We start from the raw sequence: 115,343 nt of genomic DNA, 5'->3' as shown, positions 1-115,343 counted from the left end.
GTCACGCGGACCGCGCCGGCCTCGGTGGCCGACCGCGCCAGGGCACTGCTGGGGGCTGCGCAGGAGCTGCACGCCGAGATGGGCGCACTGCGGCACAGCGCGCGGGCCGTACCGGAGCCGGCCTTCGACGCGGCCCGCCGGTACGCCCTCGTGTACGCGGGAGCGGCGAGCCTGCACCTGTGGCTGGAGAACACCGGCACGCCGAGGGCGCGGGGCCCGCTGTGGACGGACGCGGCCTGGCTGGACGCGGTCCTGGCCCGCCTGCTGCACCGCCTCACCGGCGCCCCCGACCTGGACGACACGGACGGCCCGGCCCTGGACGCCCTGCTGCCGGCCCTGCACACCCAGACCGAACAGGGCCTGCTGTTCTCGCTGTTCCCGTGCCGCCTGGCGGAGACCCCGAAGGAGGAAGCGGCATGACGGACCTGCTGACGTCGGAGCCGACGGAGGAGTGGGAGCGGGTGGCCGGCGGTGCGGAGGGCGCCTCGGGCGGGGAGACGGCTCCCTCCACCGACCCGGCTCTGGACCGCATCACCGCCCTCGAAGCCCTTCTCGGTGACCCCGACGACCCCGCCAACCCGCTGGGCCTGCGCGCCGTGCTCGACGCCGACGAGCGGGGTGAGCTGCTCGCGGCCGGGGAGGAGGCGCTCACCGGGTTCGGGCTGGGGGCCGAGTTCGTGCCGGTGGAGTTCGGCGGGCGGTTCGCACGGGCCGACCGGTTCGCCCTGCTCATGCGGAGCCTGTTCCGGCGGGACGCCTCCCTCGCGATCGGACACGGGGTGACCAGCTTCATCGCCGGACTGCCCGTGTGGGCGGACGGCTCCGACGAGCAGCGGAGCCGGGTGGCCGGCCTGCTCCGCGGCGGCGGCCGGGTCGTCGCCGCCTACACCGAACTCGACCACGGCAGCGACTTCGCCCGTATCGCGCTCACCGCCCGGCCCGCACCCGGTGGCGGCTACCTCCTCGACGGCGGGAAGCAGCTGGTCAACAACATCGGCCGGGCCGAGGCCGCGGTCCTGTTCGCCCGGACCGACGAACGCCCCGGCAGCCGAGGCCACTCCCATCTCCTCGTCGGCCTCGACTCGCCGGCCGTCGACCGCTCGGCCCGCTATTCCACCTCCGGCGTGCGCGGCTGCCTGCTGGGCGGCGCCGACTTCACCGACACCCCCGTCCCCGCCGACGCCCTGCTCGGCGAGGAGGGCGGCGCCATGGAGACCGTACTGAAGGTCTTCCAGGTCACCCGCTGTGTGCTGCCCGGGATGGTCGTCGGCCTCGGCGACCGGCAACTGCGCACCGTGCTCTCCTTCGCCGGGGAGCGGCAGCTGTACGGCGGTCCCGTCAGCGCCCTGCCCCTCGCCCGCGCCACCCTCACGGGCGCCTTCGTCGACCTGCTGATCTGCGACGCGCTCGCCATGGTCGCCGCGCGCACCCTGCATCTCGCGCCCCAGGAGGCGAGTGTGCGGTCGGCGGCGGTGAAGTACCTGGTGCCGAAGCTGCTCCAGGACAGCTCCTACCGGCTCGGGGTGCTGCTGGGCGCCCGCAGTTATGTGCGCGAGGGGCCGTACGCCGGGTTCCAGAAGACGGCACGGGACCTGCCCGTCGTCGCGCTCGCCCACGCGAGCGGAGCGGTGTGCCTGTCGAACATCGTGCCGCAGCTGCCCCGGCTCGCCGACCGCGCCTGGCGCCCGGCAGCGAGCGGTACGCGGCAGCCGTACGACGACTCGCTCTTCCGGCTCCACGACCCGCTGCCCGCCCTCGATCTCGGCCGGCTGGAGCTGACCGCGCGCGGTGCGGACGGACTGGCCGCGCTGCTGCCCGAGTTCGCCGACGACCTCGCCCGCCGCGGTCCCGGACACGCCGAACTCGCCTCGCTCGCCGCCGAGTTCACCGGCCATCTCGCCGACCTCGCGGACCGCGCCGGCGCCCTGCCCCCGCAGGACCGCACCCCGCTCGCCGGCCGCCGTGCCTTCCTGCTCGCCGAGCGGTACGTCCTCCTCCTCGCGGCCGCCGCCTGCCTGGGCGTGTGGCGCGCGGCCGCCGAGGACCCGGCCGGCGACCCGTTCCTCGCCGATCCGCGCTGGGCCGGCGCCGCGCTGCACCGGCTCGCCGAGCGGCTCGGTCCGCGCCGCGACCCGCTGCCCGAGTCCGCCGTGGACGCGCTCTTCGCGGAGCTCTCCGCGCGGCACGAGGCGGCGTGCACCTTCGACCTTTTCCGTACCCGGCTCGCCACGAACGGCGGGCCCGCCAAGGGAGTTGACTCATGACCGAAACCACCTCCGCCCCCGCCCCCGCGGCCGCCGCCGACGGCACCGCGCCGCAGGCCATCCGCGCCTGGCTCGTCGACCGGGTCGCCTACTACCTGGAGCGCAACCCCGCCGACGTCGACGAGGGCACCCAGCTCGCCGAGATGGGACTCGACTCGGTGTACGCGCTCACCCTGTGCGGCGATGTGGAGGACCGCTTCGGACTGGTGGTGGAACCGACCTTGGCCTGGGACCACCCCACGATCGACGCGATCACCGCGCACCTGGCCGCGGCGCTGGGCGGGGCGCAGGAGGGGGTGCCGCAGTAGGTCGTCGGGCGGCTGCGGCTTCGTCGTGGCTGGTCGCGCAGTTCCTCGCGCCCCTTCGGGCGCTTACGCCCTGGAGGGGCCCCGTGCCTGAGAAAACCTTTCCCGGAATTCTGTCCACCGTAGGCAACACCCCGCTCGTCGAACTGGCGCGACTGCTCCCGGACTTCGGCTCCCGTGTGTTCGGGAAGGTCGAGCGGTTCAATCCCGGCGGCAGCATCAAGGACCGCTCCGCGCTCGGCATGCTGCTGGGGGCCATCCGTGGCGGCGAGGTGGAACCCGGTCGGTCCGTGATCGTCGAGTCCAGCTCCGGCAACCTGGCCGTCGGGCTCGCGCAGATCTGCCGCTACTTCGGACTGCGCTTCATCTGCGTGGTGGACGGCAAGACCACCGAGCAGAACCTCGCCATCCTGCGGGCCTTCCGCGCCGAGGTCGAGGTGGTCACCGAACGCGACGAGCTGACCGGTGAGTACCTGCCGGTCCGGCTGCGCCGGGTGCGGGAGCTGGTGGACCGGATCCCGGGCGCGTACTGGCCCAACCAGTACTCCAGCCCGCTCAACCCGAAGGCCCACGAGACCACCATGCGGGAGATCGCGGAGAGCCTCGACGGCAAGGTCGACTACCTGTTCTGCCCGGTCAGCACCTTCGGGACGCTGCGCGGCTGCCGTGACCACATCCGCGAGCGCGGGCTCGGCACCAGGGTGGTCGCGGTGGACGCGCTGGGCAGCGCGATCTTCGGCCTGGAGTCCACCCAGCGGCTCATCCCCGGGCATGGTGCCTCCGTGGTGCCGCCGCTCGCCGATCCGGCCTATGCCGACGAGGTGGTGCACATCTCCGACCTGGAGTGCGTGGTGGCCTGCCGTCGGCTCATCGCCCGGGAGGCGGTGCTGGCGGGCGGCTCCTCCGGGGCGGCCGTGGCCGCGCTGTGGAAGATCCGGCACCGGGTCCCGGAGGGCTCGAACTGCGTCCTCATGTTCCCCGACGGGGGCGACCGCTACCTCGACACCATCTACTCCGACGCGTGGGTGCGCGAGAACTTCGGCGACGTCTCCCACCTGTGGAAGGACTGACCGGCCATGACCGTCACCCCGGGGGCCGCCGCCGACGCGCGTCCCCTCTCCGCCGGGCAGGAAGCCCTCTGGCTCGCCCACCAGCTCGACCCGGACAGCTCCGCCTACAACGTCGTCCTCGCCGTACGGCTGCGCGGTGCCCTGCGCGTCGACGTCCTCCAGGAGGCGCTGACCGCGCTCGCAGCCCGCCACGAGCTGCTGCGCTCCCGCTTCCCCGGCACCGACGACGGGCCGGTGCGCCGCGTCGACGCGCCGGGAACCGTCCGCCTGGACGTCCGCGAGACGCCCGGCGCCGATGACGCCGAGCTCTTCCGACTCGCCACGCTGGCCGGCGAGGAGCCCTTCTGCCTCACCGCGGGTGCCTTCCGCGCGGTCCTGCTCCGCCGGTCCACCACCGACACACTCCTCGTCACGGTCACCCACCACATCGTCAGCGACGCCACGTCCCAGTGGCTGCTGATGCGCGACCTGTTCACCGAGTACGGGGCCCGCACCGGGGAGCCGGCCACGGCACCCGAGCCGGGCCGGGCGGCGACACCGACACCGGCGGGCTGGAACGAACAGGTGCGTGCGGAGCGGGACTTCGTTTCCTCGGTGCGGGGTGCACGTGCGGCCGGGTACTGGCGGGAGGTGTGTGCGGGGCTTCGGGCCGCTGTGCTGCCCACCGATCGGCCGCGTCCGCCGCACCGTGCGCTCCGTGGTGCCACCCATGAGGTCGGCTGGCATCCGGACACCGCACGGCGGCTGCGGGAGGCCGCCGCAGGGCGTGGGCTGACGCCGTTCGTCTGGTTGCTCGGCACCTTTCAGGCCGCCCTGCACCGCTCCGGCTGCGGTGACGGCTTTCTCATCGGGTGCCCGGCCACGACCCGGTTCACCCCGGACACCCGGCAGGCCGTCGGGTACTACGTCAACGCCCTGCCGACCGCAGCCCGGTTCACCCCCGCGACGACCCTGCTGGACACGATCGGATCCGCGCAGGACCAGCTGCGCCGCGGCCTGGCCCACGCCCGGTACCCGGTCGAACTGCTGGGCGGCGGACCGCTGTTCCGCATCTCCTGCACCCTGGTCGCCGCCGACCGGCTGCCCGTCGAGGGCCTGTACGAGGGCCCGGTGCGCCTCGGCGGCCTGCGGGCCGAACTGGTCGACGTACCGCAGCAGGAGGGCCAGCTCGACCTGACCGTGGAGATCCTCCAGGACTCCCGGGGCTTCAAGGCTGTCCTGCGCTATCGGACCGACCTCTTCGACGCCGCCACCGTCGAACGCTTCGGCGAGACCTGGCGGTGCCTCTTGGACGTCTCCCTGGACGCCCCGGACACCGCCGTGTCCGACGTCGGCCTCGTCGCCCACGACGACCTGGCGTTCCTGCTGGCGCTCGGATCGGGGGCGGCATGAGCACGAGCCCGCGTCAGCAACTCCCCGACGGACCCGCCGTGTGGTGCACCAACGGCCCCGCCGCCGTGGCGATGTGGCGCGAGATGCTGCCGCCCGGCGCCTACCACCGGGCGGCCGGACGTCTGCGGCCCGGTGACACCGTGGTCGACATCGGCGCGAACATCGGCCTGATGTCGGTGTACTGCGCCCGCACCCGGCCCGGCGTCCGCGTCCTGGCCGCCGAACCCGCGCCCGCGCTGCACGCCTGTCTGGAGCGCAACCTCGCCGAGCACGCGGCCCCCGGCTGGCACGCCGAGTGCGTGGCCGTCGCCGACCGCCCGGGACTGCTGAAGTTCACCTACTACCCCGAAGCACCCGGCAACTCCGGTCTGCACGCCGACCCGGACGCCGACGACGAGATCACCCTGACCTTCCTGCGCAACAGCGGCGTCGACCCCGAGGACGCGGCCGAACTGGTCGAGGGGCTGCACGAGGGCGTCGAACTGACCGTGCCCGCCGTCACCGTCTCCGAGCTGCTGCGCCGGCACGCCGTCGAACGGGTCGACCTGCTCAAGGTGGACGTGGAGCGCGCCGAGCTGGAGGTGCTGCGCGGCGTCGAGGAGGAGCACTGGCCCCTCGTCGGCGCGGTGGTCGCCGAGGTGCACGACGAGGACGGCCGGCTGGCCGCCGTACGGGACCTGCTGACGGCGCGCGGGTTCGCCGTGGACGTGCGGCAGGACCCGCTGCTCGCGGACACCGTGCTGTACGACGTCGAGGCCCTCCGGGCCGTATAGGGCGCATATAGCGGCCGAACCCACCATCGCTGCATCACCGAAAGGCTCCGCAGAGAGGGAACCCCATGCTGATCCTCCGACGCACCGACGTGACGGACGTCCTGTCCGGCCGGGAGACGGAGATCATCGAGCTCGTCGCCGACACCTACCGGCTGCACGACGAGGGCCGCACGTCCCTGCCGCACTCGACGTTCCTGCGCTTCCCCGAGGAGCACCACGCCCGCGACCGGATCATCGGGCTGCCCGCCTACCGGGGCGGTCGGCGGCCGGCCGCGGGGATGAAGTGGATCGCCTCCTTCCCGGGCAACGTGGCCGCCGGCACCGAGCGGGCCAGTGCCGCCATCGTCCTCAACTCCCTCGACCACGGGCGCCCGGTGGCCCTCGTCGAGGGCGCGGTGGTCTCCGCCAAGCGGACGGCGGCGAGCGCCGCCCTGGCCGCCGCGGAGCTCACCGCCGACCGCCCGCCGGCCTCCGTGCTGCTGGTCGGCTGCGGGGTCATCAACCTGGAGATCCTGCGCTTCCTCGCGGCCGCCCTGCCCGGGCTCACCGAGGCCGCCCTGTACGACACCGACCCGGTGCGCGCCGAGGAGTTCGCCGCCCGCTGCCAGGAGGCCGCGCCCGCGGTGAAGGCCCACGCGGTCACCGACCTCGCCGCCGCGCTCGGCGAGCACCGGCTCGTCTCGCTGGCCACCACGGCCGCGACCCCGCACCTGGACCTCGCCGCCTGCGGCCCCGACACCACCGTCCTGCACGTCTCCCTGCGCGACCTGACCGCCGAGGCGATCCTCGGCGCGGTCAACGTCGTCGACGACACCGACCACGTGTGCCGAGAGCGCACCTCCCTCGACCTCGCCCAGCGGATCGCGGGCGACCGGGACTTCGTCGCCGCCGAGATCGGCGCGCTGCTGCGCGGCCGCGTGACGCTGCAGCGCACGCCCGAACGCCCCGTCGTGTACTCGCCGTTCGGCCTCGGAGTGCTGGACATCGCACTCGCCGAGTACGTGCGCGAGGAGGCCGAACGGCGCGGGCTCGGAGTCCGCGTCGACGACTTCCTGCCGGCCTGAGAGCCGTCGTCCCCTCTTCTCCCCGCACCGATACCGACCATCCGTATGCCTGAAGGAGCAGTCATGACCGCAGAGCAGCAGACCGAAGGCCCCCGTCAGCGCGTGGTGTTCAACGACGAGGAGCAGTACTCGCTGTGGCCCGTCGCGCGGGAGCTGCCCGCGGGCTGGCACGCCGAGGGCACCGAGGGCTCCCGCGAGGAGTGCCTGGCCCGGATCGCCGAGGTGTGGACCGACATGCGTCCGCTGAGCCTGCGCCGCCGCATGCACGAGTCCTCCGCGGCCTGAGTCGCGCCGCCCTCCACCCAGGTCTGTGACAGGAGTTGCCGTGAACGCCGAACTGCTTCCGGAACGCTTCGCCGAGCAGGCGTTCCGTACGCCCCACGCCGTCGCCGTCGCCGACGGCGAGCGGGCGGTGACGTACGAGGAGCTGGACCGCGCGTCCGCTCGCATGGCCCGCCTCCTCGGGAACCTGGGCGCGGGGCCCGAGACGCTCGTCGGGGTGAGCCTGCCCCGCGGCGTCGGACTGGTGGTCGCGCTGCTGGGGGTGTGGCGGGCGGGCGCCGGCTATGTGCCGCTCGACCCGGACCAGCCCACGGCCCGGCTGACCTCGCTGATCCGTGAGTCCGGGGCCGGCCTGGTGCTCGCGGCCCCTGAGCTGGAGCACCCGGTGGCCGAGGCGGGTGCCCGCCGCGTCGACCCCGCCGCCGCGGACGCCGAACTCCCCGACCCCGCACGTCCGTTGCCCGCCGCCGACCCGGACGGTGTCGCGTACGCCATCTTCACCTCGGGCTCGACCGGCACACCCAAGGCCGTCGCCGTGACCCACGCGGGCATCGCCAACCGGGTCGGCTGGACGGTCGGGCGGCATGCGCTGGGCGCCGGTGACCGGGTGCTCCAGAAGACCACCATCGGCTTCGACGCGGCCGGCTGGGAGATCTTCGCGCCGCTGGTCAGCGGCGGCACGGTGGTGCTCGCCCCGGCCGGTGCCGAGCGCGACCCGGCCGGGCTGCTGCGGGCCGTCGCCGAGCAGGGGATCACGGTCCTCCAGGTCGTGCCCTCGGTGCTGCGGCTGCTGGTGGAGGAGGGCGACTGGAGCGGCTGCGGCTCGCTGCGTCTGCTGTTCTCGGCCGGGGAAGCCCTGCACGCCGAACTCGTCGCACGGGTACGGGAACTGGCGGGCGCGGAGCTGGAGGTGTGGAACACCTACGGCCCCACCGAATGCTCCATCGACGTCACCGCCTTCGCCACCGACCCCGCCGTGACCAGCGGCCCGGTCCCGATCGGGCGCCCCCTGCCCGGCCTGAAGGCGCTCGTCCTCGACCCGTCGGGCACGCCCGTGCCGGTCGGCGTCCCCGGTGAGCTGTACGTCGGCGGCGTCGGCGTGGCCCGCGGGTACGCGGGCCGGCCCGAACTGACCGCCGAGCGCTTCGTGCCCGACCCGTACGAGCCCGGGGCCCGGCTCTACCGCACCGGGGACCAGGTGCGCTGGCGGGCCGACCGCACGCTGGAGTACCTCGGCCGCCTGGACCACCAGGTCAAGGTGAACGGCGTCCGCATCGAGCCCGGTGAGATCGAGGCCGCCCTCGCCGCGCACCCCTCGGTGACCGGTGCCGTCGTGGTGCCGTACGAGAGCGAGGACGGCGGCAAGCGGCTCGCGGCGCACCTGACGACCGACGGTCCCGCTCCCGGCTCCGCCGAGCTGCGGGTCTTCCTCGCCGAACGGCTGCCCGAGAGCCATGTGCCGTCCTTCTTCCACGTCCTGGACGCCTTCCCGCTGCTGGCGAGCGGCAAGGCGGACCGGGCCGCGCTGCCCACGCCGGCCGAGCTCGCCGCCGCATCGCGGGCCGGGTTCGTCGCTCCGCGCGACGCGGCGGAGGAGCTCGTCGCCGGGGTCTGGGCGGAGCTGCTGGGCCGCGAACAGGTGGGCGCGCTCGACGACTTCTTCGCGCTCGGCGGCACCTCGCTGCAACTGACCCGGCTGGCCGCCCGGTTGCGCGCGGCCTCCGGAGAGAAGATCTCCCTGCGGGGGCTGTTCGGCGCGACGACGGTGGAGGCGCAGGCCCGACTGCTCGCAACGGTCCCGGCGGCCGCCGTCGAATCCGTGCTCCGACCCACCCCCCGTACCGGCCCTCTCCCCCTCTCCTCCGGCCAGCGCCGCCTGTGGTTCCTGGACCGGATGCATCCCGGCAGCCCCGAATGGGTCGCGCCCCTGTTCCTGCGGCTGCCCGCCGGGCTCGACCCGGCCGACGTGGCCGCCGCCCTCAACGCGCTGGCCGACCGGCACGAGCCGCTGCGCACCCGGTATCCCGCCGAGGGCGGTGAGGTGCGGCAGGTGATCGACGCGCCGGGAACCGCGGAGGTCGGGCTGCGGGTCGTGGACGCCGGCCGGGACGAGGTGCCCGCGCTGTTCGCCGAGCAGTTCGCCCAGGGGTTCGACCTCGCCGAAGGGCCGCTGTGGCGGGCGCTGCTGGCGCGGCTGCCCGGCGAGGACCACCTGCTGCTGCTGACCCTGCACCACATCACCTGCGACGGCTGGTCGACGGTCGTCCTGGAGCGGGAGCTGCGCGAGCTGTGCGCGGCCCGCACCGAAGGCCGCGCACCCGAGCTGCCCGCCCTGGAGCTCCAGTACGCCGACTACGGGGCCTGGCAGCACGCCCGGCTCACCGAGGAGTTCGTCCAGTCGGAGCTCGCGCACTGGCGGGCCGCCCTTGACGGCGTCGAGCCGGTGGAGCTGCCCGCCGACCGGCCCCGTCCGGCGGTCCGCGACCCGCGCGGAGGCGTCGTACCGCTGCGGGTACCGGAGCGGACCGCCGCCGCCCTGACCGAGCTGGGCCGCCGGCACGGGGCCACGCCGTTCATGACGCTGCTGACCGCCTACGCCACCCTGGCCGCCCGCTACAGCGGCCGCTGGGACGTGCCGGTCGGCACCCCGGTGGCGGGTCGCACCCGGCCCGAGACCGAGCACATGGTCGGCTTCTTCCTCAACTCCCTGGTCGTGCGCTGCGGTCTGACCCCCGACCTGGGCTTCGCCGAGGCCCTGGTCAGGGTCAGGGACGCGGCCCGCGCCGCCTTCGTCCACCAGGAACTGCCCTTCGAGCGGCTGGTCGACGAGCTCCAGCCGGAGCGCGACCTGTCCCGCACCCCGCTCTACCAGGTCGCCTTCGACCTGCACAGCGAGGGCGTGACCACTGTCGTCACCGAGGACGCGGACCTGGCCGCGTTCACCGAGGCCTGGCAGGTCGCCAAGACGGACCTGTCGCTGTTCATGCGGCAGACCCCGGGCGGCGCCCTGGACGGTGTCCTGGAGTACGCCACCTCGCTGTTCGACCGGAGCACCGCCGAACGCATGGCCGGCCACTTCCTCACCCTGCTCGACCAGGTCGCCGCCCACCCGCAGACCCCGCTCGGCGCCCTCGACCTGCTCGGCGAGCAGGAGCGCCGGCAGCTCCTCGACGGCTGGAACGACACCGCCTGGGAGCCCGGCGAGCGCACCGTCCTCGAACGCTTCGAGGAGCAGGCCCGCACCCACCCCGAGCGCACCGCCCTCGCCTTCGGCGAACGGACCGTCTCCTACGGCGGGCTGGACGCCGCCGCCAACCGTCTCGCCCAGCAGCTGCGCACCCTGTGCGTGGGCGCCGAGCGCCGGGTCGCCGTCCTGCTCGACCGCGGCCCCGAACTGGTCACCACCCTGCTCGCGGTGTGGAAGGCGGGCGGCGCCTATGTGCCGGTCGACCCGTCCTACCCGGCGGAGCGCGTCGCCGCGATGTGCCGGGCGGCCGGGGTGCGCACGGCGGTCACCTCGTCGGCGTACGAGCAGCGGTTCACCGGGGCGGAGGTCCCGCGGGTGCTGCGGCTCGACACCGACGCCGCCGAGATCGCCGTACGGCCCGCGGCCGCGCCCGCGCGGGACCGGGACCCGGACCGGCTCGCGTACGTGATCTTCACCTCCGGCTCGACCGGTGTGCCCAAGGGGGTCGAGGTCACCCAGCGGGGCCTCGCCAACCATGTGGCGTGGGCCGCGCGGGACCTGGCCGGGCGGGACTACGGCGGTGCCGCGCTGTTCTCCTCGGTCGCCTTCGACCTGGTCGTCCCCAACCTGTGGGCGCCCCTGGTCACCGGCCAGCGGCTGTTCCTGCTGCCGCAGGACACGGACATGTCGGAGCTCGGCAAGCGGCTGTCGGAGGCGGCCCCGTTCAGCTTCCTCAAGCTGACCCCGGGCCATCTCGACATCCTGGCCCACCAGTTGTCCCCGGCCCAGGCGGGCTCGCTGACCCCGCTCACGGTGGTGGCGGGCGAGCCGTTCACCCGGGCGGCGCTGGAGCGCTGGCGGGAGCTCGCCCCCGACATGCTGCTCCTCAACGAGTACGGCCCGACCGAGGCCTCCGTCGGCACGTCGGTCTTCCCGGTGCCGCAGGACGAGGCCGAACCGGTCCCCGACGTCCTGCCCATCGGCCGCCCGCTGCCCGGCATGACCATGTACGTCCTCGACCCGTCCCTCGACCCGGTCCCGGTCGGTGTCGCGGGCGAGCTGTACGTCGGCGGGACGGGCGTGGCCCGCGGGTACGCCGGCCGGCCCGAGCTGACGGCCGAGCGGTTCGTGCCCGATCCGTACGGCGGTGCCCCGGGCGCCCGTCTCTACCGCACCGGGGACCTGGTGCGCCGGCTGCCGGACGGGAGCGTGGCCTTCCTCGGCCGGCTCGACGACCAGGTCAAGATCCGCGGCTACCGCGTCGAACCCGGCGAGATCCGGGCCGTGGTGGAGGAGCACCCCGAGATCCGGGAGGCCGTGGTGGTCGTCCACCGCCCCGAGGGCGGCGAACCGGCCCTGGCCTGCTACGCCGTCCCGGCCGCGCCCGGCGCCGAACTGCCCGACCTCGCCGCGCATCTCGCGGCCCGGCTGCCGGAGTACATGATCCCGGCGACCTTCACCGCCCTGGACGCGGTCCCGGTCAACGCCAACGGCAAGGTCGACCGGCGGGCCCTGCCCGAACCGGGCCGCCGCGAGGACGGCCCGGCGCACGTGGCGCCGAGCGGGCCCGTGGAGGAGCGGATCGCCGAGGTCTGGACCGAACTGCTCGGCGTACAGGCCTCCGCGCACGACAACTTCTTCCACATCGGTGGCAACTCGATCCTCGCGATCCGGCTCATCTCCCGCATCCAGCAGGAGTTCGGCATCGACTTCGCCGTCCGCACGGTCTTCGAGGGCCCGACGATCGCCCAGCTGGCGACGACGGTCACGGACCGCGTGACAGCCGAGGTGGCGGCGCTCTCCGACACGGAGCTGCTGCACGAGACCGGGGCGACCTCCGCGACCGGCCCCGACACCGCGCCGCACTCCCTCGCCACCGTCCGCCCCCACACCGCATCGCACACCGAGGAGCAGCAGGTATGAGCACCGGGGAAATGGAGAGGCCCGTCGTGGCGGGCGGCGACGGCGGCTCGGGGACCGAGGCCGACGCGCTGCGCGCCGAGCTGCTGCGGCGCCGTCTCGCGGGCCGCGGTGCCGCAGCCCCGCGCCGCACGGAGATACCCCGCGCCGACCGCACGGCCGCGCTGCCGCTGTCGTACGGGCAGCAGCAGATGTGGTTCCTCAGCAGGCTGGAGCCGGACAGCCCGGAGTACCTGGTGCCGCTGGTGCTGCGGCTGCGCGGCGCCCTGGACACCGAGGCGCTGGAGCGGGCCTGGCAGGGCGTCGTCGACCGGCACGAGATCCTGCGCACCCGCTACGAGCTGTCCGGCGACGAGCCCGTGCAGATCGTCGACCCGCCGCGCCCGCTGCCCCTGGCACACACCACGGCCGCCGACGACGCCGAGGTGCGGGCCCTCGTCGAGGCCGACCTCGCCCGGACCTTCGACCTCGGCCGTGACTGGCCCGTGCGCGGCCGGCTCGTCCGCGTGAGCAACGACGAGCACGTCCTCGCGGTCGTCTTCCACCACATCGCCTGCGACGCCTGGTCCACGCAGGTCTTCGGCCAGGAGCTCAGCGAGCTGTACGCGGGCGCCGCCCCGGCCCCGCTCGCCGTGCAGTACGCCGACTACGCGTCCTGGCAGCGCACGACGATGACCGAGGAGGTGGTCACCCGTCACCTCGACCACTGGAAGGCCGCGCTGGCCGGCCTGCCGCCGCTGGAGCTGCCCGCCGACCGGCCCCGCCCGCCGGTGCGCGACGGCGCCGGCGACGCGGTCCCCTTCGAGGTGCCCGACCACCTCGCCGCCCGCCTGCGGCAGCTCGCCGCCGACCGGGACAGCACGCTGTTCATGCTGTTCCTGGCCGCCTACCAGACCCTGCTGGCCCGCCACACCGGCCGCACCGACATCGCGGTGGGCACCGTGGTCTCCGGCCGTGGCCGCCCCGAGCTCCAGCAGCTCATCGGCTACGGCATCAACAGCCTCGTCATGCGCGGCGACCTCAGCGGCGACCCGTCCTTCACCGGTCTGCTGGCCCGCACCCGCGCCACGGTCCTGGACGCCTACGACCACCAGGACGTGGCCTTCGCCCAGGTCGTCGAGGCCCTCGCCCCCGAACGCGACCTCTCCCGCACCGCCCTGTTCCAGGTCGCCTTCACCCTGCACGGCGACCGGGGTGCCGCCTTCGACCTGCCCGGCGTCCGGGCGGAGCCCTTCGCCGGCTCGGGCCGGGTCGCCAAGTTCGACCTCGACCTCCAGGTCCGCGAGGGCGCCGACGGCACGCTCGGCGGCCGACTGGAGTACGCGACAGCCCTGTTCGACCGTACGACGATCGAGCGCCTCGCCGGTCACCTGGTACGGCTGCTGCACGCGATCGCCGACGCCCCCGAGGCCCCGCTGTCCGCCCTGGAGATCCTGGGCGAGCAGGAGCGGGCCGTGCTGCTCGGCCCGCCCCGGGAACAGGCCCCGGCGACCCGGCGCGTGCACGAGCTGTTCGAGGAGCAGGCCGCCCGCACCCCGCACCGCACGGCCCTGACCTTCGAGGGCACCCACCTCACCTACGCCGAGCTCGACGCCCGCGCCAACCGCGTCGCGCACGCCCTGATCGCCAAGGGCGTCGGCCCGGAGACCCTCGTCGGCCTGAGTCTGGAACGCGGCATCGAGCTGGTCCCCGCCCTCCTCGGCATCCTCAAGTCCGGAGCCGGCTACCTCCCGCTGGACCCGGCCAACCCGGCCGACCGCCTCGCGTACATCGTCGAGGACGCCCAGGTCCCGGTGGTCGTCACCACCTCGGACCACGCCCACCTCTTCGACGTGGACCTCCTGGTCCTGGACCGGGACCCGCTGGACGGCCTGCCCGACACGAACCCCGGCGTCCCGGGCAGCCCCGAGAACCTGATCTACACGATCTACACCTCCGGCTCCACCGGCCGCCCCAAGGGTGTCGCCCTCACCCACGCCAACGTCGCCCGCCTCCTGGAGCGCGGCCACGAGCACTACGCCTTCGCCGAGACCGACGTGTGGCCGCTCTTCCACAGCTACGCCTTCGACGTCTCGGTGTGGGAGATGTGGGGCGCGCTGCTGTTCGGCGGCCGGCTGGTCGTCGTACCGCAGGCCGTGACGCGGTCGCCGGAGGACTTCCTGGACCTGCTGGTCCGGGAGAAGGTCACCGTCCTCAACCAGACGCCGACCGCGTTCCGTTCCCTCGTGGACACCGACGCCGAGCTGTCCCTGCGCGCGGTCGTCTTCGCGGGCGAGAAGCTGGAGGTCTCCGAACTGCGGCCGTTCGCCGACCGGTTCGGCCTTGACCGGGTGGCCCTGGTCAACATGTACGGGATCACCGAGACCACCGTCCACACCACCTACCACCGCATCACCGAGGCGGACCTCGACCCGCGGGCCGGCAACCCCGTCGGTCACCCGCTGGCCGACCTCCGCGTCTACCTGCTGGACGCCGACGCCCGCCCGGTCCCGGTCGGGGTGCCCGGCGAGATGTACGTGGCAGGGCCCGGTGTCGCCCGCGGCTACCTCAACCGGCCGCGCCTGACCGCCGAGCGGTTCGTCCCGGACCCGTACGGCCCGCCCGGCTCCCGGCTCTACCGGAGCGGCGACCTGGCCCGCCGGCTGCCCGACGGCAGCCTGGAGTTCCTGGGCCGCATCGACGACCAGGTCAAGATCCGCGGCTTCCGCATCGAACTCGGTGAGATCGAGACCGCACTGGCCGCCCACCCGCACATCCGGGACGCGGTCGTCCTGGTCCGCGAGGACACCCCCGGCGACAAGCGGCTGGTCGCGTGGGTGACCCCGGCCGGGGACACCGCGCCCGAGCCCGGCGGACTCCGCTCCCACCTGGCCGCCCGGCTGCCCGAGTACATGGTTCCGGCCGCCTTCGTCATCCTGGACGCGCTGCCGCTGACCACCAACGGCAAGCTCGACAAGCGTGCCCTGCCCGCGCCCGGCCAGGACGCCCTCGGCGGCGCCGCCTTCGTCGCCCCGCGCACGGTCGCAGAGGAGCGCGTCGCCGAGGTCTGGGCGCAGGTGCTGGGCCTCGACCGGGTCGGTGTGGACGACGGGTTCTTCGAACTGGGCGGTCACTCCATCCGCGCGGTCACCCTGGTCGGACGGCTGCGCGCGATCGGCTACGACCTCGCCGTACGGGACGTCTTCGAGCACCGCACGGTCGCCCGGATCGCCGAACTGGTCACCGGGCGCCCGGCCCCGGCCGACGCCGACCGCACAGTCGAGCCGTACGCACTGATCGGCGCCGAGGACCGGGCGAAGCTCCCGGCCGACGGCCTGGCCGACGCCTATCCGCTGTCCCAGGTGCAGCTCGGCATGGTCGTCGAGATGCTCACCGACGATGGCAAGCACCCGTACCACAACGTCACCTCCTTCCGGATCCGCGACGAGCGCCCCTTCTCCCTGGACGCGCTGCGTGCGGCCGCCGCGCGGGTCGTCGCCCGGCACGAGGTCCTGCGCACCTCCTTCGACCTCACCACCTACTCGGTCCCGCTCCAACTGGTCCACGACAGCGCCGAGATGCCGGTCGGCGCCCGTGACCTCTCCCACCTCGGCCAGGACGAACTCCCCGCCTCCCTCAGGGAGTTCACCGAGCAGGAGCGCGCCCGGCTGTTCGACCTGGCCGCCCCGCCGCTGCTGCGGCTGTACGCGCACACCGCCGGCGACGGCAGCTGGTGGATCACCAACACCGAGTGCCACGCGATCCTCGACGGCTGGAGCCACCACTCGCTGCTCATGGAGGTGCTCCAGGAGTACGACCGTCTGGTCGACGGCGCCGACGCCATGGAGCCGGAGCGCCCGGCCGTGCGCTTCGCCGACTTCGTCGCCGCCGAACTGGAGGTCCTCGACTCCGGGGACTCCCGGGCCTACTGGCAGTCCGTCGTCGACGGATACGCCCGTCTGTCCGTGCCCGCCTCCTGGCGCGGTGCCCCGGACGACACCGGCGCCCCGTACCGCGTCCCGGTCCCCTTCCACGACCTGGAGGACCGCCTGCGCGCCCTGGCCGCCAGGGCCGGCGCCTCCCTCAAGAGCGTGCTGCACGCGGCCCACCTCAAGACGCTCGGCATGCTCACCGAGGAGGACCGCTTCTTCTCCGGCCTGGTCTGCAACGCCCGGCCCGAGGTCCTGGGCGCCGACCGCGTCTACGGCATGCACCTCAACACGCTGCCCTTCGCCCACGACCGTACGGCGGCCGGCACCTGGCGCGAACTGGTGGCCTCCGTGTTCGCCCGCGAGGTCGAGCTGTGGCCGCACCGCACCTATCCGATGCCGGTCATCCAGCGTGAACTCGCCGACGGCGAACGGCTGATCGACATGCGGTTCAGCTACCACGACTTCGACCAGGTCGACCGCGCCCAGGTCGACTACCTGGCCAGCATCGACGACAGCCCCACCGAGTTCCCGCTCGGCGTCTCCGCCCGTGTCGGCCACCTCGTCCTGACCGCCTCCCCACGCGCCCTGAGCCGCACCGGCACGGACCGCCTCGCACAGATGCTGCGCCAGGTCCTTCAGGCCATGGCCGCCGATCCGGAGGGCGACGCCCGCGCCACCTTCCTCCCGGAGGGCGAGCGTGAGCGCCAGCTCGTCGAGTGGAACGACACCGCCCACGAGGCCGAGACCGCCTCCGTCCTCCGGCTCTTCGAGGCACAGGCGGCGCGCACTCCGCGGGCGACGGCTGTCCGGCACGCCGGTGGCTCGCTGTCGTACGACGAACTCGACCGGCGCGCGAACCAGTTGGCGCACGTCCTGCGTGAGCGGGGCGTCACGGCCGAGTCCCGTGTCCTCGTCCAGCTGGACCGCGGCCCCGACCTGCTGACCGCGCTGCTCGCGGTGTGGAAGGCGGGCGGCGCCTATGTGCCGGTGGACCCGTCCTACCCGGCCGCCCGGATGGCCGCGATGCGCGAGGCGTCCGCCGCGGTGGCCACGCTCACCGGACTGCCGGACCTCACGGGGCTGCCGGTGCTGGCTCCCGCCCGCCGGGACGACCTGGACACACTCGCCTACGTCATCTTCACCTCCGGCTCGACCGGTGTCCCCAAGGGCGTCGAGGTGCCGCACCGGGGCCTGGTCAACCATGTCGCCTGGGCGGCCCGTGAACTGGCCTCCCAAGGCACCGGCGGCGCCCCGCTGTTCTCCTCGGTCGCCTTCGACCTGGTCGTCCCCAACCTGTGGGCGCCGCTGGTCACCGGCCAGGCGGTCCACACGCTTGGCCAGGACGTCGACATGGCCGACCTGGGCGAACACCTCGTCGCCGCGGGCCCGTTCAGCTTCGTCAAGCTGACGCCGGGGCACCTGGACGTGCTGGCCCAGCAGCTCACCGCCGAGCAGGCGGCCGCACTGGCCCCGGTCCTGGTGGTGGCGGGCGAGGCCTTCACCCGGGCCACCCTGGAACGCTGGCGGGCCCTCGCCCCCGGGACACGACTGATCAACGAGTACGGGCCCACCGAGGCGTCCGTCGGATCGACGGTCTTCCCGGTCCCGGACGCCTCCGACCTCGACGTCCTGCCGATCGGGCGCCCGCTGCCGAACATGCGGGTGTACGTGCTGGACTCGTCGATGCGGCCGGTGCCGGTCGGGGTGGCCGGGGAGCTGTACGTCGGCGGGACGGGTGTGGCCCGTGGGTACGCGGGCCGGCCGGACCTGACGGCGGAGCGGTTCCTGCCGGACCCCTTCGGCGACGGCCGCCTGTACCGGACCGGCGACCTGGTGCGCCGACTGCCCGACGGGAACGTCGAGTTCCTCGGGCGGATCGACGACCAGGTCAAGATCCGCGGCTACCGGATCGAACTCGGCGAGATCCAGGCCGTCCTCACCGAGCACCCCGCCGTCCGCGAGGCGTTCGTGACGACGTACGACGGTGAGCTCGCCGCGTACTACGCGCCGGCCGAGGCCGCCCCCGACGCGGTACGGGCGCAGCTGGCCGACCGGCTGCCCGCGTACATGCTCCCGGCCGCCCTGATCCCCGTGGAGGCGCTGCCCCTCAACGCCAACGGCAAGGTCGACCGGCGTGCCCTGCCCGCCCCCGACGCCGCCGAGGCCGCCGACGACGGGTATGTCGCCCCGCGCACGGTGACCGAGGAGCGCATCGCCGAGGTCTGGGCGCAGGTGCTCGGCCTCGAACGGGTCGGTGTCGAGGACGGGTTCTTCGAGATCGGCGGGCACTCCATCCGGGCCGTCGCCCTGGTCGGAGCGCTGCGCTCGGCCGGGTTCGACATCGGAGTGCGGGACGTCTTCGAGCACCGCACGGTCGCCGAGCTCGCCGAGTTCCTCACCGGGCGCCCCGCGCGCACCGAGGTCGACGTGCCCGTCGAGCGGTTCGCGCTGATCGGCGACGGGGACCGGGCCGCGCTGCCGGCCGACGCGGTGGACGCCTATCCGCTCACCCAGGTGCAGCTCGGCATGGTCCTGGAGATGCTGGCGGACGACCGGCACGCGTACCACAACGTGTCGTCGTTCAGGATCACCGAGTCCGCGGCGTTCTCCGCCGACGCCCTGCGCGCCGCCGCCGTCACGGTCGCCGCCCGGCACGAGATGCTGCGCACCTCCTTCCACCTCGACGGGTACTCCCAGCCGCTCCAGGTGGTGCACGCGGACGCGGAGATCCCGGTCGCCGTCCACGACCTGCGGGGCCTGGACGCCTCCGCGGCCGGTGCCACGGTCGCGGCCTTCGTCGCCGCCGAGCGCGCCGACCTCTTCGACCTGGAGCGGGCCCCGCTGCTGCGCATGACCGCGCACGTCGAGGACGACGGCTGGCGGCTCGGACTGACCGTCTGCCACGCCATCACCGAGGGCTGGAGCCACCGCGCGCTGCTGATGGAGCTGCTCGACGAGTACCGGCGCGTCCGCGACGGCGCCGGGCGGGCGACCGCGGTGGCGGCGCCGCAGGTGCGGTACGCGGACTTCGTCGCCGCCGAACTGCGGTCGCTGGACTCGGAGACCGACCGCGACCACTGGCAGGGCGTCACCGGCGGGTACGCCCGCCTCTCCCTGCCGTCGGGCTGGGCCGGCGACCGCTCCGCCGAGCGCGAGCGCTACCGGGTCGCGGTCGCGCTGAAGCCCTTCGACGCCGGGCTGCGCGCCCTTGCCGCCCGGGCCCGCGTCTCGATCAAGAGCGTGCTGCTCGCCGCCCACCTCAAGGTCCTGAGCCTGCTCACCGAGGAGGACCGCTTCCACTCCGGGCTGGTCTTCAGCGCCCGCCCCGAGGCGCCGGGCGCCGACCGGGTCTACGGCATGTACCTCAACACCCTGCCGTTCGCCTTCGACGCCGACCGCGACCGCACCTGGGAGGAGCTCGTCCGCGAGGTCTTCGCCCATGAGGCCGGCATGTGGGAGCACCGCCGCTACCCGATGCCGGCGATCCAGCACGACGCCGGCGTGGAGCGCCTGCTCGACGTCCGCTTCAGCTACCAGGACTTCGACCACGTCGACACCGACCGCGTCGACCTGGAGGCCAGCTCCGGCGAGGGCGCCACCGAGTTCGACCTGGCGGTGTCGGCGGTCTCCGGGTACCTCCTGATGACCACCCACACCCACGCCCTGTCCCGCGCCCACGCGGACCGGCTGACCGCGCTGTACACGGCCGTCCTGGACGCGATGACCAAGGACCCGTCCGGCGACGCCCGCGCGGTCCCGCTGCCCGAGGACGAACTCCACCGCCAGCTCGTCGAGTGGAACGACACGTCCCACGAGGCCGAGACCGCCTCCGTCCTCCAGCTCTTCGAGGTCCAAGCGGCCCGTGTCCCGGACGCGCCCGCCGTCACCCTGGGCGCCGAGACCCTTTCGTACGCCGAACTCGACGCCCGGGCGAACCAGTTGGCGCACGCCCTGCGGGCCCGGGGGATCGACGCCGAGGCCCGGGTGGCGATCCAGCTGGACCGGGGCCCCGACCTGATCGCCGCCCTGCTCGCGGTGTGGAAGGCGGGCGGCGCGTACGTGCCGGTCGACCCGTCCTACCCCGCCGAGCGGGTCGCCGCCATCGTGCGGACGTCGGGGGCGCGGGTGGCGGTGACCTCGGAGGCGTACGCGGACCGGTTCGACGGTACGGACGTGCTGTTCGCCTCGACGGCCGGCGCGGGCCGGCCGGTGGTGGCCCCGGACCGCCGCGACGACCTCGACGCGCTGGCCTACGTCATCTTCACCTCCGGCTCGACCGGTGTCCCCAAGGGCGTCGAGGTGGCGCACCGGGGCCTGGTCAACCATGTCGCCTGGGCGGCCCGTGAACTGGCCTCCCGAGGCACCGGCGGCGCGCCGATGTTCTCCTCGGTCGCCTTCGACCTGATCGTCCCCAACCTGTGGGGTCCCCTGGTCACCGGCCAGCGGGTCTTCACGGTCGCGCAGGACACCGCTCCGGCGGAACTGGGCCGTGCGCTGCTGGCAGGAGCTCCCTACAGCTTCGTCAAGCTGACCCCGGGCCATCTCGATCTGCTCGCCGAACAGCTCACCACCGAGCAGGCGGACGAGCTCGCCGCGGTGACGGTCGTCGCGGGCGAGGCCCTGCCGGGGACCACCGCGGACCGTTCGCTGGACATCCTCGGACCCGGCCGCCTGATCAACGAGTACGGCCCCACGGAGGCTTCCGTCGGCTCCACGGTCTTCCCGGTCACCGGACCGGTCGGCCGCGAGGTCGTCCCGATCGGGCGCCCGCTGCCGAACATGCGGGTGTACGTGCTGGACTCGTCGATGCGGCCGGTGCCGGTCGGGGTGGCCGGGGAGCTGTACGTCGGCGGGACGGGTGTGGCCCGTGGGTACGCGGGCCGGCCGGACCTGACGGCGGAGCGGTTCCTGCCGGACCCGTACGGTCTCGAGCCGGGGGCGCGGCTGTACCGGACCGGCGACCTGGTGCGCCGACTGCCCGACGGGAACGTCGAGTTCCTCGGGCGGATCGACGACCAGGTCAAGATCCGCGGCTACCGGATCGAACTCGGCGAGATCCAGACGGTGCTGACCGGACATCCGGAGGTGCGGGAGGCATTCGTCTCCGTGCACGAGCCGGTGCCGGGGGACCGGCGGCTGGTGGCGTACTGGACCGGCACCGGGTCGTCCCCGGAGGACCTCGCCGCGCACTGCGCGCTGCGGCTGCCCGACTACATGGTCCCCGCGGCCTTCATCGCCCTGGACGCCATGCCGCTGAACGCCAACGGCAAGGTCGACCGGCGCGCCCTGCCCGCCCCCGACCGGGGCGACCTGCGCACGGGCACCGACCACGTGCCGCCGCGCACCCCGACCGAGAAGGCTCTCGCGGCCATCTGGAGCGAGGTCCTCGGCGTCGAGCAGATCGGCGTCCACGACCGCTTCTTCGACCTCGGCGGCCACTCCCTGCTGATGATCAAGGTGCTGGCCGCGGCCCGCGCGGCAGGGCTCGCCATCTCGATCTACCGGATGTACCAGCACGACACGTTGATCGAGCTGGCGGCGGCGGTGGACGAGGACATGCAGGGCACGGCTTCGGCCGCTGTGGAGGCTCCGGCGGCCGAGGACGTTCCGGTGGTCGAGGAGGCTCCGGGGGCCGAGGCTCCCGCCACGGTCGAGGTGCCTGCCGAGTTGCTGTCCCGCCTGCTCGCCCGGGCCGGCGGTGAGGCGGCCGCCGAGGTCGCCGCGCTGCTCGCACCGCGGGCTCCCGTCGTCGAAGGCATCGACGCCGTCATGGCCGACCACCATGTCCCCGGTGTCGCCCTCGCCGTCATCCGCGATGGCAAGGTCGTGGCGGTCGAGGGGCACGGGGTGCTCGCCGCGGACGGTGACGTGCCCGTCTCCGCCCGGACCCTCTTCCAGGTCGGCTCGATCAGCAAGCACGTGACCGCGCTGGGCGTCCTGCGGCTGGTGGACGAGGGTGTCCTCGACCTCGACGCGGACATCTCGACGTACCTCACCGGCTGGCGGCTCGCCGACGACCCGCAGGCCCAGGGGCCGGTCACCGTACGGCAGTTGCTCGGGCACCGCGCCGGGCTCGCCCGGCACCGCAGCGTCGGCTTCCGGCCCGGCGAGGAGCTGCCCACACTTCTGGACCTGCTGGAGGGCAGGCCGCCGGTGACCACGCCGAGGGTGCGGCGCGAACTCCCGCCCGGTGAGGTGTTCCGTAAGAGCAGCACCCACTACTGGGTGCTCCAGCAGGTCCTGGAGGACGTCACCCAAGAGGCCTTCGAGCCGCTGATGCGGCGTCTGGTCCTGGATCCGCTCGCTCTCGCCGACACCAGCTTCGACCAGGACCACCCGCACACCGCGGGCCTGCCCGTGGCCCTCGGCCACGACGCCCACGGCACGCCCCTCAAGGGCGGCTGGCGCCGCCGTGCCCACCTCGCGGCGGCGGGTCTGTGGACGACGGCGGCCGACGCCGCCCGGTTCACCCTCGCCGTGCGCGACGCACTGCTCGGCGCACCGGGCGCACCCCTCCCGCAGGCCCTGGCCAGGGAGCTGCTGGCGGGCGAGACCGGCACCTTCTACGGGCTGGGCACGATCGTCGACGACAGCGGCGACGACCTGGAGTTCGGCCACGGGGGCGAGCCCACGGGCTACTGGAACATGGCGATCAGCCGCCTGCACGCCGGGACCGGCTTCGTCGCGCTGACCAACGCCGACTCCGGCAAGGCCGTCGTCAAGCACCTCACCGCCGAACTGGGCCGCCAGGACGGGACGTTCGGGCAAGGGCGACTGGCCGCCGACTGGCGTTCCGCGGGCGACTTTGACGAACTTCCGGCAGTCCTCGCCCCGGTCGTCACCGACGAGGAGCGGGCATGACCCGCGGCCCGTCTCCCACCACTGCCACCAGGAGGCCCTCCGTGACATCCGTACGGCATCTGATCTCCATCGACGACGTCACCGACGCCGACCTGTACGCCCTCGTCGAACGCGGCGCCGCCTTCTCGGCAGGCACCGCGGGCCGCCCGGCCCCGCTCGCGGGGGACGTGGTGGGCGTCTACTTCAGCAAGACCTCCACCCGCACCCGCACCGCCTTCTCCAGCGGCGCGCTACGGCTCGGCGCGCAGCTCGTCACGTACGGCCCGGGCGACCTCCAGCTCAACACCGGGGAGACCAGCGAGGACACCGGACGGGTGATGTCCCGGATGCTCGACGTGCTGGTCGCGCGCACCGCGGGCGATCCCGCCGAGATGCGTGCCTGGGCCGGCCAGGAGCGGATGGCCGTCGTCAACGCGATGTCCGCCGACGAGCACCCCACCCAGGCGCTCACCGATCTGACCACCCTGCGCGGGCGGTTCGGCCGGATCGAGGGACTGCGGGTGCTCTACGTCGGCGAGGGCAACAACACCGCGTCGGCGCTGGCGCTCGCGCTGACCCGGTTCCCCGGCGCCGAGCTGGAGCTGCGCACCCCGCCGGGATACGGCCTGGCCGCCTCCTTCCGCGAGCGCGCCGCCGAGCAGGCCGTCCGGTACGGCTCGGTGTTCCGTGAGCGGCACGACATGGCGGACCTGCCGGCCGACGTCGACGTCGTGTACACCACCCGCTGGCAGACCACCGGCACCAGCAAGCCCGACCCGGACTGGCGTGCGGTGTTCGCGCCGTTCCAGGTGACCTCGGCGCTGTGGGAGGGCAGCCCCAAGGCGGTGTTCATGCACGACCTGCCGGCACACCGCGGCGACGAGGTCACCGCGGAGGTCCTGGACGGCCCCGCGAGCATCGCCTTCGACCAGGCCGAGAACAAGATGCACAGCGCGATGGCGGTCCTGGAGTGGTGCAGGACATGACGCTGACCGAGGCCGCCGATGCCGCGCGGGCGGATCCGCCGCTGCGCCGCAACCGCGACTTCCTGCTGCTGTGGTCGGGGGCGAGCCTGTCGTTCCTGGCGACCCGGGTCACCTCGGTCGCGTATCCGCTGATCGTGCTGTGGCACACCGGGTCGCCGCTGGCCATGTCGGTGGTGTCCACGGCCGCGCTGCTGCCGCTGCTGCTGGTGCAGCTGCCGGCCGGGGCGGTCGTGGACCGGTGGGACCGGCGGCGGGTGATGCTGGGCTGCGAGGCGGGCCGGATCGTGGCGGTCGGCAGCGTGGCGCTGTCCCTCGCGGCGGGCCGGCTGTCGGTGGCGCACCTGGCGGCCGTGGCCTTCACGGAGGCGTCCCTCGCCGTGTTCTACCGGCTCGCCGAACGCGGTGCCGTACGCAACCTGGTCCCGGCCTCCCAGCTCCCGGCCGCCCTCGCCCAGAACGAGGCGAGGGGAAGGGCGGCCGGCCTGGTGGGCCAGCCCACCGGGGTACTGCTCCAGTCGGCGGGCCGCGCGCTTCCCTTCGCTTTCGGCGCGGTGGGCTACCTGGTCTCGGCGGCGAGCCTGCTGCTGATCCGCAAGCCCTTCCAGGAGGAGCGGTCCGCCGCGGCAGACCCGGGCCGGCTCGCCGGTGAGGTCGCCGAGGGCCTGCGGTGGCTGTGGCGGCAGCGCTTCCTGCGGGCCGCCCTCGGATACGTCGCCGCCACCAACGTGCTGTTCCAGATGCTCGCGCTCGCCCTGGTCCTCAGGATCAAGGAGGCCGGGCTGCCCTCGCAGACCCTCGCCGTCGTGGTCGGCATCGGCGGTGTCGGCGGGCTGTGCGGGGCGCTGGCGGGGGGCCGGATCCAGCGCCGGATCCGAGGGCAGCGCACGCTGCTCATCGCCGGCGCGGTGTCCTGGGCCCTGCTGATCGGGGCGATGGGGCTCACCGGCAGCCCGGTGGCCCTGGGCGCCCTGTACGCGGGGACCGGTTTCGTCGGCGCGGTCTTCAACGTGGCCGCCGCCGTCTACCAGGTCCGCACCACGCCGGACGCCCTCCAGGGCCGGGTGGCCGCCGCCGCGGGCCTGGTCGGCTCCGGCACCAACGCCGCCGGCTCCTTCGCCGGTGGCCTGCTCCTCGCCGCCTGGGGCGCCCTGCCCACCGTACGCACGATCGCCGTCGCGATGGCCGCACTGGCCCTGCTCGCCGCACTGGCACCGGATCTGAAGGGAGAGCTGACGGATGACGCAACCGACAAGGACTCCGACGACTGAACGCGAGAACCCCTGGCTGCGCCGCCACCCCCCGAGGAGCGCCCCCCGCGCCCGCCTCGTGTGTTTCCCCCACGCCGGCGGCAACGCGCAGCTCTTCCACACCTGGCCCGCCCACCTTCCCGACGACGTCGAGCTGGTCGCCGTCCGCTACCCGGGCCGGCAGGAGCGGCTCGCCGAACCCTGTGTCGAGGACATGGCCACGCTCGCCGACGCCGTCACCGCCGCGCTGCTGCCCCTCCTGGACCGGCCCCTCGCCCTGTTCGGGCACAGCATGGGGTCCTCGGTCGCCTACGAGACCGCGCTCCGGCTGGAGGAGCGGCACGGTGTCGTACCCCGGCGGCTGTTCGTGTCGGCCCGCTCCGCCCCGCACCGCGCCCGCCCCACCGGACTGCACCTGCGCGGCGACGACGAACTCGTCACCGGCGTACGGAGGCTGGGCTCGTTCGGCTCCGAGGTCTACGACATCCCGGAGCTGCGCGAGCTGCTGCTGCCGGCCCTGCGCGCCGACTACCGCCTCATCGAGAACTACCGGCCCGCGTCCCCGCCCCGCCCGACGCGCGCCCCGATCACCGCGCATCTCGGCACCGACGACCCGGGCTGCGACCGCGACGACGTACTGGCCTGGGCCGAGCTGACCCGCACGGCCGACTTCGCCCTGCGCACCTACCCGGGCGACCACTTCTACCTCGCCCAGCGGGAAGCCGAACTGGTCGCCGACCTCATCAAGGACCTGGAGGCATGACCCCATGACGACCCGCGACACGACCCGCGAGAGCATCTGGACGCCGCTGGACCTGGAGTCCGAGGGCGTCGGCGGCGCCGACGAACTCCTGGCCCGGCTGGGGGAGATGGGCCCGGACGAGCTCGCCCGGCTGCTCGCCCAGGAGAAGGGCCTGGTCTTCCGTGGCTTCGGCGTCACCCCGGACCGCCTGGACGAGGTCCTCGACCTGCTGCTGCCCAACCGCCTCGCCTATGTGCACGGCAACTCCCCGCGCACCAAGGTCGGCAGCAACGTCTACACCTCCACGGAGTACCCGCAGGAGTTCACCATCTCGATGCACAACGAGATGAGCTACGCCCACGCCTGGCCCGCCCGGCTCGCCTTCTACTGCCAGATCCAGCCGGGCAGCGGCGGCGCCACCCCGGTCGTCGACGCCGAGCTGTGGCTGGGCTCCCTGGACGACGAGGTCCGTGCGGCCTTCGCCGGCGGGGTGCGCTATGTGCAGAACCTGCACGACGGCTACGGCCTCGGCAAGAGCTGGCAGGACACCTTCGAGACCACCAGCCGCGAGGAGGTCGAGGCCTTCCTCGACCCGACCGGCGCCGAGTGGCAGTGGAAGGCCGACGGCGGCATCCGTGTCACCTCGGTCCGTCCGGCCACCACCCGCCACCCGGTCACCGGCACCGAGACCTGGTTCAACCAGGCCGACCAGTGGCACCCGGCCGGCCTCGGCGACGACACCGCGGCCGCGCTCGCGCAGATCCTGCCCGAGGACGACCTGCCGCAGAACGTCACCTTCGCCGACGGCAGCCCCATCCCCGCCGAGTACGTCGTCCAGATCCGCGACCGCGGCCTGGAGCACGCCGTGGACGTCGACTGGCGCGCCGGCGACCTGCTGCTGATCGACAACATCCTGCTCGCCCACGGCCGCCGCCCCTTCACGGGCGACCGCCGGGTCCTCGTGGCGATGTCGGACTGAGCCCCGACGGCCGACGCTTGACCCACCGACGAACGGACTGAGGCGATGACCGCCGCATACGAACAGCTCAGGGACCATGACGCGGTCCACATCTGGCGGGGGCGGGCGCCCGACACGCTCGCCCCCGATGCCACCGACCTGCTGTCGGACGACGAGGCCGCGATGGTCCGGCGGCTGCCGGAACCGGCCGCGGCACGGTACGCGGCGGCCCATGCGGCCGTGCGCCGGGTGCTCTCCGGCTATCTCGGTGTGCCCCCGCGCGAGGTGGTCCTCGGCCGCCGCCCGTGCCCGCGCTGCGCCCACCCCGAGCACGGCCGGCCCCGGATCGACTGGCCGCCCACCGACCTGGACTTCAACCTCTCGCGTTCCGGCCCGCACTGGCTGCTGGCCGTGGTCGTCGGCCACCAGGTGGGCGTCGACCTGGAGGACGACCGCAGCCTGGACGTGGAAGGGGCGTCCCGGTTCGTGATGAGCGCCTCCGAACTCACCCACATCCTGTCCGCGCCCGGCGGCCCCGCCCGTACCCACGCCTTCTTCCGCTGCTGGACCCGCAAGGAGGCCGTGGTCAAGGCGATCGGCGTCGGCATCGTCACCGACCTCAGCGCGGTCGACGTACAGCCGGCGACGGACGGCCCGGTGCTGGTCGCCCACGCCGAACCGACCGGCCCCGACACCTGGGTGGTGCAGGACCTGCCGGTGACCGACGGGGTGTTCGCGGCCCTGGCCCGGGAGGCGGGCGCCACCGGGCCGGTGGTGTTCCGGCACTACGACCAGGAACTGGCAGAGGAGACACGGACGAGAGAGGTGCTGGTCCCATGACCGCGATCGAGGAAACGACCGCCGTCGCGTACACGGCCGAGCCGGGCACATCGGTTCACGACCACATCCGCGAGCACCGCGACAAGCTCCGCACGGTCCTCGGCGAGCGCGGCGCGATCCTGCTGCGCGGCTTCGAGGTCGGCGGGGTCGACGGCTTCGACGCGGTGGTGCGCGGCTTCTCCGGCAGCGCCCCGCTGACCTACGCCGAACGCTCCTCCCCGCGCTCCACCATCAAGGGCCAGGTCTACACGTCCACGGACTACCCGGCCGACGAGGAGATCTTCCTGCACAACGAGAACTCCTACCAGGCCGTCTGGCCGAACACTCTGTACTTCTACTGCATCGAGCCGGCCCTCACGCAGGGCGCGACCCCGCTCGCCGACATCCGCGAGGTGCGCCGGGCCATCGACCCGGAGGTGCGCGAGGAGTTCGTACGGCGCGGTGGCTGGCAGGTGGTGCGCAACTTCCACGCCGACTTCGGGGTGCCGTGGCAGGAGGCGTTCAACACCACCGATCGGGACGCGGTCGTGGAGTACTGCCGGACGAAGGGCATCACGGCCGCATGGCGGTCCGACGGCGGACTGCGCACGACGGCGATCCGGCCCGTGGTGCACACCCACCCCGGCTCCGGCGAGGAGGTGTGGTTCAACCACGCCACCTTCTGGCATGTCACCTCGCTGGCCCCGGAGGTCCAGGAGGGCCTGCGGGAGATCTTCGACGACGAGGACCTGCCCACCAACACCTACTACGGGGACGGCGGCCGTATCCCCGACGAGACCGTCGCCCATCTGCGTGCCGCCTACCGTTCGGCGACCACCCGTTTCGACTGGCAGCGCGATGACATCCTGATCGTCGACAACATGCTGGCCGCCCACGGCCGTGAGCCGTTCACCGGTCCACGCAAGATCGCGGTCGCGATGGCGGAGGTGTACGACCCCGCGGCCTGATTTTTTGTGTCCGTTGTTTCACGTGAAACATGCGCCGTAGTAGTTGTACGGCGTAGTTGTACGACGGCCGGGTCGCCCTGCGAGGGGCGGCCCGGCCGTCGTTCCGCCCGTGGGCCCCGGGGTGGGCCCGCGAGCGGGGTGACGCCGACCGGGACGGGGGAGGTACCGATCGGCGCCGGTCAGGGGGTCACTCCCGCATGCCGGCCAGTTCCACCGCCCGGCGCCGCATGGCCAGCCCGGCGGGGGCGACGGAGAACACCACCGCGAGCACGGCACAGGCACCCACGGTCGCCCCGAGTTCCGCCCACGGCATCTCCACCGGGCTCCACACCGACAGCAGACCGAGCGCGCTCCACATGCCCGCCAGGTTGAGCCCGGCGACCAGGAGTCCGAGCACTCCGCCGACCGCGACGACCATCAGTGCCTCACCGGCGACCAGCCGCAGCACCTGCCACTGGGTGGCCCCGGCCAGCCGCAGGACGGCCAGGTCGCGCACCCGGTCGGAGGTCGCCATGACCATCGTGTTGGCCAGGGAGATCCCGGTGTAGAGGAGGGCGATACCGAGGACCAGCATGAAGCCGTACCGGGTCGTCCGGTTGGTCTCGGGGTAACTGGCCTGCACCCACTGGTCCTTGGTGAAGACCTGTCCGCCCGCCTTGGTGAGCGCGGCGGCCACCGCGGCCGGGTCGGCACCGTCGGCGAGAGCCACGTCCACCCGGTCGACGCTCGCGCTGGGGGCGTTGGCGGGGGTGACGTAGGCGCCGTTGTTGCCGGTGCCGGTCGTCATCACCGCGGCGATCCGCAGCGATTTCTTCGTGCCGTCCCCGAGCCATACGTCCACGCTCTGCCCGACGGTGTGCTTCTCCCACTCCTCGTTGACGATGATCGAGTCGTCGTCGAGACTGCTCGCTTTTCCGGCGGCCAGCGGCAGATGCACGGTCTTCGCGAGGGGGCCCGCCTCGGCCGCGCGAGCCTCGGACTTGATGAGTGCGACACCCTCCTCCAGGACGTACACGGCACTCGACGAGGTGGCCGACACCACGGCGCCCTTGACCGCTTTGAGCTTCTCCACAGTCGCCGCGTCGAACCCGGCGTCCCCGGCCGGGGTGACGACGAACGAGGCGGCCGTCTGCTCGCGGGTTTCGGTGGCCTTCGCCTCGTTCAGGGTGGCCGTGGCGCCCAGCAGTGAACCCGCGAGGGCGACGGTGACCAGGACGGGCGCCGCGATCGCCGCCGTCCGGCGGATGCCGGCGGCCGCGTTCTCCCGTACCAGCATCCCGCCAGCGCCGGGCAGTTGGGCCGGCAGCCAGGCGATCAGCCGGGTGAGCGGGCGCACCAGGATCGGCGCGAGCAGTGCGATCGCGGTGATCAGCAGCATCGGACGGCTCACATAGGTCTTGCGGTGCAACAGCTCGCCCGGGTCGGAGACCAGGGCGAGCCCCAGCGTCACCGCCGCGGTCAGCAGCAGTCCCCCTCCGAACAGCCAGCGGCCCCAGGTCATCGCCTTGGTGTCCACGGACGCCTCGCGCAGCGCCTGGGTGGGCCCGGTGCGGCCGGCCCGCCAGGACGCGGCGATCACCCCGAGCAGCGCGACGAGCAGACCGGTCCAGAAGGCCATGTGGTACGGCCAGGTGAAGTCGCCGATGGTGAACCAGCTGGGCGCGAGACCGCCGTCGACCACCCACGCGGCGAGCTTCGGGGCGCCGTACGCGCCCAGCACACAGCCGGCCGCCGACGCCAGCACGCCGACCATCAGGGCCTCCGCGAACACCATCCGCCGGATCTGGCCGGGCGTGGCCCCCGCGGTGCGCAGCAGGCCGAACTCCCGGCGCCGCTGGGCGACCGCGAAGGCGAACGTGGACGCCACCACGAACACCGACACGAACGCGGTGACCCCGCCGGCGGTGCCGAACATGGCGTTCATCGCGGTGAGCGCCTCGCTGTCGCGGTCCGGATCGGCGTCGGCGAGACGGCGGTCGGTGCCGGTGAGGACCTGGAGATCCTGGCCCCCGACGGCCTCGCGCACCTCCGCCGCGTCCGCCTCGACCACCAACTGGGTGCTCTTCGGCGACAGCTCGGCGGCACGGGCGTCGGTGTAGAAGACGGCATCCTCGAAGCCGCGCGGGGCGACGGTGCCGACGACCGTCACGGTGCCGCGGTCGGTCGTGACGCGCTCACCGGGCCGCGTCCAGTCGCCGCTGACGACGACCTCGTCGGCAGTACGGGGAGCACGGCCCGCGTCGATCTCGTACGGCGTGAAGGCGGCCGTGGACCAGGGGTGGCCGACCAGGTCGCCGGGGCCCTTCTCGGCCCGCACGGCGAACGACCGGTCCGCGACGACCGTGCCGAGCCGCCGCAGCTTCGCCACGGTCTCCTCGGGCACCGCGCGCGGGTGGGCGAGTTTCTGGGTGCGGTCGCCGATCGGGGTCGGCACGGACAGGGTGTCCTGCCCCTGGACGACGACCGGTGCCGCGGCGAACCGCTCCGGCTGTCGCTCGGGCGCGTCCAGGGAGGAGGCGAGCGCCAGGCCCATCACGGCGAGCAGGGCGACACCCAGCGAGAGCGCGACGAAACTGCCGACGAAGGTGACCCAGCGGGTGCGCAGGGTGCGCAGGGCGACGCTCAGCACGGCACGGCCTCCAGCTTGGTCATACGGGCCGCGATGTCGTCCGCGCTCGCGCCGATCAGCTCACCGTTGACGCGGCCGTCGACGAGGAAGACCACGCGGTCGGCGTAGGAGGCGGCCACCGGGTCGTGGGTGACCATGATGATCGTCTGTCCCTCGCGGTCGACCATGGAGCGCAGCAGTGCCAGCACCTCACGGCTGGTCTGCGAGTCCAGGGCGCCGGTCGGCTCGTCGCCGAAGAGGACCTCGGGGCGGGTGATCAGCGCGCGGGCCAGCGCGACGCGCTGCTGCTGGCCGCCGGACATCTCCGTGGGCCGGTGCCGGGCGCGGTCGCCGAGACCGACCTGCTGGAGCACCTCCCGGACCCGGGACTTCGGCACCTTCCGGCCGGCCAGCCGCAGCGGCAGGGCGACGTTCTGCTCGGCGGTCAGAGCGGGCAGCAGGTTGAACGCCTGGAAGACGAACCCGATGCGCTCACGTCGCAGCAGCGTCAGCTTGGTCTCACTGAGCTTGGTCAGCTCGGTACCGCCCACCGAGACCGAACCCGAGGTGGGACGGTCCAGCCCCGCGGCGCACTGGAGCAGGGTCGACTTGCCGGAGCCGGAGGGGCCCATGACAGCGGTGAAGGTGCCGCGCGGGAAGGAGAGGGAGACCTGGTCGAGGGCAGTCACGGCGCTGTCGCCCGACCCGTAACTCCTGCTGACGGAGCGCAACTGGATGGCGTCGTTGTTCATCTGTCCCAACTCGTTCGGTGTCGGTCCTCCCGCAGACCTGGGCGGGACGGAGGGTTCGGGCTTGGCGAGCCGGCGTCGGCACGGCCATTGTGGGCGGGGCCGGGGTGCCGGGTCCGGCGTTGCGCGTGGCAGGTGACTGCCGTGGCAAGAGGTTGCGTGGGCCGCCGCCGGGGCGGTGTCACCCGGGTCCGGCGGGCCCGATGACATAGCCGATGAGCACGAACGCCGGGGCCCACACCGCGCTGCTGACCACGGACCACAGCAGATAGCGCCGCAAGGGCATCCGGGTCGCCCCGCACAGGGTCGGCACCAGGGTGCGCAGGACGGCGGTGAAGCGGCCGACGAACACCGCGCCGGCGCCCCGGCGTTCGATGAGCCCGAGGGCCCGCTCGGTGTACCGGCGCCGGCCCGCCCGTGCCTGGAGCGGTGCAAGCACCCGGCTCTTCCAGCGCCGCCCGACCGCGTATCCGGCCAGGTTGCCGAGGACGGCACCGACCAGCGCGGTGAGCAGTGCCGCCTCGACCGTCACATGGCCCTGCCAGGCGAGCATCCCGCCCAGCACGACCGCCGTCTGCCCCGGCAGCAGCGCGCCGATCACCGGCAGGGCCGCCTCCAGCGCGGGCAGCAGCAGCACCACGGCGAGAATGCCGACGCCGCCGTGCGCCGCCATCTGCTCCGCCAGCCAAGCCGTCATCCGGGTGCCGCCTCTCTCGTTCTCTCGGTGACTCCACGAAACCGCGTGAGGACACTCCGGCGCAGTGCGGCAGGGACGAGACTTGGGGTAGGGCTGGGCATACCCAAAGGGCTCGGGCCCGCTCACCGGGCCCTCGCGAGGGCTCGCCGTGGGAGCTCGGCGCGGGAGTTCGGCGTGGGGGAGCGCATCACCTTGCGCAGGGCGCCTCGACGGCCGCGGGGCCGGCGCTCAACCCGCCGCCGTGAGCCGCCTGTCGGCGGTCCTGCCGGCCGTCTCGGTCAGCGACGCCAGGCGTACCAGTTCGTGGAAGCGGTAGCGCGGGCGGCCCTCCGCGTCGATGCCCGCCATCTCCAGCAGCGCGCCCTCGACCAGCCGCTCCAGCAGTTCCTCGGCCGTGTCCTCGGACAGTCCGGCCTCCACTCCGGCCTCGGCCGCGGTGAACGTGCCGCCGGCGGGCGACGCCAGCACACCCGCGAGGTTCCGCTCGCCCTGCGGCCGCGCCCGCAGGGCCGAGCCGAGGACGCGGCCCACGTCCAGGTCGCCGGTGCGCAGCTCGCCGAGCCGCAGCGCGGGGTCGGCCAGCCGCCGGGCCAGCCGCGCCGCCGGCCGGTGCGGACGGGCGGCGAGCCGGATCGCGGCGGCCCGCAGCGCGAGCGGCAGCCCGGCACAGGCCCGCACGATCACGTCGGCCGCCTCCGGCTCGACCACGATCCGGCTGTTCCCGGCGATCGTGGCGAGCAGTGCCAGGGATTCCGAGGCACCCATCGGCTCCAGGACGACAGTGCGTGAACCGGGCACGGCGGTGAGCCGGTTGCGGCTGGTCACCAGCACCGCCGCGTCCGTCGTGGGCGGCAGCAGCGCGTCCAGCTGGAGCTCGCCCGCTGCGTCGTCCAGCAGGATCAGCAGCCGGCGCCCCGCTGTACGGGTGCGATAGCGGTGGATCAGGTCGTCCAGCCGGTCCGGGGCGTCCGGCGCCGCCATGTCCTCGCTGCGCTCACCGAGCGCCCGCAGCAGCCGTACGAGCACCTCGGCCGAGTCCTTGACCGTGCCGTCCTCGTTCCTCAGCCGGGCGTGCAGCAGCCCGTCGGGGAACTCCCCGGCCACGGCGTGCGCCACCTGAAGGGCGAGGGCGGTCTTGCCCACCCCGGCCATCCCGGTGATGAGCAGGCGCCGCGTCCGGAAGCCCGCGGGACGGGCGGCCGGCGCCAACTGCGCGCACAACTCGGCGAACTCGCCCTCCCGGCCGGTGAAGTCGGCGGTCGCGGGCGGCACCATGACCGGCGGCGACACCAGGGACACCGGCCCGGTGGCGGGCGGCTGCGGCAGCAGGCTCAACTCCCCGCTGAGCACCGCCTGGTAGGTGGCCGTCAGGTCGGGCCCCGGGTCCACCCCGAGCTCCTCGGCGAGCACCCCGCGCCCCTCGTGGAAGACCCGCAGCGCCTCGGCCTGCCGCCCGCACCGGTACAGGGACGTCATCAGCTGGGCGCGCAGCCGCTCCCGTACCGGGAACTCGGCGACCAGACCGGTCAGTTCGGAGACGACCCGCTGGTGCCGGCCCAGGACGAGGTCCGCCTCGATGCGGTGCTCCAGGGTGCTGGTGCGGGCCTCCTCCAGCCGCGGCAGCTCCGCCTCGGCGAGATGGGGCGTCACATTGGCCAGCGCCGGACCCCGCCACAGCTCCAGTGCCCGCCGCAGGGTCTCGGCCGCGTCCTCGAACCGCCGCTCCTCCAGCGCCCGCCGGCCCAGCCGGTCCAGCCGCTCGTACTCCAGGACGTCGAGGTGGGCACCGGCCGCCGTCAACTGGTAGCCGGGCTGGCGCCGGACCAGGTCGACCCCGGGGCCGAGCAGCTTCCGCAGCCGGGATATGTAGGTGTAGATCTGCGCGTTCATGGTGGCGGGCGGACTCCACCCCCACAGCAGTTCGCTCAGCCGTCCGTCGCTCACCACCCGTCCCCGGGCGAGCAGCAGCACGGCGAGAACCGTGTGCACCTTGGAACCGGACAGCGCGATGCGCCGGGCCCCGTCTCTCGCCTCCACCGGTCCGAGAAGCTGGAATTCCACGTGTGACTCCCCCATCTCGTGCGGCCATGGCCCAGGGAACGGCCCGGCCGGCGCGGAACGCCGAAGCGTCGTCCTTTGGCCATTGTTCGCACCGCACGTTGGCGGAATTGTGCCTTCAATTTGGCAGCAGCCTGCCGTGGCAAGAGCCTGCGAGCGGACGGCCGTGACCCGTCGTGGGGCGGCCGGGACCGCCGTACGACTGCCCGGCCGGCCGTACGGCAGACCCCGCGCCCCGGCGCTGACCTGGCCGGATCCCGTCGCTCCCGCCGCCGGGGGTATGGCTGGCCCTACCCCCGGCCCGCCCCCTGGGCCCATGGCCGGGCACCCGGCCGCCCTTCTACGGTGATTCCCATGCACCCTCGGAATGTGTGGCAGGCCATGTCCCGGCCGGGCTTCCTGCTGTCGGCGTGGCCCTGGCGCTCGGTCGGCTACCTGCTGACCGGCGCGGTCACCGGTGTCCTCGCCCTGGTCGGGCTGGTGACGCTGGCGGCCGTCGGCGGGGCGCTCGCCATAGTGCTCGTCGGGCTGCCGCTGCTGGTCGTGCTGGCCCTCGCCGGTCTTCCGGTGGCCTGGGTGGAGCGGCGAAGGCTCGGCCTGGTCGACCTGGACCCGGCACCGGACCCGCACCAGGCACCGGCCGCCGAGGGACTGATGTCCTGGCTGACGACCCGGTTGAAGGAACAGGTCACCTGGCGCGAACTCGCGTACACCGTGCTGTTCGCGGGCCTGCTGTGGCCCCTGGACGCACTGGTGTTCACGGTCGCGCTGCTCTTCCCGGTGTCCATGGCCGCCACCCCGCTGCTCATGGCCACCATCGGCGAAGGCAGCGAGACGAAGGTGCTCAAGCAGTGGACGGTCACGACCTGGCCGACGGCGTTCGGGGTCGCCGTGCTCGGCGTCCTGCTGCTGGCTCTCGGCGCCTACGTCCTGGGCGTCGCGGCCGGCGCCCGCGCCGAGCTGACCCGGCTGCTGATCGCCGACCGGGATGGCGACCTGGGCGCCAGGGTCGTCGAACTCAGCCGGTCGCGGGTACGGCTGGTGGACGCCTTCGAGGCGGAGCGCCGACGCATCGAACGCGATCTGCACGACGGTGCCCAACAGCGCCTGGTCGCCCTGACGATGACCCTGGGCCTGGCCCGCCTCGACGCCCCGCCCGGACCGCTCGCCGACCAGCTCGCCAAGGCCCACGACGAGGCGGGCAAGGCCCTCGCCGAACTGCGCGAACTCATCCACGGCATCCACCCGAAGGTTTTGGCGGACTACGGCCTCGGGGCCGCAGTGGCCGACGCCGCCGACCGTTCCGTGGTCCCCGTCGACGTGGACCTCCCGCTGCCGGGACGGTTCGAGCAGGCGGTGGAGGCGGCCGCGTACTTCGTGGTCTGCGAGGCGCTCGCCAACATCGCCAAGCACAGCGGGGCCGACCGCGCCCAGGTGAGCGGCGGGTACACGGCCGGGCGGCTGGTCCTCGAGGTGCGCGACGACGGCCGCGGCGGCGCCGACGCCTCGGCGGGCAGCGGACTGACCGGACTCGCGGACCGGGTGTCGGTCCTGGATGGCAGACTCTCCCTGTCCAGCCCGCCGGGCGGACCGACCCTGCTGCGTGTGGAGTTCCCTTGCGAGGTGACCGAGTTGAGCGAGGCGGCCGATCGCTTCGCGTAGTCCTGGCCGAGGACAGTGTGCTGCTGCGCGAGGGCCTCATAGGCCTGCTGAGCCGCTGCGGTCACGAGGTCGTCGCGGCCGTCGGCGACGCGCAGGCGCTGATCGCGGCGGTCGAGGAGCACGGCCCGGACATCGTGGTCACCGACGTCCGCATGCCGCCCGGCTTCCAGGACGAGGGCCTGCACGCGGCGGTCCGCCTCCGGGAGAGCCGCCCCGCCCTGCCGGTGCTGGTGCTCAGCCAGTACGTGCAGCGGACGTACGCCTCCGAACTCCTCGACTCCGGCGACGGCACGGGCGTCGGCTATCTGCTCAAGGACCGTGTCGGCCAGGTCGAGGAGTTCGTCGACGCGCTGTCCGAGGTCGCGGACGGCGGCACGGTCGTGGACCCCGAGGTCGTACGGCAGCTGCTGCGCCGGCGCCGTGATCCGCTGGAGCGGCTCACCCCGCGTGAGCGGGAGGTGCTGGCGCTGATAGCGGAGGGCAAGTCCAACGGGGCCATCGCGCGGGAGCTGGTGGTGTCGGAAGCGGCGGTGGGCAAGCACATCGGGGGAATCCTGACGAAGCTGGATCTGCCGCCGGCGGACGAGACGCATCGACGGGTGCTGGCGGTGCTCGCGTATTTGCGGGCGTGACGCTCGCGCGCGGCGCTCTGGGCTTGCGCCTGGTCGATGCCGGTGGGTGTGACCTCCTTCTATAGCTGCGGCATGCGTGCGGCATAGGGCTTCGGCCTTCGCTGGGCCACGCCCCGGTGAATCCCCGAGGGGGCGTCCCCATGCCCGGAGGAAGAGCCCATGCGCCGTCGTCTTGCCGCGCCTCTGTTCACCGCCGCCCTCGCCGTGACCGCCGTCCTGCTCCCGGCCTCGGCCGCCCAGGCCGCCCCGGCCGACAAGGCCGCCGTGCTCAGCAGTTGGACCCAGACCGGTGCGAGCAGCTACAACGCCTTCTTCGCGGCCCGCGCGAACCAGAGCGCCTGGAGCGCGTACGGCTTCGACTGGTCCACCGACTCCTGCACGACCTCCCCCGACAACCCCTTCGGTTTCCCGTTCGCGAACGCCTGTGTCCGTCATGACTTCGGCTACGGCAACTACGAGGCGGCCGGTACCTTCGAGGCCAACAAGGCCCGCCTGGACGACGCGTTCTACGCCGACCTCAAGCGCGTGTGCGCCACGTACTCGGGTGTGAAGAAGACGTCGTGCGACGCGACCGCGTGGACCTACTACCAGGCGGTGGACAAGCTGGGCTGAGCCCGGGCCGCGCCTCTTCCACGGAGTTCTTCCACAGCGGCGGAGTTGTCCACAGGGTCTGACGCGTTTCGGCTGGTGGTTGTACGGTCGGCACGAGTTGATGTTCCTGCGAGTCACGGGGGAGGCGGTCGCGGTGACCGAGGCCGGTGTGGAGACGACGGCCGGGGCGCGGGCCGGTGAGACGGCCGGCGCCGCGGCCGGGGCGCGGCGGCCCCTGGTGCGTGGCCTCGCGCAGTGGCCCGTGGAGGGCTCGCCCAAGAAGGAGGGCAAGGCACTGCGGGAGGGCGTCCCGCGTGCCGCCCATGCCGCGCTGGACCTCGACCTCTCCCGTCCCGGCGCGGTGGAGGCGGTCGAGGAGTCGAGCCGGGGCCGCATCCCCGAGCTGACCCCGCTGCGGGTGGGGCGGATGGCGGCCACACCGTTCGCCTTCCTGCGCGGCTCGGCGGGCCTCATGGCGTACGACCTCGCCCGCACCCCGATGACCAGGATCCGCGCCCAGATCTGCGGCGACGCCCACGCGGCCAATTTCGGGCTGTACGGCGACGCCCGCGGCGACCTGGTCATCGACCTGAACGACTTCGACGAGACGGTGCACGGCCCCTGGGAGTGGGACCTCAAGCGGCTCGCCGCCTCCCTGGTCCTCGCGGGCCGGGAGACCGGCGCCGACGAGGACACCTGCCGCGCGGCGGCGCACGGCGCGGTGGGTGCCTACCGGCGCACCATGCGGCTGCTCGCCAAGCTGCCGGTGCTGGACGCGTGGAACGCGATCGCGGACGAGGAGCTCGTCTCCCACACCGACGCCCATGACCTGGTCGGCACGCTGGAGCGGGTCTCGGAGAAGGCGCGGGCCAACACCAGCGGGCGCTTCGCGGCGAAGTCGACGGAGCCGACCGATGACGGCGGCCGGCGGTTCCTGGAGGCCCTGCCGGTGCTGCGCCGGGTGCCGGACGCGGAGGCCGCGGCGGTGGCCGCGTCCCTGGAGCACTACCTGAGCACCCTCTCCGAGGACCGCCTCCCCCTGCTGGCCCGCCACGCGGTGCACGACGTGGCGTTCCGGGTGGTCGGCACGGGCAGCGTGGGCACGCGCTCCTACGTCGTCCTGCTGCTGGACCACCGCGGTGAACCGCTGGTCCTCCAGGTCAAGGAGGCGAGGCCCTCGGCGCTCGTGCCCCACCTGGTCACCGCGGGCTTCGAGGCCCCGTCGGTCGACCACGAGGGCCGCCGGGTGGTCCTGGGCCAGAAGCGGATGCAGGTCGTCAGCGACAACCTGCTGGGCTGGACGACCGTCGAGGACCGCCCCTTCCAGGTCCGCCAGTTCCGCAACCGCAAGGGCAGCGTGGACCCGGCCGCCCTCTCCGCCGACCAGGTGGACGACTACGGCCGCATGACCGGCGCCCTCCTGGCCCGCGCCCACTCCCACAGCGCCGACCCGCGCCTCATCTCCGGCTACTGCGGCAAGAACGACGAACTCGACGAGGCGATCGCCACCTTCGCCGTCACCTACGCCGACCGCACGGAGGCGGACCACGCGGACCTGGTGGCGGGGATCCGGTCGGGGAAGGTGGCGGCGGAAACGGGGGTGTGAGGAGGCCGGCGCACCGGGCGGGCGTGGCTGTCCCCCACTCCGGGGCGCGGGGAACGGCGCGACCAGCCCACACACCCCACTCGCCCGCACCGCCCGACAACCCGCACGGGCACCTCCGATGGCGCCCGGCCCGGCCGGCGCGGCTACGCTGTTCGGATGACGTCCCCGGAAGCCGACCCTCACGGCGCAGCCGCCGCAGGCACCGCGCGGCTGGAGCGTGCCGTACGGGCCGCCGAGCAGGCGCTCATCGAGTACGAGATCGCGGTGGACACCTTCCGCATCGAGGTGGAGAACTTCTCCCGCCTGCACCACCAGAAGCTCGGCCCCATGTACACCCGCCTCGACGAGCTGGACGCGCAGATCGCGGAGGTCCGGGCCGCCCGCACCGGTGATCCCGAGGACCTGCGCAAGGCGGACGAGGCCCGTGCCCGGGTGATGCCGATGCCCGGGGTCGAAGAGTTGTTCCACGGCTGGATGGACGGGGAGGGCCTGTTCCCCGAGGCCGCCTCGATGCTCACGGACCAGCCGGTGCAGCCCCCGCAGCGGGTGCGCCCCAGCGACGAGGCCCGCAAGCTCTACCGCGAGCTCGCCCGTAAGGCCCACCCGGACCTCGCCCAGGACGAAACCGAGCGGGCGCGGCGCGAGGAGTTCATCACCCGGGTCAACGCGGCCTACTCCCGTGGGGACGAGCCACTCCTGCGGGAACTGTCCGAGGAGTGGGCCGCCGGGCCGAAGCCCCCGGAGCAGGGACCCACCCCCAGCGAGGAGCTCTACGCCCGTCTCGAATGGCTCGCCCAGCGCAAGGAACTGCTCTCCGTGGTCGCGCGGGAGCTGGAGGAGAGCGCGATCGGCTCGATGCTCCGGATGGCACCGGACGACCCGGACCGCCTCCTGGAGGAGATCGCCGAGAAGCTCCTGGCCGACGTCTCCACACGCGAGGCGGAGCTCGCGGAGCTGCTCGCACAGGAGTGACCGGCCGCGTCCCGAGGTCGTCGGGTAGCGTCGGCCCCATGAATTTCGGTGCTGGTGTGCCCACGGTCCAGGTGACGGACGTGGACCTCAAGGACGGCGATTTCCTGCTGGATGTCCGCGAGGACGACGAATGGCAGGCGGGTCACGCCGAAGGGGCGCTGCACATCCCCATCAGTGACTTCGTGGCCCGTTACGGCGAGCTGACCGAGGCCGCCCCGCAGGACGGCCGCGTCCACGTGATCTGCCGGTCCGGCGGCCGCTCGGCCCAGGTCACGATGTACCTGGCCCAGCAGGGCATCGACGCCGCGAACGTCGACGGCGGCATGCAGCTGTGGGCCGAGACGGGCCGCCCCGTGGTGACCGACGACGGCCGACCGGGCTTCGTTCTCTAGCCTCCGGCGGTCCCGGGCGGCGGGCGCTCAGTCGTCTCCGCCGCTCGGGTTGCGGTCGTAACGGCTCGCGCGGCGGGCCAGCTCGCCCGCCGCAAGGGTCGCGGCGGACACCGCGCGCGTCCAGCGTGGGCCGCCCCGGGCCGCCCACCAGACGCAGACGCATCCCCCGAGGGTGAGCACGAGGATGCCGGACAGGACGAGCACCATCATGCTCGGCCTCCTTCCGTCGGTGCGGTTCCGTCATCCTCTCAGTCGCCGATCAAGGGCCCCGCGGTTTCACCTATCCCAGAGAATGGGCCGCCAGCAGATCCCCCAACGCCTCCTCGTGCGCCGCCGCCGGGCCCAGCGACAGCTCAAGATGCTTGGCCCAGGCGTGGTACCGGTGCAGGGGGTAGTCGACGTCGGCGCCGAAGCCGCCGTGCAGATGCTGTGCCGTCTGCACCACCCGCCGCACCCCCTCGGAGGCCCAGATCTTCGCCACGGCGACGTCCCCCGCGACCGGTAGCGTGCCCCCCGCTCCCGCAGCGATCCGCCAAGCGGCCTGCCACAGCGTGACCTCCATCGCGCGCAGGTCGATGTAACGGTCGGCGGCCTGCACGGCGACCGCCTGGAAGGTGGCGACCGGGAACCCGAACTGCTCCCGCTTGCTGGTGTATTCACTGCTCATCCGCAGCACTCGCTCGCCCAGGCCGAGCGCCAGCGCACACGTCCCCGTGGTCAGCAGATCCCGCAGCCACTCCCACGCGCCCTCGACGTCGATCACGTCCCGCGCGGCGATCCGCGCCGACTCCAGCCGCAGCTCGCCCAGCCGCTCCCCACTGGTGGAGAACTGCTCGCCGAGCGCCGCGCCGTCATGGACCCGGGGCACCAGCGCGAGGACGGTCCGGTCCGCGGCCGTGTGCGCGGGGACGACGACGTAGTCCGCGTCGTACGCCCACGGCACCGCCGTCTGCACGCCGTCCAGGATCCAGTCGGCCCCCTCCCCCTCCTCCCGCCGTGCGGTGACGGCGAGTTCGGCCGGGTCATGGCCGGTGCGGCCGTTCGCGGCGACGGTCAGCACGACCTCCCCGAGCCCCGCCCGCTCCAGCAGCTCCGCCCTCAACTCCGGTCCGCCGTACGCCTGTACGGCCGCCAGGGCCGCACTGCTCTCCAACAGCGGCACCCGCGCCAGCACCTTCGCCGACTCGCGCAGCACCAGGCACAGCGCGACGGCGTCCAGGCCCGCCCCGCCGTACTCCTCGGCCGACAGCAGGCTCAGCAGGTCCGCGTCGGCGAGCCTGGCCCACAGCGCGCGGTCGAACCCGTCGGCCACGGCACCCGTCGTCAGCGCCGGAGACGGCACCGCGTCCGGCGCGACATCGGCGAACACCCCCCGCGCCGCCTCGGCCGCCGCCTGCTGCTCCTCGCTGAAGGTGAAGTCCACGGTCCCTGTCCTTCCGACGGGTCGGCAGATCGGGTCAGCTGATCTGACGGTCCGTCAAGATAGAACAGGTTCTAGGAGAAGGGAACGGGCTGCCCCCGACCTACCTGTCGAAGTCCAGCTCCACCTTCTCCGTCACCGGATGCGACTGGCACGCCAGTACATAGCCCGCCTGCGTCTCCTCCGGCTCCAGCGCGAAGTTGCGGTCCATGCGCACCTCGCCGGAGACCAGGAAGGCCCGGCAGGTCCCGCACACCCCGCCCTTGCAGGCGTAGGGCGCGTCGGACCGGTTGCGCAGCACCGTCTCCAGAAGCGACTCGCCGTCCTGGACGGGCCAGCTGCCGGCACGTCCGTCGAGCCGGGCGGTCACCGTGCTGTGCGCGGGCGCGGGGACCGTCTGCGCCGGGGCAGCCCCGGCATCCACATGGAAGATCTCCTCATGGACACGGGTACGGGCAACCCCGAGCTCCCGCAGCGCCTTCTCCGCGCCCTGCACCAGTCCGAACGGTCCGCACAGGAACCACCCCGCCACCCGGTCCACCGGCAGCAGCGCCGGCAGCAGTCCGGTCAGCCGCTCCCGGTCGAGCCGCCCGGACGGCAGCCCCGCCTGCTGCTCCTCCCGGGAGAGCACCGTGACCAGCTGGAAGCGCTCGGGGTGGCGGTCCTTCAGGTCGGCGACCTCCTCCAGGAACATCGTGGACGCGGAGGTGCGGTCGCTGCGTATCAGGCAGAACCTGGCCCCGGGCTCGCGCGCCAGCAGCGTCGCCGCGATCGACAGCACCGGGGTGATGCCACTGCCGCCGACGATCGCCGCGTACAGGCCGGGCGCCGGGTCGAGGGTGAACCGGCCGGCCGGGGTCATCACCTCCAGCTCGTCACCGACGTTGATCTCCTTGAGCGCGTACGTCGAGAAGGCTCCGCCCTCCACCAGCCGCACACCGACCCGCAGTTCGCGAGGTCCCTCTCCGTCGGGTGCCGGAGAGCAGATCGAATAGGTCCGGCGTATCTCCCGGCCGTCGGCCGTGCGGCGCAGGGCGAGATGCTGACCGGCGGCATGCCGGTACTCCTCGCGCAGCTCGGGCGGCACGGTGAGCGTCAGGGCCACGGAGTCGTCGGTGAGCCGGTCGACCGCGGCCACCGGGAGCGGGTGGAAGCGGGCCATCACAACTCCTTGAAGTGGTCGAACGGTTCACGGCAGTCGAGGCACCGCCGCAGCGCCTTGCACGCGGTGGAGGAGAACCGGCTGAGCAGTTCGGTGTCGGCGGAACCGCAGTGCGGGCAGAGAACGGCCTCGGCCGCCGTGTCGAGCGTCCGCGTCGGCCCGAGCCGCACCGCGACCGGTCCGGCCGCCGCCGCGAGGCGGGGCGGCGCTATGCCGAACTCCCGCAGCTTGCGACGCCCTTCGGCCGTGATGTCGTCGGTGGACCAGGCGGGCGCGAGGACCGTGCGGACGGTGACCTCCCGCACGCCGTGTTCCCGCAGCACCCGCTCTATGTCCAGGGACATCGCCTCGATCGCCGGGCAGCCGGTGTACGTCGGAGTCAGCTCGACGTCGACCGAGTCCGCGTCCCGGACATGCACCGCGCGCAGCACACCCAGCTCGTGCAGGGTGAGCACGGGCAGCTCGGGGTCGGGCACCGAACCGGCGAGTGCGAACAGCTCGGTCTCCAGCGGGGTGAGCGTCACCATGACGCCCCCGGGTGGCTGCGGTGCAGGTGCTGCATCTCGGCGAGCATCCGGCCGAAGGACTCGGTGTGCAGGCCCTGTCGTCCGGCCCCGGCGGCCCACGCGCCCGTGCGCGGCCCTTCGGGCACGGTCAGGGTGGCCCGGCGCAGGACCTCTCCCACGGACGCGAGCCAGGCGGCCTCCATGCGCTCCCGGTCGACGTCCACTGCCTCCACCGGCTGGAACATCTCGCCGGTGAACCGCCACAGCGCCTCGCAGGCCCGCCGGGTTCGCTCGTGACTCTCCTCGGTGCCGTCGCCGAGCCGCAGGGTCCACTGCTCGGCGTGGTCGCGGTGGTAGGCGACCTCCTTGACGGCCTTCGCGGCGAGCGGGGCGAAGGGGCCGTCGCCCGCGGCCAGTTCGGCGTAGAGCAGGTGCTGGTAGGTGGAGAAGTAGAGCTGGCGGACGATGGTGTGGGCGAAGTCGCCGTTTTCCTGCTCCACCAGCTGGAGGTTGCGGAAGGCGCGCTCCTCGCGCAGATACGCCAGTTCGTCCTCGTCGCCGGCCATGGACAGCAGCAGCCGGGCCTGGCCGAGCAGGTCCAGGGCGATGTTGGCGAGGGCGACCTCCTCCTCCAGGACGGGGGCGTGGCCCGCCCACTCGCCCAGGCGGTGCGAGAGCACCAGTGCGTCGTCGCCGAGGGCCAGGGCGGCCGCGATGGGAACCGGGGAGGGCGTGGGAGCAGCCGTCGTCTCAGGTGCGGTCACAGGTGCTTCACCCCCTCCGGGATCTCATAGAACGTCGGGTGGCGGTACGGCTTGTCGGCGGACGGGTCGAAGAACGGGTCCTTCTCGTCGGGCGAGGAGGCCGTGATCGCGGACGAGGGGACCACCCAGATCGAGACGCCCTCGCCGCGGCGGGTGTACAGATCGCGTGCGTTGCGCAGGGCGAGCTCCGCGTCCGGGGCGTGCAGGCTGCCGGCGTGGGTGTGGGAGAGGCCGCGGCGCGAGCGCACGAAAGCCTCCCACAGGGGCCAGTCGGTGTTCGTCATGCGCGCGTCGCTCCTGTCTCGCCGGTGTGCTTCGCCGCGTGGGCCGCGGCCGCCTCCCGCACCCAGGCGCCCTCTTCGTGCGCCCGCCGGCGCTGGGTGATCCGCTGTTCGTTGCACGGTCCGTTGCCCTTCAGGACCTCCCGGAACTCCGTCCAGTCGATCGGGCCGAAGTCGTGGTGCCCGCGCTCCTCGTTCCACCGCAGGTCCGGGTCGGGGAGCGTGAGGCCCAGGGACTCGGCCTGGGGAACGCAGATGTCGACGAAACGCTGCCGCAGCTCGTCGTTGGAATGACGCTTGATCTTCCAGGCCATCGACTGCGCGGAGTGCGCGGACTCGTCGTCGGGCGGGCCGAACATCATCAGGGACGGCCACCACCAGCGGTCCACCGCGTCCTGAGCCATCGCGTGCTGCTCGGGCGTGCCGTTGCTCAGGGCCAGCAGCGACTCGTACCCCTGGCGCTGGTGGAAGGACTCCTCCTTGCAGACGCGGACCATCGCTCGCGCGTACGGGCCGTAGGAGCAGCGGCACAGCGGGACCTGGTTGGTGATCGCGGCGCCGTCCACCAGCCAGCCGATCGCGCCGACGTCCGCCCAGGTCAGGGTCGGGTAGTTGAAGATCGATGAGTACTTCTGGCGGCCGGAGTGGAGCTTGTCGAGGAGTTCGTCGCGACCGGTGCCGAGGGTTTCCGCCGCGCTGTAGAGGTAGAGGCCGTGCCCCGCCTCGTCCTGGACCTTGGCCATCAGGATGGCCTTGCGGCGCAGGGAGGGCGCGCGGGTGATCCAGTTCGCCTCCGGCTGCATGCCGATGATCTCGGAATGGGCGTGCTGTGCGATCTGGCGGACGAGGGTCGCGCGGTAGGCGTCGGGCATCCAGTCGCGCGGCTCGATGCGCTCGTCGGCGGCCACCGTTGCGTCGAAGGCGCTCTCGTACGCGGCTGTGTCGTCGACGGCGCCCTGAGCGCCGTACGTCTGTGTGCTCACCGTCTGGTGCGCGGCTGCTGTCGCCATGAGGCCCCCTCGACCTGGGCTCCGCCGGAACCTGCTCCCGACCGATCGTTCGGTTCGTGCGATTCCATGGTGTGCCGGGCGCCGTAAGGTGTCAACCGCTGTGGAAAACCCACCCGGCTCCCTGTGGAAAACCGGGGCGGGAGTGAGAACGGCCACGGCGGGGCCGGTCGGAAGGGGCTGTGCGGGGCGGTCGGGCCTGAGTACCGTGCCGGTGCGAGCCGCGGCGAGGGGCGCGCGCGTCGGCCACGGCCGTTGCGGCCCCCCTGCGGCCGGGCGGCGGTGAACGGACCGGAATCGGGAACGGGGCGGAATGGACGCGTACGACGGAGGCTCGAACGCCCGGCGACAACCGGGCGCCCCGAGCGAGCCGGGCGATGCCCCCGAGCCGGAGGGGCCGGACGGGCCGGAAGGGCCGGAGAGGGCGCAAGCGCCAGGCGAGCCGGCCGCGCCCTCACAGCCGCAGGAGGAGTTCCCCGCACCGGACAGTGAGCCCGCCGACCCCTCCGCGATACGCCGGGCCGCAGCAGCCCCCGCCCCCTACGGCGACCCCCACCCCCCTACCGGCGTGGCCGCTCTCTCCCTCCGCTACCAGATCGGCGTCGCCCTGGCGCTCGCCGTCGTGGCCGTCGCCGTCTGTGTGCACATTGGGATGGTGTTCTTGCACGTCGCGCCACAGAACACGGTGACCAAGCAGCACGGCAGGGCGGTCGACGACTGGGTCTACCCCGAGTTCGAGCAGAACTGGAAGCTCTTCGCGCCGAACCCGCTCCAGCAGGACATCGCGGTGCAGGTCCGGGCCCGGATACGCAGCGCTGACGGCGGCAGCCGTACGACCGGGTGGTACGACCTGTCCGCCCAGGACGGCCGGGCCATAGACGGCAATCCGCTGCCCAGCCACACCCAGCAGAACGAGCTGAGGCGCTCCTGGGACCTCTTCGTCGCCACGCACGACGCCGACAACCGCCCGGTCGGCGTGCGCGGCACCCTGTCCGAGACGTATCTGCGCCGCATCGTGGTGCTGCGCCTGGACCGCGACGACGCGACCGCGCCGGGCGACGTCCTCGTGAGCGTCCAGGTCCGCTCCAGGACCACGAACGTGCCCCCGCCGAAGTGGAGCGACGAGAAGGTCTCGGTGCAGCCGGTCTACCGCGAGCTGCCCTGGTGGGCCGTGACGGCGGACGACACCGAGGGGAGCGTCCGGTGAACCGGTTCGTCCTGGCGGTGTCGACCGGCATCGCACGCGTCACCGAGGCCGCCCTCGGCCCCTACCAGACCGCGATGATCCGCATCGGCTTCAGCGCGACCTGGCTGCTGTTCCTGCTGCGCGAGTTCCCGCACCGCCAGGAGCTGTACGGCCCGGACGGTCCCTGGAACTGGAACCTCGCCGAGCAGCTGATATCGATCAACGGCGCGTTCACGACCCTGATGTGGTCGGACGGCCAGTTCTGGTTCGAGACCGTCTACATGCTGGCCGTCCTGGCGAGCCTGCTGCTGCTGCTCGGCTGGCGCACCCGGGCGATGTCCGTGCTCTTCATGGTCGGCGTGCTCTCGCTGCAGAACCGCAGCATCTTCATGGGCGACGGCGGCGACAACGTCCTGCATCTGATGTGCATCTATCTCGTCTTCACGCGCTGCGGCCAGGTCTGGTCGCTGGACGAGCGGCGGGCCCGGCGCACGCGGGAGGCACGCGCGCGTGGGGAGCATGTCGTGGACCGGGCCAGTCCGGCCCTGTGGGGCGTCCTCGGGCTCGTGCTGGTGTCAGCGGCCTTCCTGGACAAGTTGAACGGCGACTGGTTCGTCCCGGCGCTTCTGTGGGTCCTGTGGTCGGCACAGGCCCTGTGGTGGGCGGTGGGACGGTTCGCCCGGTCCGGCCAGCCGCGGATCATGCTCGACGTCATCGCCAACATCGTCCACAACGGCGCCCTGCTCGTGATCATGGCCGAGGCCTGTCTGATCTACGCGACGGCGGGCTGGTACAAGATCCAGGGCTCCCGTTGGCAGGACGGCACCGCCGTCTACTACCCCCTCCAGCTGGACTCCTTCTCGCCGTGGCCCGCCCTCGCCGACCTGCTGTCGGCGCACGGCGTCATGGTGATGCTGGTGACCTACGGCACGGTCGCCGTGCAGGTCGCGTTCCCGTTCACGCTGTTCAACCGGCGGGTGAAGAACATCCTGCTGGCCGCGATGATCACCGAGCACGCCGTGATCGCGGTCGTCCTCGGCCTGCCGTTCTTCTCGCTGGCGATGATCGCCGCCGACTCGGTCTTCCTGCCGACGTCCTTCCTTCGCCGACTCGGCGACGGGGCCGCACGCGCGCGTGGCCGCCTGTGGGCGCGCTTCCCGGGCGGGGGCGGCCAGGGGCCGGGGCTGCCCGGGCAGCGCGGTCCGAAGGGGCAACGGGGTCTTCAGGGGCAAACGGGCCCCCAGCAGCCGGGCGCATCGAAGGAGCCGGAGTCCGCGCGGACCCCGGGGCCCACCGGCGGCCCCGGCGACCCCGAGAACCCCGATCACACGCACGTAGGCTTCCCCGCATGACCGGTCCCGATCCCGTGAGCCTGTGGCACCGGCTCGCCGACACCTCCGTGCTGCTCGACGGCTTCCACGCCCTCAAGCACGCCGTGCGCTTCGGGGCCGATGTCCCGGTGGCGGTCGCCGTCGACCGGGGCGCCGCGCTCGCCCTGGCCGAGGAGCTGGCGCCGGACGTACGGGACACCCTGGACGCGCTGCTGACACAGGTCCCCGAGTCGACGTACGCGTCCCTCGTACCGCGTCCGCACCCCACGGCGGTGGCGGCCCTGGCCGTACGGCCGTCCCGGGCCGCCCACCTCGAGAGGCTGGCGCACACACCGCGTACCGCCCCCGTCGTGGTCCTCGACAATCCACGCAACCTCGGCAACGCCGGCGCCGTGATCCGGCTGGCCGCGGGCTTCGGGGCGACCGGCGTGGTCACCACGGGCACGCTCGACCCCTGGCACCCGACGGTCGTACGTGCCGGCGCGGGCCTGCACTTCGCGACCGCGGTGGAGCGCCTGACCGTCGCCGAGCTGCCGCCCGGCCCGGTGTTCGCCCTGGACCCGGAGGGCGACGACATCCGGGGCGTGAAGCTCCCGGACGACGCCGTCCTCGCGTTCGGCTCGGAGCGCAGTGGGCTGTCGCCCGAACTACGCGCGCGTGCCGGTCATCTGGTGGCGCTGCCGATGCGCCCCCAGGTCTCCAGCTACAACCTGGCGACGAGTGTGGCGATGACCCTCTACCACTGGAGCCTCGGCGGGTCCTAGGCCTCCCGGCGCACCTCGACCACCCGGAACCGGTTCGCGACGAAGGCCCCGTCGCACAGCGCGGCGTTCGCCGCGGGGTTGCCCCCTGATCCGTGGAAGTCGGAGAACGCGGCAGTCTGGTTGACGTAGACGCCGCCCACGAGGTTAAGCGACAACTGGGCCGCCTCCTCCAGGCAGACTTCCTGGACGGCCTGTTCGACGTCCTCGTCGGTGGTGTACGCGCCGACTGTCATGGCGCCCTTCTCGCGAATCGTCCGGCGCAGCAACTCGACCGCCTCGGAAGCCGAGTCCACCGCCACGGCGAAGGACACCGGCCCGAAGCACTCACTCATGTAGGCGGCCTCGTCGTCCGGCTTGGCTCCGTCCAGCTTGACGACGACGGGGGTGCGGACGACCGCGCCCGGGAACTCCGGGTTGGCGATCTCCCGCGACACCAGGGCGACTTCTCCCAGCCCCGCCGCGGCCTCCAGGCGATCCTTCACGTCCGGGTTGACGATCGCGCCCAGCAGGGCGTTCGCGCGCGCGTCGTCGCCGAGGAGGCCGTCGACGGAGCGGGCCAGGTCGGCGACCACCTCGTCGAAGGTCTTGGGGCCCTCGTCGGTGCGGATGCCGTCCCGCGGGATCAGCAGGTTCTGCGGGGTCGTGCACATCTGACCGCTGTACAGCGACAGCGAGAAGGCCAGGTTGGCGAGCATCCCCTTGTAGTCGCCGGCCGACTCCACGAGCACCGAGTTGACGCCGGCCTTCTCCGTGTAGACCTGCGCCTGACGGGCGTTGGCCTCCAGCCAGTCGCCGAACGCCGTCGAGCCGGTGTAGTCGATGATCCGGATCTCCGGGCGCGTGGCCAGGGTCTTCGCGATGCCCTCGCCGGGGCGCTCGGCGGTGAGTGCCACCAGGTTCGGGTCGAAGCCGGTCTCGCTCAGGACGTCCCGCGCGACCTGGACCGTGAGCGCGAGCGGCAGCACCGCGCGCGGGTGGGGCTTCACCAGGACCGCGTTGCCGGTGGCCAGGGAGGCGAACAGGCCCGGATAGCCGTTCCACGTCGGGAAGGTGTTGCAGCCGATGACCAGGCCGATCCCGCGCGGGACCGGCGTGAACTGCTTGGTGAGTGCGAGCGGTTCGCGCTTGCCCTGAGGCTTGGTCCACTCCGCGGTGTCGGGTGTGCGGACCTGCTCCACATACGCGTAGGCCACCGCCTCCAGGCCGCGGTCCTGCGCGTGCGGGCCGCCGGCCTGGAACGCCATCATGAACGCCTGGCCGCTGGTGTGCATGACCGCGTGCGCGAACTCATGGGTCCGGTCGCTGATCCGCTTGAGGATCTCCAGGCACACCACCGCGCGGATCTCCGCGCCCGCGTCCCGCCACGCCTTCTGGCCGGCCTTCATCGCGGGCAGCAGCACGTCCACGTCCGCGTGCGGGTACTCGACGCCCAGCTCGATGCCGTACGGCGAGACCTCGCCGCCCACGAAGTCGTCCGTGCCGGGCTGGCCGAGGTCGAGGCGGGTGCCCAGGAGGGCGTCGAAGGCGGCCTTGCCCGCCGCCATGTCGAGGCTGCCCTGCTCGCCGTAGGCCTTGGGATGCTCCGGGTGCGGGGACCAGTACGCGCGCGTGCGGATCGCTTCGAGCGCCTGGTCGAGGGTGGGCCGGTGCTTGGCGATCAGCTGGTGGACGGTCAGTTCGGCGGCCATGCGGGACCAACTCCTCGTCTTTCGAACTCTTCGTCGAGCTCATGACCTGGGCAGAAACATGGGCAGGAACAGCCGGACAGAGTTAGAGTAACCGAACGATCGGTCGGGACAAGGGGGTCCGCCGCATCTGTGGAAAACCCCGTGCGGGAGGATCGCGCACATGACAGGACTCGACCTCAGCAGCCCCGTGGCCGTTGTCGGCACCGGCACCATGGGCCAGGGCATCGCCCAGGTCGCGCTGGTCGCCGGGCATCACGTGCGGCTGTACGACGCCGCCCCCGGCCGCGCCCGGGAGGCCGCCGACGCGATCGGTGCCCGCCTTGACCGGCTCGTCGAGAAGGACCGGCTCACCGCCGCCGACCGGGATGCCGCGCGCACCCGTCTCGCGGCCGCCGAGCACCTCACCGACCTCGCGGACTGCACCCTGGTCATCGAGGCCGTCCTGGAGCGACTGGACGTCAAGCAGCAGCTCTTCCGTGAGCTGGAGGACATCGTCGTCGAGGACTGTCTGCTCGCCACCAACACCTCCTCCCTGTCGGTGACGGCCATCGCCGGTGCCCTGCGCCACCCGGGCCGCTTCGTGGGCCTGCACTTCTTCAACCCCGCCCCGCTGCTGCCACTGGTCGAGGTCGTCTCCGGGTTCGCCACCGACGTCTCCTCGGCCACGCGCGCGTACGAGACGGCACGCGCGTGGGGCAAGACGCCGGTCGCCTGCGCCGACACCCCGGGCTTCATCGTCAACCGCATCGCGCGGCCCTTCTACGCCGAGGCGTTCGCGGTCTACGAGGCCCAGGGCGCCGAGCCCGCCACCATCGACGCGGTCCTGCGCGAGTGCGGCGGCTTCAAGATGGGCCCGTTCGAACTGACCGACCTGATCGGGCAGGACGTCAACGAGTCCGTGACGCACTCCGTGTGGCGGGCCTTCTTCCAGGACGTGCGCTTCACGCCCTCGCTGGCCCAGCAGCGTCTGGTCGAGTCGGGCCGGCTCGGCCGCAAGAGCGGACAGGGCTGGTACGACTACACGGACGGCGCCGAGCGCGACGAGCCGCACACCGCGGAGCCGGCCCAGGCGCCCGCGTACGTCGTCGCCGAGGGTGACCTGGGCCCCGCGTCCGAACTGCTCGCCCTGATCCGCGAGGCGGGCATTCCGGTCCGCGAGGAGGAGGAGGACCACGGCACCCGGCTGGTCATGCCGAGCGGCGGACAGCTCGCCCTCGCCGACGGCCAGACCTCGGTGGAGTTCCGGGACGTCGTCTACTTCGACCTCGCCCTCGACTACCGCAGGGCCACGCGCATCGCGCTGTCCGCCTCCCAGGACACCTCGCAGCAGACCCTCGGCGAGGCCGTCGGGCTCTTCCAGGCGCTGGGCAAGGACGTCAGCGTCATCGGTGACGTGCCCGGCATGATCGTCGCCCGTACGGTCGCCCGCATCGTCGACCTCGCGCACGACGCCGTCGCCAAGGGCGTGGCCACCAAGGAGGACATCGACACCGCGATGCGGCTCGGGGTGAACTATCCCCTCGGCCCGTTCGAGTGGAGCCGCAGGCTCGGCCGCAACTGGGCGTACTCCCTCCTCGACGACCTGCACCTGCGCGACCCCTCCGGGCGGTACGCGCCCTCGCTCGCGCTGTACCGCCATGCGTACGCCTCCGACAAGCGGGAGGGCAGCACCTCATGACGACCGCCAAGCGGGACACGTACACCCCGGAGACGCTGCTGTCCGTCGCCGTGCAGATCTTCAACGAGCGCGGCTACGACGGCACCTCCATGGAGCACCTCTCCAAGGCGGCCGGTATCTCCAAGTCGTCGATCTACCACCATGTGTCCGGCAAGGAGGAGCTGCTGCGCCGGGCCGTCAGCCGGGCCCTGGACGGCCTCTTCGGGATCCTCGACGAGGAGCACGCGCGCGTGGGCCGTGCCTCCGGCCGCCTGGAGTACGTCGTGCGGCGCATGGTCGAGGTGCTGATCGCCGAACTCCCGTACGTCACCCTGCTGCTGCGCGTGCGCGGCAACACCGGCACCGAGCGCTGGGCCCTGGAGCGCCGACGTGACTTCGACCACCGGGTCGCCGAGCTTTTGAAGGCGGCGGCCGCGGACGGCGAGGTACGCGGCGACGTGGAGGTACGCCTCGCGACCCGCCTGGTCTTCGGCATGATCAACTCCATCGTGGAGTGGTACCGCCCGGACGGGCGAGGGATGAACGAGCGCGAAGTCGCCGACGCGGTCGTGCAGTTGGTGTTCTCCGGGCTGCGCGCACAGCCCTGACGTCAGCCCTGCGGTTCCAGGTCCTCCTCCTCGAAGACCAGGAGGGTGCGGGTGCTGAGGACCTCCGGGATCGCCTGGAGGCGGGTCAGGACCAGCTCGCGCAGGGATCTGTTGTCGGACGTGTGGACCAGGAGCAGCACGTCGAAGTCCCCGCCGACCAGGGCGATGTGGGAGGCACCGGGCAGCTGTCTGAGCTGTTCTCGGACCGTTCGCCAGGAGTTCTGGACGATCTTCAGGGTGATGTACGCCGAGGTGCCCTGGCCCGCGCGCTCGTGGTTGACGCGGGCTCCGAAGCCGCGGATGACGCCGTCCTCGACGAGCCGGTTGATCCGCGCGTAGGCGTTGGCGCGCGAGACATGGACCCGTTCGGCGACCGACCTTATCGACGCGCGGCCGTCCGCCTGGAGCATCTGGAGGATGTCCTGGTCGATGGCGTCGAGCGGACGCGGGGGTGGGAGGGGGACGCCGCTCTCCGGGCCTTCGGCCATTTGTTCAGTTGCCATGTCCCCCCGCCTCCCTGTCATGGACGTACTGCGTTCATTGGAGGCTGTGGAGAACCGTTTGTCCACAGCCTGAGGGGGCCGGTAGCCAAAATGTGCCGACGACCGAACAATCGGTAGGTGAGGCGCCTCACACACCCGTGGTGCGCCACCAGCCGCTCCCACGAGGAGGTGCCGTCATGACGGTCATGGAGCAGCGGGGCGCGTACCGGCCATCGCCGCCGCCCGCATGGCAGCCCCGCACGGACCCCGCGCCCCTGCTGCCCGACGCGGAGCCACGACGCGTCCTCGGCACCGACGCGGCCGCCAAGGCCGACCCGGCCCTGCTGCGCCGCCTGTACGCCGAGCTGGTGCGCGGGCGCCGCTACAACACGCAGGCCACCGCCCTCACCAAGCAGGGCCGCCTCGCCGTCTACCCGTCCAGCACCGGACAGGAGGCCTGCGAGGTCGCCGCCGCGCTGGCCCTTCAGGACCGTGACTGGCTCTTCCCCAGCTACCGCGACACCCTCGCCGCCGTCGCCCGAGGCCTGGACCCCGTCCAGGCGCTGACCCTCCTGCGTGGCGACTGGCACACCGGCTACGACCCGCGCGAACACCGCGTGGCGCCCCTGTGCACCCCTCTCGCCACCCAGCTCCCGCACGCCGTCGGCCTCGCGCACGCCGCCCGCCTCAAGGGCGACGACGTGGTCGCGCTCGCCATGGTCGGCGACGGCGGCACCAGCGAGGGCGACTTCCACGAGGCGCTGAACTTCGCCGCCGTCTGGCAGGCCCCGGTGGTCTTCCTGGTCCAGAACAACGGCTTCGCGATCTCCGTTCCGCTCGCCAAGCAGACCGCGGCCCCGTCGCTGGCCCACAAGGCCGTCGGCTACGGCATGCCGGGGCGGCTGGTCGACGGCAACGACGCGGCTGCCGTGCACGAGGTCCTCAGCGCCGCCGTACGCCACGCGCGCGCGGGCGGCGGACCCACTCTGGTGGAGGCGATCACCTACCGCGTGGACGCCCACACCAACGCCGACGACGCGACCCGCTACCGCGGCGACGCCGAGGTCGAGACCTGGCGCGGGCACGACCCGATCGCCCTTCTGGAGCACGAGCTGACCGAGCGCGGCCTGATCGACGAGGCGGGCATCGAGGCCGTGCGCCAGGACGCCGAGGAGTTCGCCGCCGGGCTGCGCCAGCGCATGAACCAGGACCCGGTCCTCGACCCCGTGGACCTGTTCGCCCATGTCTATGCCGAGCCCACCCCGCAACTGCGCGAGCAGCAGGCGCAGCTGCGTGCCGAGCTCGAAGCCGAGCACGACTCTCACGGGGGTACGCGCCGATGACCACCGTCGCCCTCAAGCCGGCCACCATGGCGCAGGCCCTCACGCGCGCGCTGCGCGACGCGATGGCGGCCGACCCCACCGTGCACGTCATGGGCGAGGACGTCGGCACCCTCGGCGGTGTCTTCCGGGTCACCGACGGGCTCGCCAAGGAGTTCGGCGAGGACCGCTGCACGGACACCCCGCTAGCCGAGGCGGGCATCCTGGGCACGGCCGTCGGTATGGCGATGTACGGGCTGCGACCGGTCGTGGAGATGCAGTTCGACGCCTTCGCGTACCCGGCGTTCGAGCAGCTGATCAGCCATGTGGCGAAGATGCGCAACCGCACGCGCGGGGCGATGCCGCTGCCGATCACCATCCGGGTCCCCTACGGCGGGGGCATCGGCGGTGTCGAGCACCACAGCGACTCCTCCGAGGCGTACTACATGGCGACGCCGGGGCTCCACGTCGTCACGCCCGCGACCGTCGCCGACGCCTACGGCCTGATGCGCGCCGCCATCGCCTCCGACGACCCGGTCGTCGTCCTGGAGCCCAAGCGGCTGTACTGGTCGAAGGACTCCTGGAACCCGGACGATCCCCGAACCGTTGAACCGATAGGCCGCGCGGTGGTGCGGCGCTCGGGCCGGAGCGCCACACTCATCACGTACGGCCCGTCGGTACCCGTGTGCCTCGAAGCCGCCGAGGCCGCGCGGGAGGAGGGGTGGGACCTCGAAGTCGTCGACCTGCGCTCACTGGTGCCGTTCGACGACGACACGGTCTCGGCCTCGGTGCGGCGGACCGGGCGTGCGGTCGTCGTGCACGAGTCGGGCGGGTTCGGCGGACCGGGCGGGGAGATCGCGGCCCGGGTCACGGAGCGCTGCTTCCACCATCTGGAGGCGCCGGTGCTGCGCGTGGCCGGGTTCGACATCCCCTATCCGCCGCCGATGCTGGAGCGTCATCACCTGCCCGGCGTGGACCGGATCCTGGACGCCGTGGGGCGTCTGCAGTGGGAGGCGGAGAGCTGATGGCGCAGGTGCTGGAGTTCAGGCTGCCGGATCTCGGCGAGGGCCTGACCGAGGCGGAGATCGTCCGCTGGCTGGTGGAGGTCGGCGACGTCGTCGCGGTCGACCAGCCGGTCGTCGAGGTCGAGACGGCCAAGGCGATGGTCGACGTCCCGTGCCCCTACGCCGGTGTCGTCACGGCCCGTTTCGGCGAGGAGGGCAGCGAGCTCCCGGTGGGGGCTCCCCTGATCACGGTGGCGGTCGGAGCGGCGGCCCCCGGCGCTTCGACGGCGGACTCCGGCGGTTCGGCGGGAGGCTCGGGCAACGTACTTGTCGGGTACGGCACCTCCGAGGCACCCGCGCGGCGGCGGAGGGTACGCCCGACACCCGCCGTACCCGCGGCCGCGAACGGCCGGAGCATCGCCGCCGAGGCGGTTGAGGAGCAGGATGACGGGCGCCGGGCCCAGACGGCCGGAAGGGCGGACGAGTCCGGTGCGACCGTGGTGGACGGGCCCGTTCCCGTGATCTCGCCCCTGGTGCGCCGGCTCGCGCGCGAGAACGGCCTCGACCTCAAGGAGCTCACCGGCTCCGGCCCCGACGGACTGATCCTGCGGGCGGACGTCGAGTACGCCCTGCGGGCCGCCGCCGTACAGACGCGGCCGGCACCCGTGCCGGCCGCCACCCCGGCGACCGCCCCTGCGACAACCGCCGGAGGGACCCGCGTCCCTCTCAAGGGCGTCCGGGGCGCCGTGGCCGACAAGCTCTCGCGGAGTCGGACCGAGATCCCCGACGCCACCTGCTGGGTGGACGCCGACGCGACGGAACTCATGCGCGCGCGTGCCGCGATGAACGCGGCCGGCGCTCCGAAGATCTCCCTGCTCGCGCTGCTCGCCCGGATCTGCACCGCCGCCCTCGCCCGCTTCCCCGAGCTCAACTCCACCGTGGACATGGCGGCCAGGGAGATCGTCCGGCTGGACGCCGTGCATCTGGGGTTCGCCGCGCAGACCGAGCGGGGACTGGTCGTGCCGGTCGTGAAGGACGCACACGCGCGGGACACCGAGGCCCTGTCCGCGGAGTTCGCCCGGCTGACCGAGGCGGCCCGCACCGGCACCCTCACCCCCGCGGAACTCACGGGCGGCACCTTCACGCTGAACAACTACGGCGTGTTCGGCGTCGACGGCTCCACGCCGATCATCAACCACCCCGAGGCCGCCATGCTCGGCGTCGGCCGCATCGTCCCCAAGCCGTGGGTGCACGAGGGCGAGCTGGCGGTGCGCCAGGTCGTCCAGCTCTCGCTCACCTTCGACCACCGGGTGTGCGACGGCGGCACCGCGGGCGGCTTCCTGCGGTATGTGGCGGACTGCGTGGAACAGCCGGCGGTCCTGCTGCGCACCCTGTGACCGCGGCGCCGGCACACCGCGGTCGCGACCCCGGCACCGGCACCGCGCGAACGCGGCGCCGCCGCACGTTCCCTGTGATCGCGGCGGCACGCATACTCGGGGGGTGACCTCGTACGAGCCCTCGCGCGATCCAGGCGCCGGTCCCGTGTACGACGTCGTCGTGCTCGCCGGCGGTGCCGCCCGGCGGCTCGGCGGCGCGGACAAACCCGGTGTGCGGGTGGGCGGACGCGCCCTGCTCGACCGCGTCCTCGCCGCCTGCGCCGACGCGGGCACCACCGTCGTCGTCGCCGACCCCCGCCCCACCGCCCGGCCGGTGACCTGGGCCCGCGAGGACCCGCCCGGCGGCGGCCCGCTGGCCGCCCTGGACGCCGGCCTGCGACACACCACGGCGCGGTACGTCCTGGTGTTCTCCGCCGACCTGCCCTTCCTCCAGGACGGCACCGCACGCCTGCTGCTGACCGTTCTGCGCACGGGCGGCGCCGACGGCGTGCTGCTCACCGACGCCGACGGCCGCGACCAGCCGCTGGTGGCCGCGTACCGCGCGACCTCGCTGCGGCACGAACTCGCCGCACTCACCAAGGAGCACGGCGCTCTCACCGGCCTTCCGCTGCGCCGGCTGACCGCGGCGCTCGACCTCACCCGCGTCCCCGACCCCGTCGCGTCCTTCGACTGCGACACCTGGGACGACATCGCCACCGCCAGGGCACGCATCAGGGAGCATGGGCACGTGTTGGATGAATGGATTTCCGCAGTCAAGGACGAACTGGGCATCGACCTCGACGTCGACACCGGCGTGCTGCTCGACCTCGCCCGTGACGCCGCGCACGGCGTGGCCAGGCCCGCGGCACCCCTGACCAGCTTCCTCGTCGGCTATGCCGCCGCGCAGGCAGGCGGTGGTCCCGAGGCGGTCGCCGAGGCCTCCCGCAAGGCGGCGGCCCTGGCCCTGCGCTGGGCCGACGAGACCGACGGCGACACCGCCGCCACGCCCGACGGGGGCCCCGACACCCGCCCGGACGCCGGATGACCGCCCGGTCCCTGCGGAGCGGCGAGGACGCCGAGGACGCCGAGGAGTTCGACGTCGAGGAGGCGCTGGCGCTGGTGAAGGAAGACAACGGTGCCGCCCACCGTGCCCCGGTACCCCCGCCCCAGGCCTCCGGTCGCGCGCCCGAACCGCCCGCCCACCACAAGGCGACCCCCTGGACCGAGGCCCGCGCCACGGCCGCCCGGGCCGCCCGTGCCGTGACCCGCGGCGCCCGCCGCGCCCCCGTCTCCGTACGGCTCGAGGACGCCCTCGGTCTCACCCTGGCCGCTCCCCTCGACGCTCTCACGGACCTCCCGTCCTTCAACACCTCGGCCATGGACGGCTGGGCGGTCGCGGGACCCGGCCCCTGGGACGTACGGGACGAGGGCGTACTGGCCGGACACGCCGAGCCCGCGCCCCTCACCGACGGCGAGGCGGCCCGGATCGCCACCGGCGCGCGCATCCCCCCGGACACCACCGCCGTCCTGCGCAGCGAGCACGGGCAGACCGACGAGAAGGGCAGGCTGCACGCCACCCGGGAGGTCGTCCACGGCCAGGACATCCGCCCACGCGGACAGGAGTGCCGCAGCGGCGACCAGCTCCTGCCGCCCGGCGCCCTCGTCACCCCGGCCGTCCTCGGTCTCGCCGCGGCCGCCGGATACGACACCCTCACCGCCGTCCCCCGCCCCCGCGTCGAAGTCCTCGTCCTCGGCGACGAGTTGCTCACCGAGGGTGCTCCGCGCGACGGCCTGATCCGGGACGCGCTCGGGCCGATGCTCCCGCCCTGGCTGCGCGCTCTCGGCGCCGAGGTCACCACCGTACGCCGGCTCGGTGACTCCGCCGCGGCCCTGCGCAAGGCCGTCACCGGCTCCCACGCCGACGTGATCGTCACGACCGGCGGCACCGCGGCCGGACCCGTCGACCACGTCCACCCCGTGCTCGGCCGTATCGGCGCCGAACTCCTGGTCGACGGCGTCAAGGTGCGTCCCGGTCACCCCATGCTGCTGGCCCGCACCAAGGAGAACCAGCACCTCGTCGGCCTGCCAGGCAATCCCCTGGCGGCGGTCTCCGGCCTGCTCACGCTCGCCGAGCCGCTGCTGCGCACCCTGGCCGCCCGCCCGGCCCCGGAGCCGTACACGCTGCCCTTGCGGGACGAGGCCCACGGTCATCCGTACGACACCCGGCTCGTCCCGGTCGTCCTGCGCGGTGACAGTGCGGTTCCGCTGCACTACAACGGTCCGGCCATGTTGCGGGGCATCGCGGCCGCCGACGCCCTCGCCGTCGTACCGCCCGGGGGTGCCCGTCCGGGGCAGGAGGCCGAACTGCTCGATCTGCCCTGGGCGTCCGCCGGAATCGGGGTGTGTTTCACGTGAAACTTCCGGGCCATGACGCGATCGCCCGCCAGGCGGACGAGCATCTCGTGACCCACAAGGTGAAGCTGCCGCGCACGGTGGTGGAGCACCCGTTCCGCCAGGTCGCCAAGCGGGTGCTGATGGCCCTGCTGGTCCTCGCGGCGACCGCCTTGATCGTCTACACCGACCGTGACGGCTACAACGACAACTCCGACCAGTCCGTCGACTTCCTCGACGCCTGGTACTACGCGACCGTCACCCTCTCCACCACGGGATACGGCGACATCACCCCGGTCAGCGATGCCGCCCGGCTCACCAACATCTTCGTCATCACGCCCCTGCGTGTGCTGTTCCTGATCATCCTGGTCGGCACGACGCTCGAAGTCCTCACCGAACGCACCCGGGAGGAGTGGCGGCTCAACCGCTGGAGGTCCACCTTGCGCGACCACACCGTCGTCGTCGGCTTCGGCACCAAGGGCCGCTCGGCGATCCAGACCGTCTGCGCGACGGGTCTGAAGAAGGAGCAGGTCGTGGTGGTCGACCCCAGCGGCAAGGCGATCGACGCCGCGACCGCCGACGGCTATGCGGGGATCGTCGGGGACGCCACACGCAGTGAGGTGCTCAAGCGTGCCGAGGTGCACAGGGCGCGGAAGATCATCATCGCCACCCAGCGCGACGACACGGCCGTCCTCGTGACCCTGACCGCCCGGCAGCTCAACAAGGGCGCCAAGATCGTGGCCGCCGTGCGCGAGGAGGAGAACGCGCCGCTGCTCAAGCAGTCCGGTGCCGACGCCGTCATCACCAGCGCCAGTGCGGCCGGCCGGCTCCTCGGTCTTTCCGTGCTCAGCCCCGCCGCCGGCATGGTGATGGAGGACCTCATCCAGCAGGGCAGCGGGCTCGACATCGTCGAACGACCGGTCATAAAGGCCGAGGTGGGAAGGAATCCGAGGGAGACGGAAGACCTCGTGGTGAGCGTTCTGCGCGGGCACCGGGTGCTCGGCTACGACGATCCGGCCATCGGGACGCTGGAGCTGACGGACCGGCTGATCACGATCGTGCGCGCGACGCCGGGCACCCAGGTGGCACCCGACGCGCGCCCGCTGCCTCCGATGCCCTCGCAGTGATCACTTGCGGTTGTAGAGCCGCATGGTGACCGGCCCGAAGACCGCGATGAACAGGCCCGCCCACCCCAGCGACCAGGCGATCTCGTCGGCGGGCCAGTCGCCCGCCATCAAGCCGCGCACGGCCGAGGACAGATGGGTGATGGGGCTGTTGTTGACGAAGGCCTGGAGCCAGCCCGGCATCGTGCGAGGGTCGACGAAGACGTTGGACAGGAAGGTCAGCGGGAAGATCACCATCATGCTGACGCCCATCACCGACTTCTCGGTGCGCAGCAGCAGCCCGAACATCGTCCAGATCCACGAGAAGGCGAAGGAGAACACGACGAGCAGGGCGATCCCGGCGAGCACACCACCGACGCCGCCGTCCGGGCGATAGCCGAGGATCACACCGACGGTGAGCATCACGACGGATGCGATCGTGTAGCGCAGGGCATCGCCGAGCAGATAGCCGACCATCACCGACGGCCGCCAGATCGGCAGCGTGCGGAACCGGTCGAAGACGCCCTTCTCGATGTCGGTGTTCACCGAGACGCCGGTGTACATGGTGATCATCACGACCGACATCACCAGGATGCCCGGCAGCAGGAACTGGATGTACTCCTTCGGGGACCCGGCCAGGGCGCCCCCGAACAGGTACGTGTACATCAGCACCATCATGATCGGGAACGCGGTGACGTCGAAGAGCTGCTCCGGCACATGCTTGATCTTGAGGATCGCCCGCCAGCCGAAGGTCAGCGAGGCCGACAGGGCGCTCGGGCGCGGTGGACGCTCTCCGGTGACCAGCAGTGCGGCCAGCGACTCCGCGCTGACGGGGGCGAGGTCCTGGGCCTCGGTCTGTGTCGCGGTGCTCATGCCGCCACCTCGTCCTTGTCGTCGTGGGCGTCGCGGTCGTCGTGCGTGTCGTGTCCGGTGAGGGCGAGGAAGACCTCGTCCAGGCTGGGCTGGCCCAGCGAGAAGTTGTCGACGGTGATCCCGGTGCGGGCCAGCTCGGCGAGGGCGCGCGAGGCCTGTTCGGCGGCGGTGTCACCGGTCGCCGAAGCGAGCCGGGCCGTCAGTGCGACCGAGTCGGGTTCCAGCTGCACCTGGGCGTCCAGGGCCCGTCGTAGGATCTCCGCCGCCTCGGGCCGCCGCCCGCCGTCCCTGAGACGCAGATGTACGGTCCCGGCGCCCACCGAGGCCTTCAGCTCGCCCTTCGTGCCCTCGGCGATCACCCGGCCGCGGTCGATGACGGCGATCCGGGAGGCCAACTGGTCGGCCTCGTCCAGATACTGCGTGGTCAGCAGCACGGTGGTGCCCTGGGCGACGACCGCGCGCACGATGTCCCAGACCTGGTTGCGGCTGCGCGGATCGAGGCCGGTGGTCGGCTCGTCGAGGAAGAGCAGTTCGGGTGTGTTGAGGATGGACGCGGCGATGTCGATACGGCGCCGCATGCCGCCGGAGTAGTGCTTGACCTGCTTCCCGGCCGCGTCCGAAAGCCCGAAGGCTTCCAGGAGCTGCCCGGCACGCTCGCGTGCGGCCTTCTTGTGGTGGCCGAGGAGGCGGCCCAGCAGGACCAGGTTCTCGGTGCCGGTGAGGTCCTCGTCGACGGAGGCGTACTGGCCGGTGAGGCTGACCCGGCCGCGGACCTCGTCGGCCTCGCGGACCACGTCGTGGCCGAAGACGTGGGCCTCGCCGCCGTCGGGCCTGAGCAGTGTGGCGAGCATCTTCACGGTGGTGGTCTTGCCGGCGCCGTTCGGGCCGAGGACGCCGTAGACCGTGCCGGCCGGCACGGCGAGGTCGACTCCGTCGACGGCCCTGGTCTCGCCGAACGTCTTCACCAGGCCCGCGGTTTCGATGGCCAGGGCTGACGTGTGCTGGCTCATGGTGGGATGTCCTTCCGCGTTCTTGGGTTACGCATGGGAAGACCTTTACCGTCGCGCAAACTCATCGGTGGTGCACAGCGAATTTCGCAAGGACCGGTCCAAGGGCGGAGACCGCATGGGACCGCGGACCGAGCGGCGGGGGCCGAGGGAGCGCGGAGAACGAGGAGTAGCGTCGGGCGCATGCATGCGATCACGATTCCCGAACCCGGTGGACCCGAGGCGCTGGTCTGGAGCGAGGTACCGGATGCCGTGGCCGGCGAGGGTGAGGTGCTGGTCGAGGTGGTGGCCGGCGCCGTCAACCGCGCCGACATCCTGCAACGGCAGGGCTTCTACAACCCCCCGCCCGGCGCCTCCCCCTATCCCGGCCTGGAATGCTCCGGACGGATCGCCGACATCGGCCCCGGCGTCTCCGGCTGGGCCGTCGGCGACGAGGTGTGCGCGCTGCTCGCGGGCGGCGGCTACGCGGAGAAGGTCGCCGTACCGGCCGGACAGCTGCTGCCCGTGCCCAAGGGCCTCGACGTGCGGCGGGCGGCCGCGCTGCCCGAGGTGGTCTGCACGGTCTGGTCGAACGTCTTCATGGTCGCCCACCTGCGCCCCGGTGAGACCCTGCTGGTGCACGGCGGCTCCAGCGGCATCGGCACGATGGCGATCCAGCTCGCCAAGGCCGTGGGCGCCAAGGTCGCGGTGACCGCGGGCACACCGGAGAAGCTGGACCGCTGTGCCGAGCTCGGCGCGGACATCCTGATCAACTACCGGGAACAGGACTTCGTCGAGGAGGTCAGGAAGGCCACCGACGGAGCGGGCGCCGACGTCATCCTCGACAACATGGGCGCGAAGTACCTCGACCGCAACGTCACGGCACTCGCCGTCAACGGACGGCTCGCGATCATCGGCATGCAGGGCGGCATCAAGGGCGAGCTGAACATCGCCACGCTGCTGAACAAGCGCGCCGCGATCAGCGCGACCTCACTGCGGGCGCGGCCGCTGGAGGAGAAGACGGCGATCGTGGCGGCCGTACGCGAGCATGTGTGGCCACTGCTGGACGCCGGGCACATCCGTCCCGTCGTCGACCGCGAGCTGCCGATGAGCGACGCGGCCGCCGCGCACCGGGTCGTCGAGGAAAGCGGCCACATCGGCAAGGTCCTGCTGGTCACGCCGTAGCCGTTCCGGCGTTCCGGTACGGCTCTACCCGCGCCGTACCCGCAGCGCGAACAGGCCGAGCCCGAGCCCCAGGCCGACCAGCACCAGCCCGGTGCCGAGCGGCAGGATGAACACCTTGGGCGCGGCCGCGGGCCGCTGCGCGGGTCGTGACGGTGCCACGGCGGTCCGCGGGGGCGGCTCCGACACGGCGGTGAGGTCACCGTCCCCGGCATCGGCCTGTCCGGAATCCGTGCCGTCGGCGTCCGCCTCCTCCTCCACCGGCTCCTCCCGCCGCCCCGGCCGCTCCCGCCCCTCACCCGCACGGCTTCCGGCGCGGGACGGGGTGGCGGCAGAGGGGGAGGGAGCGAGGGAGGCCGAGGGTGAGGCGCGCTCAGGGCCATGGCCCCGCGGGGAATCCGAGGGGCCGACGGGCGGAGAGGGCGCCGGATTCGTGGCGGGGTGCCGCCGTCCGTGAGCCGCCCCCGCGCTCGACGGGGTGTCGGAGGGGGAGGCCGACGAGCTCGGGGCGGTGCGCGGCGGGGTCCCGGTGGCGAGGGACCAGTCGGTCCTCCGCAGCGGCCGGTGGCCGGGTAGCCAGGACGGCGACCGCGAGTCGGTGAAGGAGGGCGGCGCGCTCGCGGTGCCGCGCGGGCGCCCCGAGCTCGTCGGGCCTGCCGAGGTGAGGGGTTGCGACTCGGCGCCGTAGGCCTGAGGCGTCCCGTACAGCCGACCGCCCTGCGGCAGGACGACGGTGCTCGAGCCCACCACGATCGCCAGTACCGTCGCGCGTAGCCAGGGAGTCACGGGACAAGCCTGGCATCCAGGCAGGAGACCGGCATTCCGGGCGGCGCCAGGGGAGCGATCCGCTCTGCGGACGGTGGATCAGCGTGTAGCGGGGGCACCTCACCGGTGAGGTGTACGGGTGCGAGAGAATGGCGGCATGGAGATGCCGAGGAACGAAGGTTCGCCGGAAGGTCCCCAGATCCTGGTCGTGGGCCAGGACGGGATGGCGCTGGGCGGCGGGGGTGACGACGACTCCCGCGAGGTTCCGGTCACGGAGATGGTCGAGCAGCCCGCGAAGGTCATGCGGATCGGCAGCATGATCAAGCAGCTGCTCGAAGAGGTGCGCGCGGCTCCTCTCGACGAGGCCAGCCGGGCGCGGCTCAAGGAGATCCACTCGAGCTCGGTGAAGGAGCTGGAGGACGGTCTGGCCCCCGAACTCGTGGAGGAGCTGGAGCGGCTCTCCCTGCCCTTCAACGACGAGGTGACCCCGAGCGATGCGGAACTGCGCATCGCCCAGGCCCAGCTGGTGGGCTGGCTCGAGGGCCTCTTCCACGGGATCCAGACCACGCTGTTCGCCCAGCAGATGGCCGCGCGGGCCCAGCTGGAGCAGATGCGCCGCGCGCTGCCCCCGGGCGTCGGCGGCCATGAGGAAGGTGTCGACCCGCGCGCCGGCGGCCGCTCGGGCGGACCGTACCTGTAACCCCCGACCTGAGAAGGGCCCGGCAGCCGACGCTGCCGGGCCCTTCATGTCGCCGGTGGGAAACGCTCGTTCGGGTTCTTCTTCCGGGGGAGGTCCGTGCCCGGTCGGCGTGCCGGGGGTCGGCGGGCGTGACCTTGGCCACGGAGTCCCGTTCCGTACCGCCCGTCCCCGCGGAAGCGAGGTGCCCGTTCCGTGACCGTACGCGAAAGAAAGGTCGCGCGGGTGTTACAGGTGCCCTACGGCCGGTACACAGGATTTGCACGTCGAGACGTCATACAGGTTTGATGGCCGGTCCGTCTCGGGCCGGTCCCTGGGCTCATCCCGGACCGGCGGCTTGCGCGAAGGCTGTAGCGTGGGCCGACGGAGACCGTGACAACACCGCGCGCACCGCGGGCAGAAACGACGGCGAGGACCGATGGCACAGCAGCAGCGCGCTCAGGGCCCGTCCGACCCCGAGGCGACTGGCGGCGGAATGTCAGATGCGCCGGAGCTGTGGGGTAACGGCGGACTGGTGGGGGACGGCCGATATCGGCTGACCCGCAGACTCGGCCGGGGTGGTATGGCCGAGGTGTTCGCGGCCGAGGACGTACGGCTCGGCCGCACCGTGGCGGTCAAGCTGCTGCGCGCCGACCTCGCCGAGGACCCGACCTCCAAGGCCCGCTTCACGCGCGAGGCCCAGTCCGTGGCCGGCCTCAACCACCACGCGATCGTCGCCGTGTACGACTCCGGCGAGGACTTCGTGGGCGGCCAGTCGGTGCCGTACATCGTCATGGAGATCGTCGAGGGACGGACGATCCGGGATCTGCTGCTCAACGCCGAGGCGCCCGGACCCGAGCAGGCGCTGATCATCGTCTCCGGGGTCCTGGAGGCGCTCGCCTACTCGCACCAGCACGGCATCGTGCACCGCGACATCAAGCCGGCGAACGTGATCATCACGCACAACGGCGCCGTCAAGGTCATGGACTTCGGCATCGCCCGCGCCCTGCACGGCGCGTCCACGACGATGACGCAGACCGGCATGGTCATGGGCACCCCGCAGTACCTCTCCCCGGAGCAGGCCCTCGGCAAGGCGGTCGACCACCGCTCCGACCTGTACGCCACGGGTTGCCTGCTCTACGAACTCCTCGCCCTGCGGCCGCCGTTCACGGGTGAGACCCCGCTCTCCGTCGTCTACCAGCACGTCCAGGACATCCCGACGCCTCCGTCGCAGGTCTCCGACGCCGTCCCGCCGGAGCTCGACGGCCTGGTCATGCGCTCGCTCGCCAAGGAGCCGGACGACCGTTTCCAGACGGCCGAGGAGATGCGCGGGCTCGTCCAGTACGGCCTGCAGATGCTGTACGACCAGGGCGGCCACACCGGCACCTGGAACACCGGCCCGGTGACGGCGCACGACGGCCGCGGCACGCCCTCCGCGGGCTTCGCGAGCACCAGCGTGCTGCCGCACCCCGGCGACTCCTCCGGCACCACCCAGATTCCGCAGCCGATCCTGCCCTCCGGTTACAGCGGCGGGGACGACGGCGGCTTCGAGGGACATGGCAACCGGGGCAGCGGCCGCGGCAAGCTGTGGATCCTCGCCGTCCTCGCGGTGATCGCCGTCGCGGCGGGCGTCGCCCTGGCGCTCAACGGCGGCGGCGGTGGCGGGGGCGGTGGCGGCACCGGCACGTCCGTGACGCCGTCCACCTCGCAGAGCACCGACGACCAGACGGCCAGCGAGACGCCGAGCGACGAGCCGACCGAGGAGGAGACCGACACGTCCACGGACAACAGCGGCGACTCCGGAGGCTCCGGCTACACGCCGTCCTATACGCCGTCGTACACGCCCTCGTACACGCCTTCGCCCACGGCGACCCAGCCGTCCGAGACGGCGACGGAGCCGACGGACACGGCCGAGCCGACCGATACGGCGCCGGAGCCGACGGAGTCGGCGGACCCGACCGGCGACCTGGTCGGGGGCACGCAAGGCGGCGACGGCGGCGACTCCTGACCGCCCGCAACTCTTCACGCGCGCGTGGCCCCGGGAACGGGCGCCACGCGCGCGTGCCGTTTCCGAGGCCGCCGCGTCATCCCACGAACGCGTCGCACACCGCCTCGTACTCCCGCGTCCACCACACCACCAGCGCCGACGCCGCCGGGAACTGGGAATCCGCGCGGGTGTCACCCCGCTCGTAGTGCCAGCGCAGCATCCAGAAGTCGTTGAGGCGCTCCCACCACACGCGATGCACGGCCGCCGCGAGTTCCGAGGGAGTGGCTCCCGCCGTACGCCGGTACGCGCGCGCGTACGCCCGCACCTTCGGCAGGTCGAGCGTCCCCGCGGGACGTACGAAGAAGATCGCGGCGGCGCGTACGGCCTCCTCCGCGCGGGGCTTCACGCCGAGCCGGTCCCAGTCGACGATCGCGGCGGGCGCGTCACCCCGGTACAGCAGGTTGAAGGGGTGGAAGTCCCCGTGTACCCAGCCCACCGGCCCACTGTGCGGAGGCCGCCGTCCCAGGTGCTGTTCGAGCAGTGACCGCCGCTCCAGGAGCCGGTGCCGGGCCAGCTCGTCGAAGGAGTCGGCCGGACGGTGTCCGCGCACGCGCGCGAGGAGGTCGTCGATGAGCGCGAAGGTGGCGGCGGGGTCGGCGCCGGCGTCGACGGGTGGCGCGGTCCCGGTGTGGACGTGTGGGTGACCGGCGTGCGGCTTCCCGGCGCGGGCGCCGTGGGCAGGCGCGGTGGCATGGCGCGTGGATGCGGCGCGTTCTGCACCTGGCGCGCTCCGGGCCGCCCGCGCGCGGTGCCGGTCGTCCGGGACGCCTTCACCCGGCGGTGCGAGGCGCCGGCGATCCGATGTTCCGGCGCCCGACGGCGTGCGCGGCTCGCTGTCCGGGGCGCCTTCGTCGGTTCGTGCGCCTCCGCGCGTCGACGCACTCTTCTCCCCCTGCTCGCACCCCTCCACCGGCATCACCCGCTCCAGGCTCGCGTGCACCACCCCCAGCAGCGCCCCGAGTCGGCCGCACTGTTCGGCGGTGAGCTGGGCGCCGTGGCGATGGCGGCCCTCGATCCAGGGGTGGAGGGCGTAGGCGTGGCCGCCGACGACCGCGACGGTGCGGCCGTCGTGGGCCGGTAGGGGCGGGGCGACCGGGACGCCGAGGGCGGCCAGGCGCTGGGTGGCGCCGTGCTGGCGGGCGATCGCCTCGGGGGCGGCCGTCTCGGGGTCGAAGTGGTGCTTGAGGAAATAGCGGCCGCGGGTCGTGCGGAGCCGGTAGCCGCGGTTGAGAAGGCCTTGGTCGACGGGATCGCAGGCGAGGGCGGATCCGGCGGCGTACTGGCGGAGGAGGGCGCCCAGCGGGGGCGCGTGAGGCATGAGAGGTGGTACGGGAGAGCGCGGCACGCGCCAGATGCTAGGGCACGGGCCAGCGCTGTGAGCTGGGAGTTGTCACGTGCAGTCACGGAACGACACAGTAAGTCGCTGTCGGTCCCCTTCGGTCACGGACTTCTTGCGCACTCGGCAAGTCGGACGCGGATGCTCTTCCGGTGACCAGGGTCGACGGGATAACGTGCCGTTGCTCCGGCCTCCTGCAAGGCTGTGACCAGCGCCCCTTCCAGCCTTTTCCGATTTACTTGGAAATCCAAGCAAAATCGCAGGTCAAAGGGGGTTTCACAGAAATGTGGAGCACTGGGTAACGTGATTCTTGCAGGGCGCTCGCCGGGGCACCTGTCACGCCTGTTCCGGCCAAGTGACACCCACCCCGTGCACGGGTGTCGGAAACAGGTGAGCCGCTTCCCCAGGCTCTGAACGAGTTGGGGGACCCCCAGCTCCCGGCAACCCCGAGGGCCGGACCGACGGAGGAGCACACGTGACCGTGGAGAGCACTGCCGCGCGCAAGCCGCGACGCAGCGCCGGGACGAGGAAGTCCCCGAGCACCAAGCCCGAACTGGTTCAGTTGCTGACGCCCGAGGGCAAGCGCGTCAAGAACGCCGAGTACGACAAGTACGTCGCCGACATCACCCCCGAAGAGCTCCGCGGCCTCTACCGCGACATGGTGCTCACCCGCCGCTTCGACGCCGAGGCCACCTCCCTGCAGCGCCAGGGCGAGCTGGGCCTGTGGGCTTCGCTGCTCGGCCAGGAGGCCGCCCAGATCGGATCGGGACGGGCGCTGCGCGACGACGACTACGTCTTCCCCACCTACCGCGAGCACGGCGTGGCCTGGTGCCGCGGGGTCGACCCGACCAACCTGCTCGGCATGTTCCGCGGGGTGAACAACGGCGGCTGGGACCCCAACGGGAACAACTTCCACCTCTATACGATCGTCATCGGCTCCCAGACGCTGCACGCCACGGGCTACGCGATGGGCGTCGCCAAGGACGGCGCCGACTCCGCGGTCATCGCCTACTTCGGCGACGGCGCCTCCAGTCAGGGCGACGTGGCCGAATCGTTCACCTTCTCCGCGGTCTACAACGCCCCGGTCGTGTTCTTCTGCCAGAACAACCAGTGGGCCATCTCCGAGCCGACCGAGAGGCAGACCCGCGTCCCGCTCTACCAGCGCGCGCAGGGCTTCGGCTTCCCCGGCGTACGGGTCGACGGCAATGACGTGCTCGCGTCGCTGGCCGTCACCAAGTGGGCTCTGGAGCGGGCTCGCAGCGGCGAGGGACCGACGCTCGTCGAGGCCTACACGTACCGCATGGGCGCCCACACCACCTCCGACGACCCGAGCAAGTACCGGGCCGACGAGGAGCGCGAGGCCTGGGAGGCGAAGGACCCGATCCTGCGCCTTCGCCGGTACCTGGAGTCCTCAAACCACGCGGACGAGGGATTCTTCGCGGAACTGGAGACCGAGTCCGAGGCGTTGGGCAGGCGAGTGCGTGAGGCGGTCCGTGCCATGCCGGACCCGGATCGCTTCGCCCTCTTCGAGCACGCGTACGCGGACGGACACGCGCTCGTCGACGAGGAGCGGGCCGAGTTCGCCGCCTACCAGGCGTCGTTCACGGATGGGGAAGGGGCCTGATCATGGCAGCGGAACACGTGACATCCACGAACATGGCACTGGCCAAGGCGATCAACGAGTCGCTCAGGCGCGCCCTGGACACCGACCCCAAGGTCCTCGTCATGGGCGAGGACGTCGGCAAGCTCGGCGGCGTCTTCCGCGTCACCGACGGCCTCCAGAAGGACTTCGGCGAGGACCGGGTCATCGACACCCCGCTCGCAGAGTCCGGGATCGTCGGCACCGCGATCGGCCTCGCCCTGCGCGGCTACCGCCCGGTGGTGGAGATCCAGTTCGACGGCTTCGTCTTCCCGGCCTACGACCAGATCGTCACCCAGCTCGCGAAGATGCACGCGCGCTCGCTGGGCAAGGTCAAGATGCCCGTCGTCGTCCGTATCCCCTACGGCGGCGGCATCGGCGCCGTGGAGCACCACTCGGAGTCCCCCGAGGCGCTCTTCGCGCACGTGGCGGGCCTGAAGGTGGTCAGTCCCTCCAACCCCTCCGACGCGTACTGGATGATGCAGCAGGCCATCCAGAGCGACGACCCGGTGATCTTCTTCGAGCCCAAGCGCCGGTACTGGGACAAGGGCGAGGTCAACACCGAGGCGATCCCCGGCCCCCTGCACAAGGCCAAGGTGGTCCGTGAGGGCACCGACCTGACCCTCGTCGCGTACGGCCCGATGGTGAAGCTCTGCAAGGAGGTCGCCGACGCGGCCGCCGAGGAGGGCAAGTCGCTGGAGATTCTGGACCTGCGCTCGGTCTCGCCCCTGGACTTCGACTCGATCCAGGCCTCGGTGGAGAAGACCCGCCGTCTGGTCGTGGTGCACGAGGCGCCGGTGTTCTTCGGTTCGGGCGCGGAGATCGCGGCCCGGATCACGGAGCGCTGCTTCTACCACCTGGAGGCCCCGGTACTCAGGGTCGGCGGCTACCACGCCCCCTACCCGCCGGCCCGCCTGGAGGAGGAGTACCTGCCGAGCCTGGACCGGGTACTGGATGCCGTCGACCGCTCGCTGGCGTACTGAGGAGAGGGTCGTGACGACGATGACGGAAGCGTCCGTGCGCGAGTTCAAGATGCCCGACGTGGGCGAGGGGCTCACCGAGGCGGAGATCCTCAAGTGGTATGTCCAGGCCGGTGACACGGTCACCGACGGGCAGGTGGTGTGCGAGGTGGAGACGGCCAAGGCAGCCGTCGAACTGCCCATCCCCTACGACGGTGTGGTGCGCGAGCTGCGCTTCCCCGAGGGCACCACGGTGGACGTGGGCACGGCGATCATCTCGGTGGACGTGGCGGGCGGTGCTCCCGCGGCCCCGGAGACGCCGGCCGAGGCGCCGGAAGCCTCCGCGGCTCCCGATGCCTCCGAGGCTCCCGAGAAGAAGCCGGAGGGCCGTCAGCCGGTCCTGGTCGGTTACGGCGTGGCGGCCTCCTCGACCAAGCGCCGGCCCCGCAAGGGCCCGGAGGTTCCGGTCCAGCAGGCGTCGGTCGCGATCCAGACCGAACTGAACGGCCACGGCCCGGCCGGCACGAGCCCGGCCGCCACCGAGCAGCCCCGCCCGCTGGCCAAGCCCCCGGTGCGCAAGCTGGCCAAGGACCTGGGCGTCGACCTCACCACGGTGATCCCGTCCGGCCCGGACGGCGTCATCACCCGCGAGGACGTCCACGCGGCGGCGACCCCGGCCGAAGCGCCCGCGCCCGAGCCGGCGGTGACGCAGGCCCCGGTCAGTGCCGCGGCGGCTCCCACCGCGTCGTACGACGCCGCCCGCGAGACCCGTGTCCCGGTCAAGGGCGTCCGCAAGGCGACGGCCGCGGCGATGGTCGGTTCGGCGTTCACGGCCCCGCACGTCACGGAGTTCGTGACGGTGGACGTGACCCGCACCCTGAAACTGGTCGAGGAACTCAAGCAGGACAAGGATCTGCAGGGCCTGCGGGTGAACCCCCTCCTGCTGATCGCCAAGGCCCTGCTGGTCGCGATCAAGCGCAACCCCGACATCAACGCCTCCTGGGACGAGACGAACCAGGAGATCGTCCTCAAGCACTACGTCAACCTGGGCATCGCCGCCGCCACCCCCCGTGGCCTGATCGTCCCGAACATCAAGGACGCCCACACCAAGACCCTGCCGCAACTGGCCGAGTCCCTGGGCGAGCTGGTGGCCACGGCCAAGGAGGGTCGCACCAGCCCGGCCGCGATGCAGGGCGGCACCGTCACCATCACCAACGTCGGCGTCTTCGGCGTCGACACCGGAACCCCCATCCTCCCGCCGGGAGAGGCCGCGATCCTCGCCGTCGGCGCGATCAAGCTCCAGCCCTGGGTCCACAAGGGCAAGGTGAAGCCCCGCCAGGTCACCACCCTCGCGCTGAGCTTCGACCACCGTCTGGTGGACGGCGAGTTGGGCTCCAAGGTCCTGGCCGACGTGGCGGCTGTCCTCGAGCAGCCGAAGAAGCTGATCACCTGGGCGTGATCTGCCCGCGGTGGACACGTCGTCCAACGCTGAAGGGGCCCGTCGCTTCCGGCGACGGGCCCCTTCGTGGTCGGCGTCAGCTGATCTTCGCGTAGCCGTAGTTGATGAGCTTCTTCACGTCGCTCGTGCGGTTGGCCGCCGAGGAGGCGGTCATGACCGCGCCGATGACGGACTCGCCGTTCTTCGTGGCGGCGAAGACGAGGCAGTACTTGGAGTCGGTGCCCGAGCCGGTCTTGATGCCGAGCGTGCCGTTCCAGCCGAGCAGGGTGTTGGTGTTCGTCCAGGCACCCATGGTGCGGGTGCTGCCGGTCTTGGTGATCGTCTTCGCCGTGTACTTCTTGGTCTTCACGACGGACTTGAAGGTCGAGCTCTTCATCACGTTGCGGGCGAGCAGCGTGAGGTCCTTCGGCGTCGAGGCGTTCGAACCATTGCTTATTCCGTCGAACGAGTCGAACTTCGTGTTCGCCATGCCGAGGCTCCGGGCAGTCGTGTTCATCTTCGCGATGAAGGACTTGGTACGCGCGGAGACCGTCGAGCCCGAGCCGAACTTGTCGGCGAGGGCCATCGCGGCGTCACAGCCGGACGGCAGCATCATCCCGTAGAGCAGCTGACGGACGGTGACCTTGTCGCCGACGATCAGGTGGGCGGACGAAGCGCCCTTGGAGACGATGTAGTCGCTGTACGCCTTCTTGATCGTGACCTTGGCGTCCAGGTTCAGGTTCGACTGCGAGAGCACGACCTTCGCGGTCATGATCTTCGTGGTGGAAGCGGTCAGCCGCTTCGTGTTCCCCGACTTGCTGTAGAGGGTCGTGCCGGTCGCGCTGTTCATCAGGAATCCGCCCTTGGCGGTGATGGTCGGCGTCGTGAGCGCCTGCGCGGGTGCCGCGGTGAGAGCTCCGGTGGCGAGCACTGCGCCGGTCGTGATGGCGACGGCTGCGGCTCTGCGGACGCGGAGGCCCTTGGTAGCGGTAATCAAGTGAAATACCCCGAATACGGTCGAATGCCCCTGAGTGCGGCCGAGTTGAAGGGGAAGAAAGTGATGCCGCACGTGTGTGACACGTAACTAGCACACAAGGTTGTGCCCGAGATGGGGCGGGTGTGGCTTTCACGGACAGGAGTTCCTGTCGAGGTCCGAATGCTGGAACGGGACTCATCATGCGTACGTGTTGTATCTATGCTGTGGGCATGAGCCTGGCCGTGAAACCGCCTCCCGCCGCAGACCGCGTCTACGCCCACGTCAAGCAGGGTGTCCTGGACCGCCGTTACGAGGGCGGGACTCTGCTCACCGAGGGCGAACTCGGCGAGGCCGTCGGAGTCTCCCGCACGCCTGTGCGAGAGGCGCTGCTGCGTCTCGAGGTCGAGGGGCTGATCAAGCTTTACCCGAAAAAGGGGGCGCTGGTCCTGCCGGTCTCCGCCCAGGAGATCGCCGACGTCGTCGAGACCCGGCAGCTCGTCGAGGGACACGCCGCCCGCAAGGCCGTACCGGCGTCTCCTCAGCTCATCGCGCGCCTCGAGGAACTGCTCGCGCGGCAGAAGGAGCAGGCCGCCGCCGGGGATCTGGCCGGCGCCGCCGTCACCGACCGCTGCTTCCACGCCGAGATCGTCCGAAGCGGCGGCAACGAGATCCTGAACCGGCTCTACGACCAACTCCGCGACCGCCAGCTCAGGATGGGCGTCGCCGTGATGCACGCCCACCCGGACCGCATCACCAAGACCCTCGCCGAGCACGAGCAGATCCTCCAGGCACTGCGCTCCGGCGACGCGGAGGCGGTCGTAGGCCTGATTCACGGGCACGTCGAGTGGTTCTCCCACCTCGCCCGGGGTGAGCTCCGGTGAACAAGTCCACTCTTCCGGGTGGCTCTTCCGCAGAAGGGGCACCCCCAGGCGGCCGACGCGCTATGGCCGTGTGGGGCATCGGCGTCTCCGTCTACTTCGTCGCGGTCATCTTCCGTACGTCCCTAGGAGTTGCCGGCCTTGACGCGGCCGACCGCTTCCATGTGAACGCCTCGGCCCTGTCGACCTTCTCGATCGTCCAACTCCTCGTCTACGCGGGCATGCAGATACCCGTCGGCCTGCTCGTGGACCGGCTCGGCACCAAGAAGGTGCTGACGCTCGGCGTGGTCCTCTTCACGGCGGGGCAGCTCGGCTTCGCGTTCTCCCCGTCGTACGGAACGGCCCTCGCCTCGCGCGCCCTGCTCGGCTGCGGCGACGCGATGACGTTCATCAGCGTGCTCCGCCTGGGCACCCGTTGGTTCCCGGCCCGGCGCGGTCCGCTGGTCGCGCAGCTCGCCGGGCTCGCCGGCATGGCGGGCAACCTGGTCTCCACACTGGTCCTGGCCAGGCTCCTGCACGGCATCGGCTGGACCCCCGCGTTCGCGGGCAGCTCGCTCGCGGGTGTGGTGGTGCTGGTCCTGCTGCTCCTCTTCCTCAAGGACCACCCCGAGGGACAGGAGCCGGAGCCGTTCCCGCACCAGGGGGCGGCCTATGTACGGCGGCAGATCGCCGCGTCCTGGCGGGAGCCCGGCACCCGGCTCGGGCTGTGGGTGCACTTCACGACCCAGTTCCCGGCAATGGTGTTCCTGCTGCTGTGGGGCCTGCCGTTCCTCGTCGAGGCGCAGGGGCTGTCCCGGGCGACGGCGGGCGAACTGCTCACTCTCGTCGTGCTGTCCAACATGGTCGTCGGTCTGGTCTACGGCCAGCTCGTCGCCCGGCACCACGAGGCGCGGCTGCCGCTCGCGCTCGGGACCGTGGGGGCGACGGCGCTGCTGTGGGCGGCCACGCTGGCCTACCCCGGCGAGCGCGCGCCGATGTGGCTGCTGATCGTGCTGTGCGTCGTGCTCGGCTCGTGCGGACCGGCCTCGATGCTCGGTTTCGACTTCGCGCGGCCGGCGAACCCGCCGGAGCGGCAGGGGACCGCGTCCGGCATCACCAACATGGGCGGGTTCGTCGCGTCGATGACCACCCTGTTCGCCGTCGGTGTGCTCCTGGACGCCACCGACGACAACTACTCCGTCGCCTTCTCCTCCGTCTTCGTACTCCAGGCGCTCGGCGTCAGCCAGATCCTGCGGCTGCGTGGACGGGCGGCCCGGCGGGAGCGGGAGCGGCTGGTGGCGAGCCGGGTGGAGACGGTCCACGTGCCCGCCTGACCGGACGCCGGCTGACCGGACGTCAGCGCATCGGGCCCGCCACACCCGCCGGGGCGGGCTTCGGCACCCGCTACGGCGTCACCGTGAAGTTCCTGAGGATCGCCGACGTCAGTTCCGGGTCGCCCTCCGCCTTCACGCGGTCCGCCACCGACTCCAGGGTCACGCGGCCGCAGGCCAGGCGGACGTAGGTCTCCCAGTCGAGGGTGAGGGTGGCGGCGGGGCCGAGGGCGGGGGCGGTCTCCAGGGTGCCGCGGCCCTGGATGTCGACGCGTATGGTGCGCAGGAACTCGATGGGACCGTGGACGTCGAAGACGATCGCCGAGCTGCGGGGGGCGTCGGCCTTGACGGCCACTATGTCGGGGAGCGCTTCGAGCAGGACGTCCCGGGCGATGTGCGCGCCGGGGGAGTCGAGGTTGCCGGGCCGGCCCAGGGCGGTGCGCAGGTCCTGTTCGTGCACCCAGACGTTGAAGGCGTGCTGGCGCATGGAGTCCGCGAGCGTCACTTCGGTGCTCAGCGGGCCGCGCACCTTCGTGCCGGGGTCGCGGGAGTCGTTCCGCAGCTGGCGGTTGCGGCGGATGACGACGTACTCCAGCTCGGAGGTCATCTCCGGTGCCGTGTGGTGGCGGCGGACGTCGACCTGCATCTCCATGTACCGCTGGTGGTCGTTGGTCACGTGGAACAGGTCGCGGGGGAGGGTGTGGATGGGGCGCGGGTCGCCCAGCATCTCGCAGTCCAGACCGATGACATGGGACACCACGTCCCGGACCGACCAGCCCGGGCAGGGGGTGCGGCGGTTCCACTCTCCCTCCACGAGGGGCGTCACCAGCTCGGATATCGCATCGATGGAGTGGGTCCAGGCGTCGGCGTAGGGCTGGAGGGTGGGATGCAGACTCACGGAACGGGACCCCTCGGCGGTCGGAGCACGGGCTGGTGATGGCGGCGTTGCCAATGGAGGTGGTGGCTGTCGGCGGGTGTCTTGGAACGCTAAGTTACGCTGCTGTGAGGCACCCCGGCAGTGCTTTCGTGTGACGATCGTAGGCCCGTAATGGACGGCTCGAATGCCAGGACGGTGGTAGTGTGCGCGCCTCTCTGATCCAGATCGCCGTGGATGAGGACGAATCGGTCGAATCGCGTCGGCGTCGCGTGGCGTCCCTGGTACGGGATCAGGCCGGTGCCGACCTCGTCGTGCTGCCGGAGCTGTGGACCACCGGGGCGTTCGCCTTCGAGGGGTTCGGGAACGAGGCCGAGCCGCTGGAAGGGCCGACCCACGAGGTCATGGCGAAGGCCGCGAGCGACGCGGGCGTGTGGCTGCACGCGGGCTCGATCCCCGAGCGGGCCCCTGACGGCACCCTCTACAACACCTCCCTCTTCTTCTCGCCCTCCGGTGAACTGGCCGCCTCCTACCGCAAGATCCACCGCTTCGGTTTCGACAAGGGCGAGGCCGTGCTGATGGGCCGGGGCGAGGACCTGGTGACGGTCCGTCTGCCGGAGACGACCGTCGGCGTCGCCACCTGTTACGACCTCCGTTTCCCCGAACTCTTCCGCGGTCTAGTCGACGCGGGCGCCGAGACCCTGGTGATCCCGGCGGGCTGGCCGGAGCGCCGCCGGGCGCACTGGACGCTGCTGGCCCGGGCGCGGGCGGTCGAGAACCAGGCGTTCGTGCTCGCTTGTGGAACGGCCGGGACGCATGCGCGAGTTCCGCAGGCAGGTCACTCGATCGTGGTGGATCCGTGGGGCGAGGTCCTCGCGGAGGCGGGCGCCGGCGAGGAGATCCTCACGGTGGAGTTCGACCCCGGGAAGGTGGCCGTGACCAGGGAGCAGTTCCCGGCCCTGAAGGACCGGGTGCTCTGAGACCTCAGCAGGTCAGTCGTCCTCCCGCTCCTTCTCGGCGAGGTGGATCACGCACACCGCCACGGCGATGAGCAGCGCCGGGTCCGCGTCGTCCCGGACGATGTCGACGCCGTAGGTCTCCCGCACGTGCAGCCAACGTCGCGAGACCACTGCGAGCAGTTCACCGTCGTACTCGACGGCGAACTCCCGGTCGAGGATCTTGCCGCTGACGTCGAGTTCGGTACTGCCGTCGGCGAGGGCCACCCGGTAGTGATTGCGCAGCAGCGACAGGCGTTTCCGCTTGATCGTCGCCAGCGGTTCGCCGTCCCGTTCGATCAGCATGGTGTCGCGCAGGGCGAGCATCTTCTGGCGGATGTCGATCAGGACCCGCCCGCTGGTGTCCTTCAGCTCGAAGGTGTCCCTGAGGCGCATCGCCTTGCCGTCGACGAGGAACACCTTGTTGCCGTGGTCGTCCTCGATCCAGTAGTCGTCACCGAAGCCGAGGAGCCGGTCGCGTACGAGGAATCTCATGTCGTTACCGCTTCCCCGGCGCCCGCTCCGCAACGCCGCCGGTAGGCCGACGGGCTGAGTCCCGTCTTTCGCCGCACGCGCGTGTGCAGGTTCGAGGCCGGCGGCGGTCAGCGGCTCCCCCGCTCGTTCCCAAGCCCACGAGGGCAGCGGGCCCAGGGACTCGTCCCGTCCCCCGGGCGCCCAGGAGCTGATCTGCACGACGATCATCGACCTGTACCGGCGAGGCGGCCGCGCCGGGAACAGTCGGTCCGGCCGACGCGGTTGCATCGACGAGGGACCGGCGGGATCCGGTCCCCCGGATCGCGGTACGCCCGCACGCACACTCGGACCCAGACGTAATTCCGCAGGAGGACTTCTTCATGACTGACCGGCCCTTGACGCTGATGGCAGTACACGCCCACCCCGACGACGAGGCCACCGGAACCGGAGGGGTCCTCGCGCGGTATGCGGCGGAAGGCATCCGCACGGTGCTCGTGACCTGTACCGACGGCGGCTGCGGCGATGGGCCGGGGGGCGTCAAGCCAGGTGATCCCGGGCACGATCCGGCGGCGGTCGCCCTGCTGCGCCGCCAGGAACTCGAGGCGAGCTGTGACGTCCTGAAGATCAGCGATCTGGAGATGCTGGACTATGCCGACTCCGGGATGATGGGCTGGCCGAGCAACGACGCCCCCGGATCCTTCTGGCAGACCCCCGTGCAGGACGGCGCGGCCCGACTCGCTGAACTCATGCGGCACTACCGACCTGATGTGGTCGTCACCTACGACGAGAACGGCTTCTACGGCCACCCCGACCACATCCAGGCCCACCGGATCACGATGGCGGCGCTGGAGATGACCGCGCTGACGCCGAAGGTGTACTGGACCACGATGCCCCGCTCGATGATGCAGCGGTTCGGCGAGATCATGCGCGAGTTCCATGAGGACATGCCGGAGCCGGACCCCGCCGAGACCGCCGCGCTGGCCGAGATCGGCCTTCCCGACGACGAGATCACCACGTGGGTGGACACCACCGCGTTCAGCGGTCAGAAGTTCGACTCGTTGGCCGCGCACGCCAGCCAGGGCGAGAACATCTTCTTTCTCAGGATGGGCAAGGAGAGGTTCGGCGAGTTCATGGGCATGGAGACCTTCGTCCGTGTCCAGGACGCCACCGGCGCGGCCCTGCCCGAGAACGACCTCTTCGCCGGCCTGCGCTGATCCGCCCCATCCATAAGAAAGGGCGGGCCCGCTTCCCGGGCCCGCCCTTCCCGCTCTGTCTTCAGACGTGCGGTCACCGCCTCCGCGGAACCAGCTTGAACAGCGCGACTCCGGCCGCCACCAGCGTCGTGGCGGTCACGACCATCGCCATGCTGTTCAGCCACAGCCCGGTCGCCGCGAGCGTGGCACCGCCGGCCCCGGTCGTTCCCGCGCCGATCACTCTTCCGTACATGATGTTTCTCCTTCGAGGGACGTGAGGGTCACGTGGCCACCCACTTCTCCTCGCTGCGGCGCAACAGGCCCCACAGCGAGGAGAAGTAGACGGCGTGCTGAAAAAGGTCGTAGAGCATCTCGGGGATCATCAGCGCCGCCACCAGCACGGCACGCGGCCCGGCCCGGCGCACGGAGACCGTCTTCTCGACCACGAAGACGAGCCCGATCGCGGTCCAGAAGGGCGAGAAGCCGGGCCAGCCGTACAGCGCGGTGTACGTGACCATGTAGGTCAGATAGACCAGGAAGGACAGCGCGCCGAACCCCATGAGGAACTGCTGAAGGAAGTAGCGGGCGGTGACACGTGTCCAGCCGTAGTCGCGCAGGTTCTCCAGGGCCCCGCGCTGCCACCGCAGCCGTTGGTGCCACAACTTCCCCAGGGTGGGCATGACCTCGGTGGTGACCGCGCAGCCGGCCGGGGACATCGTCCGGTAACCGAGGGTCTTGACCGCCTTGGTCATCTCGTCGTCCTCGGTGAGCGAGGCGAGGCTGTAGTAGGCGTGGCCGCCGCCGAGCACTCCGTCGCGGCGGGCGACGCGCACCTCGCGCAGGACGCGGGCGCGGAACACGGTGCCGGTGCCGGTGAGTACCTGGGCCTTGCCGCCGGAGCGTTCCAGTTCCCAGGCGTAGCGGTGGAACTCCATGCGCTGGAGGAGGCCGAGCAGACCGCCGCCGTCCTCGCCGTAGAAGACCCCGCCGACGGCACCGACCTTGCGGTTGAAGGTGCCGATCGCCGTCTCGCTGAACGACGGGTCGAGGACGGTGTCGGCGTCCTGCACCAACAGCAGGTCGCGGTCCTCAAGATGGGGCAGCACCCAGGCGATGGCCTGGTTGAGGGCGCCGGCCTTCTTGTGCGTGTTGCCCTGGGTGGCGAAGACCTGGGCGCCGTGCGCGACGGCGATCTCGGCGGTGGCGTCGGTGCAGTTGTCGGCGACCACGACGATCAGGTCGGGACGCCGGGTCTGCCGCCACAGGCCCTGGATCGCGTCGGCGATGCGGTCCTGCTCGTTGTGGGCCGGTATCAGCGCCACCAGGCGCTGCGGGCCGTCGAATTCGTCGGGTGCGGCGTGCGCGCGGCGAGGCATGCCGGTGGGGGCGCGGAGATCTCGGATCGGGCGCCCCGACTGTCGTCGTGGGGTGGAGCACGGGGAGCCCCGGGTGTGCTGGTGGTTCACGCCCGGCACTGCTGACCCCCCGGGCTCTCAAGGATCCCGAGTCTTCACGACTTTCACACAAGCGCCCAAGTCAACCCAGATCACGGATTGCTCAAGGTTGTCCTATGAATCCGACTTAAACGCCGTATCCGTCGGAGTATCCGTCCCGGCGCACATGCCGCTCCTCCTCGACGACCGTCGGCGCGGTGGGCGGTACCACCACGCGCCGCCGCCGGGCGATGCTGCTGAACGTCGTCACGCCGATCAGTCCCACGATCATCAGGATCACACCGACCAGGTCGAGGTTGACCCCCTGCATGTGCCAGTCGGTGGCGAACGTGAGGATTGCTCCCACGGCGATGAGAATGATGCACCCGCCGAGGCCCATGAGTGTCGCCTCCCTGTCCGGTCCGGTCGTTCCGGCCCGACCCTGCGGGTACCCCCACTTCCCGCGAACTACCCCTCCAGGAACGCCACCAGAGCGTTCGCCAGCAGATGCGGGTCGTCCGCGCCGCACAGCTCCCGGACGCTGTGCATCGACAGGATGGCCACGCCGATGTCCACGGTCTTGATGCCGTGCCGGGCCGCGGTGATCGGGCCGATGGTCGTGCCGCAGGGCATGGAGTTGTTGGAGACGAAGGACTGGAAGGGCACGTCGGCCTTCTCGCAGGCGGCGGCCCACACGGCCCGGCCCGAACCGTCCGTGGCGTAGCGGTTGTTGACGTTGACCTTGAGGATCGGGCCGCCGTTGACGCGCGGGTGGTGCGTCGGGTCGTGCCGCTCCGCGTAGTTGGGGTGCACGGCGTGCCCGGTGTCGGAGGACAGACAGACCGTCCCCGCGAAGGCCCGCGCCCGGTCCTCGTACGAGCCGCCGCGCGCGAACACCGAGCGCTCCAGGATCCCGCCGAGCAGCGGCCCGTCGGCGCCCGTGTCCGACTGCGAACCGTTCTCCTCGTGGTCGAAGGCGGCGAGGACGGGGATGTACGGCAGCTTCGAGCCGCCGGCCACCGCGGTCAGGGCGGCCACCCCGGCGTGCACGGACAGCAGGTTGTCCATGCGCGGACCCGCCACCAGCTCCTTGTCCCGGCCCAGGTAGGCGGGCGCCTCCACGGAGTGCGTCATCAGGTCCCAGCCGGTCACCTCGCCCGCGCCGAGCCCCGACTCCTCCTCCAGGAAGGCGATCAGGTCACCGTCGCGCACGTCGTTGCCGAGGCCCCAGATGGGCTGCAGATGCCGCTGCTTGTCGAGCTTGAGCCCCTCCGCCGACACCGCGCGGTCCAGGTGGATCGCCAGCTGCGGCACTCGGAGCAGCGGCCGGTCCACGTTCACCAGCCGTGTCGAACCGTCCCGCAGGGTCAGCCGGCCGGCCAGTCCCAGGTCGCGGTCGAGCCAGGAGTTCATCAGCGGCCCGCCGTAGATCTCCACGGCGACCTGGCGCCAGCCGTGCGCCCCGGTGTCCGGCAGCGGCTTGACCCGCAGGTTCGGGGAGTCGGTGTGCGCGCCGACGATGCGGTACGGCGTGTGGGGCGCCGCGCCCTCGGGGACGTACCAGGCGATGATCGCGCCGCCGCGCAGCACGTACTTTCCGCCGCTGCCCGAGGCGGAAGCCCCCGCGGTCTCCGCGTCCCAGGCGTCCGTCTCCGACACCTGGCGGAAGCCGGCCTTCTCCAGTCGCTCGGCGGCGTTCGCCACCGCGTGGTACGGCGTGGGGCTCGCCGCCAGGAAGGTCATGAGGTCGTCGGTGTGGCCGCGGTCGAGGCGGTGGGGTGCGCTCATGGGTTCACCTTAACGACGTACGAGAGCCCGCTCCCGGCGATGGGAGCGGGCTCTCGTGACGACGGTGTGCAGCTGTACAGGTGTGTCCTAGAACGCGGCCTCGTCCAGCTCCATCAGGTCCAGCTCGACGCCCTCGGCGATCTTGCGGGCCAGTGTCACGCCGGGCAGGACGTTGGCCGCGAAGAACTTCGCCGCCGCGATCTTGCCGGTGTAGAAGGCCACATCTTTAGAAGACACAGCCTTCGCGGAGGCGGTCTCCAGCTTCTCGGCGGCGATCGCGGCGCCCTTGAGGAGCAGATAGCCGACCACGACGTCACCGGAGGCCAGCAGCAGGCGGCTGGTGTTGAGGCCCACCTTGTAGATGTTCTTGACGTCCTGCTCGGTGGCCGCGAGGTCGGTCAGCATCAGGCCGACGATGGCCTCCAGCTCGACGGCCGCCTTGGCCAGGTGCTCACGGGCACCCGCGAGGTCCTCGCCGCCGGTGCCCAGCGCCAGGAACTTCTTGATGTCCTCGGCGAGGGAGTTGAGGGCCGCGCCCTGGTTGCGGACGATCTTCCGGAAGAAGAAGTCCTGGCCCTGGATCGCGGTGGTGCCCTCGTACAGGGTGTCGATCTTGGCGTCGCGGATGTACTGCTCGATCGGGTATTCCTGGAGGAACCCGGAGCCGCCGAAGGTCTGCAGCGACTGGGCGAGCTGCTCGTACCCCTTCTCGGAGCCGTAGCCCTTGACGATCGGCAGGAGCAGGTCGTTCAGCGCGTGCTCGGTCTTCGTGTCCTCGCCCGCGGCCTCCTTGACGGCGATCGCGTCCTGGATCGAGGCGGTGTAGAGGACGAGCGCGCGCATGCCCTCCGCGTACGCCTTCTGCGTGATCAGCGAGCGGCGCACATCGGGGTGGTGGGTGATGGTGACCTTGGGCGCGGTCTTGTCCATGAAGTTCGCGAGGTCCGGGCCCTGGACGCGCTCCTTGGCGTACTCCAGCGCGTTGAGGTAGCCCGTCGACAGCGTGGAGATGGCCTTCGTGCCGACCATCATCCGCGCGAACTCGATGATCCGGAACATCTGGCGGATGCCGTCGTGCTTGTCACCGATCAGCCAGCCCTTGGCGGGGTGCCGGTCGCCGAAGGTCATCTCGCAGGTGTTGGACGCCTTGAGGCCCATCTTGTGCTCGACGTTCGTCGCGTACACGCCGTTGCGCTCGCCCAGCTCGCCGGTCTCGAAGTCGAACAGGTACTTCGGGACGAGGAAGAGGGACAGCCCCTTGGTGCCGGGACCGGCACCTTCCGGCCGCGCGAGCACGTAGTGAAGGATGTTCTCCTCCATGTCGTGCTCACCGGAGGTGATGAAACGCTTGACGCCCTCGATGTGCCAGGAGCCGTCCTCCTGCTGGACCGCCTTGGTACGCCCGGCGCCGACGTCGGAGCCCGCGTCGGGCTCGGTCAGCACCATGGTCGAACCCCAGGTCCGCTCCACGGCGAGCTGGGCGATCTTCTTCTGGATCTCGTTGCCCTCGTCGAAGAGGATCCCGGCGAACGCCGGGCCGGAGGAGTACATCCACACGGCCGGGTTGGCGCCGAGGATCAGCTCCGCGTACGACCAGATCAGGGACGGCGGAGCCGTCGTGCCGCCGATCTCCTCGGGCAGGCCGAGCCGCCAGTACTCGGAGTCCATGAAGGCCTTGTAGCTCTTCTTGAAGGACGCCGGGACCGGGGCGGTGTTCGTCTCCGGGTCGAAGACCGGCGGGTTGCGGTCGGCGTCCGTGAAGGACTCCGCGAGCTCGTTCTCGGAGAGTCGGGTCAGCTCCTCCAGGATGCTCTTCGCGGTCTCGACGTCCATCTCCGCGAACGGGCCGGTGCCGTACAGCTTGTCCCGCCCGAGTACTTCGAAGAGGTTGAACTCGATGTCGCGCAGATTCGACTTGTAGTGCCCCATGGCGACGGCTCCGTTAAGAGTTCGGCGAGGCACGTCGTTCCTCGCGCTAGTTCACATACCAACAAGTAGCTACGATGATGCTACCCGTCGGTAATAAGTCGCAACCCCGATCCGGCCATCTGTGACGGTTCACACCGCGATGGTCAGTGTGGCGGTGTACCCCTCCGCCACGCTCCCCTTCACCACCGCGAGCTGTTGGTCGTGACCGTCCCTGAAGACGCTGTCCGACTCCAGCGAGAGCCGGCCGAGGTTGTCCACGCTGCTCTCGTAGCCCTCGGTGGCGTACACCGTGTCGCAGACGTCCTTCGGGAGCGCGAGCTGCGAGGTGCTCGTGATCGCGGTGGCCGTGGTGGCGTCCGCGAGGCTGCCGTAGACCTCGAAGTGGATGTGCGGCCAACGGCCGGTGTAGCAGCCGGGGAAGACGCTGGTGAAGGTGACCTGTCCCCGCTCGTCGGTCTCCTGGACGCCACGCAGGTAGTTCTCGTCGGCGACACCCTCGGTGTACAGCGAATAACCGCCCTCGCGGTCGCAGTGCCACACATAGACGGCCGCGCCCCGCTTCGGGGTCCCGCAGCCGGAGGCGGCGTCCACGACCGTGAGCGTGAAGGTCAGGGGGACGCCCTCGGCGGTGCCGCCCGCGGAGTCGCCGAAACTCCTGGTGATGTCGCCGCGGACCACCCCGCTCTCCTTCAGCACGTTCACGCCGTTCGAACCGTCGCCGGGGTAGGGCCCGGCGGTCTCCTCGGGGACGGTGGCGCACTCGGCGGAACCCGCGGCGCTCGCCGAGGACGCAGAGGGCGAGTCGGCGGCCGCAGAAGAAGAGGTGTCGTCGGCGGTGCAGCCCACCAGGGGCACCAGACCCGCCCCCACCCCCGCCATGAGCCGGATCATCCGGCGGCGGGCGAGCACGGGAAGGTCGTGGGAGAGCCCTCTGTCGTGCTCGTGGATCTCGTCCTCATGGACCTCGTCGTCGTGATGTCGGCGCATGGATCGACGCTACGAGCGGGGGACGCCACAAGCCCAGGGCCGGCGGCTGTCGGGTCGCTGTCGGTTTCCGGCTGCCGGTAGCCGCCCGCCGCGCCCACCCCCTCGGTACTCTTACGCCCATGTACGGCTACGACCAGAGCGCTGGTGCCCAGCAGCAGTACGGCGTCCCGCCGCAGCAGCCCATGGCGGGCGGTGTGGGCGGGTACGGCCAGCAGCCGCCGCTGTACCCCGAGCCGTCCCCGCCCTCCCTCGCGGACGCGGTGCGCGCCTTCACCACCGGGCAGATGTCGGCCGAGGACTTCCAGCAGGTCTTCGCCACGTCCAAGGTCTACTGCCCGCGCGGCGACAACCCCGGATTCCTCGCCCTGCACAACACCCAGCAGCCGGTGATCCCCATGTTCACCACCCTCAAGGAGCTGCGGCGGTACGCGGGCAAGGAGTCCAAGTACTTCGTGATCACCGGCGCCGAGGTCCTCGACCTGCTGCCGACCGGATACGGGTTCGTCCTCGACATGGAGGGCGAGCACCGGATCGTCTTCGACGCGAAGGCCGTGGAACAGATGGTCGAGTTCGCGATGCGGCGCATGTACGGGTAACGCGCTCACCGCCCCGCGGGTTCAGGCGCCGGGGGGGGGCTCAGGAGCCCGGTGTTTCAAGGCGCAGTGACAGGCCGTCCAGGACGATGTCCAGGGCGGCCTCGAATTTCGCGTCCCTCATCGCCGCCGGGTCCGTGGTCGCCGCCTCCTCCGTCTCGGCGTAGCCCTGGGACAGATGGCTGTGCGGGGCCGTCGCCTGTTGCACTGCGGGCAGGAGACGGGCGATCAGGCCCGACTCGGAGTCACCGGAGCGGGCGACCGTGGTGAGCCAGGCGGCCTCCGTGGTGCTCATGCCGATCACGTACGACAGCACCGCGTCGATCGCCGTACCGGGATCGGGGAATCCGGCGGCCGTGAACAGAGCCGCCAGCCGCTCCGAGTAGGACATGAGGTTGGGGCCGAGATAGGCGAGGCCCGCCTGGCCGAGCACCGGGGGCAGCCATGGGTGCCGCAGAGCCGTCGTACGGAAGGACCGGGCCGCCTCCGTGACGGCCGCGCGCCACTCGGGACCGTCCGCCGACGGGACATGGATCTCCGCGGCGACCTCGTCCACCGCCAGCTCCATCAGCTCGTCCTTCGTGGCCACGTGCCGGTAGAGCGAGGCCGCGCCGGCGTTCAACCGAGTGGCGAGCTTGCGCATGCTCAGCGCCTCGACGCCCTCCGCGTCCAGCATGACGATCGCCTCGCGCACGATCGCGGCACGGCTGAGCACCGGCTGGTCGGACTCGCGCTGGGGGCGGGCCCAGACGGAGGGGATGGGGCTCGGCTTCGTCGTCATCGGTACTCCTTCTTCCGCGGCCCGACCTGCTGCGTACGTCGTTCGCATAGAGCGTACATCAATCGATGCTTGCGTACGGCGTTCCGTTGTGCGTACAGTGTTCGCAGCGAGGAACGGTGTTCACGAAGCCGGAGGGGAACTGTCATGGACGACGCCTTGGAAGCCCGCAATCCACGCCGCTGGTGGATCCTGATCGTGCTCTGCCTCAGCAGCCTGGTACTGGTCGTCGACAGCATGGCGCTGACCGTGGCGGTGCCGGTGATGACCGAGGAGATCGGGGCGAGTGCCCAGGACACCCAATGGATCCTGGACTCCTACATCCTGGTCTTCGCCGGCCTCCTGCTCACCTCCGGCAGCCTGGGCGACCGGTTCGGCCGCCGGAAGGTGATGCTGATCGGGCTCCTGCTCTTCGGGGCCGCCTCACTGGCCGCGACCTGGTGCACCACCCCCGGCGAAGTGATAGCCGTACGCGTCGCGATGGGCATCGGCGGCGCCCTGATCATGCCGTCCACGCTCTCGATCCTCATCACCGTCTTCGACGAGGACGAGCGGGGCAGGGCGATGGCGGCCTGGAGTTCGGTGGCGATGCTGGGTCTGGTCGGCAGCCCGGTACTCGGCGGCGTCCTGATCGACCACTTCTCCTGGCAGTCCATCTTCTACCTGAACGTGCCGGTCGTGGCCCTGGCGATCGTCGCCGGTCTGACGCTGATGCCGGAGTCGAAGGCGCCCTGGCAGAAGGCCGACCCGCTGGGCGCCGTGCTGTCGGCGGCCGGGATGACCGCCCTGGTCTGGTGGATCATCGAGCTCCCGCAGCACGGGGTGTGGACGGCCGCCCTGCCCGTGGCCCTCGTGTCCCTCGCCGGCTTCGTCATCTGGGAGAACGTCACGAAGTCCCCCATGGTCCCGCTGGTCCTCTTCAAGCACCGCGACTTCAGCGGCGGTTCGCTCTCGCTGGCCCTGGTCCAGACAGGCAACGGCGGTCTGCTGCTGGTCCTCACCCAGTACCTCCAGTTCGTGCTCGGCTACTCACCGGTCAAGGCGGGCCTGGCCTTCCTGCCGCTGGCGGTCACGGCCCTGCTGGGCAACGGCATGGGCGTGAAGCTCGCCGCGAAGTACGGCAACCGGTGGGTGATCCTCGCGGGCATGCTGGTGATGGCGGCCTGCTTCGCCCTGCTGACCACGGTCACGGCGGACTCCGGCTTCACCGTTCCGGCAGTCGCGCTCGGGCTGCTCGGGCTCGGCGCGGGTCTGGCGATGCCGGCCGCGGTGGCGGCCCTGATGGGTACCATCCCCGAGGACAAAGCGGGTGTCGGCTCGGCCCTGAACGACACCGTCCAGCAGGCCGGCACGGCGCTGGGCATCGCGATCCTGGGTTCGCTCCTGTCGAGCGGCTTCGCGGGCCGGATGCCCGAGGGGACGCCTGAGCAGGCGAGGCACTCGATAGCCGGGGCGGTGGCCCTTAAGGATCCGGGATTGGTGGCGGCGGCCCGCGAGGCCTTCACCGACTCCATGTCCATGACCTTCACGGTCAGCGCGATCGGCGTCCTGGCGGCGGCATTGCTGGCGACGCTGGTGATGCGGGACGACCGCCGGACACCGCAGAAGACGGCTGATCGGGAACCGGAACTCGCCGCCTGACCTCTTCAGGGGGTGCGGGTCTCGGAGAAGCCTGGAGGGAATGTCCTCCGGGCTTCTGCCGTTAGAGGTGGCAGAAAGTTCAACGCTCAACTAAACTCGAACCACAAGGAGGTACCGACATGCCTGCAGTGACTGTCGACAACCCGCTGACCCTGCCTCGCGTGGCCGCGACGGCGGACGCGGTGGCCCGTCCCGTCCTCGGCGTGACGACGGCGCCGAGTGGCTTCGAGGGCGAGGGCTTCCCGGTACGACGGGCGTTCGCCGGGATCCATTACCGGCACCTCGATCCGTTCATCATGATGGACCAGATGGGCGAGGTGGACTACGCGCCGGGAGAGCCGAAGGGGACCCCCTGGCATCCGCACCGCGGCTTCGAGACCGTCACCTACATCATCGACGGGATCTTCGACCACCAGGACTCCAACGGTGGTGGCGGCACCATCACCAACGGCGACACCCAGTGGATGACGGCCGGTTCGGGTCTCCTCCACATCGAGGCTCCGCCGGAGGCGCTCGTCATGTCCGGCGGTCTCTTCCACGGCCTCCAGCTGTGGGTGAACCTGCCGGCCAAGGACAAGATGATGGCGCCGCGGTACCAGGACATCCGGGGTGGCCATGTGCAACTCCTGTCGACCCCCGACGGTGGCGCGCTCCTCCGTGTCATCGCGGGTGAGCTGGACGGTCACCAGGGCCCCGGTATCACCCACACCCCGATCACGATGATCCATGCGACGGTGGCACCCGGCGCCGAACTCACACTCCCGTGGCGTGAGGACTTCAACGGATTGGCGTACGTGCTGGCGGGCCGCGGTTCGGTGGGTGCTGAGCGCAGGCCGATCCACCTGGGCCAGACGGCGGTCTTCGGAGCCGGCGGCTCCCTGACGGTCCGCGCGGACGAGAAGCAGGACTCCAACACGCCGGACATGGAGGTCGTACTCCTGGGCGGACAGCCGATCCGTGAACCGATGGTGCACTACGGTCCGTTCGTCATGAACACCCGCGATGAGCTGCAGCAGGCGTTCGACGACTTCCAGAAGGGACGGCTGGGGACGATCCCCGCCGTGCACGGGATGTCCGAGGGTGGCCTGTAGGGGCTGCGAGGACGAGTACGGTACGACAAGGCCCGAAGCCGCAAGCTTGGATTGCGGCTTCGGGCCTGCTCTGTGTGGGTGCTGAGGGGCTACGGCAGCACGTAGAACGGTGCGCCGTCCGGAGCGCGGCCCACTTGCCGTACGCACCCGTGCTCGGACAGCAACTCCAGGGCATCGCGGACGCGGTCGGGTGTCAGCCCTGTGCAGACGGCGATCTCCTCCATGCTGTAGTCGGCTCCGCCGTGCAGTAGGGCCGGGGCCAAGTGGGCAGCCACCCTGTGGATGTCCTCGGTGACCACGAGGTTCCTGGTCTTCCAGTTGATCAGGAGTTGCTCGGGCGTCAACTCCGGTGCCTGGACGGGCCGGGCGCGGTCGGTGGGGTGGCGGAGGGTCTGGGCGATGTCCCGCAGCACCTCGACGATGGCGGTCTGGCTGTTGTTGATCTGCCGCAGCAGCTCGTCCGTCCGGATGCTCCGCTGTTCGAGTGCGACGAGGGCATCGGTGATCTGCTGCGGCATGACGTAGGCCGTGCAACCGGCGGGGGCGGGCTGGACGGCCGCCGGTTCCAGGGCGTAGGAGCCGTCGCGCTGGATGGTGGCGATGACCTCCGAGACCCACTCCTTGAAGTGCCGGGAGGCGGGCTTCGTGCAGCCGTTGACCAACCGGATCAGACCCTGGAGATCCACCAGGTTCATGTCTCGTCGCCACTCCCGACCTGCGGGAATGCTGAGAGTGTGCCTTCCAGTCACACTCTCGAGAAATTCTCGGTGTTGTTCGGGAACGTGGTCCAGCAGTGCCTTTCGGGTAGTGATGTACCCCAGCTCTTTGCACACGTCCACCGCCGGGAACCAGTGCGTCCCATCCGGCATCGTCAGCCTCCGCACTCGCGCGCCCGTCGCCGCGAACACGAAGTCGTTGATGTCGATCGCGTCATTTCCCTGTTCCGTGCTGTTCTGCTCGTCCATCGAGCATCACCTCCGCACCGGAAACTAGGCACCGGCGCTTGCAACTGATGTCCGAAGGAAGATCGTTCACCCGATATGGCGAAAGAAGTATCGATTCGGTCGCTGTCGCGGGGGCCGACGCCTTCGGTGTCGTGCATGAGCCGCGGGAGCGCTACTCGGAGGCATCCCCAGAGGACTCGTACAGCTCGAACCAGATGCTCTTGCCCTCGCCCTGGGGGTCCACCCCCCACAGGTCTGCGAGCAGTTCGATCAGCATCAGGCCGCGGCCCGAGGAGGCCAGTTCGCCGGGGCGGCGCTTGTGCGGGAGGTCGTCGCTGGTGTCGGTGACCTCGACGCGCATCCGCCGGTCGCCCGCCTCGCCGCGGACCTCGGCGAGCAGCAGCGCGTCCGCGTCGGTGTGGACCAGGACGTTGGTCAGCATCTCGGACAGCAGCAGGACCGCCGAGTCGACCTGGTCGGCCGAGGGCCAGTCGTGCAGCAGTTCGCGCAGTTGCCGGCGGGCCACCCCGACGCGTTCCGGTTCCGCCTGGGCCACGGAGAGCATCGTGCGGCGGACGGTCGGCGCCGCGAGGGCCGTGTCCCCGCAGCCGCAGCCCTCTGACTGCCGGCACAGCAGCAGGACCGCGATGTCGTCCTCGCGGCGGTCGGCGAGGGGGCCGGTGGTGTGGTGGGAGGAGGGGCCGTGGACGGCCTGGACCAGGGCGTCGGCGAGTTCCTCCAGGCCGCCGTCGTGGCTCTCCAGGATGGCGCGGATGCGCTTCCAGCCGGTTTCGAAGTCGTGGCCGCCGGTCTCGATCAGTCCGTCGGTGCAGAGCATGAGCGTCTCGCCGGGCTCCAGGACGATCCGGGTCGTGGGGTAGTCGGCGTCCGGGTCGATGCCCAGCGGGAGGCCGCCTTCGGTGTGACGGGCCAGGACCGTGCCGTCGGCCATGCGGATCGCCGGGTCGGGATGCCCGGCCCGCGCCACCTCCAGGACGCCGGTCACCGGATCGGCCTCGACGTACAGGCAGGTCGCGAAGCGCGTGTCGGAGGGGGCGTCGACGCCGTACGTCATGCCGTTCAGGAAGCGTGAGGCGCGGGAGAGGACGGCGTCGGGGCGGTGGCCCTCGGCGGCGTAGGCGCGCAGGGCGATCCGGAGCTGGCCCATGAGGCCCGCCGCCCGCACGTCATGGCCCTGGACGTCCCCGATGACCAGGGCGAACCTGCCGTTGGGAAGCGGGATCATGTCGTACCAGTCGCCGCCGACCTGGAGGCCGCCGCCGGTGGGGACATAGCGGGCGGCGACGGTCATGCCCGGTATCTCGGGGCCGAGCGTGGGGAGCATCGAGCGCTGGAGGCCGTCGGTCAGCTCGCGCTCCGACTCGGCGAGGCCCGCGCGGGACAGGGCCTGGGCCAGCATCCGGGCCACCGTCGTGAGGACCGAGCGCTCGTCCGGTGTGAAGGCGACCGGGTAGGCGAAGCCCGCCATCCATGCGCCCATCGTGCGGCCGGCCACCGTCAGCGGCAGGAACGCCCAGGACTGGCGGTCGAAGTGCTGGGCGAGCGGCCAGGTGACGGGATAGCGGGAGCGGTAGGCCTCGGGGCTGGAGAGATAGACGGCACGGCCGGTGCGCACGACCTCGGCGGCCGGGTAGTCCGTCTCCAGGGACATGTGGGAGAAGGGGTTCTCGTCTCCGGGCTGCTGTCCGTGGTGACCGATGATCGTCAGGCGGTCGCCCTCGACGCCGAAGACGGCCAGGCCGTCGGGGCTGAAGCCCGGCATGGACAGGCCCGCGGCGACCCGCAGCACCTCGGCGGTGGAGCGGGCCTCGGCCAGGGCGCGGCCGGCGTCCAGCAGGAAGGCCTCGCGGGAGCGCCGCCAGTCGCCGGTGACCGCGGTGCGTCCGGCGGGGGTGCCGGGCACCGGCTCGGTGACCTCCTGGAGGGTGCCGATCAGCTGGAACGACTTCTTGTCCGCGTCGTACGACGGCTTGGAGCGGCTGCGCACGGTACGGATCACCCGGCCCCGCTCGTCCATGATCCTGATGCGGACCTCGGCGAGCGTGTCCTCGGCGACGGCGAGCCCGACGACGCTGATGATCTCGTTCCAGTCGACCGGGTGGAGACGGGCCCGGGCCTGGGCCTCTGTGAGGGTGGTCCGCTCGGCGGGCAGCTCGAGCAGCCGGGCTGCCTCGGAGTCGACCGTGACCAGCTCGGTGGCGGTGTCCCAGTGCCACAGGCCGGTCGCGAGGGCGGTGAGGACGTCCCCCACGGCGGGCAGGGGCTCACCAGTGCGCATTGCCCCACTTTAAGAACAGGAGTTCCCGGAGTGCCACTGTTGGCCAAGTCGTAATGGTGAGAGGCGGTCCTGGGGGCCCCGGTAGGCTTGGGGGAGTTTCACGTGAAACAGACCCCGATCCGCGAAGGCTGGATGAACGACGATGCATCGGTACAGGTCCCACACCTGCGGCGAGCTCCGCTCCTCTGACGTCGGCACCGACGTCCGACTGAGTGGCTGGCTGCACAATCGGCGCGACCTGGGCGGCATCCTCTTCATCGATCTGCGCGATCACTACGGCATCACGCAGTTGGTCGCCCGGCCGGGCACGCCCGCGTACGAGGCCCTCGACAAGCTGACCAAGGAGTCCACGGTCCGCGTCGACGGCAAGGTCGTCTCCCGCGGTACCGAGAACGTCAACGCGGACCTGCCCACCGGTGAGATCGAGGTCGAGGTCGGCGAGGTGGAGCTGCTCGGCGCGGCCGCCCCGTTGCCGTTCACGATCAACACCGAGGACGGGGTCAACGAGGAACGGCGCCTGGAGTACCGCTTCCTCGACCTGCGCCGCGAGCGCATGCACAAGAACATCATGCTGCGTACGGCGGTGATCTCCGCGATCCGTCACAAGATGACGGCGCTGGGCTTCAACGAGATGGCGACCCCGATCCTGTCGGCGACCTCCCCCGAGGGCGCCCGCGACTTCGTGGTCCCCTCCCGGCTGAACCCGGGCAAGTTCTACGCGCTCCCCCAGGCGCCGCAGCAGTTCAAGCAGCTGCTGATGATCTCCGGCTTCGACCGCTACTTCCAGATCGCGCCCTGTTTCCGTGACGAGGACGCGCGCGCGGACCGCTCGCCGGGCGAGTTCTACCAGCTCGACGTCGAGATGAGCTTCGTCGAGCAGGAGGACGTCTTCCAGCCGATCGAGAAGCTCATGACCGAGCTGTTCGAGGAGTTCGGCAACGGCCGTCACGTCACTTCTCCCTTCCCGCGGATCCCGTTCCGCGAGGCGATGCTGAAGTACGGCTCCGACAAGCCGGACCTGCGCGCCCAGCTGGAGCTCGTCGACATCACCGACGTCTTCGAGGGCTCGGAGTTCAAGGCCTTCGCCGGCAAGCACGTGCGGGCGCTGGCGGTGCCGGACGTCTCCGCGCAGCCGCGGAAGTTCTTCGACCAGCTCGGTGACTACGCCGTTTCCCAGGGCGCCAAGGGTCTGGCCTGGGTCCGCGTCGCCGAGGACGGCTCGCTGACCGGACCGATCGCGAAGTTCCTCACCGAGGAGAACGTCGCCGAGCTGACCAAGCGGCTGTCGCTGGCCGCCGGTCACGCGGTGTTCTTCGGCGCGGGCGAGTTCGACGAGGTCTCGAAGATCATGGGCGCGGTGCGGGTCGAGGCCGCCAAGCGTGCCGGGCACTTCGAGGAGGGCGTGTTCCGGTTCTGCTGGATCGTCGACTTCCCGATGTACGAGAAGGACGAGGAGACCGGCGCGATCGACTTCTCGCACAACCCGTTCTCCATGCCGCAGGGCGGTCTTGAGGCCCTGGAGACCCAGGACCCGCTGGACATCCTGGGCTGGCAGTACGACATCGTCTGCAACGGCGTCGAGCTGTCCTCCGGCGCGATCCGGAACCACGAGCCCGAGATCATGCTGAAGGCGTTCGAGATCGCGGGCTACGACCGTGAGACCGTCGAGGAGAAGTTCGCCGGCATGCTGCGCGCGTTCCGCTTCGGTGCCCCGCCGCACGGCGGTATCGCCCCGGGTGTCGACCGCATCGTGATGCTCCTCGCGGACGAGCCGAACATCCGCGAGACCATCTCCTTCCCGCTCAACGGCAACGCCCAGGACCTGATGATGGGCGCGCCGACGGAGCTGGAGGAGGCCCGGCTGCGGGAACTGCACCTGTCGGTGCGCAAGCCGCAGCCGAAGTAGGGCTTTGCAGCCGTAAGTGGCTCGGAACCGACGTCGGTTCCGAGCCACTTCGCTTTTCACAGCTCTTTCCGATGTTCCTGCCAGGAATCCGGGTTCTACGGTCCTTGGTCATGACGGACACTCAAGAAACCGACAGCACAGGGCAGTTGACCCGCCGCAAGGTCGTCGCGGTGGGTGCCGGCACGGTCGCGGCGGTGGGCCTGGGAGCCGCGGGTGCGGTGAACGCCTTCGCGCAGGAGAAGAGCGCGGAGAGCGAGGCCGAGGCCTGCTACAAGCTCACCTCGGAGACCGTCGAGGGTCCCTACTACATCGACGCCGACAAGATCCGCAGGGATGTCACCGAGGACAAGGAGGGGATCCCGCTCCTCCTCGACATCAAGGTGATCGACTCCGAGACGTGCAGACCGATCCGGAACGCGGCCGTGGACATCTGGCACTGCGACGCGGTGGGCGTCTACTCCGGGTACGAGGACATGGGCAACGGCGGCGGGGGCGGTCCGGCTCCCACCGGAACGCCCACCGACGCACCCACGGGGACCCCGACCGGCACCCCCACCGGCATTCCCACCGGCCCTCCCCCGGGCGGCCATCAGGAGCCCACCGACGACACCCGCTATCTGCGGGGCACCTGGCGGACCGACAAGCACGGCCAGGTCACCTTCAGGACGGTCTTCCCGGGCTGGTACCGGGGCCGTTGTGTGCACATCCACACCAAGGTGCATGTGGACGGCGAGTGGACGGACGCCGGTTACGAGGGCGGGCACACCTGCCACACCGGCCAGTTCTTCTTCGACGAGGAGTCGGTTCTCGCCTCGGCCGAACTGGAGCCGTACGCGTCCAACACCGCCGAGCGCACCACGCTCGACGAGGACACGATCTATGACGGCGGCGGCGTCACGGGTGGTCTGCTGCGGCTGAAGTACCGCAAGGACGGCGTCGGGAAGGGCGTCCGTGCGTCGATCACGGTCGGCGTGGACCCGGAGGAAACGAACGACGGGTCGTAGATCTCCTTCACCAAGTTCACATATATGGCCATGCGTCAGCCCATTGACCCGGACGATCGTCCTCCGTATCGTCCTCCGGGCTCAGGTACGTGACGCGTGGTCATGTATATGAACAGCAAGGGAGACAACGATGTCAGAGCCGCTCGTCCCCGAGGCGGAGAGTCGTGCCGTAGCCAAGTTCCTGCGCCGCATGATGCCGCTGCTGGTCCTGATGCTGCTGGTCAACAACCTGGACCGCACCAATGTGGGCTTCATCCAGGAGGACCTCCAGGCGGACGTCGGGGTGAGCGCCACGGCGTACGGCTTCGGGGCGGGGCTCTTCTTCATCGGGTACGCCTTGTTCGAGGTGCCCAGCAACATGCTGCTGGAACGATTCGGCGCCCGGGTCTGGCTGACCCGCATCATGATCACCTGGGGTCTGGTGATCGTGGCCATGTGCTTCATCCACAACGTCACGATGTTCTACGTCCTGCGCTTCCTGCTCGGTGTCGCGGAGGCGGGCTTCTTCCCCGGCGCGATGCTCTACATCACCCAGTGGCTGCCCGACGCCAGCCGCGGCCGGGCCACCGCGATCTTCCTGGGTGGTTCGGCCGCCGCCGGCATCGTGACCGGCCCGATCACCGGCGCCCTGCTGGAACTGCACGGGGCGGGCGGGATCGCCGGATGGCGCTGGATGTTCGGCCTGGAAGGCACCTTCTCGGTGCTCGTCGGTATCGTCGCCGGTTTCTTCCTGGTCTCCCGGATCGAGGACGCGCGCTGGCTCGACGCCGATGAGAAGGCGGCGCTGCGGGCCGCGGTCACCGAGGACCAGCAGGCCCGCAGTCGCGCGTCGAAGGTGTCCCGGCTCAAGCTGCTGGTCCACCCGCAGGTCCTGCTGCTGACCGGTGCCTTCTTCGCCATGACCCTCACCGGCTACGCGATCACCTTCTGGCTGCCCAGCCTGATCGAGGAGATCGGCGGACTGTCCTCCTTCGAGGTCGGCGTCCTGTCGGCGATCCCCGCGGTCTGCTCCATGATCGCCATGTACTCCATGAGCCGTTTCACCGACCGCGCCCCGGATCGCCGCCCCTACCTCGCCATCACCCTGGTCCTGTCCGCGATCGGCACCTATCTCGCCACCCTTGGCAGCCCCTGGTTCGGCCTCGCGGCGATCACCCTCGCCGGCGTCGGATCGAAGTGCGCGGCCACCCTCTTCTGGCCGATGGCCCAGTCCGGGCTCGACCTGAGGATCGCCGCACCGGGCCTGGCCCTCGTCAACTCCATCGGCAATTTGGGCGGTTTCGTCTCCCCGTTCCTCTTCGGCTATCTCAAGGACACGACCGGCAGCACCAACGGCGGCCTCTACATCCTGACGGCGGCCTCGCTGCTCGCGGTGATCGCGGCGAAGTACCTGCGGGGCGCCCGGGCCGGCGCAGTCCTGAACGAGCCCACAGCAAGCCACAGTCCGCTCCCACGCTGAGGACAGGCTTCTTACCTAACTTCGCCTTTCATGACGGGAAACCAGCCGAAACACAAGAAGGACCTGACGCGGCGCAAGGTCGTCGTCGCCGGAGCGGGCGCGGCCGTGGCGGTGGGTGCGGGCGGCACCCTCGCCGCGTCGGGTGCGTTCGCGGGCGAGACGAGCACGAGCGCCGCCGCGAGCAGCAGTTCCACCGCGTCGGAGGCCTGCTACAAACTCACCTCGGAGACGACCGAGGGGCCGTACTACATCGACGCCGACAAGCTCCGCCAGGACATCACCGAGGACAAGGAGGGCATCCCCCTCACCCTCAGGCTCAAGGTGATCGACTCCGAGACCTGCAAGCCGATCGCCGACGCCGCCGTCGACATCTGGCACTGCGACGCGCTCGGCATCTACTCGGGCTACGAGTCCTCGTCGACCGGCGGCGGCACCGCCCCGACCGACGCGCCCTCGGGCACGCCGAGCGGTACGCCCACGGGTGAGCCGCCGTCGGGCGCGCCGACCGGTGGCACCGGTGGCGGCGTCCACCAGGAGCCCACCGACGACGAGCGCTATCTGCGCGGCACCTGGAAGACGGACAAGCACGGCCAGGTCACCTTCAGGACCATCTTCCCGGGCTGGTACCGGGGCCGTTGTGTGCACATTCACACCAAGGTGCACGTCAACGGCGAGTGGACGGACGCCGGTTACGAGGGCGGCAACACCTGCCACACCGGCCAGTTCTTCTTCGACGAGGAGTCCGTGCTGGCCTCCGCCGAGGTCGAGCCGTACTCCACCAGCACCACCGAGCGCACCACGCTCACCCAGGACACGATCTACGACCAGAGCGGCACCACCGGCGGCCTGCTCAAGCTGAAGTACAACAAGAAGAACATCGCCAAGGGCGTCATCGGCTCCCTCACGATGGGCGTCGACCCGGACGCGACGAACGACAACAACTGAGGTAACTCCGCGACCACGCACGAAGGCGCCCGGGACGGTGAAGCCCCGGGCGCCTTCGGTTGTTTCACCTCCGGCGAACTCCCCGTCTACGAAAGGAACTTGTAGCCGCTGAAGCCGGTCGCGATCTTCACCCGCGCCCCGAACGACCCCTTGCCGTCACCACTGTTGCGCCACACGGCGCCGCCGGTGTCGCGGGAGACGAGGTCGGCCTTGCCGTCTCCTGTGATGTCACCGACGCCGACGATCACGTTGTAGGAGCCGCCCCAGTTGGTGAACACCTTCACCCGGGCCTTGAAGGTGCCCTGGCCGGTGCCGTCGTAGCGGTACAGGTTGTTCGCCTTGTCCTGCGCCAGCAGGTCACCGATGCCGTCGCCGTTCAGGTCGCCGACGCCGACGACCTTCTTGTAGCCCTTCCAGTTGTCGTAGAGCTTCACCCGCGCGGAGAGCTTGCCGGTGCTGGTGCCCTTGTACAGATAGACCGTCCCGGTGGCGGAGTTGCGGGCGATCAGGTCGGGCCGGCCGTCGCCGCTGATGTCACCGGGCGAGGTCAGGACGTCGTACTGGTTCCAGCCGCTGGTGCCGAGCGAGGTGTACGACGTCGACGGCTTGACCGCGGACCCGCAGCCGGGCTTGTACAGCCGCAGAGCGCCGCTGCTCAGCCGGACCAGGACGTCGTTGCAGCGGTCTCCGCTCAAGTCGCCGAACGGGACCGCCTTGACCGAGGTCGGCCAGCCGCTGCCGCTGACCTTGGCCGAAAAGGCTCCCGTGGATGCCTTGCCCAGCTGGAAGGTGAGCGCGCCCGAGGAGTTGAGGGTGAGGAGGTCGCCCGTGCCGTCCGGGGTGGCCGAGGCGCCGCCGAAGTCACGGGCGACGGCCGCGCCGCCGGTGACGGCGACCGTGCCGGAGACGAGCTGTACGGCCGAAGCCGCGCCGTCCTGGGTGGCTCGCAGCGTCCAGGTCAGGGGGCCGTTCGAGGCGTAACTCCCCGATGTCGTACGGCCGTTCCAGCTCGCGGTGACGGACAGGCCGGTCGTCGAGCCGGTGAGGGTGCGGACGGTCCGGCCGGCCGTGTCGGTGAGGGTCACGGACCAGGACGAGGTGGGCCGGCTCAGTGTCCAGGTGGGCGCCCAGGCGTTGCTCGCGGTGGTGGTGCCCTTGAGCGGGGCGGTCGCCGGGACGCTGGAACCGCTGACGGCGAGCGCGGGCCAGGCGGTACGGCTGCCGAACAGGTGCCAGTTCGAGGAGTCGCTCGTGGAGCCTGACCAGACGGCACTGGCGCTTCCGTCCTCACCGACGCTGACCTGGCCGAGGACGTTGGCGAACGACGAGCCCGGCAGCGCTGCCGGGCTGCTCCACCGACCGCCGCTGCGCACGGACTCCACCAGTGCGACGTTGCCGCCGACGGTCTGGGGCCACAGGGCGTGCACGGTGCCGTCGTCGGCGATGGCGGTGTCCCAGGCTTCGGACACATACGACGTGGACAGCGTCTGCACGGCCGACCAGGTGCCGGTGGCGGCATCACGGGTGGCGGTGCGGGTGCCGAACGTCGTGGTGTAGTCGACCCAGACGAGGGTGACGTCACCGTCGGGTGCGATGAGCGGCTGTGGGGTGCCCGCGAGGTTTTCGGTGCCGGTCACGGCCTCGGGCGCGGTCCAGGTGCCGTCGGTGGAGCGGGCGGTGGTGAGGATGGTCTGCTGCTCGGACTCGTCGCTGCCGTCCCAGGCCAGGGTCAGGGTGCCGTCGTCGGCCGCGCTGACCTCGGGGTCGCTGATCGACTGGTAGCTCGGAGTCGCGGCGGCGGGCGCGGTCCACGTGGTGGCGCCGGGCGCGCGGGAGACCGTGCGTACCGAGGCGGACGGGCCGTCGGTCTGCTTCCACACGACGACGACGGTGCCGTCGGAGGTGACGGCGACGCTCGGGGCGTGGGCGCTGTCGGCGCCGTCCGCAACCGTGTCGCTGAGCTGGGCGGGCGCCGACCAGGTGCCGTCGGTGGCGCGGGTGGCGGCGTACACCTCCCACGGAGCGCCGCCGGAGTCGGTGCGCACGCTCCAGACCGCGGTGAGCGTGCCGTCGGGAGCCTCCGCGAGGTCGATGCCGCCGTCGCCCCAGGCCGTGTCGGTACCGACGAGCTCGACCGGCGTGGACCAGGCCGAGTGGTCGGCGGTGAGCACGGAGCTGACGACCCGGCTGTCGAAGGGCCCGGCGCCGGGCGAGGTCTCGTCCGGGTACTCCGTCCACAGCGCGGTGACCGTGCCGTCGGCGGAGGCGTGCAGCTCGACGCCGCCTGCCTCGTCCGGGGTGGTGGTGAGCAGGGCCGGTGTGCCCCAGGTGTCACTGTCGGCGGGGCGGACGGCGGCGTACAGCTTGCGCTCGGTGCTGTCCGTGTCCGCGAACTGGTTCCACACCGCGACGGCGGACCCGTCGGCGGTGGTCACGAGGTCCTTGACGTAGGTGTCGGTATCGGCACCTGTGACGGCCGTGGCCGAGGTCCACGGGACGGCCGGGGCCGCCACGGCCGTCGTCGCCGGAAGCACGGCGCCGCCCGACAGGGCCAGTGCCACCGAGGAGATCGCGACGGCCAGACGGCGGCGCGGCAGGGCGTATCTGCCCATGTGGGTTTCCCTCCCCGCGAGGGCCCCTGCCCTCGCACAAGTGATCGGACGCTACCAGCGTCAAGGCCGGACACGCCGGGCGGGGCCGGGGCTCAGAAATTTCTCCCGGTCGCGGCAACCCCCTTGAGCCCGGCGGCTACTTGAGGACGGAAGCGCCCTTCACAGGTGCTCCACGAAACGCACATGTCCCACCCCCGCACGTAAGGAATCCCCGTGGCCTCTGCCTCTCACCGCCGCTCTCTCCGTACCCGCCGCACCCTGGTCGTCTTAGCCGCCGTGGTCGCCGCGGGCGTCGGTGCCGGTGCCGTCGTGATGAACGCGAACGCCCAGGCCGTGGATCTGTACCACCAGACGCTCGCCGCGAAGGACGGCTGGGCGTCCTCCGGCACGGGCACCACCGGCGGCACGAAGGCCGACTCCGCGCACACCTTCACCGTCTCCACCCGGGCACAGCTGGTGAAGGCGCTGGGGTCGGCGACCGACACCACCCCGCGGATCATCAAGGTCAAGGGCACGATCGACGCCAACACGGACGCCGCCGGCAAGAAGCTGACCTGCGCCGACTACGCGTCGGGCACCGGCTATGCGCTGACGTCGTACCTGAAGGCGTACGACCCCGCCACCTACGGCCGCTCGAAGCTGCCCTCGGGCACGCAGGAGACCGCGCGCGTGGCCGCGCAGAAGAAGCAGGCCACGAACATCGTCTTCAAGGTGCCCGCGAACACCACGATCGTGGGGGAGCCGGGCACCAAGGCCGGTATCTCCGGCGGCATGCTCCAGATCCAGAACGTGGACAACGTCGTCGTCCGCAACCTCACCTTCGCCGCCACCGAGGACTGCTTCCCGCAGTGGGACCCGACGGACGGCGACAGCGGCAACTGGAACTCGAACTACGACTCGGTGACGCTGCGGGGCGCGACCCATGTGTGGGCGGACCACAACACGTTCACGGACGCACCGCACCTGGACTCCGCGAACCCGAAGTACTACGGCCGCGAGTACCAGATCCACGACGGGGCGCTGGACATCACCAAGAGCTCGGACCTGGTGACCGTCTCCCGCAACCAGTTCACCAACCACGACAAGACGATGCTGATCGGCAGCAGTGACAGCGAGCCCGCGGGCAAGCTGCGCGTCTCCATCCACCACAACGTCTGGAAGGGCATCGTCCAGCGCGCCCCGCTGGCCCGCGTCGGCCAGATCCACATCTACAACAACTACTACGACGTCACGACCCTGAACGGCTACGCGCTGCAGTACAGCATCAACTCACGCGCCAAGGCCCAGGTCGTCGCCGCGGACAACTACTGGAAGGTCCCCTCCACGGTGAAGGTGTCGAAGCTCCTGAGCGGCGACGGCACGGGCGCGATCGCGGGCTCCGGCAACCTGGTCAACGGCTCGGCGACGGACCTGGTCGCCGCCTACAACGCCGCGTCCTCGAAGGACCTGAAGACGAGCGTGAACTGGACCCCGACTCTGACCTCGGGCCTGGAGTCGTCGGCATCCCTGGTGAAGAACCTGCCGATGTCGCTGGCCACGACGACGGGGGCCGGGGTGCTCTCCTAGCTCAGGTGTCGTAGGTCCCGTCCCAGGGTTCCGCGAAGGCGAGGCGGTCCGGGTAGAGCTCTGCCCATTGCTCGCCCTCGTCCTCGCGGATCACCAGACCGAAGCGGACGCCCTCGTGGGTGATGCTGAAGGGACGGATCGCGATGTCCGTGTAGGAACGGCGGGGGAGGCTGCGCAGCAGGGACCCGCGGTGGACCTGGGCGCGGGTCAGCGGGGAGGCGTCACCGCTCGGGTCGCGTTGCTGTTCCGCCCATGTGCCGGCGCACCAGATGTCCGAGTCGCGGTAATTGCCCTCGGTGTCGAAGGTGTGCAGGACCGCGTAGAGGCGCTTCTGCTCTTCCCAGCCCTCCTCGAGGTGGAACCCCTCAGGGAAGGCATATGTGATCGACGCCAGGAACTGACCCTCCGCATACCGCCCGATCGTCTCGGTGCGGTGCTTCGGCTCGTACGCGACAGGAATGACCCCGGGCACTGCCATGGCGCAAACCATACGGCTTGGCGCGGACACGGCGATGCCCGGGTCGGTATCCGGACTGCTCGGGGACTGCTCCGGGACTACTCCGGGGAGCCGCCGAAGCGCTCCTTGTACGTCTCCAGGTCCTCGTCGGTCAGCTTGGCGAAGAGGACCGGGGGGACCGTGAAGGGGATGCCGGGGGTGAGGGCGGTAAGGGTACGGGCCTCGTCGGCAGTGACCCAGGTGGCCGTGTCGTCCTTGAGGGCGAAGGCCTGGCGCATGGCGGCCGAGGTCGCGGGGATGAACGGCTCCGAGACCACCGCGTACAGGTGGATCAGGTTCATCGCCGTGCGCAGGGTCAGTGCCGCGCCGTCCTTGTCCGTCTTGATCTCCAGCCAGGGAGCCTTCTCCTCCAGGTAGGAGTTGCCCGCCGACCACAGGGCGCGCAGTGCCGCCGCGGCCTTGCGGAACTGGAGCGCCTCCATCTGGGACTCGTACTCCGCGAGGAGGCGGGCGATCTCCTCGCCCAGCTTCGCCTCGGCCTCGCCCGGCTCGCCGCCCGCCGGGACCTCCTCGCCGAAGCGCTTCTTCGAGAAGGACAGGACGCGGTTGACGAAGTTACCGAGGGTGTCGGCCAGGTCCTTGTTCACCGTCGCCGTGAAGTGCTCCCACGTGAAGGACGAGTCGTCCGACTCGGGGGCGTTGGCGATCAGGAAGTACCGCCAGTAGTCCGCCGGGAGGATGTCCAGGGCCTGGTCGGTGAAGACGCCCCGCTTCTGGGACGTGGAGAACTTCCCGCCGTAGTACGTCAGCCAGTTGAAGGCCTTGACGTAGTCGACCTTCTTCCACGGCTCGCGTACACCGAGCTCGGTGGCCGGGAACATCACCGTGTGGAAGGGGACGTTGTCCTTCGCCATGAACTCGGTGTAGCGGACGTCGGTGTCGACGTCGTACCACCACGACTTCCAGTCGCGGTTCTCCGGATCCAGGTCCGCCCACTCCTTCGTCGCGCCGATGTACTCGATCGGGGCGTCGAACCAGACGTAGAAGACCTTGCCCTCCGCCGCCAGCTCCGGCCACGTGTCGGACGGGACGGGGACGCCCCAGTCCAGGTCACGGGTGATCGCGCGGTCGTGCAGGCCCTCGTTGAGCCACTTGCGGGCGATGGAGGCGGCGAGCTGCGGCCACTCCTCCTCGTGCGCGGCCACCCACTCCTCGACCTCGTGCTGCAGCTTCGACTGGAGCAGGAAGAGGTGCTTGGTCTCCCGGACCTCGAGGTCGGTGGAGCCGGAGATCGCCGAGCGCGGGTTGATCAGGTCGGTCGGGTCCAGGACGCGCGTGCAGTTCTCGCACTGGTCGCCGCGGGCCTTGTCGTAACCGCAGTGCGGGCAGGTGCCCTCGACATAGCGGTCCGGGAGGAAACGGCCGTCGGTGGGCGAGTAGACCTGACGGATCGCGCGCTCTTCGATGAAGCCGTTCTCGTTCAGGCGGCGGGCGAAGTGCTGGGTGATCTCGACGTTCTGCTCGCTGGAGCTGCGGCCGAAGTAGTCGAAGGCCAGCGCGAAGCCGTCGTAGACCGCCTTCTGGGCGTCGTGCGCCTGCGCGCAGAACTCGTCGACCGGCAGGCCCTGCTCCTTCGCGGCCAGCTCCGCCGGGGTGCCGTGCTCGTCCGTCGCGCAGATGTAGAGGACCTCGTGGCCGCGCTGGCGCAGGTAACGGGAGTAGACGTCCGCCGGGAGCATGGACCCCACCATGTTGCCCAGGTGCTTGATCCCGTTGATGTACGGAAGGGCGCTGGTGATGAGGTGTCGAGCCATCGGGGGCTGCTCCCAGGTTGGTCGTGCGGGTGAGTCGCTTCGCGAGTCTTGAAATCGTATCCGACATGGGTGGGCCGCCCGCTTCCCGTTTACGAGGTGGGAAGGGGGCGGCCCGGTGGTGAGCTGTGGTGATCTTCGAGGGTTACGGGCGCCAGTTCGCCAGGATGCCCTCGTAGATCTCCGCGTCCGTGAGTTCCTTCGGGGTTGCGCCCGCGAGGAAGTGGGACGTGTTGGGGAGCTTGAGCTTGCGGAGGTAGTCGAAGGCCTTGTTCTCCGGGTCGCCGAAGGCGACGAAGGAGAAGAAGACGGCGGGGTGGGTCTTCGCCGCCTCGGTGAGGGCCTGGGTGGCGGGGGTCTTCGCGTCCGGGGCGCCGTCGGTCTGGAAGACGACCAGGGCGGGGGTGTCGGGGGAGTTCTTGGTGTGGTGCGCGAGGACTTCCTCGACGGCCGCGTGGTAGCTGGTACGGCCCATGCGGCCGAGGCCCGCGTGGAGGTCGTCGATCTTGTTCTCGTGGTCGGTGAGGGTGATCTCGCCGGTGCCGTCGAGTTCGGTGGAGAAGAAGACGACGTGGACCTTGGACTCGGGGTCCAGGTGGGCGGCGAGGGCGAGGGTCTGCTCACCGAGCGCCTGGGCGGAGCCGTCCTTGTAGTACGGACGCATGCTCGCCGAGCGGTCGAGGACGAGGTAGGTCGTGGCGGTGGTGCCGGTGAGGCTGTGGGTGGTGAGGGCGGTGGCGGCGGCGGTGTAGGCGGTGCGGAGGGTGGGGGGTACGGCGAGGTCGTCCCCACCCGTGCTGGTCTCGCCGTCGGCGGCCGCGAGTGCGTCGTCCGCTGCCGCGGTGACGGCCGGTTCCGGTTCCTGCTCCGGGGTGACCTCGGCGGTCGGCTGCGGCTCCGGTTCTACGACGGTCTCGGGCGCCGAGTCGGAAGGCTGCTCGGGCTCGGGCGTGACCTCGGCGACCGGCTGGGCCGCCTCGGCGGCGACGGGCTCGGGCTCCTGGACGGAATCCGGCTCGGGCTCGACGGCGGAGTCGGGGGTGACCTCGGCCGCCGGTTCGGGCTTCGGCTCGGGGACGGCCTCTGCCGTGGGCGTCGCCGCGGGTTCTGGGGCGGCTTCCGGCTCGGGCTCGACGACCGGTTCCGGTGCGGCCTCCGCCACCAGCGGCTTCTCTTCCGCCACCACGACCGGGGCCGGCTCTTCTACCGCCGCTTCCTCAGCCACCGGCTCATCAGCGGCGGGTTCCTCGGTCGCCGGCTCTTCGGCAGCGGTCTGCTGTACGGCCGCTTCCTCCGCCACCGGCTCCTCGGCGGGCGCCTCCGCGGTTGCCGCGGACTCAGCCTCCGGCTTCTCCGGCGCCGATTCCTCGGCCACCGGCGTCTCAGGCGCCGCCTCGGCCGGGACCGGCTGGGTCGGGATCTCCGCGTTCTTCGTCGCCGGAGTCTCCGCCGAAGGCGTCGGCTTGGAGGCCGCCGCCTTGTCGAAGGCCGCTGCGACCAGTTCGTGCTCGGAGGAGGTGGAGAGGGTGGAGGTACGGGGTTCGGGGACCGTAGCCGCCTTCGCAGGCGTCGGCTCGGGTGCCGGAGAGGGGACCTTCGGTGCCGTCTCCTGCGAAGGAGTCGTCTCCGCACCCTCTGCCTCGGTGGCAGCGCCCTTGCGTGATCGGCCGCCGAACGCGTTCCGCAGGAGAGTGAGAATGCCCATGTGCGCAACCCTTCGCATGAGTTGTAGCCCGTCAATCCCTGGCCAGGACGGACACGTAAGGTTAGCGGCCCCGGATGGCGATCTTCGGCAGGGGCAGGTGCCCGGGGCTCCGGGCGTCAAGACCTACTTCCGGACTTCACCCGCGCGGGACGTCAACTCCGCTACGTCCACCCCGGGTTCATTCCCCGTTCACCGCCTCGCCCTGCTCTCGCACGGACGCACACCTACCGTCCGTCACGCGAGCTTCAAGGGGAAGCAAGGGGAGAGCAAAAGTGCGCGTACAGCTGCCGTTGATCAACACCGTCCATGGTCGGTCCGCCCTGACCTGTCGTTTCCGGTGTGGTGACGCCTGTTTCCACCCGGCGCCCAACACCTCCTCCAACCCGTACGTCGGCGACGTCATCGCCACCGCCCTCAGCCGCCGCTCGATGATGCGTGCCGCCGCCGTCGTGACGGTCGCCGCCGCGGCCGGCACCGCGGGCACCGTCGTCACGGCCCCGTCGGCCGAAGCCGCCGCCCAGCAGGCCACGGCCAAGCCCAGGCCCAAGGGCAAGGCAGCCCGCGGGCTCCGGTTCACCCCCGTCGCGCCCAACACCGCCGACACCGTGACCGTCCCGGCCGGCTACTCCCAGAACGTCGTCCTCCGCTGGGGCGAGCCCATCCTGCGCGGCGCCCCCGCCTTCGACGCGGACCGGCAGACCGCCGCCGCCCAGGCCGGCCAGTTCGGGTACAACAACGACTTCCTCGCGCTGCTGCCCCTCCCGGGCGAACGCGGCCGGCAGGTACTCGTCGCCAACCACGAGTACACCGACGAAGTGCTCATGTTCCGTGGCTACGACGCCGCCGACCCCACCCGTGAGCAGGTCGAGATCGCCTGGGCCGCGCACGGGCTGTCCGCCGTGGTCGTGGAGGAGAACAAGAAGAACGGCGCGCTCACCGTCGTACCCCGGCACCACCTCAACCGGCGCGTCACCGCCACCACCGGGTTCCGGCTGACCGGGCCCGCCGCCGGGTCCGACCTGCTGAAGACCTCCGCCGACCCCACGGGCCGGAAGGTCCTCGGCACGCTCAACAACTGCTCCGGCGGCACCACCCCCTGGGGCACCACCCTCCACGGCGAGGAGAACTTCAACCAGTACTTCGCCAACGCCGGCCGGGCCACGGACAAGCGCTACGGGATCGGGACGGGCGCCAGCGAGCGCAAGTGGGAGCGGTTCGACAAGCGGTTCGACGTCGCCCAGGAGCCCAACGAGGTGCACCGCTTCGGGTACGTCGTCGAGCTCGACCCCTACGACCCCTCCTCCGCGCCCCGCAAGCACACCGCGCTCGGCCGGTTCAAGCACGAGGGCGCGACCGTGCGGCTCACGCACGACGGGCGGCCGGTCGTGTACTCCGGGGACGACGAGCGGTTCGACTACTTCTACAAGTTCGTCGGCAGCAAGCGGATGAAGCACGGCAGCGGCAGGGCCGTGCGGGAGCACAACCTCTCCCTGCTCGACGAGGGGACCCTGTACGTCGCCCGCCTCACCGGTGACTCCCCCGCCCTCGAGATCGACGGGACCGGGAAGCTTCCCGCCGACGGCGAGTTCGACGGCGGCGGGGAGTGGATCGCGCTGGTCACCGCCACGGCGAAGGGGGACGTGTCGCATGTCGAGGGGATGACCGCCGACGAGGTGTGCGTCTTCACCCGGCTCGCCGGCGACAAGGTCGGGGCGACCAAGATGGACCGGCCCGAGGACATCGAGCCGAACCCGCACTCCGGCAAGGTGTACGTCGCGCTCACCAACAACACCAACCGCGGTGTCGGCACGAACGCCCCCGCCGACGAGGCCAACCCCCGCAACGCCAACAAGCACGGGCACATCCTCGAGCTCACCGAGCGGTGGAACCGGGCCGACAGCACGAAGTTCGCCTGGACCCTCTTCCTCGTCGCCGGGGACCCGGAGGACCCGGCCACCTACTTCGCGGGCTTCCCGAAGGAGGCCGTGAGCCCCATCTCCTGCCCGGACAACGTGGCCTTCGATCCCCACGGGAACCTGTGGATCTCCACGGACGGGAACCAGCTGGGGTCGCACGACGGGCTGTTCGGCGTCGCCACGAGGGGGGAGAGGCGGGGTGAGCTCAAGCAGTTCCTGACCGTGCCCACGGGAGCCGAGACCTGCGGCCCGCTGGTGCAGGACCGGCGGGTGCTGGTGGCGGTGCAGCACCCGGGGGAGATCAGCGGGGCGACGGTGGAGAAGCCGGCGAGCACCTGGCCCGACGGGCCGGGGAAGATCGTGCGGCCGGCGGTCGTGGCCGTGTGGCGCAGGGACGGGAGTGACATCGGCGTATAGCGGCTGCGGGTCCGTTGTGGCTGGTCGCGCACCTAGACGGGTTGCGCGACCGCCCTTGCGGCTGCGACCTCCTGCCGTAGTGGCTCCAATACGCTGCCTGCCGGGCCGGTCAGGTCGGTCCTGACCGCGTACAGGACCTCCGCCTCCCGCAAGCCTTCCGCCAGCTCACGCAGTTGCAGGGCAACTTGCTGCACCTCGGCTGTGGACGGGGCCGGCGCCCCATGCCGTACCCGCACCCTCGCCGCCGTAGTCGCGTCCACGATCCGCTCGACGGCGACGACCAGCGGCCACCAGGCCGCCGCCCGGCGTCCGGTGGGCGGCGGCTCGGTCAGGGCGCGCTGGAACTCCGTGCGGATCACCGAGAGGTCGCGGTAGAGGCGGCGGCGCATGCGGGCGCGGGCGGCGGGGTCGGGGGCGGTCCCGAACGCCGACTCCACATAGCGGGCCGTGTCGGCGACCGCGTCGGCGAGCCGGTCGCCGACCCGCGTGTGCCAGCTCTCCGGCCACAGCAGGTAACCCGCGACCAGGGCGATTCCGCAGCCCATCAGGGAGTCCAGCAGGCGGGGCATCAGCAGGGCCGTGCCCTGGTGGTTGAGGACGTCCGACAGCAGGAGGATCACGGGGGTGATCGCCGCCGTCTGGTAGCCGTAGCCGCGAGGGGTGAGCGCCGGGATCAGCGGGGCCAGCAGGAGCATCACCAGGACGTCCCACCCGCCGCGCGGCACCTGCGAGAGCACCGCCGCCGCGACCACCAGCCCCGCCACCGTGCCCAGCGCCCGCAGCAGTGCCCGCGAGAACACCGAGCCGAAGTCCGGCTTCAGCACGAAGGTGATCGTCAGGGCCACCCAGTAGGAGCGGGGGACGGGGACGAGCGAGACCAGCGCCTGGGCCAAGCCGATGCACAACGCCAGCCTCAGCCCGTAACGCCATGACGCCGCCGACAGGGCGACGTTCCGCGCGGCGCGGGCCGCCCGGACGCCGAGTGCGGCCGGGCGGCCCAGGCGGTCGTCGATGCCGCGCGGGTCCACATCCGGTACGGCGACGACCTCGGCCGCGTGGCGCAGGGCGTGGTCGACGGCCCGGGCGGTCTCCGACAGCGGCACGGGAAGACTGAGGCCTATCGGGCCCGTGTAGCCGGTCTCCACCGCCCGGGCGAGATGGCGGACCGTCTCCGGGATCTCCGGTGCCAGCGGCTCACCGGACAGGTGGGCGGCGGGGGCCGCCTCCACCACCGGGGTGATCGCGTTCAACTGGGCCAGCAGGCGGGTCAGTTCCGGGCTGCGGCCGTGGTGGCGAGCGCGCCGGGCCAGGACGAGGTCGTACGACTGGTTCAGGGACTGGGTGACGGCGCGGCGTGCCTCGTCGTACTCCGCGCGACCGCAGGCGGCCATCAGGTCGGCCACCGTCCGGTACGTGGCCGCGACCGCCGTCCGTTCCGGGACCCCGGACCTGAGCGGCCAGGCGAGCAGGGCCAGCAGCAGGACGAGGAGACCGCCGCCGGTCATCAGCAGCGGGGCGAGCCACCAGTCGCCCGGCATCGGCAGACCCGCCCCCACCACGGAGTTCAGCAGGAGCAGCAGTCCCGAGACCGAGGCCACCGCGCCGATCGTCGAGATCATCCCGGAGACGAGGGCGACGCAGGTGACCGCGACGACCGCGGTCCACCCGTGGCCGTACACCAGCGAACCGAGCGTGATGCCGACCGCGCCGAACAGCTGGGGGACCGCGATGTTGAGGATCCGCATGCGGTACGCGTCGGCGGTGTCGCCGATGACCCCGGACAGGGCGCCCATGGAGGCGAGGGCGCCGTACTCCGGCTGATCGACCGAGAGGCCGATCGCCAGGGGGAGGGTCATCGCTGTCGACGCGCGGGCCACGGCGGCCCAGTTGACGGGTGACTGCTGCGGTTGGAGGTTCCGGATCAGCCAGTCGGGCGGGGTGAGGCCGATGCGGGACATGCGGCCATTATGAACACCCAGGTCAACCGGGCCCGTGCAGGGCGATGTCCACCAGCAGGGCACGGTGGTCGGTGTCCGCCAGGTCCAGGAAGCGGGCGTCGCTCGCCGAGAAGTCCTCCGACACCAGCACGTGGTCGATCTGCGCGCCGATCGCCGGGGCGGTGCGGGCCGGCCAGGTGGGCGTGCGATCGGAGCCGGCGAGGCGGGCCGCGTCGCGCAGTCCGGTGTCGAGGATCGCGCGGAAGGCCGCATGGTCCTGGGAGGCGTTGAAATCGCCGGCCAGGACGGTCGGGGTGCGGCCCAGGGCGGCGGCGAAGTCGCGCAGCTTGCCCAACTCCCGCCGCCACACGTCCAGTTGGCCCGGCAGCGGGGGCATCGGGTGCGCGAGTTGCAGCCGTACGGCGTGACCGCGCACGTCGGCGACGGCCCCGGGCATGCCCATGATGCTCCCCGGGATCCCGGCGGCGGGCTTCAGAGGGAAGCGGCTGAGGACGACGGACCCCGCCGAGCCGGCGCCCTCCACGGACTGCCGGTACGGATAGCCCTCGGACAGGGACCGCCGCAGTGCCGCCGAGCAGCCGTGGTCGCACTCCTCCACGAACACGACGTCCGGCCTCTCCTCGCGGACGGCGGCGACGAGGGCGTCGGTGGCCCGTCCGAACTCGACGTTCGAGGTCAGGACGCGGAAGGAGGCGAGCACCCGGCCGTCCGGCTCACCGCCCTGCCCGTACGGGGCGATGAACCACGCCAGCAGCCCGAGGAGCACGCCCGCCCAGATCGTCCCGGGCCACCACCGGGTGAGCAGGGTGAGGGCCAGGCCCGCTCCGGCGGGCGCGAGCAGCCAGGGGAGGAAGGCGAGGAGCTGGGGGACGGGGGTGATGCCGTCCGTGTCGGCGAGCCGGCATCCCAGGATCACGCTCACGGCGGCGAAGAGCAGGGCGGCGCTCCAGATACCGAGCCTTCGGCGGGTCACCGTCCCGAGCCTACGAGCGGGCGTCGACCTTCGCCAGGAACTCCCCGAGCACGGCGTTGAACTCCCCCGCCCGTTCCAGGTTGGGCAGGTGCGCCGCCCCCTCGAAGACGTGCAGCTCCGACTCCGGGAGCGCCGCGTGCATGGCCTGCGCGTCGGCGACCGGCGTATAGGTGTCGTCGGCGCCCACGGCCACCAGCGCCGGGACGCTGACGCGGGTCAGCAGCTCGCGGTAGTCGGGGCGGGCGGCGCGGGCGCGCAGGGCCGCCGCGGCGGACTCCGGCCGGGTGGCCGTCATCATGCCGTGGACATGCGCCTTGACCTCGGGGGAGGCATACGGCGCGACCATCTTCTCCAGCACCTCGTCGGCGTACCCGCGCATGCCCTCGCGCAGCAGCCGGTCCGCCGTCGCGTGCCGGACCCGCACACCCTCGGGGGTGTCCGCCGCCGGGAAGGTGTCGGCGAGGACCAGACCCCGGATCCGCTCGGGGAAGTGCCGGTAGGAGTCCATGACGATCTGGCCGCCCATGGACAGGCCCGCCAGCACGCACGCCGTCACGTCCAGTTCGTCCAGCAGCGCCTCGATGTCCTCGGCGAACCGCTCGAAGCGCTCGACCGGCGCGGGCGGCACCGCGGCGCCGTAGCCGCGCAGGTCCGGGGCGACCACGCGGCGGGAGGCGGAGAACGCCTCGATCTGCGGGCGCCACATCGTGTGGTCGAAGGGGTGGCCGTGGACCAGGACCAGGGGGATCGCCGTCATGACGCCGACCCTAGGTCGGCCCGACTTCTCGGTGCAATAAAATCTTTGCCCTCAGTGCAATCACAGGGGGCCTTGGTGCACGACTACCGCCGTATCGCCGACCGCATAGCCGCCGACATCGCCACCGGACGGCTCCGGCCGGGCGAACGCCTGCCCCCGCAGCGGAAGTTCGCGCGCCGGCACGGGATCGCCGCGTCGACGGCCGAGCGGGCGTACGGCGAACTCGTACGGCGGGGCCTGGTCGTCGGCGAGGTGGGCCGTGGCACCTTCGTGAAGGCCACCGCGCCGGTGCGGCCCGGCCGGGGACTGATCGAGGATGCGGGCACCCCCGTCAACCTGGAACTCAACTACCCGTCCGCCGAAGGCCAGTCCGAGCTCCTCGCCGACGCTCTCGCGCCCCTGCTGCGCCCCGACGTCCTGACCGAGGCCCTCCGCCCGGCCGCCGCCACCGGCACACCGGCCGCCCGCGAGGCCGTGGCCGCTCTCCTCACCACCCCGGGCTGGCGCCCCGACCCGTCCCGGATCCTCTTCACCGGCAACGCCCGCCAGTCCGTCGCCGCCGCCCTCGCCTCCCTGGTGCGGCCGGGCGGCCGGGTCGGGGTCGAGGAGCTGACGTATCCCGTGGTCAAGGAGATCGCGGGCCGGCTCGGCATCACGCTGGTTCCGCTGGCCACGGACGAGGAGGGCCTGCGCCCCGAGTCGGTGGCCGCCGCCCATCGCACGGCGCCCCTGTCGGCCCTCTATGTGCAGCCGACCCTGCACAATCCGACGTCCGTGACGACCAGTGACGAGCGCAGGCGTCAACTCGCCCTAACCGTGAGCGACTTGGAACTTCCCGTCGTGGAGGACCGCATCTGGTCGTTCCTCGCGGAGAACGACGACCCCCTCGCCGCCCTCGCCCCCGCCCTCACCCACGTCGTCGACGGTCTCTCCAAGCGGGTCGCGCCCGGGCTCACCGTCGGCTTTCTCGTCGTACCGGAACAGCGGGTGGACGCGGTGGCGGACGCCGTCCGGTCCGGTGGGTGGAGTGCGGGGCGGTTCGCGCTGGAGGCGGGGGTGCGGTGGACGGTGGACGGGACCGTGGCGCGGCTGGTCGAGGCGAAGCGGGCCGATGCGGCGCGCAGGCAGCGGGTGCTGGCCGAGTGCCTGGCCGGGTTCGCCGTACGGTCCGATCCGCGCGCGTACTACGCCTGGTGGCACCTCCCGGCCCCCTGGCGGGCGGACACCTTCACGGCCGCCGCCGCGGCGCTCGGCATCGCCGTCACGCCCGGGCCCTCCTTCGCCGTCGGCCCGAACCGCACCCCGGACGCGGTCAGGCTTGGGCTCGCGTCGGCTGCTGTGCCGGATCTGGAACGGGCCCTGCGGGCCCTCGCCGGGCTCGCGGCCAGCCGTACCGACCGGTGAGCCAGCAGGCCAGAGCCACCGCCAGACCGACGGCCACGAGCAGCCAGGAGACCGTGCGCAAGGTGGCGGTCAGGGCGTCGTAGACGGCGCCCACGGCCGGGCGGTGCACCGGGTCGGGCAGATCGGTGAGGGTGAGCCGGCGGCCTACGGCGACGGCGAAGCCCAGCAGCGCGCCGCCGAGTGCGGTGCCGAGGGCGGTCGCGGTGAGGGCGCGGCGGCGGCAGGCGGCGACCGCGATCCCGGCGGCGGCGAGGACGGCGGCCGAGAGGGGCAGCCAGAAACCGGCGACTTCGAGCACGTCGTAGCCCTTCCGAAGACGGTCGAGTTGGGACGCCGGGAGCACGGCGATCTCGGTGCGGGGCAGGGCGACCCGGTGCTCCACCCGGGCGGCGATCGGGGCGATGTCGACGGTCACCTCGTGGTGGCCGCCGTCCCGGACGGCCTTCAACACGGCCTGGTGGACGGCTCTGTTGCCCTCGTCCCAGGCGGTACCGAAGGCCGGGGTCCGGGTGAAGGAGCGCACCAAGGGCCGTACCGTTTCGCCGACTTCGCCCTCCACCGCGTCCGCGACGCTGTCCCGCACGGCGGGGTCGGCGGCGAGCGGTGCCATCGTCGTGACGTACCGGCCCGTGTCGGCGAGGCCGTACGCCGCCCAGGCCGCCACCGCGCCGAAGGGCACGAGCAGGCACGCCAGGGCGATCAGGGCGGCCGACAGGGCGCCCCGGACACGAGAGGTCACCCTTCAAGCCAAAACGACCGCGGGCCGCCGCGCGAGCCGTGGAGCTGGAGATTCCGCCCTCCGGTGGAGGGTTCACCCGAACGGGTGTCTCACCCTTTCCTGGCCGGGGTCCACGTGCGTCCGCTAACGGATCCGGTTCCCCTCGCCGTCCTCGTGCGTGTAGTAGCGGTAGAAGAACACGACGAAGATCCCCGCCGCGACCGCCAGCCCCAGCGCCGTCGAGCGCAGCACGCTCTCTCCCGTCTGGCTGTACAGGAACCCGACGGCCGCCCCGGCGAAGCCGGACTTCACGGCCGAGTGGAGCTCCCGCTTCAGCAGGGGGGCGAACGTCGCCACGGCGATGCACAGCACGATGAACGCGATGGCCGTGACAAAGCCGAACAGCACGTTCCAGCCGGTGATCGGCCCGCCGTCACGGCGGTTCGCAGCGGCCCAGTAGCCGTAGACCAGCCCGAGCACGACCGGGATGCCGTACCTGGCGGCCGTGTGCACCTTGGCGCCGAAGACATCGGGTGTTCGGGCGAATCCGCCCGCGGGTGCCGCGTGAGCCATGAGAGCACTCCTCTCTCTCCACCCCCCGATACACCCCCGCCTTCCAGAGCACACCTGGGAAGGGGCCCTGGCAAGTCGAATGGCCCTACGTGCTGTCGAACCCCGCCGTCTTCGCGGTGCGCAGGGCCGACGAGCGGGCAGGAAAGGGACGTTTGCCGTCCTGGGAACTCCCCTTCGCAGCCGCAGCGGTTACCGTGCTGCCGTAAGTGATCGACGGGGGATGGGGAGGGACCGATGCCCGGAACCGTGCTGCTGCTCGCCGCCTCACCGGTGGGCAAGAGCCGTCTGGTGGACGCGGCGTCCGTGCTTCCCGTCCTCGCGGCCGTGCCGCCCG

General features: G+C 71.7%; 92 protein-coding genes (2 of these 92 cut by a window edge). 54 read left to right on the top strand and 38 right to left on the bottom strand.

Features of this window, described 5'->3' with window-relative positions; genetic code table 11:
* The 16 genes from RNB18_RS08380 to RNB18_RS08305 form a co-directional block, all read left to right on the top strand.
* Positions 1-420, top strand: the 3' end of a protein-coding gene (locus RNB18_RS08380) for an AMP-binding protein (protein ID WP_311713493.1). The gene continues 3,066 nt to the left of window position 1, outside the view; the window shows 420 of its 3,486 coding nt (coding positions 3,067-3,486); its start codon lies beyond the left edge, outside the window; its stop codon occupies positions 418-420.
* Positions 417-2,264 (top strand): acyl-CoA dehydrogenase family protein, encoded by a 1,848-nt coding sequence (locus RNB18_RS08375; RefSeq protein WP_311713492.1) that lies wholly within the window; start codon positions 417-419, stop codon positions 2,262-2,264. The genes RNB18_RS08380 and RNB18_RS08375 overlap by 4 nt, the downstream gene beginning before the upstream one ends.
* Complete coding sequence (locus tag RNB18_RS08370; protein WP_311713491.1) at positions 2,261-2,572, top strand: acyl carrier protein; 312 nt, start codon at positions 2,261-2,263, stop codon at positions 2,570-2,572. The genes RNB18_RS08375 and RNB18_RS08370 overlap by 4 nt, the downstream gene beginning before the upstream one ends.
* Before the next feature lie 83 nt (positions 2,573-2,655).
* On the top strand, positions 2,656-3,639 hold the full coding sequence (gene sbnA / locus RNB18_RS08365; protein ID WP_311713490.1) for a 2,3-diaminopropionate biosynthesis protein SbnA: 984 nt from the start codon (positions 2,656-2,658) through the stop codon (positions 3,637-3,639).
* Between the two features lie 6 nt (positions 3,640-3,645).
* Positions 3,646-5,031 (top strand): condensation domain-containing protein, encoded by a 1,386-nt coding sequence (locus RNB18_RS08360; RefSeq protein WP_311713489.1) that lies wholly within the window; start codon positions 3,646-3,648, stop codon positions 5,029-5,031.
* The gene (locus RNB18_RS08355; protein WP_311713488.1) at positions 5,028-5,804 is read left to right on the top strand and encodes an FkbM family methyltransferase; all 777 of its coding nucleotides are present in this window, start codon (positions 5,028-5,030) and stop codon (positions 5,802-5,804) included. The genes RNB18_RS08360 and RNB18_RS08355 overlap by 4 nt, the downstream gene beginning before the upstream one ends.
* Positions 5,805-5,869: 65 nt before the next feature.
* Positions 5,870-6,868 (top strand): 2,3-diaminopropionate biosynthesis protein SbnB, encoded by a 999-nt coding sequence (gene sbnB, locus RNB18_RS08350; protein WP_311713487.1) that lies wholly within the window; start codon positions 5,870-5,872, stop codon positions 6,866-6,868.
* 63 nt (positions 6,869-6,931) lie between these two features.
* The gene (locus RNB18_RS08345) at positions 6,932-7,153 is read left to right on the top strand and encodes an MbtH family protein (protein WP_311713486.1); all 222 of its coding nucleotides are present in this window, start codon (positions 6,932-6,934) and stop codon (positions 7,151-7,153) included.
* 40 nt (positions 7,154-7,193) lie between these two features.
* Positions 7,194-12,260 carry a non-ribosomal peptide synthetase gene (locus RNB18_RS08340; RefSeq protein ID WP_311713485.1) on the top strand — a complete coding sequence of 1,689 codons (5,067 nt, stop codon included), beginning with the start codon at positions 7,194-7,196 and terminating at the stop codon, positions 12,258-12,260.
* Positions 12,257-23,029, top strand: a complete 10,773-nt coding sequence (locus tag RNB18_RS08335; RefSeq protein ID WP_311713484.1) for a non-ribosomal peptide synthetase — start codon at positions 12,257-12,259, stop codon at positions 23,027-23,029. The genes RNB18_RS08340 and RNB18_RS08335 overlap by 4 nt, the downstream gene beginning before the upstream one ends.
* Entirely contained in the window at positions 23,026-23,994 is a 969-nt protein-coding gene (locus RNB18_RS08330; protein WP_311713483.1) for an ornithine carbamoyltransferase, read from the top strand. Before RNB18_RS08335 ends, RNB18_RS08330 begins: the two co-directional genes overlap by 4 nt.
* The gene (locus RNB18_RS08325) at positions 23,991-25,262 is read left to right on the top strand and encodes an MFS transporter (protein ID WP_311713482.1); all 1,272 of its coding nucleotides are present in this window, start codon (positions 23,991-23,993) and stop codon (positions 25,260-25,262) included. The genes RNB18_RS08330 and RNB18_RS08325 overlap by 4 nt, the downstream gene beginning before the upstream one ends.
* Positions 25,231-26,004 (top strand): thioesterase II family protein, encoded by a 774-nt coding sequence (locus RNB18_RS08320; RefSeq protein WP_311713481.1) that lies wholly within the window; start codon positions 25,231-25,233, stop codon positions 26,002-26,004. Before RNB18_RS08325 ends, RNB18_RS08320 begins: the two co-directional genes overlap by 32 nt.
* A gap of 4 nt (positions 26,005-26,008) precedes the next feature.
* Positions 26,009-26,962, top strand: coding sequence for a TauD/TfdA family dioxygenase (locus RNB18_RS08315; protein WP_311713480.1), 954 nt, complete (start codon positions 26,009-26,011; stop codon positions 26,960-26,962).
* Positions 26,963-27,007: 45 nt separating this feature from the next.
* Positions 27,008-27,781 (top strand): 4'-phosphopantetheinyl transferase family protein, encoded by a 774-nt coding sequence (locus tag RNB18_RS08310; protein ID WP_311713479.1) that lies wholly within the window; start codon positions 27,008-27,010, stop codon positions 27,779-27,781.
* Positions 27,778-28,728 carry a TauD/TfdA family dioxygenase gene (locus RNB18_RS08305; RefSeq protein WP_311713478.1) on the top strand — a complete coding sequence of 317 codons (951 nt, stop codon included), beginning with the start codon at positions 27,778-27,780 and terminating at the stop codon, positions 28,726-28,728. The genes RNB18_RS08310 and RNB18_RS08305 overlap by 4 nt, the downstream gene beginning before the upstream one ends.
* 187 nt (positions 28,729-28,915) lie before the next feature.
* Here the strand turns inward: RNB18_RS08305 and RNB18_RS08300 are convergent, their stop codons facing one another.
* The 4 genes from RNB18_RS08300 to RNB18_RS08285 form a co-directional block, all read right to left on the bottom strand.
* A complete protein-coding gene (locus tag RNB18_RS08300) occupies positions 28,916-31,357 on the bottom strand; it encodes an ABC transporter permease (protein WP_311713477.1) in 2,442 nt (813 codons plus the stop codon).
* Positions 31,351-32,088: an ABC transporter ATP-binding protein gene (locus RNB18_RS08295; RefSeq protein WP_311713476.1), complete on the bottom strand. Its 738-nt coding sequence runs from the start codon at positions 32,086-32,088 to the stop codon at positions 31,351-31,353. The genes RNB18_RS08300 and RNB18_RS08295 overlap by 7 nt, the downstream gene beginning before the upstream one ends.
* Positions 32,089-32,266: 178 nt before the next feature.
* Entirely contained in the window at positions 32,267-32,782 is a 516-nt protein-coding gene (locus tag RNB18_RS08290) for a DedA family protein (RefSeq protein ID WP_311713475.1), read from the bottom strand.
* Positions 32,783-33,010: 228 nt separating this feature from the next.
* Positions 33,011-34,843, bottom strand: coding sequence for an AfsR/SARP family transcriptional regulator (locus RNB18_RS08285; protein ID WP_311713474.1), 1,833 nt, complete (start codon positions 34,841-34,843; stop codon positions 33,011-33,013).
* 378 nt (positions 34,844-35,221) lie between these two features.
* On the opposite strand from RNB18_RS08285, the gene RNB18_RS08280 reads away from it, so the two are divergent.
* From RNB18_RS08280 to RNB18_RS08255, 6 genes are all read left to right on the top strand, one after another.
* Positions 35,222-36,502 carry a sensor histidine kinase gene (locus tag RNB18_RS08280; RefSeq protein ID WP_311713685.1) on the top strand — a complete coding sequence of 427 codons (1,281 nt, stop codon included), beginning with the start codon at positions 35,222-35,224 and terminating at the stop codon, positions 36,500-36,502.
* Between the two features lie 17 nt (positions 36,503-36,519).
* Positions 36,520-37,134, top strand: a complete 615-nt coding sequence (locus RNB18_RS08275) for a response regulator transcription factor (RefSeq protein ID WP_311713473.1) — start codon at positions 36,520-36,522, stop codon at positions 37,132-37,134.
* A gap of 159 nt (positions 37,135-37,293) precedes the next feature.
* Positions 37,294-37,746 carry a phospholipase gene (locus tag RNB18_RS08270; protein ID WP_311713472.1) on the top strand — a complete coding sequence of 151 codons (453 nt, stop codon included), beginning with the start codon at positions 37,294-37,296 and terminating at the stop codon, positions 37,744-37,746.
* Between the two features lie 100 nt (positions 37,747-37,846).
* Positions 37,847-39,331 carry a DUF2252 domain-containing protein gene (locus RNB18_RS08265; protein ID WP_311713471.1) on the top strand — a complete coding sequence of 495 codons (1,485 nt, stop codon included), beginning with the start codon at positions 37,847-37,849 and terminating at the stop codon, positions 39,329-39,331.
* Positions 39,332-39,487: 156 nt separating this feature from the next.
* Entirely contained in the window at positions 39,488-40,303 is an 816-nt protein-coding gene (locus RNB18_RS08260; RefSeq protein WP_311713470.1) for a J domain-containing protein, read from the top strand.
* A gap of 56 nt (positions 40,304-40,359) precedes the next feature.
* Positions 40,360-40,695, top strand: coding sequence for a rhodanese-like domain-containing protein (locus RNB18_RS08255; protein ID WP_311713684.1), 336 nt, complete (start codon positions 40,360-40,362; stop codon positions 40,693-40,695).
* A gap of 27 nt (positions 40,696-40,722) precedes the next feature.
* Here RNB18_RS08255 and RNB18_RS08250 read toward each other — a convergent pair whose 3' ends face one another.
* From RNB18_RS08250 to paaA, 7 genes are all read right to left on the bottom strand, one after another.
* Positions 40,723-40,905: a hypothetical protein gene (locus RNB18_RS08250; protein WP_311713469.1), complete on the bottom strand. Its 183-nt coding sequence runs from the start codon at positions 40,903-40,905 to the stop codon at positions 40,723-40,725.
* Positions 40,906-40,975: 70 nt separating this feature from the next.
* Positions 40,976-42,118 (bottom strand): acyl-CoA dehydrogenase family protein, encoded by a 1,143-nt coding sequence (locus RNB18_RS08245; protein ID WP_311713468.1) that lies wholly within the window; start codon positions 42,116-42,118, stop codon positions 40,976-40,978.
* 100 nt (positions 42,119-42,218) lie between these two features.
* Positions 42,219-43,277, bottom strand: a complete 1,059-nt coding sequence (locus RNB18_RS08240; RefSeq protein ID WP_311713467.1) for a 2Fe-2S iron-sulfur cluster-binding protein — start codon at positions 43,275-43,277, stop codon at positions 42,219-42,221.
* A complete protein-coding gene (paaD, locus tag RNB18_RS08235; RefSeq protein ID WP_311713466.1) occupies positions 43,277-43,804 on the bottom strand; it encodes a 1,2-phenylacetyl-CoA epoxidase subunit PaaD in 528 nt (175 codons plus the stop codon). The genes RNB18_RS08240 and paaD overlap by 1 nt, the downstream gene beginning before the upstream one ends.
* Entirely contained in the window at positions 43,798-44,547 is a 750-nt protein-coding gene (gene paaC / locus RNB18_RS08230) for a 1,2-phenylacetyl-CoA epoxidase subunit PaaC (protein WP_311713465.1), read from the bottom strand. Before paaC ends, paaD begins: the two co-directional genes overlap by 7 nt.
* Entirely contained in the window at positions 44,544-44,831 is a 288-nt protein-coding gene (gene paaB / locus RNB18_RS08225; protein ID WP_311713464.1) for a 1,2-phenylacetyl-CoA epoxidase subunit PaaB, read from the bottom strand. Before paaB ends, paaC begins: the two co-directional genes overlap by 4 nt.
* Complete coding sequence (gene paaA, locus RNB18_RS08220; protein ID WP_311713463.1) at positions 44,828-45,838, bottom strand: 1,2-phenylacetyl-CoA epoxidase subunit PaaA; 1,011 nt, start codon at positions 45,836-45,838, stop codon at positions 44,828-44,830. The genes paaB and paaA overlap by 4 nt, the downstream gene beginning before the upstream one ends.
* 310 nt (positions 45,839-46,148) lie before the next feature.
* Between paaA and RNB18_RS08215 the strand changes: the two genes are divergently transcribed.
* The 3 genes from RNB18_RS08215 to RNB18_RS08205 are packed head-to-tail and all read left to right on the top strand — an operon-like array spanning position 46,149 to position 49,116.
* Positions 46,149-47,042, top strand: a complete 894-nt coding sequence (locus tag RNB18_RS08215; RefSeq protein WP_311713462.1) for a DUF5819 family protein — start codon at positions 46,149-46,151, stop codon at positions 47,040-47,042.
* The gene (locus tag RNB18_RS08210; protein ID WP_311713461.1) at positions 47,039-48,373 is read left to right on the top strand and encodes an HTTM domain-containing protein; all 1,335 of its coding nucleotides are present in this window, start codon (positions 47,039-47,041) and stop codon (positions 48,371-48,373) included. The genes RNB18_RS08215 and RNB18_RS08210 overlap by 4 nt, the downstream gene beginning before the upstream one ends.
* Complete coding sequence (locus RNB18_RS08205) at positions 48,370-49,116, top strand: TrmH family RNA methyltransferase (protein ID WP_311713460.1); 747 nt, start codon at positions 48,370-48,372, stop codon at positions 49,114-49,116. Before RNB18_RS08210 ends, RNB18_RS08205 begins: the two co-directional genes overlap by 4 nt.
* Here the strand turns inward: RNB18_RS08205 and paaN are convergent.
* Positions 49,113-50,804 carry a phenylacetic acid degradation protein PaaN gene (gene paaN / locus RNB18_RS08200; RefSeq protein WP_311713459.1) on the bottom strand — a complete coding sequence of 564 codons (1,692 nt, stop codon included), beginning with the start codon at positions 50,802-50,804 and terminating at the stop codon, positions 49,113-49,115. The two genes, RNB18_RS08205 and paaN, sit on opposite strands and share 4 nt — an antisense overlap.
* Positions 50,805-50,964: 160 nt before the next feature.
* Here paaN and RNB18_RS08195 point away from each other — a divergent pair, with 160 nt between their 5' ends.
* Both RNB18_RS08195 and RNB18_RS08190 read left to right on the top strand, forming a co-directional pair.
* Positions 50,965-52,482 carry a 3-hydroxyacyl-CoA dehydrogenase gene (locus RNB18_RS08195; protein ID WP_311713458.1) on the top strand — a complete coding sequence of 506 codons (1,518 nt, stop codon included), beginning with the start codon at positions 50,965-50,967 and terminating at the stop codon, positions 52,480-52,482.
* Positions 52,479-53,069, top strand: coding sequence for a TetR/AcrR family transcriptional regulator (locus RNB18_RS08190; protein ID WP_311713457.1), 591 nt, complete (start codon positions 52,479-52,481; stop codon positions 53,067-53,069). Before RNB18_RS08195 ends, RNB18_RS08190 begins: the two co-directional genes overlap by 4 nt.
* 2 nt (positions 53,070-53,071) lie before the next feature.
* On the opposite strand, the gene RNB18_RS08185 is transcribed toward RNB18_RS08190, so the two are convergent.
* Positions 53,072-53,572 carry an Lrp/AsnC family transcriptional regulator gene (locus tag RNB18_RS08185; protein WP_394817599.1) on the bottom strand — a complete coding sequence of 167 codons (501 nt, stop codon included), beginning with the start codon at positions 53,570-53,572 and terminating at the stop codon, positions 53,072-53,074.
* Positions 53,573-53,748: 176 nt separating this feature from the next.
* Here RNB18_RS08185 and pdhA (RNB18_RS08180) point away from each other — a divergent pair, with 176 nt between their 5' ends.
* The 6 genes from pdhA (RNB18_RS08180) to RNB18_RS08155 all read left to right on the top strand — a co-directional run bounded on the left by pdhA (RNB18_RS08180) (position 53,749) and on the right by RNB18_RS08155 (position 60,768).
* Positions 53,749-54,894 (top strand): pyruvate dehydrogenase (acetyl-transferring) E1 component subunit alpha, encoded by a 1,146-nt coding sequence (pdhA, locus tag RNB18_RS08180; protein ID WP_311713456.1) that lies wholly within the window; start codon positions 53,749-53,751, stop codon positions 54,892-54,894.
* Positions 54,891-55,895, top strand: coding sequence for an alpha-ketoacid dehydrogenase subunit beta (locus tag RNB18_RS08175; protein WP_306978808.1), 1,005 nt, complete (start codon positions 54,891-54,893; stop codon positions 55,893-55,895). Before pdhA (RNB18_RS08180) ends, RNB18_RS08175 begins: the two co-directional genes overlap by 4 nt.
* Positions 55,895-57,271, top strand: coding sequence for a dihydrolipoamide acetyltransferase family protein (locus RNB18_RS08170; RefSeq protein WP_311713455.1), 1,377 nt, complete (start codon positions 55,895-55,897; stop codon positions 57,269-57,271). Before RNB18_RS08175 ends, RNB18_RS08170 begins: the two co-directional genes overlap by 1 nt.
* A gap of 103 nt (positions 57,272-57,374) precedes the next feature.
* Complete coding sequence (locus tag RNB18_RS08165) at positions 57,375-58,295, top strand: NTP transferase domain-containing protein (RefSeq protein ID WP_311713454.1); 921 nt, start codon at positions 57,375-57,377, stop codon at positions 58,293-58,295.
* Positions 58,292-59,665 (top strand): molybdopterin molybdotransferase MoeA, encoded by a 1,374-nt coding sequence (locus RNB18_RS08160; protein ID WP_311713453.1) that lies wholly within the window; start codon positions 58,292-58,294, stop codon positions 59,663-59,665. Before RNB18_RS08165 ends, RNB18_RS08160 begins: the two co-directional genes overlap by 4 nt.
* A complete protein-coding gene (locus RNB18_RS08155; protein ID WP_311713452.1) occupies positions 59,653-60,768 on the top strand; it encodes a potassium channel family protein in 1,116 nt (371 codons plus the stop codon). Before RNB18_RS08160 ends, RNB18_RS08155 begins: the two co-directional genes overlap by 13 nt.
* On the opposite strand, the gene RNB18_RS08150 is transcribed toward RNB18_RS08155, so the two are convergent.
* Positions 60,769-61,617 carry an ABC transporter permease gene (locus RNB18_RS08150; RefSeq protein WP_059208234.1) on the bottom strand — a complete coding sequence of 283 codons (849 nt, stop codon included), beginning with the start codon at positions 61,615-61,617 and terminating at the stop codon, positions 60,769-60,771.
* Positions 61,614-62,627, bottom strand: coding sequence for an ATP-binding cassette domain-containing protein (locus tag RNB18_RS08145; protein ID WP_311713451.1), 1,014 nt, complete (start codon positions 62,625-62,627; stop codon positions 61,614-61,616). Before RNB18_RS08145 ends, RNB18_RS08150 begins: the two co-directional genes overlap by 4 nt.
* 180 nt (positions 62,628-62,807) lie before the next feature.
* On the opposite strand from RNB18_RS08145, the gene RNB18_RS08140 reads away from it, so the two are divergent.
* Complete coding sequence (locus RNB18_RS08140; protein WP_311713450.1) at positions 62,808-63,788, top strand: NAD(P)H-quinone oxidoreductase; 981 nt, start codon at positions 62,808-62,810, stop codon at positions 63,786-63,788.
* 24 nt (positions 63,789-63,812) lie between these two features.
* Here RNB18_RS08140 and RNB18_RS08135 read toward each other — a convergent pair whose 3' ends face one another.
* Positions 63,813-64,571 carry a hypothetical protein gene (locus tag RNB18_RS08135; RefSeq protein ID WP_311713449.1) on the bottom strand — a complete coding sequence of 253 codons (759 nt, stop codon included), beginning with the start codon at positions 64,569-64,571 and terminating at the stop codon, positions 63,813-63,815.
* A 136-nt stretch (positions 64,572-64,707) separates the two neighbouring features.
* Between RNB18_RS08135 and RNB18_RS08130 the strand changes: the two genes are divergently transcribed.
* A complete protein-coding gene (locus tag RNB18_RS08130) occupies positions 64,708-65,250 on the top strand; it encodes a bacterial proteasome activator family protein (RefSeq protein ID WP_311713448.1) in 543 nt (180 codons plus the stop codon).
* Positions 65,251-65,665: 415 nt separating this feature from the next.
* Complete coding sequence (locus tag RNB18_RS08125; RefSeq protein WP_311713447.1) at positions 65,666-67,234, top strand: protein kinase domain-containing protein; 1,569 nt, start codon at positions 65,666-65,668, stop codon at positions 67,232-67,234.
* 76 nt (positions 67,235-67,310) lie between these two features.
* Here the strand turns inward: RNB18_RS08125 and RNB18_RS08120 are convergent, their stop codons facing one another.
* A complete protein-coding gene (locus tag RNB18_RS08120) occupies positions 67,311-68,591 on the bottom strand; it encodes a phosphotransferase (protein ID WP_311713446.1) in 1,281 nt (426 codons plus the stop codon).
* Between the two features lie 493 nt (positions 68,592-69,084).
* Between RNB18_RS08120 and pdhA (RNB18_RS08115) the strand changes: the two genes are divergently transcribed.
* From pdhA (RNB18_RS08115) to RNB18_RS08105, 3 genes are read left to right on the top strand one after another with little or no spacing between them, the layout of a single operon-like run.
* Positions 69,085-70,233, top strand: coding sequence for a pyruvate dehydrogenase (acetyl-transferring) E1 component subunit alpha (gene pdhA / locus RNB18_RS08115; RefSeq protein WP_311713445.1), 1,149 nt, complete (start codon positions 69,085-69,087; stop codon positions 70,231-70,233).
* Between the two features lie 2 nt (positions 70,234-70,235).
* Positions 70,236-71,231, top strand: coding sequence for an alpha-ketoacid dehydrogenase subunit beta (locus tag RNB18_RS08110; RefSeq protein WP_311713444.1), 996 nt, complete (start codon positions 70,236-70,238; stop codon positions 71,229-71,231).
* Between the two features lie 10 nt (positions 71,232-71,241).
* A complete protein-coding gene (locus RNB18_RS08105) occupies positions 71,242-72,666 on the top strand; it encodes a dihydrolipoamide acetyltransferase family protein (protein ID WP_311713443.1) in 1,425 nt (474 codons plus the stop codon).
* A 76-nt stretch (positions 72,667-72,742) separates the two neighbouring features.
* On the opposite strand, the gene RNB18_RS08100 is transcribed toward RNB18_RS08105, so the two are convergent.
* Positions 72,743-73,642: a D-alanyl-D-alanine carboxypeptidase family protein gene (locus RNB18_RS08100; RefSeq protein WP_311713442.1), complete on the bottom strand. Its 900-nt coding sequence runs from the start codon at positions 73,640-73,642 to the stop codon at positions 72,743-72,745.
* A gap of 209 nt (positions 73,643-73,851) precedes the next feature.
* On the opposite strand from RNB18_RS08100, the gene RNB18_RS08095 reads away from it, so the two are divergent.
* On the top strand, positions 73,852-74,502 hold the full coding sequence (locus RNB18_RS08095) for a GntR family transcriptional regulator (protein WP_266516581.1): 651 nt from the start codon (positions 73,852-73,854) through the stop codon (positions 74,500-74,502).
* A 62-nt stretch (positions 74,503-74,564) separates the two neighbouring features.
* On the top strand, positions 74,565-75,812 hold the full coding sequence (locus RNB18_RS08090) for an MFS transporter (RefSeq protein WP_311713441.1): 1,248 nt from the start codon (positions 74,565-74,567) through the stop codon (positions 75,810-75,812).
* Between the two features lie 70 nt (positions 75,813-75,882).
* On the opposite strand, the gene RNB18_RS08085 is transcribed toward RNB18_RS08090, so the two are convergent.
* A complete protein-coding gene (locus RNB18_RS08085) occupies positions 75,883-76,707 on the bottom strand; it encodes a maleylpyruvate isomerase family mycothiol-dependent enzyme (protein ID WP_311713440.1) in 825 nt (274 codons plus the stop codon).
* Between the two features lie 182 nt (positions 76,708-76,889).
* Here RNB18_RS08085 and RNB18_RS08080 point away from each other — a divergent pair, with 182 nt between their 5' ends.
* Positions 76,890-77,663, top strand: a complete 774-nt coding sequence (locus tag RNB18_RS08080; protein ID WP_311713439.1) for a carbon-nitrogen family hydrolase — start codon at positions 76,890-76,892, stop codon at positions 77,661-77,663.
* Between the two features lie 12 nt (positions 77,664-77,675).
* Here RNB18_RS08080 and RNB18_RS08075 read toward each other — a convergent pair whose 3' ends face one another.
* On the bottom strand, positions 77,676-78,173 hold the full coding sequence (locus tag RNB18_RS08075; RefSeq protein WP_307077145.1) for an LURP-one-related/scramblase family protein: 498 nt from the start codon (positions 78,171-78,173) through the stop codon (positions 77,676-77,678).
* Positions 78,174-78,532: 359 nt separating this feature from the next.
* On the opposite strand from RNB18_RS08075, the gene RNB18_RS08070 reads away from it, so the two are divergent.
* Complete coding sequence (locus RNB18_RS08070; RefSeq protein WP_311713438.1) at positions 78,533-79,366, top strand: PIG-L family deacetylase; 834 nt, start codon at positions 78,533-78,535, stop codon at positions 79,364-79,366.
* A gap of 73 nt (positions 79,367-79,439) precedes the next feature.
* Here the strand turns inward: RNB18_RS08070 and RNB18_RS08065 are convergent, their stop codons facing one another.
* The 6 genes from RNB18_RS08065 to RNB18_RS08040 form a co-directional block, all read right to left on the bottom strand.
* Positions 79,440-79,598 carry a hypothetical protein gene (locus RNB18_RS08065; RefSeq protein WP_167368232.1) on the bottom strand — a complete coding sequence of 53 codons (159 nt, stop codon included), beginning with the start codon at positions 79,596-79,598 and terminating at the stop codon, positions 79,440-79,442.
* Between the two features lie 28 nt (positions 79,599-79,626).
* Entirely contained in the window at positions 79,627-80,721 is a 1,095-nt protein-coding gene (locus RNB18_RS08060; RefSeq protein ID WP_311713437.1) for a glycosyltransferase, read from the bottom strand.
* A 205-nt stretch (positions 80,722-80,926) separates the two neighbouring features.
* Positions 80,927-81,178 (bottom strand): DUF6458 family protein, encoded by a 252-nt coding sequence (locus RNB18_RS08055; RefSeq protein ID WP_057608993.1) that lies wholly within the window; start codon positions 81,176-81,178, stop codon positions 80,927-80,929.
* Positions 81,179-81,246: 68 nt separating this feature from the next.
* On the bottom strand, positions 81,247-82,566 hold the full coding sequence (locus tag RNB18_RS08050; protein ID WP_311713436.1) for a M18 family aminopeptidase: 1,320 nt from the start codon (positions 82,564-82,566) through the stop codon (positions 81,247-81,249).
* 87 nt (positions 82,567-82,653) lie between these two features.
* Positions 82,654-84,495 (bottom strand): acyl-CoA dehydrogenase, encoded by a 1,842-nt coding sequence (locus RNB18_RS08045; RefSeq protein WP_311713435.1) that lies wholly within the window; start codon positions 84,493-84,495, stop codon positions 82,654-82,656.
* Positions 84,496-84,624: 129 nt separating this feature from the next.
* The gene (locus RNB18_RS08040; protein WP_311713434.1) at positions 84,625-85,482 is read right to left on the bottom strand and encodes a dioxygenase family protein; all 858 of its coding nucleotides are present in this window, start codon (positions 85,480-85,482) and stop codon (positions 84,625-84,627) included.
* A 119-nt stretch (positions 85,483-85,601) separates the two neighbouring features.
* Between RNB18_RS08040 and RNB18_RS08035 the strand changes: the two genes are divergently transcribed.
* Positions 85,602-86,078, top strand: a complete 477-nt coding sequence (locus tag RNB18_RS08035) for an SseB family protein (RefSeq protein ID WP_057608985.1) — start codon at positions 85,602-85,604, stop codon at positions 86,076-86,078.
* Between the two features lie 40 nt (positions 86,079-86,118).
* Here RNB18_RS08035 and RNB18_RS08030 read toward each other — a convergent pair whose 3' ends face one another.
* Positions 86,119-86,856: a TetR/AcrR family transcriptional regulator C-terminal domain-containing protein gene (locus RNB18_RS08030; RefSeq protein WP_311713433.1), complete on the bottom strand. Its 738-nt coding sequence runs from the start codon at positions 86,854-86,856 to the stop codon at positions 86,119-86,121.
* A 144-nt stretch (positions 86,857-87,000) separates the two neighbouring features.
* Between RNB18_RS08030 and RNB18_RS08025 the strand changes: the two genes are divergently transcribed.
* Both RNB18_RS08025 and RNB18_RS08020 read left to right on the top strand, forming a co-directional pair.
* Positions 87,001-88,494, top strand: coding sequence for an MFS transporter (locus RNB18_RS08025; RefSeq protein WP_311713432.1), 1,494 nt, complete (start codon positions 87,001-87,003; stop codon positions 88,492-88,494).
* 119 nt (positions 88,495-88,613) lie between these two features.
* A complete protein-coding gene (locus RNB18_RS08020; protein ID WP_311713431.1) occupies positions 88,614-89,585 on the top strand; it encodes a pirin family protein in 972 nt (323 codons plus the stop codon).
* Between the two features lie 89 nt (positions 89,586-89,674).
* Here the strand turns inward: RNB18_RS08020 and RNB18_RS08015 are convergent, their stop codons facing one another.
* Both RNB18_RS08015 and RNB18_RS08010 read right to left on the bottom strand, forming a co-directional pair.
* Positions 89,675-90,454, bottom strand: a complete 780-nt coding sequence (locus RNB18_RS08015; RefSeq protein WP_311713683.1) for a BRO-N domain-containing protein — start codon at positions 90,452-90,454, stop codon at positions 89,675-89,677.
* Positions 90,455-90,701: 247 nt separating this feature from the next.
* Positions 90,702-92,828, bottom strand: coding sequence for an ATP-binding SpoIIE family protein phosphatase (locus tag RNB18_RS08010; protein WP_311713430.1), 2,127 nt, complete (start codon positions 92,826-92,828; stop codon positions 90,702-90,704).
* A gap of 142 nt (positions 92,829-92,970) precedes the next feature.
* Between RNB18_RS08010 and aspS the strand changes: the two genes are divergently transcribed.
* The 4 genes from aspS (at position 92,971) to RNB18_RS07990 (ending at position 98,142) form a co-directional block, all read left to right on the top strand.
* Entirely contained in the window at positions 92,971-94,734 is a 1,764-nt protein-coding gene (gene aspS / locus RNB18_RS08005) for an aspartate--tRNA ligase (protein ID WP_311713429.1), read from the top strand.
* 110 nt (positions 94,735-94,844) lie between these two features.
* Positions 94,845-95,738: an intradiol ring-cleavage dioxygenase gene (locus tag RNB18_RS08000; RefSeq protein ID WP_311713427.1), complete on the top strand. Its 894-nt coding sequence runs from the start codon at positions 94,845-94,847 to the stop codon at positions 95,736-95,738.
* Between the two features lie 130 nt (positions 95,739-95,868).
* Positions 95,869-97,197, top strand: a complete 1,329-nt coding sequence (locus tag RNB18_RS07995) for an MFS transporter (protein WP_311713426.1) — start codon at positions 95,869-95,871, stop codon at positions 97,195-97,197.
* Between the two features lie 30 nt (positions 97,198-97,227).
* Positions 97,228-98,142 (top strand): intradiol ring-cleavage dioxygenase, encoded by a 915-nt coding sequence (locus RNB18_RS07990; protein ID WP_311713425.1) that lies wholly within the window; start codon positions 97,228-97,230, stop codon positions 98,140-98,142.
* 86 nt (positions 98,143-98,228) lie between these two features.
* On the opposite strand, the gene RNB18_RS07985 is transcribed toward RNB18_RS07990, so the two are convergent.
* Positions 98,229-100,754 carry an FG-GAP-like repeat-containing protein gene (locus RNB18_RS07985; RefSeq protein WP_311713424.1) on the bottom strand — a complete coding sequence of 842 codons (2,526 nt, stop codon included), beginning with the start codon at positions 100,752-100,754 and terminating at the stop codon, positions 98,229-98,231.
* Between the two features lie 213 nt (positions 100,755-100,967).
* Here RNB18_RS07985 and RNB18_RS07980 point away from each other — a divergent pair, with 213 nt between their 5' ends.
* Entirely contained in the window at positions 100,968-102,320 is a 1,353-nt protein-coding gene (locus RNB18_RS07980) for a pectate lyase family protein (RefSeq protein ID WP_311713423.1), read from the top strand.
* 1 nt (position 102,321) lies between these two features.
* Here RNB18_RS07980 and RNB18_RS07975 read toward each other — a convergent pair whose 3' ends face one another.
* The 3 genes from RNB18_RS07975 to RNB18_RS07965 all read right to left on the bottom strand — a co-directional run bounded on the left by RNB18_RS07975 (position 102,322) and on the right by RNB18_RS07965 (position 106,293).
* Complete coding sequence (locus RNB18_RS07975) at positions 102,322-102,798, bottom strand: hypothetical protein (RefSeq protein WP_057608971.1); 477 nt, start codon at positions 102,796-102,798, stop codon at positions 102,322-102,324.
* Between the two features lie 77 nt (positions 102,799-102,875).
* Positions 102,876-104,591: a methionine--tRNA ligase gene (gene metG / locus RNB18_RS07970; RefSeq protein ID WP_311713422.1), complete on the bottom strand. Its 1,716-nt coding sequence runs from the start codon at positions 104,589-104,591 to the stop codon at positions 102,876-102,878.
* A 142-nt stretch (positions 104,592-104,733) separates the two neighbouring features.
* The gene (locus RNB18_RS07965) at positions 104,734-106,293 is read right to left on the bottom strand and encodes a VWA domain-containing protein (RefSeq protein ID WP_311713421.1); all 1,560 of its coding nucleotides are present in this window, start codon (positions 106,291-106,293) and stop codon (positions 104,734-104,736) included.
* Positions 106,294-106,565: 272 nt separating this feature from the next.
* Between RNB18_RS07965 and RNB18_RS07960 the strand changes: the two genes are divergently transcribed.
* Positions 106,566-108,626 (top strand): PhoX family protein, encoded by a 2,061-nt coding sequence (locus RNB18_RS07960; RefSeq protein ID WP_311713420.1) that lies wholly within the window; start codon positions 106,566-106,568, stop codon positions 108,624-108,626.
* Between the two features lie 32 nt (positions 108,627-108,658).
* On the opposite strand, the gene RNB18_RS07955 is transcribed toward RNB18_RS07960, so the two are convergent.
* The 3 genes from RNB18_RS07955 to RNB18_RS07945 are packed head-to-tail and all read right to left on the bottom strand — an operon-like array spanning position 108,659 to position 112,314.
* The gene (locus RNB18_RS07955; RefSeq protein ID WP_311713419.1) at positions 108,659-110,584 is read right to left on the bottom strand and encodes an FUSC family protein; all 1,926 of its coding nucleotides are present in this window, start codon (positions 110,582-110,584) and stop codon (positions 108,659-108,661) included.
* Positions 110,585-110,606: 22 nt separating this feature from the next.
* Positions 110,607-111,557, bottom strand: a complete 951-nt coding sequence (locus tag RNB18_RS07950; RefSeq protein ID WP_311713418.1) for an endonuclease/exonuclease/phosphatase family protein — start codon at positions 111,555-111,557, stop codon at positions 110,607-110,609.
* Between the two features lie 10 nt (positions 111,558-111,567).
* Complete coding sequence (locus RNB18_RS07945) at positions 111,568-112,314, bottom strand: alpha/beta fold hydrolase (RefSeq protein ID WP_311713417.1); 747 nt, start codon at positions 112,312-112,314, stop codon at positions 111,568-111,570.
* A 75-nt stretch (positions 112,315-112,389) separates the two neighbouring features.
* Between RNB18_RS07945 and RNB18_RS07940 the strand changes: the two genes are divergently transcribed.
* Positions 112,390-113,718 carry an aminotransferase-like domain-containing protein gene (locus tag RNB18_RS07940; RefSeq protein ID WP_311713416.1) on the top strand — a complete coding sequence of 443 codons (1,329 nt, stop codon included), beginning with the start codon at positions 112,390-112,392 and terminating at the stop codon, positions 113,716-113,718.
* Here the strand turns inward: RNB18_RS07940 and RNB18_RS07935 are convergent.
* Both RNB18_RS07935 and RNB18_RS07930 read right to left on the bottom strand, forming a co-directional pair.
* Complete coding sequence (locus RNB18_RS07935) at positions 113,627-114,457, bottom strand: hypothetical protein (RefSeq protein ID WP_311713415.1); 831 nt, start codon at positions 114,455-114,457, stop codon at positions 113,627-113,629. The genes RNB18_RS07940 and RNB18_RS07935 overlap by 92 nt on opposite strands.
* 123 nt (positions 114,458-114,580) lie before the next feature.
* Positions 114,581-115,009: a hypothetical protein gene (locus RNB18_RS07930; protein WP_311713414.1), complete on the bottom strand. Its 429-nt coding sequence runs from the start codon at positions 115,007-115,009 to the stop codon at positions 114,581-114,583.
* Positions 115,010-115,243: 234 nt separating this feature from the next.
* Between RNB18_RS07930 and RNB18_RS07925 the strand changes: the two genes are divergently transcribed.
* Positions 115,244-115,343 carry the 5' end (the start) of a hypothetical protein gene (locus tag RNB18_RS07925; RefSeq protein ID WP_311713413.1) on the top strand. The gene runs 1,058 nt beyond the window's last position, so only the first 100 of its 1,158 coding nucleotides appear in the window; it begins with the start codon at positions 115,244-115,246; its stop codon lies off the right edge, out of view.

This window comes from Streptomyces doebereineriae (genome assembly GCF_031845645.1).
In the GTDB taxonomy this organism is placed as follows: Bacteria; Actinomycetota; Actinomycetes; order Streptomycetales; family Streptomycetaceae; genus Streptomyces; species Streptomyces canus.
The sequence above is the reverse complement of the archived record's forward strand: the minus strand, read 5'-3'. Positions and strand labels throughout refer to the sequence as shown.

Excerpts from the sequence above, each read along its gene's own strand:
- RNB18_RS07965 (WP_311713421.1), bottom strand. The coding sequence starts at position 106,293 with ATGGGCATTCTCACTCTCCTGCGGAACGCGTTCGGCGGCCGATCACGC.
- RNB18_RS08145 (WP_311713451.1), bottom strand. The coding sequence starts at position 62,627 with ATGAGCCAGCACACGTCAGCCCTGGCCATCGAAACCGCGGGCCTGGTG.
- paaD (WP_311713466.1), bottom strand. The coding sequence starts at position 43,804 with ATGGTGACGCTCACCCCGCTGGAGACCGAGCTGTTCGCACTCGCCGGT.
- RNB18_RS08295 (WP_311713476.1), bottom strand. The coding sequence starts at position 32,088 with ATGAACAACGACGCCATCCAGTTGCGCTCCGTCAGCAGGAGTTACGGG.
- RNB18_RS07955 (WP_311713419.1), bottom strand. The coding sequence starts at position 110,584 with ATGTCCCGCATCGGCCTCACCCCGCCCGACTGGCTGATCCGGAACCTC.
- RNB18_RS08000 (WP_311713427.1), top strand. The coding sequence starts at position 94,845 with ATGACGGACACTCAAGAAACCGACAGCACAGGGCAGTTGACCCGCCGC.
- RNB18_RS08215 (WP_311713462.1), top strand. The coding sequence starts at position 46,149 with ATGGACGCGTACGACGGAGGCTCGAACGCCCGGCGACAACCGGGCGCC.
- RNB18_RS08110 (WP_311713444.1), top strand. The coding sequence starts at position 70,236 with ATGGCAGCGGAACACGTGACATCCACGAACATGGCACTGGCCAAGGCG.
- RNB18_RS08055 (WP_057608993.1), bottom strand. The coding sequence starts at position 81,178 with ATGGGCCTCGGCGGGTGCATCATTCTCATCGCCGTGGGAGCAATCCTC.
- RNB18_RS08130 (WP_311713448.1), top strand. The coding sequence starts at position 64,708 with ATGGAGATGCCGAGGAACGAAGGTTCGCCGGAAGGTCCCCAGATCCTG.
- RNB18_RS08280 (WP_311713685.1), top strand. The coding sequence starts at position 35,222 with ATGTCCCGGCCGGGCTTCCTGCTGTCGGCGTGGCCCTGGCGCTCGGTC.
- RNB18_RS08175 (WP_306978808.1), top strand. The coding sequence starts at position 54,891 with ATGACCACCGTCGCCCTCAAGCCGGCCACCATGGCGCAGGCCCTCACG.
- RNB18_RS08330 (WP_311713483.1), top strand. The coding sequence starts at position 23,026 with ATGACCCGCGGCCCGTCTCCCACCACTGCCACCAGGAGGCCCTCCGTG.
- RNB18_RS08270 (WP_311713472.1), top strand. The coding sequence starts at position 37,294 with ATGCGCCGTCGTCTTGCCGCGCCTCTGTTCACCGCCGCCCTCGCCGTG.
- RNB18_RS08065 (WP_167368232.1), bottom strand. The coding sequence starts at position 79,598 with ATGTACGGAAGAGTGATCGGCGCGGGAACGACCGGGGCCGGCGGTGCC.
- RNB18_RS08095 (WP_266516581.1), top strand. The coding sequence starts at position 73,852 with ATGAGCCTGGCCGTGAAACCGCCTCCCGCCGCAGACCGCGTCTACGCC.
- RNB18_RS08060 (WP_311713437.1), bottom strand. The coding sequence starts at position 80,721 with ATGCCTCGCCGCGCGCACGCCGCACCCGACGAATTCGACGGCCCGCAG.
- RNB18_RS08325 (WP_311713482.1), top strand. The coding sequence starts at position 23,991 with ATGACGCTGACCGAGGCCGCCGATGCCGCGCGGGCGGATCCGCCGCTG.
- paaB (WP_311713464.1), bottom strand. The coding sequence starts at position 44,831 with ATGACGAACACCGACTGGCCCCTGTGGGAGGCTTTCGTGCGCTCGCGC.
- RNB18_RS08040 (WP_311713434.1), bottom strand. The coding sequence starts at position 85,482 with ATGCGCCGACATCACGACGACGAGGTCCATGAGGACGAGATCCACGAG.
- RNB18_RS08310 (WP_311713479.1), top strand. The coding sequence starts at position 27,008 with ATGACCGCCGCATACGAACAGCTCAGGGACCATGACGCGGTCCACATC.
- RNB18_RS08090 (WP_311713441.1), top strand. The coding sequence starts at position 74,565 with ATGGCCGTGTGGGGCATCGGCGTCTCCGTCTACTTCGTCGCGGTCATC.
- RNB18_RS08160 (WP_311713453.1), top strand. The coding sequence starts at position 58,292 with ATGACCGCCCGGTCCCTGCGGAGCGGCGAGGACGCCGAGGACGCCGAG.
- RNB18_RS08025 (WP_311713432.1), top strand. The coding sequence starts at position 87,001 with ATGGACGACGCCTTGGAAGCCCGCAATCCACGCCGCTGGTGGATCCTG.
- RNB18_RS08240 (WP_311713467.1), bottom strand. The coding sequence starts at position 43,277 with ATGGCCCGCTTCCACCCGCTCCCGGTGGCCGCGGTCGACCGGCTCACC.
- paaN (WP_311713459.1), bottom strand. The coding sequence starts at position 50,804 with ATGGCCGCCGAACTGACCGTCCACCAGCTGATCGCCAAGCACCGGCCC.
- RNB18_RS07945 (WP_311713417.1), bottom strand. The coding sequence starts at position 112,314 with ATGACGGCGATCCCCCTGGTCCTGGTCCACGGCCACCCCTTCGACCAC.
- RNB18_RS08265 (WP_311713471.1), top strand. The coding sequence starts at position 37,847 with ATGTTCCTGCGAGTCACGGGGGAGGCGGTCGCGGTGACCGAGGCCGGT.
- RNB18_RS08070 (WP_311713438.1), top strand. The coding sequence starts at position 78,533 with ATGACTGACCGGCCCTTGACGCTGATGGCAGTACACGCCCACCCCGAC.
- RNB18_RS08030 (WP_311713433.1), bottom strand. The coding sequence starts at position 86,856 with ATGACGACGAAGCCGAGCCCCATCCCCTCCGTCTGGGCCCGCCCCCAG.
- paaA (WP_311713463.1), bottom strand. The coding sequence starts at position 45,838 with ATGGCGACAGCAGCCGCGCACCAGACGGTGAGCACACAGACGTACGGC.
- RNB18_RS08320 (WP_311713481.1), top strand. The coding sequence starts at position 25,231 with ATGACGCAACCGACAAGGACTCCGACGACTGAACGCGAGAACCCCTGG.
- metG (WP_311713422.1), bottom strand. The coding sequence starts at position 104,591 with ATGGCTCGACACCTCATCACCAGCGCCCTTCCGTACATCAACGGGATC.
- RNB18_RS08375 (WP_311713492.1), top strand. The coding sequence starts at position 417 with ATGACGGACCTGCTGACGTCGGAGCCGACGGAGGAGTGGGAGCGGGTG.
- RNB18_RS07930 (WP_311713414.1), bottom strand. The coding sequence starts at position 115,009 with ATGGCTCACGCGGCACCCGCGGGCGGATTCGCCCGAACACCCGATGTC.
- RNB18_RS07995 (WP_311713426.1), top strand. The coding sequence starts at position 95,869 with ATGTCAGAGCCGCTCGTCCCCGAGGCGGAGAGTCGTGCCGTAGCCAAG.
- RNB18_RS08290 (WP_311713475.1), bottom strand. The coding sequence starts at position 32,782 with ATGACGGCTTGGCTGGCGGAGCAGATGGCGGCGCACGGCGGCGTCGGC.
- RNB18_RS08250 (WP_311713469.1), bottom strand. The coding sequence starts at position 40,905 with ATGATGGTGCTCGTCCTGTCCGGCATCCTCGTGCTCACCCTCGGGGGA.
- RNB18_RS07985 (WP_311713424.1), bottom strand. The coding sequence starts at position 100,754 with ATGGGCAGATACGCCCTGCCGCGCCGCCGTCTGGCCGTCGCGATCTCC.
- RNB18_RS08335 (WP_311713484.1), top strand. The coding sequence starts at position 12,257 with ATGAGCACCGGGGAAATGGAGAGGCCCGTCGTGGCGGGCGGCGACGGC.
- sbnB (WP_311713487.1), top strand. The coding sequence starts at position 5,870 with ATGCTGATCCTCCGACGCACCGACGTGACGGACGTCCTGTCCGGCCGG.
- RNB18_RS08150 (WP_059208234.1), bottom strand. The coding sequence starts at position 61,617 with ATGAGCACCGCGACACAGACCGAGGCCCAGGACCTCGCCCCCGTCAGC.
- RNB18_RS08315 (WP_311713480.1), top strand. The coding sequence starts at position 26,009 with ATGACGACCCGCGACACGACCCGCGAGAGCATCTGGACGCCGCTGGAC.
- RNB18_RS08075 (WP_307077145.1), bottom strand. The coding sequence starts at position 78,173 with ATGAGATTCCTCGTACGCGACCGGCTCCTCGGCTTCGGTGACGACTAC.
- RNB18_RS08015 (WP_311713683.1), bottom strand. The coding sequence starts at position 90,454 with ATGCCGGATGGGACGCACTGGTTCCCGGCGGTGGACGTGTGCAAAGAG.
- RNB18_RS08205 (WP_311713460.1), top strand. The coding sequence starts at position 48,370 with ATGACCGGTCCCGATCCCGTGAGCCTGTGGCACCGGCTCGCCGACACC.
- RNB18_RS07990 (WP_311713425.1), top strand. The coding sequence starts at position 97,228 with ATGACGGGAAACCAGCCGAAACACAAGAAGGACCTGACGCGGCGCAAG.
- RNB18_RS08355 (WP_311713488.1), top strand. The coding sequence starts at position 5,028 with ATGAGCACGAGCCCGCGTCAGCAACTCCCCGACGGACCCGCCGTGTGG.
- RNB18_RS08260 (WP_311713470.1), top strand. The coding sequence starts at position 39,488 with ATGACGTCCCCGGAAGCCGACCCTCACGGCGCAGCCGCCGCAGGCACC.
- RNB18_RS08370 (WP_311713491.1), top strand. The coding sequence starts at position 2,261 with ATGACCGAAACCACCTCCGCCCCCGCCCCCGCGGCCGCCGCCGACGGC.
- RNB18_RS08045 (WP_311713435.1), bottom strand. The coding sequence starts at position 84,495 with ATGGGGCACTACAAGTCGAATCTGCGCGACATCGAGTTCAACCTCTTC.
- RNB18_RS08170 (WP_311713455.1), top strand. The coding sequence starts at position 55,895 with ATGGCGCAGGTGCTGGAGTTCAGGCTGCCGGATCTCGGCGAGGGCCTG.
- RNB18_RS08140 (WP_311713450.1), top strand. The coding sequence starts at position 62,808 with ATGCATGCGATCACGATTCCCGAACCCGGTGGACCCGAGGCGCTGGTC.
- RNB18_RS08050 (WP_311713436.1), bottom strand. The coding sequence starts at position 82,566 with ATGAGCGCACCCCACCGCCTCGACCGCGGCCACACCGACGACCTCATG.
- RNB18_RS08305 (WP_311713478.1), top strand. The coding sequence starts at position 27,778 with ATGACCGCGATCGAGGAAACGACCGCCGTCGCGTACACGGCCGAGCCG.
- RNB18_RS08125 (WP_311713447.1), top strand. The coding sequence starts at position 65,666 with ATGGCACAGCAGCAGCGCGCTCAGGGCCCGTCCGACCCCGAGGCGACT.
- RNB18_RS08185 (WP_394817599.1), bottom strand. The coding sequence starts at position 53,572 with ATGGCAACTGAACAAATGGCCGAAGGCCCGGAGAGCGGCGTCCCCCTC.
- pdhA (WP_311713456.1), top strand. The coding sequence starts at position 53,749 with ATGACGGTCATGGAGCAGCGGGGCGCGTACCGGCCATCGCCGCCGCCC.
- RNB18_RS08190 (WP_311713457.1), top strand. The coding sequence starts at position 52,479 with ATGACGACCGCCAAGCGGGACACGTACACCCCGGAGACGCTGCTGTCC.
- RNB18_RS08035 (WP_057608985.1), top strand. The coding sequence starts at position 85,602 with ATGTACGGCTACGACCAGAGCGCTGGTGCCCAGCAGCAGTACGGCGTC.
- RNB18_RS08120 (WP_311713446.1), bottom strand. The coding sequence starts at position 68,591 with ATGCCTCACGCGCCCCCGCTGGGCGCCCTCCTCCGCCAGTACGCCGCC.
- RNB18_RS08360 (WP_311713489.1), top strand. The coding sequence starts at position 3,646 with ATGACCGTCACCCCGGGGGCCGCCGCCGACGCGCGTCCCCTCTCCGCC.
- RNB18_RS07975 (WP_057608971.1), bottom strand. The coding sequence starts at position 102,798 with ATGGCAGTGCCCGGGGTCATTCCTGTCGCGTACGAGCCGAAGCACCGC.
- RNB18_RS08195 (WP_311713458.1), top strand. The coding sequence starts at position 50,965 with ATGACAGGACTCGACCTCAGCAGCCCCGTGGCCGTTGTCGGCACCGGC.
- RNB18_RS08345 (WP_311713486.1), top strand. The coding sequence starts at position 6,932 with ATGACCGCAGAGCAGCAGACCGAAGGCCCCCGTCAGCGCGTGGTGTTC.
- RNB18_RS08020 (WP_311713431.1), top strand. The coding sequence starts at position 88,614 with ATGCCTGCAGTGACTGTCGACAACCCGCTGACCCTGCCTCGCGTGGCC.
- aspS (WP_311713429.1), top strand. The coding sequence starts at position 92,971 with ATGCATCGGTACAGGTCCCACACCTGCGGCGAGCTCCGCTCCTCTGAC.
- RNB18_RS08010 (WP_311713430.1), bottom strand. The coding sequence starts at position 92,828 with ATGCGCACTGGTGAGCCCCTGCCCGCCGTGGGGGACGTCCTCACCGCC.